Origin of the sequence: Jiangella endophytica (assembly GCF_003427025.1) — a bacterium.
Taxonomy (GTDB): Bacteria; Actinomycetota; Actinomycetes; order Jiangellales; family Jiangellaceae; genus Jiangella; species Jiangella endophytica.
The window spans coordinates 1-110,664 of record NZ_QVAI01000023.1 but is presented as its reverse complement, the minus strand read 5'-3'; the positions used below and the strand labels follow the sequence as shown (position 1 = coordinate 110,664).

Genomic DNA, 110,664 nt, shown 5'->3' with positions numbered 1-110,664 from the left:
GAACCCACTAACCTCACAGACCCCGCCAGCCTCACAGGCACCACCAACCCCGCCCGGCCGGCAACCCCACCGATCCCACCAACCGGCAGACGCCCCATCAACGACTCACGAACGCACCACCGACGCACCAACAGACGCGCCCGACGCCCCGACCAACACACCCAGAAGCGCCCACCCCGACGCACCACCCGTCGCCAGACTCCCCCGTCCCCCCGGATAGCTGCCAGCACTTGGGCCGCGGGTACGCGGGTCACGTCCAAGGCCCCCGACCACCACACACAGCACCCAGCAGAGGCCGCGGACTTGAGGCGCGCACCCGCGGCTCAAACAATGAACAGCAGGGGGACGGGGGCACCCCGCCAACGGAACCAACCCCGGCCAACCCGCGAACCCCGGCCAACCGGCGAACCCCCAGGACCCAGCGAACCCCGTACTGAACGTCGACCAGCGCCGAGCGGACCCCTCGACGTCGCCGCACGAATGGCCGGATCGACGTGGGTCGTCTCACATTTCGACCAGATTATGACCACGATGTGAGATCACATCGTGGTCCGTTTGGCGACCCCTGGGCCAGCCGTGAAGATGGACGCATGTCTCGCGCTTCGTCCGACACCGCCCGGATCGTGTCCACGGCCAACGGCCGCGGCATGTCCATGTGTCCGATGCGAATGCGCCGCTGCCGCTGACGCCTCCCTGAGCGTCACTCGAGCGGCACCCCTCCCCACCGGATCCGGCCGGCCACCTCGCCGCGCCGTCCGGCGGGCGACCCGCGCCCACCCCGCGCGATCCCCACCCTCACCAAGGAGACACGCACGCCATGAACCGCCGCATCGCCCTGCCCCTCGCGCTCACCGCAGCCGCCGTCGTCCTGGCCGCGTGCGGCGGGGGCGACGACGAGACCGCGTCCGGCGAGTCCGGCGACCCGATCCGCATCGGCGTGGTCGGCGCCAGCGAGGACTACTGGACGGCCTTCACCGAGCTCGCCGACGAGGAGGGCATCGACGTGGAGCTGGTGAACTTCACCGACTACACGCAACCCAACACGGCGCTGTCGCAGGGTCAGCTCGACCTCAACCAGTTCCAGCACCTGCAGTACCTGGCCGCCTACAACGTGTCGAACGACGACGACCTGACGCCGATCGGGGCGACCGCGATCTACCCGCTCGGCCTGTACTCGCAACGGCACCAGTCGCTGGACGACATCCCCGAGGGCGGCGAGGTCGCGATCCCGAACGACGAGACCAACCAGGCCCGCGCGCTGCTGGTCCTGCAGGACGCCGGCCTGATCACGCTCGAGGGCGGCGGCAGCTCGACCTCGCTCCCGTCGGACGTCGTCGAGGAGGAGTCGCGGGTGAGCGTCACGCCGGTCGCGGCGGAGCAGACGGCGACGGCGCTCAACAGCGTCGACGCCTCGGTGATCAACAACGACTTCGTCGCCGACGCCGGGCTGGAGCCAGCCGACGCGCTGTACCAGGACCAGGCCGACAGCCCGGGCGCCCGCCCGTACATCAACGTGTGGGTGGCGCGGTCCGGCGACGTCGACAACGAGACGTTCCAGCGCCTCGTCGAGCTGTACCACTCGCCCGAGGTCGAGGACGCGTCGTCGGCGGCGTCCGGCGGGACGGCGGTCTTCACCGACAACCCGGCCGACGAGCTCGGCGAGATCCTCGACGGCATCCAGACGGACCTCGCCGCGCACTGATGGCACCCCTGATCAGTTTCCAAGAGGTCAGCAAGGTCTTCGGCACCGGCGACAGAACGATCCGCGCCGTCGACGGCGTCACGCTGGACATCGAGGCCGGCGAGATCTTCGGCGTCATCGGGTACTCCGGCGCCGGCAAGAGCACGCTGGTCCGGCTGGTCAACGCGCTGGAGACGGTGACGTCCGGCCGCCTGCTCGTCGACGGGCAGGACGTCACCGCGCTCCGCGAGCCACAGCTGCGGCGCGTCCGGGCCGGCATCGGCATGGTGTTCCAGCAGTTCAACCTGCTGAACTCGCGCACCGTCGCCGGCAACGTCGCGTACCCGCTGAAGGTGGCCGGCTGGCCGCGTGAGAAGCGGGCGGCCCGCGTCGCCGAGCTGCTCGACTACGTCGGCATCGCCGACAAGGCGAAGGCCTACCCGCGGCAGCTGTCCGGCGGGCAGAAGCAGCGCGTCGGCATCGCCCGCGCGCTCGCGACGTCGCCGCGGATCCTGCTCGCCGACGAGGCCACGAGCGCGCTCGACCCGGACACCACCCAGGACGTGCTGGCGCTGCTGCGCCGCGTCAACCGCGACCTCGGCGTCACCGTCGTGGTCATCACGCACGAGATGGACGTCATCCGCTCGCTCGCACACCGGGTCGCCGTCATGGAGGCCGGGAAGGTGGTCGAGCACGGCCCGGTCTACGACGTGTTCGCCGCGCCGCGCGAGCGGGCCACCCGCCGGTTCGTCGCGACGACGCTGAAGGACCGGCCGACGCCGGAGGCGGTGGCGCGGCTGCGGCACCGGCACCCGGGCCGCATCGTCACCGTCGGCATCCGCGAGTCCGGCGTCGACGTCACGGCGGCTCTGCGCGAGCACGGCGTCGACGGGACCATCGTGTTCGGCGGCATCACCGAGATCGACGAGCGCCCGTTCGGCTCGCTGACGCTGGAGCTGACCGGCGCCGACGCTGCCATCGACGCGCTCGTCGCCGACCTGCGCGGCCGCACCGACGTGGACGACCTCGGGACCGCGGGGGTGCCGGCATGAACCGCGACTGGTCCGAGCTGTCGCCGATCCTCTGGGAGTCGGTGCGCGAGACGCTGTACATCGTCGGGGTGACGGTGGGCGTGGGCGGCGCACTGGGGCTGGTGCTCGGCGTGCTGCTGTACGCGACGCGCCGCGGCAACCTGCTGGAGAACGTCGTCGTCTTCACGGTCCTCAACGTCGCGGTGAACGTGGTGCGGCCGATCCCGTTCATCATCTTCATCACCGCGGTCGGCCCGGTGACGCTGGCCGTCGTCGGCACGACGATCGGCAACGAGGCGGTCATCTTCGCCATGTCGATCATGGCGACGTTCGTGACGGCGCGCATCGTCGAGCAGAACCTCGTCGCGACCGACCCCGGCGTCGTCGAGGCGGCCCGGGCGATGGGCGCCTCGCGGCTGCGGATCCTGGTGACGGTGCTGGTGCCGGAGGCGCTCGCGCCGCTGATCCTCGGCTACACGTTCCTGCTGATCGGCATCGTGGACATGTCGGCGCTGGCCGGCTACGTGGGTGGCGGCGGGCTGGGCAACTTCGCCATCGTGTACGGCTACCAGCGCTTCAACTGGGAGGTCACGCTGGTCACCGTCCTGGTGATCATCGGCATGGTGCAGCTGGCGCAGCTGCTCGGGAACTGGCTGGCCCGCAAGGCCCTGCACCGCTGACCCGTCCGAGCGCCGGACCGGCCCTGGTGCCGGCCGCAAGGCATCGCCTACTTTGTGACGCTACTTGCCAAAGATCCCCGGCGACTTGCCAAAGGTGGCGGAGAGCGAGGGCACATGGCCGACGAGACGGAGTCGACGGGGAGATCGTGGTTCGACGGGGCCGCGTTCAGGCAGGACCTCAGGGCCGCCTGGCTGGACGCGAGCGCCGCCCTGCTCATCACACTGCTGCTGTTCGCCTGGCTCCATCAGCGGGTCGACGCGGGCACGTCGGCGACCGTCGACGTCATGCCGTTCCTGCTGGGCGGCGCCGACACCTACTGGATGTACTGGCTGTGCCAGGCCTTCGGCTGGTCCGGACTGCTGTGGGCGTGGATCACCGTCATCCTCGGCCTGACGCGATCCAGCCGCGCCGCGAACCGGCTGCCGGTCTCGCCGGCACGGCTGGAGAAGTGGCACCGCACGACCAGCCTCACCACCGTCGCGCTGATGTTCCTGCACGCGTTCTGGTTCTTCGCCGAGGAGGTGCGCGGCAACGCCGACGGGCTGGGCGCGGCGGGCCGCTCGTGGTCGGCGTTCGTGAACACGTTCGTCCCCGGCGCGTACGGCAGCGGCACCGGGCTGATCGCGATCCTGATCGGCCTGCTCGCGCTCTACCTGGCCATCCCGCTCGGGCTCGCCTACTACGCGCGGCGGGCGATCGGCCCGCGCGCGTGGCGGACGCTGCACGCGTCGATCATCGTGGTCTACGTGCTCAGCGTCTGGCACACGCTGCTGTACGGCACCAACGTCTGGTACGACGGCTGGTTCCGGACGACGGTGTGGCTGCTGCAGCTGCCCATCGCGGCGTTGCTGCTGATCCGGCTGCTGGCGCCGGCGCACCGCACGCACCGCGGCCGGCTCGATCTCGCCGGACGGTGGACGGCTCGGGTCGCCGGCGCCGCGACGGTGGTGACACTGCTGGTGGTGGCCGCGACGGGGCGCGACGGCGGGCGCACGCGGGGCGTCGACGGCGCGCTGCTGAACGTCACGCAGGCGATGATCTGGACCGGTCTCGCCGTCTTCGCCGCCGTCGTCACGATCGCCGTCGTCCGGGCACATCGGGCCGCCCGCGCCGCGCGCCGTGACCGCGGCGAGGAGCGCCGTCAGCCGGCCGAAGCCTCGGCGTGATCGGCCAGCTCCTCGGCGGTCGAGGCGTCGTCGTGGGTGCGGTCGACCCGCCAGTAGCCGGCGAACGCCACCGCCCGGCGGTCGACGCCGCGCTCGCCGACCAGGTGCCGCCGCACGTCGCGCACCGCCGACGCCTCGCCGGCCACCCAGGCGAACGGCTCGCCGTCCGGGAAGTCGAGCTCCCGCACGGCGTCGGCCAGCACGTCCGACCGGCCCGCGGGCGCGGAGCCGCGGTGCCGCCAGAGCACCGTCACCGAGGCCGGCGAGTCCAGCCGCTGCTCCTCCTCCGGCCCGGCCACCTCGGCGACGACGACGGCGCGCTCGTCCGGCCCGAGCGACTCCAGCCACGCCCCGATCGCCGGCAGTGCGGTCTCGTCGCCGGCGAACAGCTTCCAGTCGTGCCGGCCGGGCGTGCGCAGGTGGCTCACCGACGGCCCGTACAGCCCGACGGCGTCGCCCGGCCCCGCGGCCGCCGCCCACCGCGACGCGGGCCCGTCGTGCTCGCCGTCGCCGTGCAGGACGAAGTCGACGTCCACCTCGCGCGCCGCGGACCGGTGCCGCCGGATCGAGTACGTCCGCATCCACGGCCGCCGCTCGTCGGGCATCGCGAGATAGCGCTGGTACCAACCGGCGACGTCGTCCAGGCCGGCCGGCGGGTCGGGCACCTCCGGCACCCCGCCGTCGCGGGCGAAGAACAGCTTGACCTGCTGGTCCGGCGCGACCGGCGTGAAACCGGCCAGGCCGTCGCCGGCCAGCGTGACGCGGCGCATCCGCGGCGTCACCGCCTCGCACCCGACGACGCGCAGCTCGCTGTAGGTCAGCCGCACGCCGGACACCCGCGGCGCCTCACCCCGCCGCACCGGCCGCCTCCTCGAGGTAGGGCCGCAGCTGCTCCAGCGAGTACGGGAGCGACAACGGCGACGGCGTGTTCAGCCCGACGATCGTCGGATAGTCGAGCACGGCGACGGTGCCGGGCAGCTGGTCGAAGCCGGGGATGTCGGCGAGGTCGCTCTCGTCGCCGCCGTTGACGAGGAAGGCCAGCACGTCGGCCTGCAGCAGGTCCGACCGCTCCGGGCTGACGATGATCCGGGTGTCGCCGGTCGCCTCGCCCTCGTCGCGGACCGGCCCGTACATCGTCATGCCGAGCTGCTGGAAGAACACGCTCGACCCGTCCTCCTCGTCGGCCACCACGTAGATCGAGTCGCCGACGATGTACTGCGCCAGCGAGAACGTCTTGCCCGCCAGCCCCGGCAGCGCCTCGGCGGCCGCGGCCACCTCGCCGTCGACGCCGGCGATGACCTCGTCGGCCCGGTCCGGCTCGCCGAGGATCTCCCCCGCCGTGCGCACCAGGTCCTGCCAGGGTGTCACCTGCAGTGCGTCCGCTCCCGCGATCGTCGGCGCGATGCCGGACAGCTGGTCGTACACGCCCTGGTCGGCGATCGAGTAGCTGCCGAGGATGAGGTCGGGCTGCAGCTCGGCGATCCGCTCGATCGGCGGGCCGTCGTCCAGCGGCAGCGGCGCGGCGTCGGCGGGCAGCTCCTGCCAGGGCACGCCGGACTCCGGCATGAAGGCGTCGACGGAGTACCCGACCGGCTCGACACCCATCGCCAGCATGACGTCGGTCCACTGCAGGTCGATGGTGACGATGCGCTCGGGCACGCCGGTGATCTCCGTGCTGCCGAACTGGTGCTCGACGGTGACGGTCTCGGCGTCGGCGGAGGCCGAACCGGCGGCGGAGTCGGCGTCGTCGTCGCCACCACAGGCGGCCAGGACGACGGCCAGGCCGAGCGCGACGGGCACCAATCGGGACGAACGCGCGGAAAGTCTCATGAGGCGACCCTAACTTAGGCTCGGCTAACCATATCTCACCGACCCCCCATGATCATCAAAGTTCTGGTGCGCCCTGACGCCCCGTTTCGTTGATGATCATGGGCGCTCGGCACTCCGTTCCGCACGAACGGACGGCGCCGATCCAGCCGCGTGACGCAAGGACGCGGGCCTGTTCCACCGCGACGCCGCAGGGGTCTGCGAAGACGGCCGAGTGGCCGTAGCGCAGCGTCGCGTAGCCGTCGACGGTGGCGCGGTTGTCACGTTGGTGGTCGCGGAACCGCCCTTCGCCGGTGTGCCCGACGCGGCCGTCGAGTTCGACCCGCAGCCGGTACCGCTCGTAGTCGACGTCGATCCAGATGACCCGTTGCCCGGCGACGCGGCGCTGGCGGCAGCCCGTGGGCAGGCCGTGGGCGCGTTCGACCCGGCGCAGGTGCCGCAGCTCCAGCGGCGACTGCGCCCCGTCGGCGACGTCGACGAGCATCGCCTCGACCATGGGCCGCCAGCGGATCTTCTTGCGCCGCCCCAGCGCGTCAGCCAGGCGCTCCGGCGTCGACAAGCGGCGCTGGCAGGCCGCCGTCACCCAGGTCTCGGCCTCGCGTGGATGTGGCGCGACGTCCACCAGGTCGAGGACGGTCTCCTCGAGCCGAGTCCGCGGCAGCGTCGCGGCCGGATGCCGACTGCGCGCCAGCCGGTACGCGTAGTGGACGCGGACGCCGTCGACCTTGCCTCCGACATACCGATCGGCCGGGAGAGTCACATGGATCAACGGACCGGGGTCGTCACACAGACCGTCCAGGTAGGCCGCGGTGCGGTGGCTGGCCACGGCACCACGACCGGCCCGCACAACGGCCGCCCACACCTGCGCCGCAAACGTCAGCGGCCCGGTGAACGTCGCATACGTGTGCGCGTGCACCCGTTGCCAGCGCCCGGACCCGATCAGCCACTTGATCCGATCGACGGTGTACCCCGCGGCCAGCGCCTGGGCACGGCTGAGCACCCCGTGCTGCACCGCCAGGAGATCGTCGAGTTCCACACGAACCAGCGTCCGCGAGCCGGAGCCGTTGCGCCAGGCTGGATTCTCGTCCTGTGGATAACGCGAATCGTCAAGAAATCAGGGCGCCCCTGCGCCCTGATTCTTTGATGATCATGGGCCGAACGCCGTCAGGAAGATCCGCACCGCCTCGGCGACGTGGCGGCGCAGTTCGTGGTCGTCCGGGACGGCGGCGTCGCCGAGCATCATCGCGCGGTTCAGCGGCGCGGCCATGACCAGCCAGTTGAACCACTCGGCGGCAGCGGCGGGGTCGCCGGTGAGCAGACCGCGCTCGTGCAGCACCTCGAACATCGCCGTCAGCTCGCCGATCGCCCGCTGCGGCCCACGCTCGTAGAGCACCTTCGCCAGCTCCGGGAACCGGCCTACCTCGCCGATGACCAGGCGGCGCAGCTGCAGCAGCTCCGGCTCGGTGACGATGCGCAGCTGCCGCTCGGCGAACGCCCGCAGGTACGCCTCGAGCTCGGAGTCGTCGCCCAGTTCGGGGCGCTCGTGGTGGACGCGGTCGCCGGCGTGGCCGGTCATCGAGCCGACGATCTCGACGAACAGCGTCTCCTTGTTGCCGAAGTGTGTGTAGACGGTCTGCTTCGACACCCCCGAGCGGGACGCGATGAGGTCCATGTTCGTGCCGAGGTACCCCTTGCTGAGGAACACCTCGCGGGCCGCGCGGACGATCGCCCGGTGCTTCTCGTCGGACCTCGCCCACGGCCGGGCACCCGCCTCTGCCATGCGTCTCCCTCCACCTGTTGACGTCATCATACTGGACAGTCTAGTCTGGCCATACTGGACGGTCCAGTATGAATGAAAGCCGAGGTGAGAGCCATGACTGCAACAGAGTTCACCGCCACGCTCACGCAGGGCGACGTCGAGCCCGGCGGCTGGGTGGTGGTCGTCGTGGCGAACTCGGCCGAGATCTTCGGCACCCGCCAGCCGGTGAAGGTGGCCGGCCTCATGGACGGCACGCCGTTCGAGACGACCATGCTGCCGCTGGGCGACGGGACGCACATCCTCCCCGTCAAGGCCGCCTTGCGGAAGGCCATCGGCAAGGGCCCGGGCGACGACGTCGCCATCGAGCTGCGGCAGCGCTGACACGAGCATCCAAGGAGTCACGACCATGACCGAGTACCTCACCACCGCCCTCGGCGACCGCGTCGCCTTCGACCGCTACGGCGACGGCCCCGGGCTGATCTTCGTCGCCGGAGCCGGCCCGTTCCGCGCCATCGACCCGATCACCACCGAGACCGCTGAGCTGGCCGCGAAGCAGGGCCTCGCCACCGTCGTCTACGACCGCATCGGCCGCGGCGAGAGCACCGCCGCCGACGGGGTCGACGGCATCGGCCTCGACCGCGAGCTCGCCGCCCTCCGGGCCCTCATGGACGTCCTCGGCGGCAGCGCGGCGCTGTGCGGGCACTCGTCGGGTTGCTCCATCTCGCTGGCCGCCGCCGCGCAGGGGCTCCCCGTCACCGCCCTCGCACTGTGGGAGGCGCCCATCGCCCCGGTCGGCACCGTCGCGGAGTGGATCGGCGAGGTCGAGCGGCGCATGGACGCCGGCGACCTCGACGGCGCGCTGGCCCACTACATGAAGGACATGCCGCCGATCTGGCTCGAAGAGGCCCGCAAGGACCCGATGTACCCGCAGCACGTCGCCATGGTCGTGAGCTACCGCGCCGACGGCGAGTCGCTGGTCTGGGCCGACTCCGGCCCGCAGGCCGAGCTCTTCGCCGATGTCCGGGTGCCGGTGGAGTACCTGCTGGGCGTCGAGACCTTCGACGAGATGCACGCCGCCGCAGCCTCCGTCCTGGCCGCGATCCCCGGTAGCGTCAAGAAGGAGATGCCCGGCGCGTTCCACAGCTGGGAGCCGGCCCCCATGGCCGCCGAGCTGGCGACCTTCGTGCGGACGGCGGCAGAGGCGGCACGGCGCGACTGACGGGAGGCGCGATGCGGATCGGCGACCTCGACCTGCTGCCGATGTCCGACGGCACGTTCGTCGCCCGGCCCGCGTACCTCACCCGCGGCCCGGTCCCCGATCCGCCGCCCGCCCCGTTCGGTCCCGACGGCGTCGCGTGGCTGCCGATCGGCTGCTTCCTGATCCGCACCGGCGACCGCGTGGTGCTGGTCGACGCGGGCCTCGGCCCGGCACTCACGCAGCTGCCGGACGGCATGTCCCTGGTCGGCGGCCAGCTGCCGACGGCGCTGCTCGCGTCGGGCACGCTCCCTGGCGACGTCACCGACCTGGTGTGCACTCACCTGCACTCCGACCACGTCGGCTGGCTGTTCGACCGCGACGGCCGGACGGTGTTCCCCGCCGCGACCGTGTGGTTCGGCGCGGCCGACGGCGCCCATTTCGTCGACGGTGACGGCGCCGGTGAGCTGGCCGATCACGTCCGGGCCGGCTTCCGCGACGGCGCCACCGACGCGAAGCCCGTCGACGGCGACCACACCGTCGCGCCGGGGGTCGACGTCGTGGCCACCCCGGGGCACACGCCCGGCCATCTCGCCGTCGTCGTCTCCGGCGGCGGCCACCGGGCGATCCTCGCCGGCGACGCCATCACCGCCCCGGTCCAGCTGGCCGAGCCGTCGTGGCACTCGTTCGGCGACGTCGACCCGGATCAGGCCGGGCGGAGCCGCGAGTGGCTCTGGGAGGAGCTGGCCCGGCCGCACACCACCGGCACCGGCGCTCACTTCCCCGAGCTGCGCTTCGGGCGGGTGACCTCCTCGAGCAGCTCGAGGACGTGGCGGTAGGGCTTGCCCGTGGCGCGGGTCATGCCCAGTTCGCAGGTGCGGTTGCAGGACGCGTACCCGCCGGCCTCCCCCAGCGCGGCGACGGTGGCCGCCTCGGCCTCCGTCGCGCCGCGGGTCAGCTCGGGATGCAGCAGACCGCGGTCGCCGGCGAAGCCGCAGCACCCCCAGTTGCTCGGCACGACCGCCTCGCGGGCGACGGCCGCGCCGACGGCGGTGAGGTCGTCGACGTCGCCGAGGTGGACGCTGGCGCAGGTCGGGTGCAGCACCACGCGGTCCAGCCTGCGTGCGTCGGCGACCGGCGCGAGGCGCGGCAGCACCGACGACCGGACGAACGCCACGGCGTCGACGACCGTCACTCGCGACCACCGCTCGGCGTCGGGCGCGGGCAGCTGCGCGGCCAGCTCGGCCAGCCCGTGCGAACAGGACGACGCGTCGGCGACGACCGGCAGCCGGGCGTCGTCGGTGAGCGGCCAGAGTGCGGCGAACACCTGCTGCGCCATGACCGCCGCACCGGTCTTCAGCCCCTTCGACACCCACGGTGTGCCGCAGCACAACGACGGCGTCCGCTCGGCGATCGCCACCCGGACGCCGGCTCGCGCGGTCAGCTCGAGGAACGCCGCCGTGACGCCGTCGCCGCCACCCTCCGGCGCGAACAGCGCGCCGATGCACGCCGGGAAGTACACCGCCTCGGCCGCGCCCGGATCGGGCCACGAGGACGACGGCCGCGGCCGGCCCGGACCGGGCAGCGAGCCATCGGCCGCGGGGATCCACTCGGTCCCCATCACGGCCCTGGCCAGCGACGACGCGCCAGACACGACGGGACCGGGCAGCGCCGACGCGACTCGGAGCCCGACCCGGGCCGCACCCACGCCCGTGCCCCAGTGCCGGGCCGCCGTGGCCCCCGCCCGCTGCGCGAGGCGGCCCAGGGATTCGGCCCGGCGAGCCTTCATCGCCCGCCCGGTGTCGATCTTGACGGGGCAGGCGGTGACGCAGAGCGAGTCGGCGGCGCAGGTCTGCACGGCGTCGTAGCGGTACGCCCGCTCCAGCTCGGCCCGCACCTCGGGCGTCGCGACGGCGATCTCGCGCAGCAGCGCGATCCGCTGCCGCGGCGTCGTCGTCACTCCGCGCGACGGGCAGACCGGCTCGCAGTAGCCGCAGTCGACGCAGGTGTCCAGCGCCGGGTCGACCGGCGGCACGGTCTTGAGGTGACGCAGGTGCGCCCGTGGGTCCTCGTCCAGCACGACGCCCGGCGCCAGCACGCCGCGCGGGTCGCACAACGCCTTCACCTCGCGCATGACGGCGTACAGCTCGTCGCCGTACTGACGGCGCACGTATGGCGCCATGATGCGACCGGTGCCGTGCTCGGCCTTGAGCGAGCCGTCGGCGCCGAGCACGAGGTCGACGAGGTCCTCGGTGAACGCGGCGTAGGCGTCCAGCTCGCGGGGGTCGTCGAGCCGCGGCGTGATCATGAAGTGCAGGTTCGCGTCGCGGGCGTGCCCGAAGATGACGGCGTCGCCGTAGGCGTACCGGTCGAACAGCCCTTGCAGCTCGCGCACCGCCGGCCCGAGCGCCGGAGCCGGCACGACGATGTCCTCGAGCAGCGCCGTCGTCCCCTGCGGCCGCGCCCCGGCCACCGTCGCGTACAGGCCCTTGCGGACGTGCCAGGCGGCGGCCCGCTGTCCCGGGTCGGTGGACAGCCCGCCGGGCAGACTCAGTGGCAGCCGCCGGACGACGGCGCCGACGGCGCCGCCCAGCGCGACCAGCTCGGGCGCCGACTCCGCGGCGACCTCGACCAGCAGCGCCGTGTGCTGATCGACCCGCAGCGTCCGGAGCACCTCCGGCGCCCCCGGATCGGCCCGCGCCACCCGCAGCGACGTCGCGTCCATCAGCTCGACCGCACCGGCGCCGGCGCCGACCAGCGCGGGCAGCGCCTCGACGGCCGCGTCGAGGGTCTCGAACACCAGCAGCGCGGTGGCCACGTGCGGCAGCACCGGCAGCGTGTCGAACGTCGCCGACGCCACGAACGCGAGCGTCCCCTCGGACCCGACCACCAGGTGCGCCAGGATGTCGGCCGGCACGTCGTGGTCGAGGAACGCGTTGAGGCCGTAGCCCATGGTGTTCTTCATCGAGAACTGGTGCTCGATGCGCCCGCGCAGCACCGCGTCGGCACGCAGCCGGTCGCGCAGCCGCGTCAGCCCGGCGTGCAGCGCCGGCTCCAGCGCCGCCAGCCGCGCGTCGGCGCCGGCAGCGGCGGTGTCGAGGTACGTCCCGCTGGGCAGCACCAGCTCCAGCCCGGCGAGGGTGCGGTACGCCGTCGCCGTGGTCGAGCTCGTCATGCCGGAGGAGTTGTTCGCGACCACGCCGCCGACGGTGCAGGCCGACTCGCTGGCGGGGTCGGGCCCGAGCCGCCGGTGGTACGGCGCCAGCGCGGCGTTGACCCGGCGCAGGACGGCGCCCGGCTCGGCCCGCACCCGCGCGCCGTCGTCGAGCACCGTGACACCGCCGAAGTGCCGGCGGGTGTCGACGAGGACGGCGTCGGTGCCGGCCTGCCCGGACAGGCTGGTGCCGCCGGAGCGGAACGTCAGCGCGACGCCGTCGCGGTGCGCCGTCGCGAGCAGCGCGGCCACCTCGGGGACGGACGACGGCGTCACCACCGCGGCCGGTGTGAGCAGGTAGTGGGAGGCGTCGTGGGCCATCCGGGCGCGGTCCGCGATCCGCTCGCTGACCTGGCCCGATCCGATGGCGGCCCGCAACGCGTCGAGGTCGATGCCCGGGGTCACGAGGCTGAACCTACCGGTGCGGTCTGACCTCTTGCGCGGCCCCCTGACCGGCTGTAGGGTCGCTGCACGTACATGCGTCAACGCATATCTATGCATCATCCCGATGGAGGCAGCGTGAGTGGGAACGTCCTGGCGACCTACGAGATCGCAACCGCTCTCCCGTTGGAGAAGGCCGCCGCCGTCATCGCCGGCGAGCAGTCCAGCGGCACCTTCGTCGCCGTCGCCCGCGAGTCCGCGGAGCTGAAGGCCCGGCACGCGGCCACCGTCCGGTCCGTCGACGAGCTGCCGCTCAGCGGCCGGCCGCCGCTGCCGGGCGCCGCCGGCGACTGGTCCGCCGCGCGCCGCGCCCGCATCGTCGTCGAGTTCCCGGTGCGCAACTTCGGCCCGTCGGTGCCGAACCTGCTCGCGGCCGTCGCCGGCAACCTGTTCGAACTGCGCGAGCTGGGCGAACTGCGGCTGGTCGACCTCGACGTGCCGGACGCGTTCGGCAGCACCTACGCGGGCCCGGCGTTCGGCGTCGACGGCACGAAGGCGCTGGTCGGCAAGGCCGGCGCCGCCGGCCCGCTGATCGGCACCATCGTCAAGCCCAGCGTCGGGCTGGGGCCCGAGGATCTGGCCGAGCTGGTCGAGGAGCTGGCGCTGGCCGGCATCGACTTCATCAAGGACGACGAGCTGCAGGGCAACCCGCCCGGCTTCCCGCTGGCCGACCGCGTGCACGTGGTCATGGAGGTGCTCAAGCGCACCGCCGACCGCACCGGGACGATGCCGATGTACGCGTTCAACATCACCGACGACATCTCCCGGCTCGCGCACAACCACGACCTCGTGCGGGCCGCCGGCGGCACCTGCGTCATGGTCGTCGTCAACGCCGTCGGCTTCGCCGGAGTGCAGTACCTGCGCGAACACGCGGACCTGCCCATCCACGGCCACCGGGCGATGTTCGGCGCGTTCGCCCGCTCGCCGCAGCTGGGCATCGCGTTCCGGGTGTTCCAGAAGCTGGCCCGGCTGGTCGGCGTCGACCACCTGCACACCAACGGCATCGCGAACAAGTTCTACGAGACCGACGAGGAGGTCGTCGCCTCGATCACCGACGTGCGCACGCCGCTGCTCGGCGGCTACCACGTGGTGCCGGTGCTGTCGTCCGGCCAGACGCCGGCCATCGCCGACCGCACGTACGCGCAGGTCGGCGACCCCGGTGACCTGCTGGTCCTGGCCGGCGGCGGCATCCACGCGCACCCGGGGGGCTCCGGCGCCGGGGTGACGGCGATGCGCGAGGCGTGGGATGCGGCCGTGAGCGGCGAGGCGCTGACGACGCGGGCCGGGCGCTCGCCCGAGCTGGCCGCGTCGCTGGCGCAGTTCGGAGCCCGCTCATGACCGCCGTGGGGTTCTACGGCGACGACTTCACCGGCTCGGTCGACGCGCTCGTCCAGTTCCGCCGGGCCGGCTGCACCGGCGTGCTCGCGACCTCACCCCAGGTGGTGATCGGCGATGCCGACGTGGTCGGCATCGCCGGCGTCGCCCGGTCGCTGCCGGTGGACGAACTGGACGCCGAGGTGCGCCCGGCCCTGGAGCTGCTGCGCGACCTGGACCTGCCCGTCGTCCAGTACAAGGCCTGCTCGACGGCGGACTCCTCCCCCGCGGTGGGCAGCCTGGGCCGCGTCCTGGAGATCGGCCGCGACGTGTTCGGCGACGCCACCGTCCCGGCGCTGTTCGCCCAGCCGGACTTCGGCCGCTACACCTTCTTCGGCCACCACTTCGCCCGCGACGGCGAGACCGTCCACCGGCTCGACCGCCAGCCGACGATGGCGCACCACCCGGTGACGCCCGCGACGGAGTCCGACCTCGCCCGGCACCTGGGCGCGCAGACGACGCTGCCGGTGGGCGCGCTGCATTGGCCCGCCTATGCCGCCGGCGCCGATGCCGTCGCGCAGTCCTGGAAGGAGTCCGCCGACGCGGCCGTCGTCTGCGACGGCTTCGCCGACGAGCACCTCGACCTGGTCGGCGAGGCCGTGCTCGCCGGCGGCCGGCGGTTCGTGCTGGGCGCCGGCGGGCTGAGCCTCGGCATCGGCCGGGCGCTGCGCCGCGACGGAGGCGTCCCGCCCACGACCACCGATCCGGCGTCCGGGCCGACGCTGGTGCTCAGTGGCAGCGGCTCACCGCGCACGGCGGCGCAGGTCGCGGCCGCGGAGCGGGCCGGCTGGGGCACCGTCCACCTGCTCGCGCCCGGGTCCGCCGACGACGCCGTCTCCCGGCACGCCGCCGGCGAGGACGTCGTCGTGCACACGACCCGCCCCGGCCCGTCCGCCACGAGCCGCGAGATCGAGGAGCGGCTGGCGCACATCGGCGCGGCCTGCCTCGCCCGCGACCCGCGTACCCGGCTGGTCGTCTGCGGCGGCGACACCTCGGGCAACGTGCTGCGCCGGCTCGGCGTCGACGTGCTCGCGGTGGCGGCGCTGCCGTGGGGCAACGTCGCGCTCTGCCACGCCACCGGCGCCCCGTACTCCCGGCCCGTCGAGGTCGTCCTCAAGGGCGGCCAGATGGGCCACCACGACCTGTTCGACGACGTCCGATCCGGCCGATCGAGAGGCAACGATGCTCACTGACACCAGCAGCAGTCCCTTCGCGACGATGACCTCGCTGCCGCCCCGATCGGCCGCGATCACCGGGGGCGGCCCGCTCGCCCGGCTGCGCGACCAGGCGATCGCCGTCACCATCCCGACGATGGGCGAGATCATGTTCGACGCGGACATCGCCCACGCGTACGAGAACTTCCTCGTCGCGTCCGGCGAGGCCGACGGCACGCACGTCGGGCCGCCGTTCATGGACGGCGACCTGTACAAGTGGCTCGAGGCGGCGGTGATCGTCGACGGCGAGGCCGGTGGGGAGTCGCCGTTCTCCGACTGGATCCGCTCGGCCGCCGCGGCCATCGCCGCCGCCCAGCAGCCCGGCGGCTACATCCACACGAAGACCACCATCTCCGAGCGCGCCGGCGGCGACCTGCGCCCCCTGCAGCGCCGGATGGACTTCGAGACGTACAACTTCGGCCACCTCATGACGCTGGCCTGCGTCCACCACCGGATGACCGGCGACGACGCCTACCTGACGCTGGCGACCAACGTGGCCGGCTACCTGCGCCAGGTCGCCGACGAGTCGCCAGAGCTGCTGGCCGACTGCAACATCTGCCCGTCGCACTACATGGGCCTGGTCGAGGTGTACCGCAGCACCGGCGACAAGCGGCACCTCGAGCTGGCCGGCCGGCTGCTCGACCTGCACGGCGGCAAGGGCCGCGACGGCAGCGACGACAACCAGGACGTGCTGCCGGTGCGCGAGCAGCGCCAGGCCGTCGGACACTCCGTCCGCGCCAACTACCTGTACGCCGGCATGGCCGACTACGTGCTGGAGACCGGCGACGAGCGGATGCGGGCGGCGCTGGAGAGCATCTGGTCCGACCTCGTCGGGCGCAAGCTCTACGTGACCGGCGGCTGCGGCGCGCTCTACGACGGCGCCTCCCCCGACGGCGCGCAGGACTACTGGTCGGTCACCCGCGTGCACCAGGCCTACGGCCGCGCCTACCAGCTGCCGCAGACCACCGCCTACAACGAGTCGTGCGCGTCGCTCGGGCTGATCATGTGGGCCTGGCGGATGCTGGCGCTCAGCGGCGACGGGAAGTACGCCGACGAGATCGAGCGGGTGCTCTACAACGCGCTGCCGGCGATGATCGGGCTGGACGGCAAGACGTACTTCTACACCAACCCGCTGCGCCAGGTCCGGGCGCTGCCGTACGCGCTGCGGCGGGCCGGCAACCCGACCGACAGCACGCCGCCGCCGTCGGAGGAGCGGGTCCGGCAGGAGTTCATGACGGCGTGCTTCTGCTGCCCGCCCAACGTCGCCCGGTTCATCGCCGAGCTCCCCTATTACGTCGCCTCGCAGGGGCAGCGCGACCTGTGGGTGCACCAGTACGTCTCCGGCACCGTGCGGGCACAGCTCGACGGTGTCGACGTCACCGTCGAGCAGACCACCGCGTACCCCGCCGAGGGCACGGTGCGCCTGGACGTCCGCGCGGCCTCCCCGGTGAGCGGCGCGATCCGGGTGCGCATCCCCGGATGGGCGGCCGACGCCAGAGTCAGCGTCGACTCCGAGCCGGTCGACGTGGTCGAGCAGGGCTACGCCGTCGTCGACCAGACCTGGACCACCAACACCATCGTCGTCGAGCTGCCGGTCGCGCCGCGGCTGGTCGTCGCGCACCACTTCGTCGAGGAGGCGACCGGCCAGGTCGCCGTCATGCGCGGGCCGGTCGTCTACTGCGTCGAGAGCGCCGACCTGCCCGAGGGCACCGGCATCGAGACGGTGTACCTGCCGCGCGGCATCGAGCTGACCGAGCGGGCCGGCGACGAGCAGCTCGCCGGGCACGTGCTGCTGGACGGCCGGGCCGCGACACTGCCCGCCCCGGTGCCGGAGGGGCGGCTGTTCGCCGACCTCGACGACGCCGAGCCGCGGCCGCTGGACGTCACGCTCGTCCCGTACGCCGTGTGGGGCAACCGCGGGCCGGGCGAGATGTCCGTCTGGATCTCGCTCCTGCACTGACCCCTCCCCAGCAACCCTCGGACCGGAGGATCCTCCATGACGCGCATCGCGTTCCTGCACACCGGGGCCGTCGTGATCCCGGCGTTCGCCGAGCTGGCGGCCACCCACCTGCCCGGTGTCGACGTCCAGCACCTGCTGGACGACAAGATCGTCGCTGACCTCGGCGCCGACCCGGGCGGCAGGGACGTCGCCGGCCGGCTGGACGCGCTCGGCCGGGCTGCGGTCGCCGCCGGCGCCGAGGCCCTGGTGTTCTCCTGCTCGTCGATCTCCGGGTACGCCAGGCCGCTGCAGGAGGAGCTCGGCATCCCCGTGCTGCGGATCGACGAGGCGATGGCCGACCACGCCGTCGAGACCGGCCGGTCGATCGCCGTCATCGCGACGCTGCCGACGACGCTCGCCCCCACCGCCGCGCTGCTGCGCGAGCGGGCCGCGCTCCGGAGCGCGGACGTCGTCCTCGACGAGGTGCTGGTCGAGGGCGCGTTCGCGGCCGTCGCCGCGGGCGACCGCACCACCCACGACGCGCTCGTCGCCGCGGCGATCCGCGAGCAGAGCGCACGTCACGACGTCGTCGTCCTCGCCCAGGCGTCCATGGCCGGCGCGGCCGCGGGCCTGGACACCGGCGTCCCCGTCCTCACCAGCCCGGAACTCGGCGTCCGGCGGGTCGCCGAGACGCTGCGGCATCCCGGCCCCGCCTGACCTCGCGGCCGCCGCCACCGCTCACCCCCGCCGGCGCGGGACCTCGCGGCCGCCACCCCTCCGTCCCTCGTCGAGTCAAGGGAGACTCCCATGACCACCACCCACCTCTCGCGGCGGTCCTTCATCGGGGCCGGTCTCGCCGGCTCCGCCGCCCTCGTCCTGAGCGGCTGCGGCTTCGGCCGTCAGGAGCAGGCCGCAGAAGGCCAGACGACGCTGTCCGTCTGGGACTCCTTCACCACCGAACCCGTCAACACGTCGGTCGACGCGCTGGGCGACGCGTTCTCCAAGGCGAACAGCGGCGTCTCGATCGACCGCAACATCGTCCAGTACGACCAGCTCACCGCGCTGGCGAAGACGGCGATGGCCTCCGGCGACGGCCCGGACCTGGTCTACTACTCCGTCGGCAAGGGCAACGCCGGCATCCTCGTGGACGCCGGCCTGCTGGCGCCGCTGGACGACCTCGCCGAGGAGGCCGGCTGGACGTCCTCCATCGCGCCGTTCGCGCTGCGCGAGGCCACCTTCGACGGCGTCCTCTACGGGCTGCCGAACGAGTCGGAGGTCAGCGGCTGGTGGTACAACCGGTCGCTGCTCGAGCAGCACGGTCTGGCCGTCCCGGAGACCGCCGACGACCTGCTGACGCTGACCGAGGCGGCGAAGTCGCTCGGCATCGTGCCGGTCGCGTACGGGCAGGGCGACTTCTACACGTCGTTCTGGTTGTTCTCGCAGGTCGCGTGCAACATCATGCAGAGCGACGCGCTCGGGAGGCTGGTCTACGAGAACGACGGCGCCTGGAACAGCCCCGAGATCGTCCAGGCCATCCAGACCGTGTTCGTCGACTGGCACCAGGCCGGTGTGTTCGGCGAGAACGTCAACGCGCTCAAGGCCCAGGACGCCACCGACCTGTGGACCGGCGAACAGGCGTTCCTTCTGGTCAACGGCTCGTGGGCCACGGGGACGCACGCCGAGGCGCTGCCGGATCGCGAGCTGGGCATGATGCCGCTGCCGTCGCTGGACGGCGAGCACCGGGTGTTCTCCGCCGGCAGCGGCGGCGCCTACTGGCTGTCGGCCAACGCCGGCGAGGCGGACGCCGCGAAGGACTTCCTGAAGTTCGTGTTCAGCGACGACGCCCTGCCGATCTGGATCGAGCAGGCCCAGCTGGTCCCGCCGGTCGAGTTCGACCCCGGCAGCTATGAGACCGAGGAGCTGCAGAACCGCATCGCCACCGCGGCCTCCGGCGACGGCGACCCGCAGAAGAACCTCGGCTACCAGGTCAACCACGGCCTGGCCGCCGCGCCGTTCCTCAACATGATGACCGAGGGCTTCCAGGCGATCATCGCCGGCGACAAGACGCCGCAGCAGCAGGCCGACGACCTCCAGGCGGCCTGGGAGGAGGGCTTGTGAGCCGGACGGCCGCACCCCCGGCGGCCGCGCCACCACGACGGCCCGCGCCGGCCGGGGGTGCGCGCCGGCCGGGCCCACTGCGCCGGCTCAGCCCGGCGGCCCGGCTGGCGGCGGCGTTCCTCGCCCCGGCGATCGTGCTGTACCTGGTGTTCGTGCTGATCCCGCTCGTGCAGTCGGTCTGGCTGTCGCTGCACGAGTGGGACGGCGTCAACCCGGTCAAGACGTTCGTCGGGCTGGGCAACTATCTCGACCTGATGGACGACCGGCTGTTCGGCGTCAGCCTGCGCAACACGCTGATCTGGGTCGGGCTCGGCACCGCGGCGTCGCTGGCGCTGGCGCTGGGGCTGGCACTGCTGGCGTGGGGCACCGGGCGCGGGTTCGCCGTCTTCCGCACGCTCTACTTCATGCCGCAGGTGCTGCCGACCGTCGTCGTCGGCATCGTGTGGGGCTGGATCTACCACCCCAGTTTCGGCGTCCTGAACAAAGGGCTCGAGGCCGTCGGGCTCGGCTCCCTGGCGCGCGGGTGGCTGGGCGACCCGGACATCGCGGTGTACGCGATCCTCGCGGCGTCGGTGTGGGCCTCGATCGGGCTGTCGTTCGTGATCTTCTCGGCGGCGCTGAACAACGTGTCCGCGGAGCTGCTCGACGCGGCGAAGGTCGACGGCGCCAACGCGCTGCAGCGCTTCCGCCACGTCATCGTCCCGCAGCTGTCGCACGCGGTGACGCTGGTGACGTCGTTGCTGCTCATCCACAACTTCCAGGCGTTCGACATGGTCTGGGTGATGACCCGCGGCGGTCCGCAGAACAGCACCCAGCTGATCGCGACGTACACGTACCAGAACGCGTTCGCCGACAACCAGGTCGGCTACGGCGCCGCGCTGTCGGTCGTGCTCACGGTCATCTGCCTGATCGTGACCGTCGTCTTCGTGCGGCTGCGCGAACGAACGAGCGAGGTGTGACGATGGCCGTCCCGACACTGACCGCCCCCGCCCCGTCCCCCGCACCGGCGCCCGGCAAGCCGCCGTCGCGCCGGCGCGGCTGGACCACGCTGCGCTACGTCGCGCTGATCGGCGCCGCGCTGGTCTTCGTCGGCCCGTTCGTGTGGATCTGGATCTCGTCGCTGCGTGAGTCCACCGACATCGGCCGCGACCCGTTCGGCCTGCCGACGGAGCTGAACTGGGACAACTACTACAACGCGTTCGTCACCGGCCGGTTCGGCAGCTACCTCGGCAACACCTTCCTGTACGTGGCGTTCGTGGTGCCGCTGGTGCTCCTGCTGGCCTCGATGGCGGCCTACGCGCTGACGCTGGTGCGCACGCGGGTCACCGGCCTGCTGTTCGTGCTGATCCTGCTGGGCGTCATGGTGCCGTTCCAGTCGATCATGATCCCGCAGTACTACGTCGTGCGCGACCTCGGGCTGCTGGGCAGCTACTGGGGCATCATCGTGCCCAGCCTGGCCCTCGGGCTGCCGTTCGGCATCTTCCTCATGCGGGCGTTCTTCCTCACCCTGCCCGCCGAGCTGCGCGACGCGGCACGGGTCGACGGCGCCAGCGAGCTGCGGGTGTTCTGGCACGTCATGCTGCCACTGGCCCGGCCCGGCATCCTGTCGCTGGCGGTGTTCCAGTTCATGTTCACCTGGAACGCGTTCCTCATCCCGCTGCTCTACGGCCAGCACGAGAACCTGCGGCCGGTCGCGTCGGGGATCATGTTCTTCGTCGGCGAGTACAACACCGACCGCGCGGCCATCGCCGCCGCCGTCACGCTGACCTGCCTGCCGGTGATCATCACGTACCTGTTCCTGCAGCGGTACTTCATCGCCGGCATGACGGCGGGAGCGCTCAAGTGACCGAGTCCGCCGTCGTCGGTAGAGTCGCCGCGGTGCCGAGCATCCCGTCCGAGCGACTCGCCCTGCTGTTCAAGGTCGCCCACATGTACCACGTCGAGGGACTGCGCCAGCCCGACATCGCCACCCGGCTGCACGTCACCCAGTCGAAGGTGTCGCGGCTGCTCAAGGAGGCGGTCGGACTGGGCGTCGTGCGCACCGTCGTCGTCACGCCGCCCGGGGTGTTCGCCGAGCTGGAGTACGCGCTGCGCGAGCGGCACGGCCTGCGCGACGTCGTGATCGCCGGCACCCAGTCCGACGACGAGGCGTCGGTGCTGGGAGCGATCGGAGCGGCCGGCGCCGCGTACGTCGAGAGCACGCTGCTGCCCGGCGACCGCATCGGGATCTCGTCGCGGTCGTTGTCGCTGCTCGCCGTCGTCGAGGCCATGGCGCCGGTGCCGGCCCGATCCGCGGAGATCGTCGTGCAGATACTGGGCGCGATCGGCAACCCGGCCGTGCAGGTGCAGGCCACGCGGCTGACCGACCGGCTGGCCGAGCTGACCGGCGCGGAACCCGTCTACCTGGTCGCGCCCGGCGTCGTCGCCTCGTTGGAGGTGCGCGACGGCCTGCTCGCCGACCCGTACATCTCGCGGGCGGTCGCGGCGTGGGAGGAGCTGACGACCGTGCTGGTCGGCGTGGGCAGCATGAGCACGTCGCCGCTGCGGACGTCGTCCGGCCCCGCCTTCCCGTCCGTCGACCTGGAGACGCTGGCCGCCGGCGGCGCCGTCGGTGACGTCTGCCTGAACTTCTTCGACCACGACGGCGAGCCGGTGCACTCCGGCCTGCACGACCGCGTGCTCGGCATCAGTGCCGACCTGCTGCGGCAGGTGCCGCGGCGCATCGGTGTCGGCGGCGGGCCGCTCAAGGTCGACGCCATCCGCGGTGCGATCCGCGGCGGCTGGATCGACGTTCTGGTCACCGACCAGCACACCGCCCGGCGGTTGCTCGCCTAGGGCGGACAGCCGGGTGGTCGCCGAGCGAAGGTCAGCCGCGGACGAGGTCGCGGCCGCGCGCGGCCGCGTCGACCCGGTCGTCGCGGTCCTCGCGGTCGTGGACGACGTGCCGGACGCCGCGCAGCCGGGCCAGTTCGCGGCCCATGCGGGCCGCCGTCTCCTTCGTGCCCGCGCTGACGATCAGCCGATCACCGTCCTCGAAGATGTTGGCCCAACGGTCGCCCCGTGGCACCGTGTGGATGTCCCCTGCAGCCATGCCGACCCCCAGCTTTTCCGCGCTCAGGTCCATCGTCGGTCCGGACCGGGGCCGCGCGCTGGCCTTTCGTCGACCTTTGCCGGTCTGTTCGGCAAACATGGTCGTCACCTGCGGGGGGTGTGGAGGGCGTCCTTCGCGGGTATCGGGGTGTACGTCCAGGAGATCCCCACCGTCTGGATTGGTCGGTAGCATGACAGCCCTGAGTTCGAGACGACCGCCCGGAACGAGCGGAGTGGGGGGCGCATGAGTACGCCGGCGCGGCCCCAGCCATTCGACTCCGAGTGGGACGGCGACGACCACGACCTCGACGCCCGCGGACTGGCGACGCACTTCGCCGAGTACGCCCGACGCACCGGCGTCGCCCCCGACGACGCCGGCGATCAGCGGCACGCCATCGGCGCCTGGCTGGACGAGCTGATCGCCGAGCTCGAGCGCGACACCGGCGAGGCGCTGCCCTGACTCCTGCTCCGGCGACGGCCGGAAAACCGGTTGGCCCGCGCGGCCGCGGTCCCTACGGTGGTCCCCGATGACGGATCCGCAGCCGCCCGACATCGACGCCGCACTCGTCGCCGGGCTCATCGCCGACCAGTTCCCCCGGTGGGCCACGCTGCCGGTGCGCCCGGTCGAGCTGCAGGGCGTCGACAACCGCACGTTCCGCCTCGGCGACGAGTTGTCCGTCCGGCTGCCCAGTGCCGAGCACTACCGCGAGCAGGTCGCCAAGGAGCAGCACTGGCTGCCCCTGCTGGCGCCGCGGCTGCCGGTCCCGATCCCGGCGCCGGTCGCCGTCGGCCGCTCCGGTCGCGGGTACCCGTGGACGTGGTCGGTGAACCGCTGGCTGCCCGGCGAGACGGCGCTGGCCGGCGGAGTCGGCGGCGACGTCGCGTTCGCGCGGGACGCCGCCGGGTTCCTGCGGGCGCTGTGGGCGGCCGATGCCGGCGGCGGGCCGGCGCCGGGCACGCACAACTTCCGGCGTGGCGCGTCCGTGGCGGTGTACGCCGCCGAGACGGAGGAGGCGCTGGCCGCACTGGCCGGGCGCATCGACGGCGCCGCCGCCGGGAAGGTCTGGGACGCGGCGCTGGCCGCGACCTGGACCGGCGAACCGGCCTGGTTCCACGGCGACTTCGCGCCCGGCAACCTGCTGGTGCGCGACGGCCGGCTGAGCGCCGTCATCGACTTCGGCACCTGCGGCGTCGGCGACCCCGCCTGCGACCTCGTCCTCGCCTGGACGTTCCTGGACGGCGCCGCGCGCTCGGCGTTCCGCTCCACGATGGGCCCCGCCGCCGACGACGCCATGTGGGCGCGGGCCCGCGGCTGGGCACTGTGGAAGGCGCTGATCACCTACGACAGCCACGTGCCGCGGGTCCGGGCCGAGGCTCGCCGGGTCGTCGGCGGCATGCTGGCCGAGGCCTGACTCAGCCGGGCGGCGTCAGCAGCGAGCGCACCGACGCCGTCACGATGCGCGGCACCTCGGCGGCGTCGAGCCGGCCGGCCCGCTGTTCCTCGGCCGCACCCTTGAGCAGGTAGTGCACGGCGCCGACCAGCCAGCCGATGGGGAGGTCGGTGCGGAACGCGTCGCGGTCCTGGCCGCGTCGGATCAGCTCCTCCAGGCGCGCGGCCGGCGCGCCGTGCAGCTGGCGGACCCGGCCGGGCGGAAGCACCTCCTGCGCGGCGGCGAGCAGCGACGACGACTCCGCGACCAGCGACCAGCTCGACGCCAGCAGCCGGTCCAGGGCGGCGCCCGGATCGCCGGTGAGGTCGACGGCGGACAGCGTCCGCTCGCCGTCGGCCAGCGCGTCGGCCAGCGCCGCCTCGACCAGCTCGGCCCGGTTCGGGAAGTGGCCGTAGAGCGTCATCCGGCCGACGCCGGCGGCCGCCGCGATCTCGTCGATCGTCGCCGCGGGATCGCGCCCGAGCAGCTCACGGGCGGCCGCGACGATGCGCGCGATGCTGCGCTCGGCATCGGCGCGGCGGCGGGTCCGGGTGGTCATGCAAGAAGTTTAGCTCGTACGGGAATATACGAGTTAGCTGCCCCGGTTCCCTAGTTCGTACTTCCACATACGAGTTAAGGAGGCCGGATCATGACGTACGACGAGACGACGGCGGCGGTCGCGCCGCACCCCTGGCGCTGGCGGATCCTGGGCTTCCTCGGGATCGCCCAGCTGATGCTGATCCTGGACGTCACCGTGGTGGCCATCGCGCTGCCGCAGATCGAGAGCGACCTCGGTGCCGGCCGCGAGGCTCTCACCTGGACCGTCAGTGCCTACGCGCTCGCGTTCGGCGGGCTGATGCTGCTCGGCGGCCGGCTCGCCGACCTCGTCGGGGCCAAGCGGGTGGTGCTCGCCGGGCTGCTGGTGTTCACGGCGGCCTCGCTGTTCACCGGGCTGGCGGACTCCTCCGAGCTGCTCATCGGCGGACGCGTCGCCCAGGGCGTCGGCGCCGCACTGCTCTCGCCGTCGGCGCTGTCACTGGTCGTCACCCTGTTCGACGGCGACGAGCGCAACCGCGCGCTCGGCGTCTGGTCGGCCCTCGGCGGTGGCGGCGCGGCTCTCGGCGTACTGCTCGGCGGCCTGCTCACCGCCGGTCCCGGCTGGCCGTGGGTGTTCTTCGTGAACGTGCCGATCGGCGTGGTCATCGCGGTCGCGCTGGCCCGCATGCTGCCCCGTCAGACGGTCACGGCGCCGCGGGGCCGACTGGACCTGTTCGGCGCCCTCCTGGTCACCGCGTCGTCCGGCACCCTCATCTACGCGCTCATCCAGGCCGGTGACGGCGGCTGGCTGACGATGACGACCGGCCTGCTGGTGCTGGTCGCCGCGGCAGGCTACCTGGCCTTCGTGGCGTGGCAGCGACGGGCCGGGGCCCCGCTGATGGACGTCCGGCTGCTGGCCCGGCGGCCTGTCGCGACCGGGACGTTCCTCATCCTGCTGGCGACGGCGCTCATGATCGCGGTGTTCTTCCTCGGGACGTTCTACTTCCAGCACGCGCACTCGTACGGCCCGCTGCGCACCGGGCTGCTGTTCCTGCCGGTGGCGCTGGCGACGATGGCGGGCGCGAGTCTCACCGGCCGGTCCATCGCCCGGCTGGGCGCCCGGCGGCTCGCGGTGCTCGGCCTGCTGGTGGCGGCCGCGGGGATGACGGTGCCGGCGCTCTGGCTGCACCCGGCCGCCGTCGTCGCCGGGGTGTCCGTCGGCGCCGCGGGCACCGGCGCCATCTTCGTCGTCGCGTCGGCGACGGCCCTCGGCCAGGTCGCGCCGCACGAGGCCGGCATCGCGTCGGGCATCGTCAGCACGTTCCACGAGTTCGGCGCCGCCAGCGGCGCGGCCGTCGTCTCCAGCGTCGCCGCTGCCAGCATCGTCGGCACCACCCTGGACGGCTTCACCAACGCCTTCGTCGTGGCCGCCGCCGCGGCGGCGGTGTCCGCACTGATCGCCGCGGTCGTCACCCCGCGGCCGCAGAGCTGACACCCGGCGATCCGGTGGCTGCCCGGCACGCCGGTGGACGCGGCGCCGCCCCGGCCCGCGTCCGCCGGATCGCCGGGCATCCGCCGCATCCGCGGTCGTCAGGACGGGATCGACCATCCCGTTGGCGGTGTCCAGATGCCGGATATGCGGGTGCCCGCCAGGATCGGGTCGAGGCACTCGGCAACGACCGCCAGTGCCACGTCGATCCTGTGCAGTTCGCCGCGGAGCCTGGTACGCCCGGCCTCGCTCGCGTAGCCCGCGGGCCAGGACGTACTGGGCACGACCATCGCCACAGGCAGGTCGAGGCCGCGGCGACGTCGCTCGGAGGCGATCGCCGCAGCCGTGCGCCCGGCATCGATCTCGGTCGTGGTCACGATGAGGACGAGGTCGACCAGATCCCGGTAGCGGGTGGACGGGAGGCCGGACGCCCCGTGCGTTTCGTACATGGCGCACATCTTGTCGGCGATCTGGTCGGGCAACGGATAGACCGTGATCTCAGGCGGTGCGGGCAGTCCGGGCACGTCGACGACGGGAGACGGGCTGATTCGATCGAGAGCCGTCACCGGACGCAGGTCGGTCGACAGGTCGATCGCGAAGGTGTCGTATTCGGCGCCGGCGTAGGCGGTGACCGAGAGCTGCGCAATGAGTCCGGTGCCCCTTGTCCGGACGCCGTCCTGGATGACGAAGGTGAGATGGTCACCGTCGTGTGGTGTGGTGAGTCGGCGCAACTCGACGACGGCCGTCGTTCATCAGGAGACCGACACCGCCCTTGAGTACCCAGCTGCTACCGGATCGGCGAAGACCAGAGCGAGGAACCGCTGGTACAGGAACTCGCGACGAAGCTGCTCGAGCGGACGCCCGCGCGCCTTGGACTCCTTCTTCAGGCGATCCTCGACGGCTCGACGGAAAGCCGTCGCCGTCCGGTGCTCAGTCGAGCCGTTCATCGTGACCGGACTCCAGAGCCTTCAACAGTTCGCGGAGCCGTGGGCCGCCGATCCGGCTCGCCACGGCCTTCAGATCGATGTTCTCGGCGACCGCGCGCAGTACAGCCTCACGCAGTTGGTCCTCGACGAGGGCGAACCGCGCCTCCGGGCCCGCGCCAGTGCGATCGACGCGCTCGAGCAGGCCGGTCACGAGTGCTTCCCCGTCGCCGAGCGGGGCACCGTAACGGTTCGCGTATGGGCGCAGAACGAGCGCCAGATCTTCGGACCTGCTCCGCTGCGCCATCACCGCATCCACGACCACGGCGGCGAGATGGTCGCCGTCGGTCCGCGCCGCGGCTAGATCCGCGACCGTCCGGGCCACGGTTGTGACGGGCAGGCCGTCGACCACCGTCCGATCGTCGGCGGTCACCGATCCACGATGAAGTCGTACGTCCGGCCGTCGCGACTGTTTCCTGCCCGACACAGTGAACTCGTAGGAATCGGCGTCCAGATCGCCGAGGCCGTGGAGACGCGCAGCCGATCGGTGCGACACGACGGCCGCGGACGGGTCGGCGCGACGCTCGGCCACACGACGCCCCGGATCAAGCCCCAGCCAGGCAGCACGTAGGCCGTCGCCCGGATCGAACGGGGCGCCGGCGACCCTGTAGATGCCATGGCCGAGCCGCTGGAGCGCGCCCTGGTTGGCCAGCCGAGCCATGGTCTGTGCGGACACGCCGATGGACGCGGCCTGGGCGGTGGTGATCAGACCCCACTGCTCCGCCGCGAGGTCCGCGACATCGAGCCATTGAGTCACCAAATCTCCGTTCTGATACTCCAATAATAGCTCAGAACACTAGTTCTGCAGTATCAACTGAACGCCACGCAGGAAATCAGAGGTTGTGGGCGAGCAGTTCCAGGCCGATGACCAGGAGGCCGAGCGCGACCTCCGCGAAGAGCACGATGACCCGCTGCCAGGTCGGCAGCCGTACCCGGCGGACGGCGAGGTAGCCGATGGCGGCGAGGGCGGCCACCAGCGCGATGCTGGCCGCCCTCAACGCGGTCTCGATCTCCCACACGTCGGCGACCGCGAGGCCGATGAACACGCCCGGCAGCACCAGGGCGCCGAGCGCACCGAGGCTGACGCGGGCCATGTGGCGCAGTTCGGCGCCCGGCGGCAGGGCCTCGTGAACGGCGATGTGGGAGACGACGTCGGCGACGAAGACGGCGAGGACGGTGCCGAGGACGACGACGGCGAGCGAGACGGCCGCCTCGCCTGCGGACACCGCGTGGGCACGCAGCGCCAGGACCACCGCGAGCGCGGTGAACGTGATGTAGATGCGCTCCTTGAGGATGTCGGCGCGCTGGCCGGGCGGCAACTCCTCGTCGCGGCCCGGCTCGTGGCTCATCGCGCCAGCGTACCGGCGCGCGCGGCCGCCACCTCGCGGCCGCGCGGCGAGGACGCGAACCCGTCCAGCAGCGCCCGCAGCTCGGCCGCGTCGACGTTCGCGCCGAACACGGGGGTGAACGGCTCCATCCGCACGCCCTCGGCCAGCGGCCCGGCGACGACGGGGTCGAAGCCGAGTGCGTCGACGACCGCCACGGCCTCGGCGACGGAGGCGGCGCCGTCCCCCGCGACGGCGATGGCCTTGCGGCCGGGCGCCGCGGCGGGCAGCGCGCCGTCCTCGAGGTCGTGGTAGCCCATGTGGTTGAAGGCCTTCACGACCCGCGACTCCGGCAGGAACGCCTGCACCAGCTCACTCGACGTCGTGCGCGGGTCCGTGAGGTCGTCGCGGCCGCCGTCGACCTCCCACCAGTAGTTCATCGCGTCGAGCACCAGCTTCCCGCCCAGCGCGTCGGCCGGGATCGTCCGGTACTTCCCCAGCGGCAGGGCCAGGACGACGGCATCGGCCTCGGCGGCCGCGGTGCGGGCCGTGACGGCGACCGCGCCGGGCGTGACGATCTCGGCGATCAGCGCGATCCGCTCCGCCGCGCCGGAGCCGGCGAGCAGCACCCGGTACCCGGCGGCGACCGCGAGTCGCGCCAGCACGGTGCCGACCTTGCCGGCGCCGAGGATCCCGATGGTGCGCACGTCGCCCGTCACGAGCCGGCCACCAGGTCGCGGACCATCGGGACGACCTTCGAGCCGTACAGCTCGACGGCGCGGAGCCGGGCGCTGACGGGCTGCGAACCGGCGGTGTAGATGAGGTCGAACCGGTCGACGCCCAGGGTCTGGACGGCGCGAGCGATCTTGCGGGCGACCGTCTGCGGCGAGCCGACGTAGAGCGAGCCGTGCTCGATCTCGTGCTCGAAGTCGCGCGGCGTGATCGGCGGCCAGCCGCGCTCGCGGCCGATGCGGTCGTGGTTCACCTTGTACCGCGCGTAGTAGATCTCCCGAGCCTCTTCGTCGGTGTCGGCGACGAAGCCCGGCGAATGCATGCCGACGGGCTGCGCGACGGTGCCGAACTGGCCGGCCGCACGCCGGTAGAGGTCGAGGTGGCGAGCGAACCGGTCCGGCGACCCGCCGATGATCGCCAGCATGAGCGGCAGGCCGTAGTAGGCGGTGCGGACGACCGACTGCGGCGTCCCGCCCACGCCGACCCAGGTGGTCAGCCGGCCCGACTCGGTCTTCGGGAACACGTCGGCGTCCTCCAGCGCGGCCCGCTTGGTGCCGCTCCAGGTCACCGGCTTCTCGTCGAGCAGCCGCACGAACAGCTGCAGCTTCTCCTCGAACAGCACCTCGTAGTCGGCCAGGTCGTAGCCGAACAGCGGGAACGACTCGGTGAACGAGCCGCGCCCCAGGATCACCTCGGCCCGGCCGTTCGAGACCGCGTCGACGGTGGCGAAGCGCTGGAACACCCGGACCGGGTCGTCCGAGCTCAGCACCGTCACGCCGGACCCGAGCCGGATCCGTGACGTGCGCGCGGCGATGGCGGCCAGCACGGTCTCCGGCGTCGAGATCGAGTACTCGGGACGGTGGTGCTCGCCCAGCGAGATCGCGTCGACGCCCACGTCGTCGGCCAGCACCGCCTCCTCGACGACCTGGCGGATCGCCGCCGCGTGACTGACGGGGACGCCGTCGTCGCCCTCCGGAACGTCGCCGAAGGTGTCCAGTCCGAAACCGATGTCACTCATGCCGCCGTCAACATCGATGACATGTCAACTAATTCCGTGCCGGGCCGCCGCCGGGCCCTGGTGGGCGGGATGACACAGTCCCGGCGGCGGCATCCGTAGCCCCCGGTCGCGACCCTGGCCCGGCTCTCTGGCACGGCGCGACCGGGGGCCGGAGACCCGGGGTGCCTCTCGATGTGCCCCCGGGTCACGTGGCGACCGGCGCCGATCCCCCGACTCTTGCACCGACCGCAACGGCACCGTAACTCCGTCCGCGCGGCGCCGGGAACAACAATGGCCCGCACCCTTGCGCTATCGGGGCAGATGGTGCGTACGCTGGGCCGACAGGGCCGGTTGACCCCGGGGGGTGGCCCATGGCGAGGGCTTCCGCAGCAGTGCCGATCGAACGCTCCGTCGTCGTCGCACGCACCATGAACGAGTCGGCCGAGGTGATCCGGCAGGTCTACATCGGCCACGAACCACGGCTCGGCCGCGACCACGCCGGGACCGAGTTCCGCGTGGTGTCCGCGCGCGCCGGGGTCCGGGCCGGCCCGCTCGGCGCCGACCGTGTTCACGTCACCGTCAACTTCCGGACCGCCACGGAGCCGTTCGGCTACCTGTTCGCCATGTCCATCGTGCATGGCGTGTTCGCGGTGTCGGCCGGCGGCGAGGAGCTCCGGGCCGGCACCGGCGACGTCCTCGTGTTCCCGCCCGGCGCGCCGATCGTCGCCCAGTGGATCGACCTCGACGCGGGGATCCTCCGGCTGCCGGTGTCCTGCGCGGCCGACCTCGCCGCGGAGCGGTTCGGCATCGACCCCGCCGACCTGCGGTTCGAGTCGATGTCGCCGGTCACCCCGCGACTGGGCCAGTACTTCCGCAACGTGTGCGCGACGGTCGGCCGCGAGCTGATGGCCGAGGACTCCGCGGCGGCGCACCCGCTGATCGCCGAGGAGATGGTGCGGACGGCGGCCGCGGCGGCGCTCGCGACGTTCCCCAACACGACGATGAGCATCGCCCACTCCCCCGGACCCGGCTACGTCGCGCCGCGGGCGGTGCGCCGCGCGGCGGCGTACATCGAGACGCACGCAGGCACGCCGATCACGCTGACCGACATCGCCGCCGCCTCGGGCGTCGGCGCCCGGGCCCTGCAGTACGCGTTCGCCCGGCATCTGGGCACGTCGCCGCTGGCTCATCTGCGCCGGGTACGGCTCGAGCGCGCGCACCGGGAACTGCAGGCCGCCGACCCGGCGACCGGTGCGACCGTCGCCGCCATCGCCGCGTCGTGGGGGTTCGGTAAGCCGAGCCGGTTCGCCGCGGAGTACCGCCGGCAGTACGGCCAGTCACCGAGCCGGACCCTGCGCACCTGACGGCGAGCGGCTCCCGTGCCTCGCCGCCGATCAGCTCTTGCGGTGGAAGCGGCGCAGCTGGGCGATGCGGATGGTGCCCACGATCGTCGCCAGCAGCCCGGCGCCGGCGGCCGCGATCAGCAGCGCCACGGCGAGTGGGACGGTGCCGTTCATCCAGAGGAACGTGACGTCGACGGTCTCGGTGTTCTGCGCGATGAACACGATCAGCAGCCCGAGCACCAGCACCGTGACGCAGATGCCCACCCAGAGCGTGCCGGTGCGCGAGTGCGGCAGCTCGCCGGATCGCCGGCCGTGCCCGCCCTCGCCGCCGTGCTCCTCGACGTGGCGCGCCGGGCCGTCCTGCGCCTGGCCGGTCTCGGCCGGCGGCGCCGTGCCGGCCGGGCGGTCGTCGTCGGGCCTGCTCACGCGATCGCCTCCCTGTCGTCACGTCGGTGACACCGGTCACACTAGTCAGCCCAGCCCCACCCGGCAGGCGTTTCGGGCGATCCTCTGACAATATAGTGAAGTCACTTCATTATGATGGTGGTTATCAACCAAGGAGGTGCCCATGACGCTCGCCATCGAGACCGCCGGGCTGCGCAAGCGGTTCGGTCAGGTCAGCGCGCTGGACGGGCTGGACCTGACGGTCGAGCGAGGGGTGGTCTACGGCCTGCTGGGGCCGAACGGGGCCGGCAAGACCACCGCGGTCCGAGTGCTGGCCACACTGCTCGTCGCCGACGACGGCGAGGCTCGGGTGCTGGGCCACGACGTGCGGCGCGAGGCCGAGGCCGTCCGGTCCCGGCTCTCGCTGACCGGGCAGTACGCGTCGGTCGACCAGGACCTCACGGGCGCGGAGAACCTCGCGCTGATCGGCCGGCTGCTCGGCCGCTCCGGGCGAGGCGCACGCGACCGGGCCGCCGAGCTGCTGGCCGCGTTCGATCTCGCCGACGCCGCCGGCCGGCCGGTGAAGCACTACTCCGGCGGCATGCGCCGTCGGCTGGACATCGCCGCCAGCATCGTCGTCACCCCCGACCTGCTCGTCCTGGACGAACCGACCACCGGCCTGGACCCGCGCAGCCGCGCCGACGTCTGGCGCATCGTCCGCGCGCTGGCCGCGCAGGGCACGACGATCCTGCTGACGACGCAGTACCTCGAGGAGGCCGACGCACTGGCCGGCCGGGTCGCCGTCGTCGACCACGGCCGGGTGGTCGCCGAGGGCACGCCGGGCGAGCTGAAGGCGTCGGTCGGCGCGGCCCGGTTGCACGTGCGGTTCGACGACGGCGGCACCGCGGCCGCCGCGGCCGGCACGCTGCGGACCGCGTTCGGCCTCGAGGTCGTCCACGAACCGGGCAGCGGCACGCTCACCGCGCCGGTCGACGACCCGGAGCGGGCGACCGCGATGCTCACCGAACTGACCCGGCGGCACCCGCCGATGACCGGCTTCTCCCTCGACCGTCCCAGCCTCGACGAGGTGTTCCTCTCCCTCACCGCCCGCCAGGAGGTGCCGTCATGACCATCGAGCTGCTCACCGGCGGCCCGCGCCCGCACCGGGCCGGCGCCGTCGCCACCACCGCCGCCTACGCCCGGCGGGGTCTGCTCAAGCTGCGGCGAGTGCCGGAGCAACTGGTGGACGTCACCATCGGGCCGATCCTGATGCTGGTGATGTTCACCTACGTGTTCGGCGGCGCGATCGCCGGCACCACCGGCGACTACCTGCAGTTCCTGCTGCCCGGCATCCTGGTGATGGGAGTGCTGTTCACCGCCGTCCAGTCCGGCGTCACGCTGCAGGCCGACCGCTCCGCCGGCGTCGTCGACCGGTTCCGCTCGCTGCCCGGCTGGCGTGCGGCTCCGCTGGTCGGGGCCGTGCTGGCCGACTCGGTCCGCTACGTCGCCACCGCCGCGATCATCATCGTCACGGGGCTGCTCCTCGGATTCGACGCCGGCGGCGGAGTGCTCGGCGTGCTGGCCGCCGCTCTGCTCGTCGTCGTGTTCGCGTTCGCGCTGTCGTGGCTGTTCACGACGCTCGGCCTGGCGGTGCGCAGCGCCGGCGCGGTGCAGGGCATCGGCATGATGGCGGTGTTCCTGCTGGTGTTCGTCAGCAACGTGTTCGTCGACCCCGCGACGCTGCCCGGCGCGGTCGCCGCGTTCGTCGACGTCAACCCGATCTCCCACCTGGTCGACGCGGTGCGGGCGCTGCTCCACGGCGAGCCGGCCGGGCCCGAGGTCGCGCTCGCGCTGGCCGAGGCGGCCGCCGTCACCGCCGTCTTCGCCCCGCTCACCGCACGGCTCTACCGGAGGTGACCACCATGCAGGTCGCGATTCCCCTCTTCCCCGCATCGGCGACGTCCGCCGCGCACGCTGGCCGCGGAGCCGCGGCTACCCGGCCTGACGTCAGAAGCCCATGCCGCCGTCTCGGCCGCGATCCGGGTCGCGGCCGAGCGCTGGACCCGGCCGGACGACGGACGCCCGCGTGAGCTCCACCCAGGTGACCGGATCGCCGTCGATGTCGGCGGGCAGGTCGATGGCAAGGCCGCTCGCCGCAGCCCGCTGAGCCGACTCCAGGCGCCGGCCGCCGAGGGTGTGCACGACGACGGTGGCCGACTCGCCGTCACCGACGAAGCGGAGGACGACGCGCCCAGCGGCCCTGCCGACGACGCCGATCCGCCGCGCCTCAGCAAGTCCGCCGCTCCCCTCGCCGCCGTCGTCCAGCACACCGACCGCGACGGCGACGTCCGTGGCGACCAGCCCGCCGTACTCGCGCACGCCGGGCGCGCCGAGGTGGTCGTGCGGCCGGAGCACCACCAGGACGGGCACGCGGTCCTCGAGCCGTACCCACGACGACGAGCGCGCGCCGGTCACCGCACCGAGCCCGCCGCCGCCGATCGCGTCGACTCGGAACCGGGTGGTCCGCCGGCCCAGCCGGGCGAGCCCGTTGTGCAGCGCCACCAGCGACGGCGGGCAGGTGCTGTCGGAGAGGTCGCGGGTGAAGGCGCCGAGCATGCCCAGCGGCCCGGCCGCGACGGAGTCGAGCCAGATGTCGGCCTGATGCACCCAGTCGTAGCCGCCGGACCCGTAGCTGACCGTCCCGAGGTCCGCGAGCAGGCGGCTGAAGAACAGCCGCCGGCCGGCCTCGGCGTGGTACTCGTGCGCGTTGAGCCACAGGTCGTCGACACTGTGGACGTCGACGTACGGCGCGAACAGGGGCGACAGCGAGTAGTACATGACGACGACGTCCGGGTCCGCGGCACGCAGCGCGCCGACGACCACCTCGAGGGCCAGGCCCAGCAGCCGCTCGCCGCCGTACGCAGGGTCGGCCGGCGCGCATCGGGACAGGTCCGGGATCTCGTAGCCGAAGTCGAACTTCACCAGGGCGGGCCGATAGCGGTCGACGAACGCCGCGATCCGCTCGCGCAGCACATCGCGCACGCCGGCCCGGGTGACGTCGAACAGGTAGTGCGGCGCCTCCGCGGGACCCAGGACGATGGGCGCGCCGTCCCGCCCGCGCAGCAGGTCCGCCATCGTCAGGCCGTGCGTCGCCGGATCGTCGCAACGCAGGAACGCCGCCCACAGCCCGATCAGCAGGCCGCGACCGCGCAGGCGCTCGAGCGTCGCCTCGAACCGGGGGAACCGGTCGGCGGCGTGCTCGAGCCGTCCGTACTCCCCCTCCCATTTGTCGTCGACCACGAACATCGCGACGTCCAGCCCGGACGCCGCCAGCTGTGCGTCGATGGTGTCCAGCGCCTCCTGGTCGAACTGCTGCGCCGCCGTGCCCGCGGCGAGCTGGGCGCCCCAGGTGTTGAACTGCGACGCGGTCGCGGCGGCAGCCTTGCGCGGCGACGGCGGCGGGACCGCGACCGCGCCGGTCTCGACGAGCACGCGCTGGTAGGCCCGGATCGCCTCGGTGTAGTCGGCGCCGACGGCCCACACGAACGGCGCACCGAGCTCGACTGCCCCCGGGCCGCGCAGATGGCCCCACAGATCGCCGCGCAGTTGAAGGACCGGGGCGAACCGCTCGTCGCGAAGGCGCAGCAGCAGGTCGCCGGCCGGCAGCGCGGCGAGGCCGAGGCAGAACGCGTCGCTCAACCCGGTCGTCAGCGCGCCGGGCTCGACCGGGTGCGGAGTCGACCCGAGTCCGCAGACGTAGTGCACCGGCAGGCCCCACTGCTGGCGCGGGCCGACGACCCCGCCGCCACCGCGCCCCAGCCAGGTCGTCGTGTCGAGCGTGGAGTGGGTGTGGATCAGGGGGCTGACCACCCCCGATCCGGAGACGCCGGGATGGACGAGGTAGCGGCAGTGCAGGCCGGGGGCGGGCTCGGCGCGGTCGGCCGGGTTCGCCGGCGGCCGGGCGAAGTAGTGCAGCGACACGACGTCGGCCGGCCCGGCCAGCGTCAGCCCGATCGGGTCCAGCCGGCAGTGGTCGCTCTCGAACCGCCAGCGGACGGTCAGGGTGTCGGCCCCGTTGACCTTCGCGTACCTGACGGTGATGCCGCCGGCGTCCGGCTCGACGCTGTCGACCTCACCCGGCGACCAGCCCGGGCTGCCGCCGTCGCCGATCGAGGTCACCACCGCTGGCTGCAGCGGCCCGGAGACCATGACCCGGCCGCGTGTGTCGGCCAAGGTCAGGATGTCGGCGCCCCGATCCCAGGACCAGGTGTACGACGCGCCCGTCACCCGGACGCCGTCGTCGTCGCAGTGGAGGGTCGGCTCGGTCATCGGGTCGCTCCCGTCGCTCCGCGGGCAGATCGTGCGCGCAGCACCATGACATGGCATTGCGTTCCACGTCCACCGTCCCCGGCTGCGGCCGTGCTGGCGGAGCACTCGGAGCATGACGACTTTTCGCGCTCGCCACCCTCGTGCTGATCATGATGCCGGGCCCGGACCAGGCCCTCATCACCCGCAACGCGTTGCTGGCCGCCGTGGCGATCCGGCCGGCGACGGCGGCGCGCCGCTGAGCCGGGCGCTACTCCCCGCCGGCCAGCGACTCCAGCTCCGCGGGCGGCAACGCCGACAGCGCCTGCAGAGCCCGGACGAACCCGCGGCGGTCGCCGGCCGGCAGCGTCGCCAGCAGCCGCTCCTCCCGGGCCCGGATGCCCGCCGCGACCGCCCGCCGCACCCGCCGTCCGTCGTCGGTGATGGCCAGCAGCCTGACCCGGCGGTCGCCGGGGTCGGGGGTGCGGGAGATCAGCCCGGCACCCTGCAGCTCGTCGAGCGTGCCGATGATCCGGGTCTTGTCGGCGCCGATGGCCTCGGCCAGCGCGGCCTGTGTGCGGATCGGCGTGCGGTCGAGCGCGGTGAGCACCGAGTAACCCCACATGGAGACGCCGCGCTCGGCGAGCACCGGCAGCTCGACGGCGACGAGCGCCCGCATCAGCGGGTACATCATCGCGGCGAGGTCGCGGCGGTCGTCGGGCTGCACACCCCGAAACTACCAATGGCGCAATCATAGGCCGTGACTTACGATAAGCGCATGCATATTATTGACCTCGACGCCCGCGCGGTCCGGGCCAGCGCCGAGCTGGTCGCCAAGGCCGCCGCGGCCGACCTCACCAGGCCCACGCCGTGCGCCGGCTGGACGCTGTACGGCCTGCTGGCGCACATGACGACGCAGCACTACGGGTTCGCGGCCGCCTCCCGCGGCGACGGCGACCCGCAGATCTGGAAGCTGCTGTCCCTCGGCGACGACCCGGTGCGCGCCTACCTCGACTCCGCCGACCACGTCATCGCGGCGTTCGCCGCCGACGGCGTGCAGGAGCGCCCGTTCCCGCTGCCGGAGTTCCGTCCCGAGCCGTTCCCGGCGGCCCAGGCGATCAGCTTCCACCTGGTCGACTACGTGGTGCACGCCTGGGACGTCGCGAGAACGCTCGGCGCCGCCCTCGAGTTCGACGACGACGTTCTCGACGCCGCGCACGCCGTGGCCGCCGTCGTCCCGACCGGCCCCGTGCGCCTCGCCCCCGGCGCGGCATTCGGCCCGGAGGTCCCCTGGGAGGGCGGGTCGCGGCTGGACCAGCTGGTCGCCTACCTCGGCCGGTCCCCCGCCTGGCCGGACTGACCCACCGGCTGCGCCTCCTCGGTGGGCCGGTCGTCGACGACGTGGGCGTGGCGGCGCTCCAGGGCCGCGCCCTCGACGTCGGCGTTGGGGAGCAGCCGGTCCAGCCAGCGCGGCAGCCACCAGGCCGCGCTGCCGGCCAGGTGCATGAGCGCCGGGACCAGCGTCATCCGCACGATGAACGCGTCGACCAGCACGCCGAAGGCGAGGCCGAACCCGATCGGCCGGACCATCGCCAGGTGGGAGAAGACGAACCCGCCGAAGACCGAGATCATGATGATCGCGGCCGCCGTCACCACCGCGCGGCCGGCCAGCAGGCCGCGAGCCACCGCCAGGCGGGCCGGCTCGCCGTGCACGTAGGCCTCGCGCATGCCCGACACGAGGAACAGCTGGTAGTCCATCGCCAGCCCGAAGAGCACGCCGACCAGCAGGATCGGCAGGAAGCTCAGCACCGGGCCGGCGTCGTGCACGCCGAACAGCGAGCCCAGCCAGCCCCACTGGTAGATCGCGACGACGCCGCCGAACGCGGCGAGGACGGAGAGCACGAACCCGCCGGTCGCGATGACCGGCACCAGCAGCGAGCGGAACACCACCAGCAGGATGAGCAGCGACAGGCCGATGACGACGGCGAGGTAGACCGGCAGCGCGTCGGCGAGCTTGTCGGAGATGTCGATGTTCGCGCTGGCCTGGCCGGCCACCGCCAGCGTGACGTCCGGGGCGCCGTCGAGCCGCAGGTCACGCAGCCGGTGGACGAGGTTCTCCGTCGACTCGCTGCTCGGGCCGTCGGCGGGGAGCACCTGGAAGGCGGCGACGGCGCCCGACTCGGAGACGCCGATCGGGGCCACCGCGACGACGTCGTCCTGGGCCATCAGCTCCTGGCCGACGTCCACCGTGAGCGCGGACCTCGCGGCCTCGTCGAGACCGCCGGGCAGGTCGGCGACCACCACGAGCGGGCCGTTGACGCCGGCGCCGAACGCGTCGGCGACCACCGTGTAGGCGCGGTACTGCGTGGAGTCCTCCGGCTCGGACGAGCCGTCGGGCAGACCCAGTCGCATGGACGCCGACGGAATCGCGACGACGGCCAGCGCGAGCACGCCGAGGACCAGACCGGCCACCGCGCGCCTCGTCCCCATGGGTCGTACGGCGTCGCGACGGGCCGCCGCGTCGGCGGTCACCTGCCGGGCCCGGCGCGGCAGCACCCGCCATCCGAGCAGGCCGAGCAGCGCGGGCGTCAGCGTCACCGCGATCAGGACGGCGACGACGACGGCGACCGCGGCGATCGTGCCCATGAGGCCGAGGAAGCCGATGCCGGTGACGTTCAGCGCGACCAGCGCGATGACCACGGTGCTGCCGGCGAAGACGACGGCGTTGCCCGACGTGCCGTTCGCCAGTCCGATGGACTCGTCGACCTCCATGCCCTCGCGCAGCTGGCGGCGGTGCCGGTTGAGGATGAACAGCGAGTAGTCGATGCCGACCGCGAGGCCGAGCATCACGCCGAGGATCGGCGTCACGGAGATCATCTCGACGACGCCGGAGAAGGCCAGCGCGCCCAGCGCGGCGATGCCGACGCCGATCAGGGCGGTGAGGATCGGCAGCCCGGCCGCGACCAGCGTGCCCAGCATCACGACGAGGACGACCGCGGCGACGGCCAGGCCGACGAGCTCGGCCGCCCCGGCGAGGTCGTCGGTGTTCTGCACCAGCTCCGCCGCGTAGTCCACCTGGACGCCGTCGATCGGGTCGGCGCCGATGCGGTCCAGCACGGCGTCCTTGGTGTCCGTGGTGACGCTGAAGGTGGGATCGTCGAAGACCACGGCGCCGACGGCGACCGACCCGTCCTCGGAGACCGTGCGGACGCCGGCGGCGAGGTCCAGCTGGGCGGCCGCCAGCTCGAGCTCGCGGCTCTGCGCGTCCAGTTGCGCCTGCTGCGCGTCGAGCTGGGTTTGCAGTTCTGCCAGCGTGCCCGCCTGGCGGGCCTGCTCCGTCGCGGCGTCGAGCTGGGCCTGGGCCTGCTCGAGCTGGGCCCGACCGGCCGTGACCTGCTCCTGCTGGGCGGCCCGCTGCTCGTCGCCGGCGAACGGGTCGATGACCGCCTGCACGCCGTCGACGTCATCGGCGCCGGCCAGCGCCGAGCTGACCGCCGCACGCTGGTCGTCGGTGAACGCGGCGCCGTCGTCGGTGTGGAAGACGACGTTGGCGGTGCCGCCGCTCGCCTCGGGCAGCTCCGCGGCCAGCCGGTCGGTCACCTGCTGCGTCGGCGTGCCGGGGATGGTGATCGCCGTGCTCAGCGTCCCACCGGCGACGGCGAACGCCACGCCGGCGGCGACCAGGGCCGCCAGCCAGCCGGCGACGACCAGCCAGGCGCGCCGGGCGGCGAACCGGCCGATCCGGTAGAGCAGTTCTGCCATGGTGTGAGGCCTCCTCGCGACGTGGCGCGGGGGCGCGCCGGTCGTGGCGATGACGGGTCAGCGGTACCCGTTCCGGACGGTTGTGATCAGTCGGTCCAGCAGATCGGCCCACACCAGGCGCGACGCGGCGTCGTCGGCGGCGCCGGTGCGCGCGCTCCAGTGCGCATGCAGGACGACCAGCCCGCCGACGAGCGAATGGACCAGCAGGTCGATGTCGAGCTCGTCGGCGCCGGGGCTGCGGCGGGCGATGTCGGCGGCCAGCCGCGCGGTCGTGCGGTGCATGACCTCGCGGACCAGCCGCTGGCCGGCTTCGTCGTCGTCGTCGAGGCCGTCGAGCAGGTGGGTCAGCGTCGCCATGGGCCCGACGAGGTCGATGACCCGCAGCGCCGCCCCGAGCTCGTCGAACACCGACGCCAGGCTCCCGTCGCCCACGGGCGTCGCCGCCGAGCGCCGGTCGAAGTCGTCGATCAGGACGTCCATCACCTGCGTGTGCGCGGCCAGCAGGACGTCGTCGAGGGAGCTGAAGTGGTTGAACACCGTGCGCCGCGAGACATCGGCCCGCTGGGCCAGCAAGTCGACGCTGAACCCGTGCCGGCCGTGCTCGCGCGCCAGCCCCAACGCGGCGTCGATGATCGCCTGCCGCCGGGCCGCCTTCGACGCCGTGCGACGGTCGGGCTGAGTGGCGGGCACGGATTTACACTAAGTGCAAGCGTGCACTGAGTGCAAACACAGGCCGGGGTCGCGGAGGGTCACTTCGCGTCGGCGTAGCTGGTGGCGACGGCGACGCTGAGGGGGAACCGGACGGGGAAGTCGCCGAAGAGGAGACGGCCGGCCTCGGCCGCGGCGGCCTGGACCTCGGCGGCCACGGCGTCGGCGAACTCCGCGGGGGTGTGCACGACGATCTCGTCGTGCACGAAGAAGACGAGGTGGGGGCGGCCGGCGAACGGGGCCGGCACCAGGCCGTCGGGCAGGTCGGCCGCGCCGAGCGCCCACAGCCGCCGCCGGATGGAGGCCAGCCAGCACAGCGCCCACTCGGCGGCCGTGCCCTGCACGACGAAGTTGCGGGTGAACCGGCCCCACGACCGTGCGTACGACCGGGCCTTCGCGACGTCGTCGTCGCCGGCGTCGTCCTGGTAGGCGCCGGACTGCGCCTCGTGCCAGGTGGCGCCGGGCAGCGGCGACGACCGGCCCAGGTGGGTCGTGACGATCTCGCCCCGCTCGCCGGCCCGGGCGGCGTCGTCGACGAACGCCAGCGAGCGCGGGAAGGTCTTCGCCAGCCGCGGCAGCACCTGCCCGCTGGACCCGGTGGTGCCGCCGTACATGGCGCCGAGCATGCCGACCTTGGCCAGCTCGCGCGTCGGCACCGCGCCGGACGCGACGATGCCGGCGTACATGTCGGCGCCCCGGCCGTCGGGCCCGCGACCGGCCGCCGCCATGACCTCGTCGCCGGCCATGGCGGCCAGGACGCGCGGCTCGAGCTGCGCGGCGTCGGCGACGACGAAGGTCCAGCCGGGGTCGGCGACGACGGCGCGCCGGACGCTCTTCGGCAACTGCAACGCTCCCCCGCCGCTGGACGCCCACCGCCCGGTGACGACGCCGCCGACGACGTACTCGCTGCGGAACCGGCCGTCGCGCACCCAGGCCTCGAGCCAGGCCCAGCCGTTCGCCGTCAGCAGCCGGTAGAGCGACTTGTACTCCAGCAGCGGCTCGACGACCGGGTGGTCCAGCCGCTCGAGCTCCCACTTGCGCAGGGTGCGCGCACCGACGCCGGCCCGCTCGATGGCCCGGAGCAGGTCGCGCGGGGAGTCCGGGTTGAGGCCGGCCGGCGCGCCCAGCGCGGCCCGGATGCGGTGCGCCAGCTCCTCCAGCCGGGCCGGCCGCTCACCGAGGCGCGGCCGCGGCCCCAGCGTCTCGGTCAGCACGGCGTCGTGGACGTCGGCCAGCCACGGCAGCCCGGCGTGGTACATCTCGACGGCCGCCAGCGCGCCCGCCGACTCCGCCGCCAGCAGCAGCCGCAGCCGACCGGCCGCCGCCGACCCGGCCACGACGGCGTCCTGCACCGCCAGTTCGGCGACCGGGTCGGGTCCGGGGACGTCGCCGGACGGCCCCGGGGCGGCGAACAGCATGGCGGGCTCGTCGGACGACGTCAGCGGCGCGGGCGCCAGGGTGTCCCAGGGCCCGGGCGGCGCGTCGGCGGGTCCGGGCCACGAGACCAGCGCCGAGCGCCGCAGGATGCGATGCCCCAGCCGCAGGTCGTGGGCCCGCTCGACACGTACCCCGGCGGTCAGCAGCCCCGGATACCACCGGTTGGTGTCGTCCCAGGTCCAGCGCGCCGCGGCGCCGGCGGCCGCGACGACGGAGGGCAGCTCGCCCAGCGCGACCCGCCGGCCCTCGACACGCACCGAGCCGTCGGGCTGCGGGACCACGACAGGCTGCACCCCCTCATCCTGCCGCCCCGCACCGACAGCGGCCGCGCCAGCTCGACGTCCGGCCGTCCAGCGAGTCGCGGATGATGTCCGCGTGCCCGGCATGCCGGGCCGTCTCGGCGACGACCCGCGCGTACCGCTCGACGACGCCCGCCAGCGTCTCGCCGGGCAGCAGGAGGAAGCCGTCGCGGTGGTCGATCGACCACCGCCGGGAACGCCCGCGCGGTCCCGGCCGCGAGGTCGGCCCAGGTGCCGCCGTCGGTCAGCTCGTAGGTCATCGCCGACGGGCCTTCCACGACGAGCCGGCCGTCGCGCTCGCGGGGGCAAGGTGCTGCTCGGCCTCCCGGCCGCCGAGGTCAGTGCGTGAACAGCCCGCTGTACGCGTTCAGCGCCGGCTGGCCGCCGAGGTGCGCGTAGAGGACGGTCGCGTCGCGCGGAATCTGGCCGCCGGTGACGAGGTCGACCAGCCCGGCCATCGACTTGCCCTCGTAGACGGGGTCGAGGATCACGCCCTCGAGCCGCCCGGTGAGGCGGATGGCGTCGACCGTCGACTCCACCGGGACGCCGTAGCGGTCGCCGGCCCAGCCGGGCAGGACGGTGATCTCGTCGTCGCGCAGGGGCCGGGTGACGCCGATCAGCTCGGCGGTGGCCCGGGCGATGCGGGCGACCTGGTCGCGGGTCGCGTCCAGCGTCGCGCTGGCGTCGATGCCGATGACCCGGCGCGGCCGGCCGCCGGCCTCCTCGAGCGCCGCGAACCCGGCGATCATGCCCGCCTGGGTGGAGCCGGTGACCGCGCAGACCACGATGGTGTCGAAGAAGACGCCAAGCTCGCGCTCCTGCCGCTCGACCTCGTAGGCCCAGTTCGCGAAGCCGAGCCCGCCGAGGCGGTGGTCGGAGGCCCCGGCCGGGATCGGGTACGGGTGCCCGCCACGCTCCGTGACGTCCTCGATCGCCCGGGTCCAGGACTCCTTGAACCCGATGCCGAAGCCCGCCGGGTCGAGCCGGACCTCGGCGCCCATGATGCGGCTCAGCATGATGTTGCCCACGCGGTCGTTGAGGGCGTCGGGCCAGTCGACCCAGCGCTCCTGCACCAGCACCGCCTTCAGGCCGAGCGACGCGGCGACGGCGGCCACCTGGCGGGTGTGGTTGGACTGGTAGCCGCCGATGGACACCAGCGTGTCGGCGCCCTGTGCCAGCGCATCGGGGACGATGTACTCCAGCTTGCGGGTCTTGTTCCCGCCGTAGGCGAGACCGGCGTTGCAGTCCTCGCGCTTCGCCCAGAGCGAGGCGCCGCCGAGGTGCGCCGTCAGCCGCGGCAGCGGGTGCACCGGGCTGGGCCCGAAGGTCAGCGGGTGCCGGGGGAAGTCGGTCAGCGCCATGGTCACTCCTCGGTGGTCGGCAGGCTGTGCCAGGTGTCGAAGGCGACGGCCGCCGCCCGGTCCGCGTCGCCGGCGGTGCACAGCCGGATCAGTTCGTCGTGCCGGGCGACGGACGCGCGCCCGCCCAGTGTGGAGAACCGCAGCCGCTCGGCCCGGCGCAGCACCGGCGTGTACCGCTCGAGCACGGCGGCCAGCGCGCGGTTCGCGGCGACGGTGACGGGCACGGCGTGCAGCTCGTCGTCGGCGCGGATCGCCGCGTCGACGTCGCCGCCGCGGACCGCCGCGCGGAACCGGTCGTTCGCGTCGCGCATCGTGTCGAGGTCGGCCGCGGTGAGGCCGGCGACCGCCTCGCGGACGGCGACCTCGTGCAGCGCCGCCACGACGTCGCGGGCATCGCGCAGGTCGCGGACGTCCAGCGGGCTCACCGTCGTCGAGCGGCCCGGCCGGGCGACGACCAGCCCGGCCTCGGCCAGCCGCAGCAGCGCCTCGCGGACCGGCGTGCGACTGACGCCCAGCCAGGCGGCCAGCTCGGCGTCGCGCAGCTGCTCGCCGGGCACGAGCACGCCGCCGACGATCGCCTCGCGCAGCCGGCCGTAGACGTCGTCGCGCAGCAGCCGGCGGCCGATGGCGGGCTCTCCACTGGGAACGGGCATGCAATATATTGCACACCCGATGACGTCACGGACGCAACAGCACCTTGACAGCACGGCGCTCGTCCATCGCCGCGTACGCCTCGGCGGCGTCGTCCAGCGGGAGGGTCCGGTCGAAGACCCGGCCCGGGTCGATGCGCCGCGACCAGATCAGGTCGATCAGCTCCGGCAGGAACCGGCGCACCGGCGCCGGCCCGCCCAGCAGGTGCACCTGCGCGAAGAACAGCTCGCGGCCGGGCAGCTCGACACCGTGTGAGACGCCGACGAAGCCGACGTGCCCGCCGGGCCGGGTGGAGCGGATCGCCTGCATCATCGACTCCTGCGTGCCGACCGCCTCGATGACGCCGTGCGCGCCCAGCCCGCCGGTGAGCTCCTTCACCCGGGCGACGCCGTCGTCTCCGCGCTCGGTGACGATGTCGGTCGCGCCGAACTCGAGGGCCAGGGCCTGACGGGGCGCGTGCCGGCTCATCGCGACGATCCGCTCGGCGCCGAGCTGCTTCGCCGCCAGCACGCCGAGCAGGCCGACCGCGCCGTCACCGACGACGGCGATCGTGCGGCCCGGGCCGGCCTGCGCGGCGACGGCCGCGAACCAGCCGGTGCCCAGCACGTCCGACGCGGCCAGCAGGCTCGGCACCAGGTCGTCATCCGGGTGCCCGGGCGTCGCCACCAGCGTGCCGTCGGCCAGCGGGACGCGCAGGTACTGCGCCTGCGCGCCGAGCGAGCCCATCGGGACGGCGTTGACGCAGCGCGCCTGGAAGCCGGCGCGGCAGATCTCGCAGGTGTTGTCCGACGCGAAGAACGACCCGACGACGGTGTCGCCCACGCCGACCGTGCTGACGCCGGCGCCGGTCTCCTCGACGACGCCGACGTACTCGTGCCCCATCGGCACCGGCCGGGACGGCGCGCTGACACCGCGGTACGGCCACAGGTCCGAGCCGCACACGCACGCGGCGACGACCCTGATGAGCGCGTCCGACGGCTCCTCGATGGCTGGGTCGGCGCGCTCCTCGACGCGCACGTCACCGGGTGCGTACAGAACTGCTCCGCGCATGGGCGTGATCTCCTCGTCGTCCGCCGGTACACCGGTCCTCACCGTCCCACGCCGGGCTGCGGCGGTGGGCCGATGGTCCGGATCCGGCGGGTCCATCGCCTCTCCCCCGAGTCGCCACCGGGCGCTGGACTGGAGGTATGAAAGCACTCGTCTACCACGGCCCCGGCCGCCGGTCCTGGGAGGACGTCCCGGACCCGGCCGTCAAGAGCCCCGACGACGCCGTCGTGCGGGTCGACTGCGTCACGATCTGCGGGACCGACCTGCACATCCTCAAGGGCGATGTCGCCACCGTCGAACCGGGCCGCGTGCTCGGCCACGAGGCCGTCGGCACCGTCGAAGAGGTCGGCAGCAACGTGCACACCGTCGCGCCCGGCGACCGCGTGCTGGTGTCCTGCATCTCCGCCTGCGGCCACTGCCGCTACTGCCGCGAGGCGAGGTACGGCCAGTGCCTGGGCGGCGGCGGCTGGATCCTCGGCCATCGCATCGACGGCACGCAGGCCGAGCGGGTGCGCGTCCCGTTCGCCGACACCTCCACCTACCGGCTGCCCGCCGACGTCGGCGACGAGGACGCGGTGCTGCTGGCCGACATCCTGCCGACGTCGTACGAGGTCGGTGTGCTGGCGGGCGGGATCCGGCCGGGCGACACGGTGGTCGTCGTCGGTGCGGGCCCGATCGGCCTCGCCGCGATCATGACGGCCCGGTTGCTGAGCCCGGCGCACATCATCGCCGTCGACCCGGCACACGGTCGGCGCCAGGCGGCCGGAGCGCTCGGCGCCGACGTGCTGCTCGACCCGGCCGACGACGTCGCGGCGAGGGTCCGCGACCTCACCGCCGGCCTCGGCGCGGACGTCGCGATCGAGGCGGTCGGTATCCCGGCGACGTTCGAGAGCTGCGTCGAGCTGGTGCGGCCCGGCGGCCACGTCGCCAACATCGGCGTGCACGGGTCGCCCGCGACGCTGCACCTGGAGACCGCCTGGATCCGCGACCTCACGATCACCACGGGGCTGGTCGACACCGCCACCACACCGATCCTGCTGCGCATGCTCGCGGCCGGCCAGCTCGGCGTGACCGGCCTCATCACGCACCGGTTCGGCCTCGAGGAGATGCAGGACGCCTACGACGTGTTCGCCCGGCCCGCGGACACCGGCGCACTGAAGGTGGCGCTGTTCGGCGGCCTGTGACCGCCGGCCGGGACGAAGGTCCCGGGGCCTCCCGGCCGTCGGCCTCTACCCGGGCCGGCGGCCCCGGAGCGACGCTGACGTCATGACAAACGAGCAGAGTCTGCCCATCGTCGTCGGCGTCGACGGCTCCCCCGACAGCGGTTTCGCCCTGGACTGGGCGACGGCCGAGGCGCGGCTGCGCGGCGCGCCGTTGTACGCCGTCTACGGGCTGTGGATGCCGATGGCTGCGGTCCCCTTCGGTGGCGCCGCCGTCCTGCCGCCGTCGGACGAGCTGCGCGCCTACGCGACGCAAGTGCTCGACGCCGCGCGGCAGCGGGCGAAGGAGACCGCGCCGGACCTCGACGTCGACACCTTCCTCGTCCTGCGGCCACCGGCGCAGGCGCTGCTGGACGTCGCCAAGGACGCCGGTCTGGTCGTCGCCGGCACCCGCGGGCTCGGCGCGATCGGCTCGCTGGTGCTGGGTTCGGTGAGCAGCCGCGTCGCGGCGCACGCCGGCTGCCCGGCGGTCGTGGTCCCGCCGCACGAGGGCACCGGCGACGGTTCGATCGTGGTCGGCGTCGACGGCTCGGCGCACGGCGACGCGGCGCTGCGGTTCGCCCTGACGGAGGCCGGCGTGCGGTCCGCTCGCGTCGTCGTGGCCGGCGCGTTCCGGATGCGCGGCCCCACCGCCGCGCCGGAGCGCGGCGAGACCGAGGAGCTGGTCGAGGCGGCGCTCGGCCGGGCCCGCGCCACCACCGGCGCGACCGTCGAGGTCACGACCGTCGTCGAGCCCGGCGACGCCGCCGACGTCATCGTCGAGGCCGCCGCCGACGCCGCACTGGTCGTCGTCGGCTCGCGCGGCCGCGGCGACGTGCGCAGCATGCTGCTCGGCTCGACCAGCCGGGCCGTCCTGCACCAGGCCGCCCGGCCGGTCGCCATCGTCCACGGGTGAGCCACCGATGCGGGGCGCCGGACGGCCGGCGCCCCGCATGCGTTCGGCGGCTCAGGACAGGCCCGCCCGGATCACCTCGACATCCCCGGCGATGAGTCCGCGGAGGGACTCGTCCGGCACCAGCCCCGGATCGGCGGCCAGCTCGGCGACCGCCTGGAGCGCGCGCGCCGCCTCCTTCGTGCGGCCGGCCTGCTCGTGCCGGCGCACGACGTCGATCCGCTGAGCCAGCCGGGCCCACGCCCGCCGGTCCAGCTCACCGTCGTCGTGCAGCCGGTCGACCAGCCAGGCGAGGTCGGCTGTGGACGTGGTCACGGTGAACGGCACCGCCGCGGACCCGCCGTTCCCGGCGACGTCGACGGCGTCGGCGCCCACGGTGTGCGGGCCGGCCGGGAGCCGCCAGGTGGCGACCGGCGCCGCGGCGGGCGCACCGTCGAGCGTCACGCTCACCGCGGCCACGCCGGACGTCGCGTCGGTCGCGGTGACGGTGGCCTCGGCGGCATCGCGCCGGGTCAGCGTGGCGCCGGCACCGACCCCTTCGACCGCGGCCACCGGCGCGGTCGCGTCCAGGCGCACCGGGACCGTGGCGACCGGCGAGGTCACCCCGGCGACGTCGATCGCCCGCACGCGCACGGCGTGGTCGCCGTCCGCCGTCACCGGCACCGGCTCGTTCGCGACCGTCCACGTCTCACCGTCCAGCGAGTACTGCCGGTCCCAGAGCGGCGGCGCGCCACCGGCCCCGCCCGAGGCCGCGGTCGTCAGCGTCGGGGGCGTCACGTACCAGCCGTTCTCGCCGTCCGGCGCGGCCGGGGCGAGCACGCCCGACACCTCGGGCACCGTCTGGAACTGGAAGGCCCGGACGAACAGCTCCGGCTGGCTGCCGGCCGGCCAGTCGCCGACCACGTACACGTCCTGCGGGCCGAGTCCCGGATCGGCGACCGGCGCGGAGAACGTCCGGTACACCCGCTCGTGCAGCGACACCGACCCGGTGTCCGGGATGTCGGCGAACTCGGCGATCACCGGGCCGTCCGGCGCGCCGGAGCGCACCGTCACGCTCGCGCCCGCCTCACGTGTCGCGAACTCCATGGTCAGGTGATCGATGCCGGCGACGTCGACGTCCGGGAAGGAGAACCAGTTGCCGCGGCCGGGCATGAACAGCTGCCCGTAGTACAGCCCGACGCCCTCGCCGGACGGATAGGTGCGGGCCTCGTACCGGCGCGGGTGCAGGACGATGTCGTCGGACGCCGTGAGCGCCGGCGCCGCGTCCGCGCCGCCATCGGTGTAGGTCGCCTCCAGGATGTGGAAGACGTACGCTCCGGGCCCGTGCGCGGCGTCGCGGCCGGGCACCAGCACGCCTTCGCAGTTCTCGTCCGGCGTCGCCTCGCCCATCGGGTGACCGTGCTGGTTGTGGCCGAGCTGGTAGCGCACCCGCACCTGCGTGCAGTCGATCTCGCCGTCCTCCGGATCGGTCACGGTGACCCGGAACGGCAGGTCCTCGCCGAACTCGGCGAAGCCGCCGTCGGCCGGCGCCTCGATCACGACCGTGGGCCGGCTGTTGCCCGCGACGATCTCGACCGTGCTCACCGACGCGGCGCCGCCGGTGTCGGTGACGGTGAGCCGGGCGGCGTACGCGCCGGCCTCGGTGTAGGTGTGCGCCGCCGTGACGCCGGTCGCGTCGGTCGTGCCGTCGCCGTCGACGTCCCACGCGTAGGTCAGTTCGTCGCCGTCGACGTCGCTGGACCCGGAGGCGTCGAACTCGACCGTCAGCGGCAGCGGCCCGGCGTCGGTGTCGGTGGCGGCCTGGGCGGTCGGTGTGCGGTTGCCCTCGACGTAGTCGATCCGGTAGATGCCGGCGTCGTCGTTGCTGGCGCCCCAGCCGTTGCCGTACTCCAGCAGGTACAGGGAGCCGTCCGGGCCGAACTCCATGTCCATCGGCTTGCGGAAGTCACCGTCGGGCAGGAACTCGGTCAGCCCTTCCGGCACCGGGACCTCGTCGTGCGAGAAGTGCGTCGTCTGGATCCAGTCGGTGGTCCAGTCGTAGAGGAAGTGGCGGCCGTCGAACCACTCCGGGAACTTGGTCCGCGACGGGTTGTCCGGGTCGTAGTCGTAGCGCGGGCCGGCCATCGCGCCGCCGCCGTAGAGCGCCGGGAAGTACTCCTGCGGCTCGTAGGTGTAGTGGATCGTCGACCCGGTGACCGGCGGCAGGTTCGTCAGGCCGGTGTTGTTCGGCGAGTCGTTGACCGGCGCGTCGCAGTCGAACCACGGGCCGGGCCGGTCGGCCACGTAGTCCCAGTCGTTGTACGCGACCTCGTCCATCGTGCAGTACGGCCAGCCGGCGTTGCCGGGCGCGGTGAAGAGGAACAGGTTGACGTGGCCGGCGGGTCCCCGCTCGGGGTCGGCGAGGACGGCGTCCGGGCCGTAGTCGGCGACCCAGAGCCGCTGGGTCTCCGGATCCCAGTCACCCAGCGTGAACGGGTTGCGGAAGCCCATCGCGTAGATCTCCGGCCGGGTCTTCCCGCCGGGGTCCCGCGACTCGGGGAACAGGTTGTCCTGGGGGTTCGCGTAGCCCCCGTCCGGCAGCGGGATGATCCGCAGCACCTTGCCGTTGAGGTCGTTCGTGTTGGCCGACGTGCGCTGGGCGTCGCCGTCGGCCTGGCCGGGCCGCTCGTCGGTGCCGGGGAAGCCGCGCGAGGCGCAGCAGTTGGTGTTGTCGCCGGTGGAGATGAACAGGTAACCGTCCTCGGTCGCGAGCAGATCGCCGGCGCTGTGCCCGCCCCCGACGCCAGCCGGGTGCTGGATGTCGATGACCACCGCCTCGCTGGCGAGGTCGAGGACGTTGTCGCCGGAGAGGGTGAACCGGGAGACCCGGGTGACGAAGCTCTGCTGCCAGTCCGGGCGCGAGAAGTGCAGGTACAGGTGACCGGTCCGGTCGAAGTCCGGCGCCAGCGCCAGGCCGATCAGCCCGGCCTCGCCGGTGACCCGCACCGGGACCGTGCCGGCGACGACGGTGGCGGACTCGTCCGGGTCCCACACCTTGACCCGGCCATCGCGCTCGATGTACACCACGCGCCCGTCGCCGGCTACGGCCAGCCGCATCGGCTGAGTGAGCCCGTTCTCCTCGAGCAGGACCTTCTGGAACCGGTCCTCCGGCTCCGGGACCGGATCGTCGGGATGGTGCGCCAGCGCCGGACCCGCCGTCGTGCTGATCAGAACGGCGACCAGGGCGATCACCGCGGCTCGCATCGATCGGTGCATGGGCTCTCCCATCATGTCTTTCGCTACGTTGCGGACATGTTTCGCCGATGTGCGTGGAAAGTACGGGACTTTTGTCCCTCCGGTCAATAAGTGGCCCAGAAGGTGATCAGACCGGGCCGCCGGGCCACCGCCGTGATCATCGACCGGTGGCGACGTCCTGGCGTCGCCACCGGTCGATGATCACGGGACATCGACGGCTGGGCCGCGGTGGTCAGGCGAGCGGCTGACGGTGGATCCGGCCGGCCGCGCCGCGTGGCGAGCCGTCGTCGACCCACTGACCCAGGACCGGCACCGAGAACAGGTTCGCCAGCGCCAGCACGCCGGCGCCGACCAGGCCGCCGGTGCCGGGCAGCGCGGCCGGCGAGAACCGCAGGTCGCGCACGGCGGCCGGCATGGCGTAGCGCCGCAGCGTCGCCTCGATCGTCTCGACGACGTGGTCGCGCCGGGCGGTCGGCCCGCCGACCACGACGTGCGCAGGGTTGGTGATCGCGACGACGTTGGCCAGCGCCCGGCCGGTCAGCTCGGCCGCCCGCAGGACGGCGTCGACATCGGCGCCGTCCAGGACCGCTCCCCCGGCGACCTGGACGAGGCAGCCGGCGCCGCCGCACCAGCACGGCGGCGGGTCGGCGTCGACGACCCGGACGTGGGCCAGCTCGCCGGCCGCTCCCGCGGCGCCCCGGCACAGCCGACCGTCGATCACCACGCCCGCGCCGATGCCGTGGTCGAGGTTGACGTACAGCAGGTCGGTGTCGCCCACGGCGGCGCCGGCCGCGATCTCACCCAGCGCGATCGCGTTGACCTCGTTGTCGACGTACACCGGCACGTCGAACCGGCCGGTGAGCGGCCCGCGCACGTCGATGCCGGCCCACCGCGGCAGCAGCGGGATCGCCGACGTCCTCCCCCGCGCCGCGTCGACCGGCCCGCCCATGCCGACGCCGATCGCCCACAGGCCCGCCCCGCCGTGCCCGGCCGCCAGCGCCGCGACCGCGGCGGCGGCCACGTCGAGCGCGGCCTCGGGTCCCGCGGGCAGGTCGATCGGCAGGGTCCGGTGCGCCAGCAGCGTCCCGGCCAGATCGGCCAGGCCGGCGCGCACGGCCGAGCCACCGACCTCGACCACGCCGACCAGGCCCGCCGAGGCGTCGAACCGCAGCGCGCGCGGCGCTCGCCCGCCCCGCGACTCGGCCAGCCCGTCCTCGATCACCAGCCCCAGCTCGGCCAGCCGCCCCACCCGCTGGTCGACCACCCTGCGGGTCAGGCCGGACCGCTCGACCAGCTCGGTCCGCGTGGTGACACCCAGCTCGCGCACCAGCGCGGCGACCCGGGCCGCGCCCGTGTCGCCCGGCGGGTCGGCGACCGCGGACATCGCCTCAGTATGCGGTCAGGCGCTGCGCCGGACGGTGAGGGTGTGCGGGACGACCACCTGGCGCGGCTCGCGGGAGCCGTCGGCGATGCGGTCGAAGAGCAGCTCGAGCGACGTGCGGGCGATGGCGACCTTGTCGGGTTCGATGGTGGTCAGGGTGGGGGTGCTGTAGCGGCCCTCGTCGATGTCGTCGATGCCGATGATCGCGACGTCCTCGGGCACCCGCAGGCCGCGCTCGCGCAGCGCGTGGATGGCGCCGAGCGCGACGAGGTCGGAGTAGCAGAACACGGCGTCGGGCTGGGCGCCGCGGTCGAGCAGCTCGGTCATCGCGAGCGCGCCGTCGCGGCGGTGGTACTTGGACGTGGCCAGGACGAGCGACGGATCGTAGGGCAGGCCGGCGGCCTCCAGCGCCTGCCGGTAGCCCTCGGTGCGCTGCGGCGCGGTACCGCCGCCGCGCCGCTCCTGGTGGCCGATGGCGGCGATGCGCCGGCCGCCGCGCTCGATGAGGTAGCCGGTGGCGTCGGCCGCGGCGGCCACGTTGTCGATGGCGACGTGGTCGACGCCGCTGCCGGAGATGCGCTCGCCGAGCAGCACCAGCGGCGTGGTGTCGCGGCGGTTCTCGTACTCGGGCCGTTCGATGCCCAGCGGGCTGAACAGGATGCCGTCGACCATGCCCGGGTTCATGCCGCTGAGCACGAACTGCTCGGCCTCAAGCCGGCCCTCGGTCTGGTCGATCAGGACGGTGTAGTCGCGCTCGCGGGCCGCCTGCACGACGTGGCCGATCAGCTCGGCGAAGTAGGGCACGCCGATCTCGGGGACGGCGACGGCGATCAGTCCGGCGCGGCGCACCCGCAGGTTGCGCGCGGACAGGTTGGGCCGGTAGCCGAGCTGGTCGATGGCCCAGTGCACCCGCTCGCGGGTGGCCGCGCTGACCCGCCGGTTGCCGGACAGCACGTTCGACACCGTGGTCGGCGACACCCGCGCCAACGCCGCGACGTCGCGGATGCCGACGGCCGGTCGCTGTGTCGATGGATCAAGCACGAAGACATCCTCTCAGAGTGCGCCGCCTCCTGGAGCGACTCAGTTTAACGTTGCACTCCAGTTAACGGAACCCTGCATCAAAACCGCTCTGTACTGCAGTGATCCACTGTCGGTCACAATGTACAACGTCAAATCGATGGGTTGCGTCCCGAGCGCCGGCATGGCTACTGTGCCGCTCATGCCGACTCGCGTCGCAACGAAGCGCCCGACGTTCGCCCTCGCGCTCCTCGCCGTCTGCGCCCTGCTCGCCACGACCGTCCCGGCCGGCGCCGGGCCGTCCCGGGCCGCGAGCCGGCCCGCGACCCAGACCGCGGCCGGCGCCTCCGCCTCAGCCGCCGCCCTCGACGTCCGCGGCCGCGTGGTCGACGCCGAGACCCGAGCCCCGATCGAGGGCGCCGGCGTGCACGCCTCGGGCAGCGACGTGTTCGCCACGACCGCGGCGAACGGCACGTTCGTCCTGACCGGCGTGCCCGAGAGCAGCGCGCTGGTCATCGCCGCCCGCGAGGGGTACGCGTTCGCGTCGGCCACGACGGGCCGCTCGGTCACCCTCGAGCTGGCCCGCGACACCGAGCCGGCGCGGGCCGAGTACCCGCGGCCCGACGCCGACCGCCGGCCGTTCACCGGCGACGTCTGGCAGTCACTGAACGGCACCTGGTCGTTCGGCTTCGACCCCGGCGACGTCGGCGAGACCGAGCGCTGGTTCGACCCCGGCCACGAGTTCGACCAGGCGATCCGGGTGCCGTTCGGCTACCAGTCGCTGGCCGCGTGGGGCGAGGAGGACCTGGCCACCTCCGAAGTGTTCCGCAGCGCGTTCTCCCGCTACCGCGGCACCGTCTGGTACCAGCGCTCGTTCACCGTCCCCGAGGACTTCGCCGGGCGGAGCGTGCGGCTGCGCATCGGCGCCGCCGACTGGGGCGCCGCGGTCTGGCTCGACGGCGCGCCGGTCCTGCCCTACTCCGGCGACGGCTACACCGAGATCGGCGCCGACCTCGGCGCGCTGGCACCGGGCTCGACGCACACCCTGACGATCCGGGTGGTCGCGCCCCCGACGACACCGGACTCCCCGTACCCGCAGGGCAAGCAGACCGGCGAGCCCGACGGCGAGAACACCGGCTGGTTCAGCGACATCGGCGGCATCTGGCAGTCGGTGTGGATCGAGCCGTACGCCGGCGCCCGGCTGACCCGGACGCAGGTCACCCCGGAGCTGACCTGGGAGGGCGACGCCCGCACCCCGTCGGCCGCCGCCGCGCGCATCGACGTCGAGGCCACCGGCGGCACGTCCGCAACCGTCACCGTCACCGGGCCGGACGGCAGCAGCGTCGGCACCGTCGAGGTCCCGCTGACCGACGGCCGCGGCAGCGCCCGCCTCCCGGTCGAGAACCCGCACCTGTGGGAGCCCGACGACCCCGCGCTCTACACCGCGGACTTCAGGCTGGGCGACGCCGACGGCGTCCGGACCAGCTTCGGCCTGCGCACCGTCGACCGCCAGTGGGCGCCCGGCCGCGACGGCCAGTACCAGTACATCCACCTCAACAACCGGCCGATCTACGTGCGCGGCGTGCTCGACCAGGGCTACAACCCGTGGGGCATCTACACCTACACGGGCGTGACGGCCGGCCCGGACCTCGCCACCGGCACCGAGGACGACCCCGGCCGCGGCTCCATCCTGCTCGACCTGCAGAACGCGAAGGACCTCGGTTTCAACGTGGTCCGCCATCACCTCAAGGTGAACGAGCCGGCCTACTACCACTGGGCCGACAAGCTCGGCCTGATGGTCTGGTACGACCTGCCCAACGCCGGTTGGCACTCCCTCGGCGACCCCGAGGCGGAGCCGCTGTTCGAGGAGTTGCTGCGCAACGCGCTGGAGCGCGACCACAACCACCCGTCGATCGTCATCTGGAACGTCTTCAACGAGTCGTGGGGCATCAACGAGCGGCCGTTCCAGGACCCGATCCCCGAGCAGGCGTTCCCGTACGTGCGCCGGATGGTCCAGCTCACCCGCGACCTCGACGCGTCGCGGCTGGTGGTCGACAACTCCGCCTGCTGCAACAACGGCCACCTCGGCGACACCGACCTCAACGACTTCCACTACTACCTCGACACCTACGCGGACTGGAAGAGCCTGCTCGACCGGTTCGCGCCGCAGGTGCAACCCGGCTCGACGTGGAACTTCAACGCCGGAGCCCAGGACGGCCAGCCCTGGCTGAACTCCGAGTTCTCCATCCGGTGGGGCCAGTTCCCGCACGTCGTCAGCCTGTTCCGCGCCTACCCCAAGCTGAACGGCTACGTCGGCGTGCAGCTGGCCGAGACGGAGCAGGAGATCCACAGCCCGTTCCGCTTCGACCGGCAGCCGAACGCGCCGGAGTTCGTCGACCACCTCGGCCGGCCCCGGACCATCGAGCTGCTCCAGGGCGACGACGCGATCTCGCTGATGGGGCTCGGCGCCCGTACCGTCGAGCGGGGCGAGACGATCAGCGTCCCCGTCAAGATCAGCCACTTCAGCGACGCCGACCTGTCCGGCGCGCAGCTGCACTGGCGGGTCGGCGGCTACGACGACGCGGGTCGCTGGGTCGCCGACGCGGGCGGCGGGTCGCGGGCGATCGCCCCGACGCGCTACACCTCGGTCGAGGCCGGCACCGTGTCCGTCACCGCGCCCGACGAGCTGCGCAACGGCTACCTGTGGGTCTGGCTGGAGGCCGGCGGCGAGACCGTCGCCGAGAACTACCTGACGTTCGACACGCCCGGGCCCGGCGGCGAGCCCGGCTTCTCCCCCGGCGACGTCGCCGCGCAGGACTGGACCGGCGGTGCGCTCGCGCAGACCACCGGCGGCGCCGACTGGGTCACCGGCTACGGCCGCGGGTATTTCGAGTACGAGGTCGCGGTGCCGGACGAGGTCCGCACCGGGGCGGTCCGTGAGGCGACGCTGGTCGCGGAGGTCGCGGCCGCCCAGGCGCCCGGGAGATACGACCCGAACCACGTCACCAGCGCCCGCCGCTACCCGGCCACGCTCACCGTGTCGGTGAACGGCGAGGCGCTGCCCCCGGTCCGGCTGCCCGACGACCCCAACGGGCCGACCGCTCTGGCCGGCCGGTCCCGCGGCTCGATCCCCGGCGACTTCGGCAACCGCTCGGGCTACCGCGTCGCCGTGCCGGTCGACGCCCGGCAGTGGCGCGGCGCCGAGACCGTCACGCTGCGGTTCGCCTCCGACGGCGGCGGCCTGTCGCTGTTCGGCGCGCGCTCGGGCCGGCACGGCATCCCGCCGGCGCTGCTGGCCGGCCGGGTCACCGTCGAGGACGAGCGGCCGCAGCCGCGGGCCGTCGACGACCGGCTCTCGGTCTACCAGGCGCCGGCCGCGATCTCGCTCGCCAGCGGCACCGGGACGGTCGTCGTCTCGGTCGTCAACGACACCGCCACGACGGCGCGCAACGTCGTGGTCGGGCTGGCGGCGCCGGACGGCTGGACCGCGACCCGCGACGAGCCGGTCCGCGTCGCCGCGCTCGCACCCGGCGAGGCCCGGCACGTCGCCTTCGCCGTGCGCTCGGCGACGCCGGTCACGACCGGGCAGACCGCCGCCTTCACCGCCACCGCGAGCTGGGACGGCCACGCCATCCAGGCCGTCGCCAACTCGACGGTCGGGTTCGATCCCGAGGCCTACCCCGAGGTCGGCGTCGACGACACCTTCGACACCGACTCCGGCGCCGCCTACACGGTCTACCGGCCGTCGGCGACCGAGGCGGCGCCGCAGCTGAGCTTCGGCGGCGGGCGGCTGCGGGCCACCGGGCCGGGCGCGTACCACGGGCTGGTCGCGCACGAGTCCGGGCCGGCGAGCTCTCGCGCGGTCGTCATCGTCGAGCACGGCCGGTTCGCGGACAACGGCCAGGTCCCGGACTCCCAGTTCGTCGGCCTGGTGAAGGACGAACGCAACTACGTCGTGGCCTGGACCGGGATCCGGGGCCAGCACGGCGTCGACCTCCGGATCGACGGGCAGCTCACCAACGCCTGCTGCGGCTCCGCGCCGCTCGATCCGGGCGACCGCTGGGCGTTCGTCCTCGACGGCAACGCGATCGGCGTCTGGGTCGACCGCGGACTGGGCTGGGCGCAGGTCACGACCGCCACCACCCAGGGCCGCGTCGACTTCACCCGGCCGGGCGCGCTGGACGGCTGGCGCTACGCCACCGGCCTGCGCGCGAACGCGGGGACCCAGGAGGTCACCCGGTTCGAAGGCCGCAGCAACCCCGGTTCATCCCCCGATGTCAATGACGAGATTCAGGAGTGATGCACGTGTCCACACCTCAGCTCCGGCCCAGGCGATGGACGGCCCTCGCGGCCGCGGCCGCGGCGACGACCCTGGTGCTCGCCGCCTGCGGCGGCGGCGACAGCGCGGAAGGTGACGACGGCTCGATCACGCTGCGGGTCGGCTGGTACGGCGGCGACCCGCTGCACGCGGCGCTCGAGGAGACGCTCGACCGGTACGAGCAGGACAACCCCGGCGTCACCATCGAGGTGAGCCGCGCGGCCTTCGCCGACTACTTCGACCGGCTGGCCACCGAGACCGCGGGCCGCTCCGGCCCCGACGTCACCCGCATGTCGATGAGCTACTTCGCCGACTACGCCGGACGCGGCGCGCTGCAGGCCCTGGACGAGTACGTGGGCGAGACCATCGTGACCGACGGCCTCGACACGGACGTCCAGGACAGCGGCGTCCTGAACGACGAGTACTTCGGCGTGCCGCAGAGCGTCATCTCGCACGCGCTGCTGACCGACCCCGAACTGCTCGCGACTCTCGGCGCCGAGGCGCCGGCGCCGGACTGGACATGGGAGCAGTACGCCGACTGGGCCAAGGGCATCGGCCAGGCCAACCCCGGCTTCTACGGCTCCTCGGACATGGGCGGGCAGCTGCAGGCGTTCGAGGTGTGGGTCCGCCAGCACGGCTCGGAACTGTTCTCCGACGACGGCACGGGGCTCGCCTTCGACCAGTCGGTGCTCGAGGACTGGTGGACGTACTGGCAGTCGATGCGCGACGAGTCCGGCGCGCCGCCGCCGGACATCACCGCGGAGTCCGACACCTTCGAGACGTCGGTGCTCACCCAGGGTCTCGCGCCGGCGACCTACGTCTTCGTCCAGCAGATCTCCTTCTTCCAGGCGCTCAACGAGCACACGCTCGAGCTGCAGCCCATGCCGGTGACCGATGGCGGCGACCCGGGCCAGTTCCTCAAGGCGCTGGACTTCTGGTCGGTCTCGTCGACATCGGAGCACCCCGACGAGGCGGCCGAGCTGATCGACTACCTGGTCAACGACCCGCAGGCGGTCGAGGCCATCGGGCTGACCCTCGGCGTGCCGCCGTCGCAGGAGGCCCGCGACGTGCTCGCCGCCGACCCCGCGACGCCCGAGGGCAAGGCCATCGCCTACGTCGAGTCGCTCGGCGACGACCGCGTCGGCCCGCCGCCGGGCCCGTGGCCGCGCGGCTACGGCGAGCTGCTGGCGCTGTTCACGAAGCTGTCCGAGGACATCGCGTTCGGCGCCACCGACATCGGCGCCGCGTCGGAGCAGTTCTTCGCCGAGGCCGACCGCGTGCTCGAAGGGTTCTGATGTCCGCACTCGGCGAGCTGTCCCGGCTGCGCCGCGAGTCCACCTCCCGCGGGCCGGTGACGGCCCGCGGGAAGGCGGACGAGCGGGCGTCCTGGGTGTTCCTCGCGCCGTGGATCGCCGGCCTGCTGGCCGTCACCATCGTGCCGATGGTGGCGTCGCTGTGGCTGTCGTTCACCGACTACAACCTGCTGCAGGCGCCCGGCTGGATCGGTCTGGACAACTACCAGCGCTTGTTCGACGACCCGCGGCTGCAGAACGCGCTCTGGGTGACGTTCCGCTACGTCATCGTCTCGGTCCCGTTGCAGCTGGCGCTGTCGCTGGGCCTCGCCGTGCTGCTCAACCAGGGCATGCGCGGCCTCGCGCTGTACCGGTCGGCGTTCTACCTGCCGTCGCTGCTCGGCGGCTCGGTGGCGATCGCGGTGCTGTGGCGGCAGATGTTCGGCCACGACGGGCTGGTCAACCAGGTGCTCGGCTTCGCCGGCATCGAGGGCCGGGGATGGATCTCCGACCCGTCGACGGCCCTCGGCACGATCATGACGCTGAACGTCTGGACGTTCGGCGCGCCGATGATCATCTTCCTGGCCGGGCTGCGGCAGATCCCGGACATGTACTACGAGGCCGCCTCCGTCGACGGCGCCTCGCGGCTGCGGCGGTTCCGCTCCATCACGCTGCCGCTGCTGACCCCGATCATCTTCTTCAACCTCGTGCTGCAGGTCATCGGCGCGTTCCAGGCGTTCACCGACGCGTTCGTCATCTCCGGCGGCGACGGCGGGCCGTCGGACTCGACCATGTTCTACTCGCTGTACCTGTACCAGCAGGGCTTCAAGAACTTCGACATGGGCTACGCCGCCGCGATGGCCTGGCTGCTGCTCGCCCTCGTCGCCGTGTTCACCGCGATCAACTTCGCCGTCTCCAAGTACTGGGTCTTCTACGATGACTGAGCGCTCCACCCGCCGGGTCGCCGTCCGCGCCGGCAAACACGTCCTGCTGATCGCGATCGCCGTGGTCATGCTCTATCCGCTGCTGTGGATGGTCGTGAGCTCACTGCGACCGGACGAGCAGATCTTCAGCCGAGCCGGCCTGTTGCTCACCGACGTCGACCTCAGCAACTACCAGGACGGCTGGGACGCCTTGGGCCAGCCGTTCAGCCGCTACGTGCTCAACTCGCTGCTGGTGGCGGTGGGCTGCATCGTCGGCAACCTGGTGTCGTGCTCGATGGCCGCGTACGCGTTCGCGCGGCTGGAGTTCCGGCGCCGGCGGCTGTTCTTCGCCATCATGCTGCTGACGATCATGCTGCCGATCCACGTGATCATCGTGCCGCAGTACATCGTGTTCAGCCAGCTCGAGCTGACGAACACGTTCGTGCCGCTGGTGCTGCCGAAGCTGCTGGCCACCGATGCGTTCTTCGTCTTCCTGATGGTGCAGTTCATCCGCGGGCTGCCGCGCGACCTGGACGAGGCGGCGCGCATCGACGGCGCCGGGCACGCGCGGATCTTCCTGCGCATCATCCTGCCGCTGATGACGCCGGCCCTCGCCACGACCGCGATCTTCACCTTCATCTGGACCTGGAACGACTTCTTCAGCCAGCTGATCTACCTGACCGACCCGAGCGTCTACACCGTGCCGGTGGCGCTGCGATCGTTCGTCGACTCCGCGTCGAGCTCCTCGTGGGGCTCGATGTTCGCGATGTCGGTGGTGTCGCTGCTCCCCGTCTTCGTGGTGTTCCTGCTCGGCCAGCGCTACCTCGTCCGTGGCATCGCCACGACCGGCATCAAGTGACGATGTCCCAGGAAGGACTCATGATCCACGCCAGCACGCAGGACGGCACCCACCCCCGTCCCCAGCTCGTCCGCGCAGCCGTCCAGACACTGGACCGCGAGTGCGGGTTCGCCTACGACGACCACGACCAGGGGCTCGACGAGCGCTGGTACGAGCGGCCGGAGGCGTTCACGCGGCGGATCCGGCTCCCGTTCGCGCCGGAGTCGCCCGCGTCGGGCATCGGTGAGACCGCCTACCACCCGGTGGTCTGGTACCGCATCGAGGTGACGGCCGGCGACCTGGCCGCCGCCGGTCTCGGGCGGCAGGGTGACGTGCTGCTGCTGCACTTCGGCGCCGTCGACCACACCGCGGACGTGTGGTTCGACGGCGTCCACGTCGGCCGGCACGAGGGCGGCCAGACGCCGTTCACCGTCCCGGTGACGCACGCGCTCGACGACGGCGACACCCACGTCGTCGTGGTGCGGGCACAGGACGACCCGCACGACCTCACCGTCCCGCGCGGCAAGCAGGACTGGCTGCCGGAACCGCACGCGATCTGGTACCACCGCAGCACCGGCATCTGGCGCACCGTCTGGCTGGAGGCGGTCCCGCGGCTGCACGTCGGCGAGCTGGCGTGGAGCACGGACCTCGCCGCCGGCACCGTGCGGCTGGAGCTGGAGCTGAGCCGCCGGCCCGAGGGTCCGGTCGAGGTGGAGGTCGAGCTGACCCTCGGCGGCCGGGAGCTCGCCCGGCACCGGGTGACCACCGACGCCGGTCGCGTCGACGCCGTCATCACCGTCCCGGCGCTGCGCAGCGGACAGGGTCTGCGGGAGCTGCTCTGGTCGCCGGAGCGGCCGAACCTGGTCGACGCCGCGGTGCGCGTGGGCGACGACACCGTCGCGTCCTACCTGGGGTTGCGCTCCGTCGGGCTGGCACACGGCCGGTTCCTGCTCAACGACCGGCCGGTGGTGCTGCGGTCGGTGCTCGAGCAGGGGTACTGGCCGTCGTCGCACTACACGGCGCCGGACGACGAGGCGCTGCGGGCCGAGGTGGAGCTGATCCGCTCGCTGGGCTTCAACGCCGCCCGCATCCACCAGAAGGTCGAGGACCCGCGCTTCCTGTACTGGTGCGACCGCCTCGGCCTGATGATCTGGGGCGAGACCGGCGCCGCCTACGAGTTCAACGCGACGGCGGTGCGCCGGCTCGCGCAGGAGTGGGTCGACGTCGTGCGCCGCGACCGGTCGCACCCGTGCGTCGTCACCTGGGTGCCGTTGAACGAGTCGTGGGGCGTGCACCAGATCGCGCACGACCCCGCCCAGCAGGCCTACGCCAGCGGCCTGGCCCGCCTGACCCGCGCGCTGGACCCGACCCGGCCGGTGCTGTCCAACGACGGCTGGGAGCACACCGACTCCGACCTGTGGACGTTCCACGACTACGAGGCGTCCGGAGAGGTGCTGCGCGAGCGGTACGGCGACCCGGAGCGGCTGCGCGACCTGCTCGCCGGCATCGGCCCGACCGGGCACCGCATGCTGCTCGGCCCGTCCGATGGCGAACCCCGCCCCGTGATGGTCACCGAGTTCGGCGGCATCTCCTACGCCACCGGCCCGACCGTCGACGACGCCTGGGGCTACTCGGGCGCCGAGGACGAGGACGACTTCCGCCGCCGGTTCGAGGCGGTCGTCAGTGCCGTCCGCGACTCGCCGCACCTGTCGGGGTTCTGCTACACCCAGCTGACCGACACCCGCCAGGAGATCAACGGCCTCTGCGACGAGAACCGCAAGCCGAAGCTCCCGGCCGAGGACATCGCCGCGATCGTCCGGGGAGACCGGCCGTGACCCGTCCGCACGTCCTGCTGGTGATGACCGACCAGCACCGCGCGGGGTTCACCGCCGGGTCCGGGTTCGGCCTGGACACCATGCCGTTCGCCGACGGACTGGCCGCCGGCGGCCTGCGCTTCCCGGACGCCTACACCACGTCCCCGGCCTGCGTCCCGGCCCGGACCAGCCTGCTCACCGGCCGGTTCCCGTCCAGCCACAAGGTGACGCAGAACAGCAACGCCGAGCACGCCTACTACGCCGAGGACCTGCTCGACGTGCTGCGCTCGGCAGGGTACCGGCTGAGTTTCTCCGGCAAGCCGCACATGCACCGCGGCCCCGGCGACTTCGACTTCTGGGCCGGGCCGTACTATCACACGGCCGGTCCGGCCGAGACCGACCAGGAGCGCGCGTTCGACGCCTGGCTGGAGGAGCTCGACCACGGCGTCGCGATGGAGCCGACGCCGTTCCCGCTGGAGTGCCAGCTGCCGCACCGCATCGTCGACCGCGCCGTCGAGGCGCTGGACGCCGCGGGCCACCAGCCGCAGTTCCTGTGGGTGTCGCTGCCCGAGCCGCACAACCCCTACCAGGTGCCGGAGCCGTACTTCAGCCTGTTCGCCGAGGACGACGTGCCGGCCCGCGAGCACGGTCCTGAGGCGGCTCGCGCGAAGGGCGGTCACTGGCTCTGGCTGCAGCGGCTGATCCAGGAGAAGCGTCCGGACTACGACGAGCACTGGCGGCGCTACCGGGCGAACTACTGCGGCATGCTGAGGATGATCGACGACCAGATCCGGCGGCTGGTCGAGCACGCCCGGTCGGTGCTCGACGGACCGCTGCTGGTGGTGCTGCTCAGCGACCACGGCGACTACGTCGGCGAGTACGGCCTGCAGCGCAAGGGCGCCGGCCTGCCGGAGGTCCTCGTCCGCATCCCGATGGTCTTCCACGGCGACGGCGTGCGGCCCGGCCAGGTCCGCGACGAGCTGGTCTCGCTGGTCGACGTCCTGCCGACCGTCTGCGAGCTCGTGGGTGCCGCGATCCCCGACGGCGTGCAGGGGCGCAGCCTGGAGCCGCTGCTGCGCGGCGAGCCGGCGCCGGCGGACGTCTTCTCGTCGATCTACGCCGAGCGCGGCTACGGCGGGACGACCTACGGGCCGGACGAGCGGCCGCCGCTGCACTACTCCTACGACGGGCCCACGTTCGACGAGCTCAACACCGTCACCCAGAGCGGCGCGTCGCGCATGGTCCGCCGCGGCGACCACAAGCTCGTCGCGCACAGCACCGGCCAGGGCGAGCTGTACGACCTGCGCGCCGACCCGCTGGAGGTCGTCGACCTGTTCGCCGACCCCGAGCACGCCCGCGTCCGGGAGGAGCTGACCTGGCTGCTGCTGCAGTGGACGCTGCGGCTGCAGGACACTCTCCCGCGTGGCGCGTACGACCCGAAGATCCCCGATCACCACTGGTTCACCGTGCCGCCGTCCGGGTGACGGTTGCCTTCGAGCGCGCTCACAGCCCTAGCGTCGTGTGCATGAACGACACCTTCACGTGGATCATCACCGGTGCGTCGCGCGGTTTCGGCCGCGCGATCGCGGAGCGGGCGCTGCAGAACGGCGACGCCGTCATGGCGGCGGTGCGTCGCCCCGAAGCCCTGGCCGACCTGACCGAGCGGTACCCCGGCACCCTCGCGACCTGGCAGTTCGACGCCCGCGACACCGACCTGGCGCGGCCGCTCGTGCGAGCGGCGGCCGAACGCTTCGGACGGGTCGACGCGCTGGTCAACAACGCCGGGCGGGGGATCGTGGGCGCGGCCGAGGAGGTCTCCGAGACGGACCTGCGCGAGGCGATGGACCTGCACTTCTTCGTCCCGGCGGCACTCGTGCGCGCCGTCCTGCCCGTCATGCGCGAGCAGGGCGCCGGAACCATCGTGCAGATGAGCAGCCAGGGCGGGCGCATGTCCTACCCCGGCGTCGGCGCCTACTCGGCCGGCAAGTTCGCCCTCGAAGGCTGGTCCGAGGCGCTGGCCGGCGAGGTCGCGCCGTTCGGCGTCCGCGTCATGCTCGTCGAGCCGAGCCGGTTCCGCACCGGGTTCAACGGCGCCGACGTGCTGGCGTTGGCCGACGCCGACCCGGTCTACCGCGACGTGCTCGCGGCGGTGCGCGCCGACCTGACCAGCGCCGACGGCATCCAGGAGGGCGACCCTGTGCGGGCCGCCGACCTGATCGTCGGCCTGGTGCACGGCGACGAGACGCCGCCGCTGCGACTGCCGCTGGGCGCCGAGGCGGTCGAGCGCATCAGCGGCTCCTACACGGCCGGCCTCGACGCCGTGCGGCGCTGGGCCGCCGCCGCCCGCGCCGCCGACTTCCCCGAGGCGCCGCCGTCGTCGCGGCCGATCCCCACCTCGGCGGGGTCGGCCTGATGGCCGTCCAGGACCTCATGGGCCGGGCGCTGGCGGCGCTGTCCGACCTCGACGGACCGGAGCCGGTCGAGGTCATCCACCGGCTGGCCGGCACCGGCGGCGACGTCGAGGCGCCGATGACGATCGCCGAGGTCGCCGACCTGCTCGACGTCTCGCCGCACACGCTGCGGTACTACGAGCGGGCCGGCCTGGTCGACGTCGGCCGCGACGCCAGCGGCTACCGCCGCTACAGCCCCGCCGCGGTGCGCCGGCTGGTCTTCCTCACCCGAATGCGGCTGTCCGGCATGGCCATCCGCGACCTCCAGCACTACGTGGAGCTGGTCGAGGCCGGCGACGACACGGTGCCCGAGCGGCTCGACATGCTGCTCGAGCACCGTGACATCATCCGCCGCCAGCTCCGCGAGCTGACCCTCTCCCTCGCCGCCACCGAGTACAAGATCGCCACCTACGGCGGCCACACCGGCGACGACGGCTGGGTCCGCCCGTAGCCGAGTGAGTCCGATTGTCGGTGGTGGGGCGGCAGCCTGCTTGTGGAGCGGGCATGGCTCGCTCGGGTCGTTGACGGTGGGGGTGGGCGACGGCATCTGACCTCGATAGCCGGAATCGCGGTCCGCGCCCGAATCGGCGTCGGGAACGCGTCCCTCGCTATTGATGAAGGCAGCCGGCGGTGACCCGGGCGGTGTACACCCACGGGAGTAGTCCGGGTCGCGCGGGCAGCGCGGTTACTTCCCCGGCCGGACGCGGGCGGGCACCCGTCCCGGCGAGGGTCGGGGGCATGAATCTCACCCAGCCGACCGGCACCTCCCTTCCCCCGCCCGGCGTCCCGGACGCCGGGCCGCTGCGGCGGCTCCTCCGGGCGCTGCATGACCACCCGCGCCGCGCGCTGGTGGCCCTGTTCCTGTTCGTCGTCGTCGCGGGCGCGGTCGGCGGTCCGGTCGCCGGGGCGCTGGACTCCGAGGGCGGGTTCACGCCGTCCGACGCCGACTCGGTGCGCGCGGTCGAGCGGATCGAGGCCGCCACCGGGCTGCAGCCGTCGCCGGGCGTCGTGCTGCTGGTCGACACGCCGCCCGGCACCGGCGACGCCGATGTGCAGGCGGCGGTCTCGACGCTGGCCGGCATCGACGGCGTCGCCTCGGCCGATGTCGCGGGCGCGGCGCCGGACGGGTCGTCGGCGCTGGTGGTCGCGACGCTGGCGGCGTCGGCCGACGACGAGGCCACGGCCCGGGAGGCCGTCGACGCGTTCGCCGGCGAGGACGGTGTGACGGTCGGTGGCGGCGCGGTCGTCGGCCTTCAGCTCGGCGAGCAGATCGGACAGGACCTCGCCCGCGCGGAGATCTTCGCGTTCCCGGTGCTGGTGCTGCTGTCGCTGCTGGTGTTCGGCGGCCGGGCCGCCGTCCTGCCGCTCGTGGTCGGCGTGACCACGGTGCTCGGCACCTTCCTGGCGCTGACCGGGATCAACCAGGTCTACGGCGTCAGCGTCTTCGCGCTGAACCTGATCATCGGGCTGGGGCTGGGCCTGGCGATCGACTACACGCTGTTCCTGCTCACCCGCTACCGCGAGGAGCTGGACCGGCAGGGACCGACGCTCGGCGCCCTGGTCACGACGATGCGGACGGCGGGACGCACGGTGGTGTTCTCCGCGGCGACGGTCGCCGTCGCGCTGGCGACGCTGCTGGTGTTCCCAATGGGCTTCCTGCGCTCGATGGGCCTGTCCGGCGCCGTCGTCGCGGTCGTGGCGGCGGTCGCGACGCTGGTGATCAGCCCGATGGTCTTCGGGTTGTGGGGCGCCAAGCTGGCCCGCCGCCGGAAGGGCGACGCGGCCGAGGGCCGCTGGTACCGCGTCTCGCACGCCGTCATGCGCCGGCCCGGCCTGATCGCCGTCGTGACCGCCGCCGTGATGGTCGTGCTCGCCGCCCCCGCGCTGCGCACCGCTTGGACGCCGGTCGACGAGACGATCGTCCCGCCCGGCCAGAGCGCCCGGGTCGTGTCGGACACCATCGCGAGCGAGTACGGCGGCACCGGCACCACGCCGGTGACCATCGCCGTCGACGGCGACAGCCCCGCCGAGCTGGCCCGCCAGGCGTCGTCGCTGCCCGGCGTCGTCACGCCCGCCGAGCCCGTCGACCTCGGCGGCGGCACCTGGCAGGTCGACCTCGAGGTCACCGGCGACCCGGCCGGCGAGGACGCCCGCGCCGTCGTCACCGAGGTCCGCGATCTGGCCGAGCGGAGCGGTGTCGACGCGCTGGTCACCGGGCCGGCCGCCGACTTCATCGACCAGCAGGCCGCGATCGCCGGCAGCCTCCCGCTGGCCGTCACGCTGCTGGTGCTGCTCACGATGCTGGTGCTCTGGCTGATGACGGGGTCGGTCGTGCTGCCGGTGAAGGCGATCGTGATGAACGCACTCACCGTGGGCGTGGCGCTCGGCGCGATCACCTGGATCTACCAGGACGGACGCTTCGCCGACCTGCTCGGCTACACGCCCAACGGCGGTATCGAGCCGACGAACTTCCTCATCGCCGCCGCGCTCGTGTTCGCCCTCTCCACCGACTACGGCGTGTTCCTGCTCGGCCGGATCAAGGAGGCCCGCGAGGAGGGCCTCTCCGAGCGCGAAGCGGTCGCCGTCGGACTCGGACGCACCGGTGCCGTCGTCACCGCCGCGGCGCTGCTGCTGGCCGTCGCCATCGGGGCCTTCAGCACCAGCGAGATCTCCTTCATCCAGCAGATCGGCATCGCGACCGCCATCGGCGTCCTGGTCGACGCGTTCGTCGTTCGCTCGCTGCTGGTCCCGGCGTTGATGGGCCTGATGGGCAAGTGGAACTGGTGGGCGCCGATGTGGCTGCGCCGGGTGCACGACCGGGTCGGTGTCTCCGAGGGTGAGCCCGCCCGCCCGTGACGGCGTACGAACGCCCGGCTCGACGTACTCCCCTGGGAGGACGACGAGCCGGGCGTCTCGTCACTACCGTGAACGTCGTGACCCTGCTGCCCGCCGGCTCCGTCCGCGACCGCGTCCTCGACGCGGCCGGGTTCGCGCTGTGCGTGGCGCTCATGATCATCGACGTCGCCCGGACGCCGGATGCCGACGTCACCGTCGTCTCCGTCGGCGCCGTCGTGCTGGCCGCGGCGCCGGTGCTGCTGCGCCGCAAGGCTCCGGTGGCGGCGCTCACCCTGGCGATGCTGCTGTTGCTCGCCGTCATGTCAGGCGCCGGCATCTACGTCACCATCGCCGGCCCGGCGATGATCTGCGCCTACGCGCTCGCCGAGGACCGCGGGCGACGGGCCGCCCTCGTGGCCGGCGCGCTCGCGCTGCCGCTGGTCGTGCTGATCCTGCAGGTGTACAGCCCGCACGGGTACCTCACCTGGGACACCGCGAAGAACCTCGCGTTCGTCGCGATCCCGCTCGCGCTCGGCGTCGCCGCCCACGACCGCCGCGCCTACACCGCCGCGCTGGTCGACCGCGCCGAGTCGGCCGAGCGGACCCGCGAGGAGGAGGCGCTGCGCCGGGTGGGCGAGGAGCGGCTGCGCATCGCCCGCGACGTCCACGACGTCGTCGCGCACGCGATGGTGGCCATCAACGTGCAGGCCGGCGTCGGCGCGCACCTGCTGGACCGCGACCCCGACCAGGCCCGGTCCACGCTGCGCGAGATCAAACGGGTCAGCGGCGCGTCGCTGGACGACCTGCGCTCCGTCCTCGGCCTGCTCCGCGAGGAGGGCGTCGAGGCCGTCACGGCGGCGCCGGTCCGGCCCACGCAGGGCATGGCCGGCATCGAGGAACTGCGCGAGGGCCTCGGCTCGGCCGGCGTGGAGCTCGACGTCGACGTCGACCCCGCGGTCGGCGCGCTGCCGGCCGCCATCGACGCCACCGGCTACCGGATCGTCCAGGAGGCACTGACCAACGTGCTGCGCCACGCCGGGCCCACCACCGCACGTGTGCGGGTCGCCCACCGCGACGACAGGATCGTCATCGAGGTCGAGAACGACCGCGGCAGCGGACCGGCGCCGGACGGCCGCGCGGGCTCCGGCAACGGCCTGCGCGGCATGCGCGAGCGGGCCGCCGCGGTCGGCGGGTCGTTCGAGGCCGGCCCGCGCGACGGCGGCGGCTGGCGGGTGGCGGCGTCGCTGCCGGTGGGCGTGCCGTGACCGCCCCCATCCGCGTGCTGCTGGTCGACGACCAGACGCTGGTGCGCGCCGGGTTCCGGGCCCTGCTGAACTCCGAGCCCGGCATCGAGGTCGTCGGCGAGGCCGTCGACGGCGGCGAGGCGGTCCGGCTGGCCGTCGAGACGGTCCCCGACGTCGTGCTGATGGACGTCCGCATGCCCCACGTCGACGGGCTCGAGGCCACCAGGCGCATCACCGCCGACGCCAGGCTGCCGGTGGTCAAGGTGATCGTGCTGACGACGTTCGAGCTGGACGAGTACGTGTTCGGCGCCCTGCGCGCCGGCGCCGCGGGGTTCCTGCTCAAGGACGTCGAACCGGAGGCGCTGGTCGAGGCGGTCCGGCTGGTGCACGACGGCCAGGCGCTGCTGGCGCCCCGGGTCACCAAGCGGCTGATCGAGGCCTACGTCGCGTCCGCCGCGCCGGGCGTGGCCGAGGCGCCGGCGCCGCCGCCACCCGACGACCGGCTGGCCGACCTCACCCCGCGCGAGCGCGAGATCCTGGCGCTGGTCGGGCGCGGCCTGTCCAACCACGAGATCGCCGAGCGGCTCGTGCTCTCGCCGCTCACCGCCAAGACGCACGTCTCCCGGCTGTTCTTCAAGCTCGGCGCGCGCGACCGCGCCCAGCTCGTCGTCACCGCCTACGAGACCGGGCTGGTCAGCGTCCCCTGACAGGCGCGTTGGTCCCCGCGGGTTTCGTTGCTATGGTGCGGCCATGATCTCGGGGTGGGCTGCGGCACAGACGGCGACGTCCGAGCCCGCCCACGTCCTCGCCGGGCCGGCGCTGCTGGCACTCCAGCTGGCCCAGAACGCCCGCGGCATCCGCGGCCTCGACGTCCTGCGTCGCAGCGTCGACCGCGCGCCGCCCCGCTGCTCCTGACCCCGCCATCACCACGCGCCGTCCGCGCGTGATCCCAGCGCGCCCGCGCGCTCATCGGCACGCCCCAGGAGCAGCAGCATGACCACACCCACCTACCCCGCCATCGACGACGACGCCCGGGCCCGCATCGAGGCCGCGCTCGACGAGGCCGCGACCGGCCGCCGCCGCCAGCTCGACGACCTCGCCGAGGCCGTCGGCGACTCCCCCGCCGCCGCGCACCGCGCGAGCGTCGCCCGCATCCTCAGCGACGTCGAGGCCGCACAGAACCGGCTCGCCCGCGGTGCCTTCGGCGCGTGCGCACGCTGCGGCGCGGCGATCCCGGTCGAGCGCCTCGAACTGCGGCCGTGGACGCGGGTGTGCGTCGGCTGCGCGAGCCGCTGACGCCCTCACGTCGCCGGCGGCCCGCCGACGACCGGAGCTCACCCGGTGACGGCGGCTACTGACCCACCCGGCCGTCGATGCACTCGCGCAGCAGGTCGGCGTGGCCGCAGTGGCGGGCGTACTCCTCGACCCGGTGGACCAGCAGTTCGCGGATGGCGAGGCCGTCGTGGCCCACCCGGGTGCCGAGGTCGGGATACGCGGCCACCACCGCGTCGGTGGCCGCCTGCTCGCGGGCGAGATCGGCGAACGCGCCGTCGACGACGGACTGCTCGCCGACGGCGCCGTCGAAGTCGGAGTCGCGCGGCCCGTAGAGCTTCGGCGCGGGGTCGTCGGGACGGACCCAGTTGCGCCAGTCGCGCTCGACCTCGGCCAGGTGCCGCACCAGGCCCAGCAGCGACATCGTCGACGGCGGCACCGACCGGCGGGCCAGCTGCTCGGGGTCGAGGCCCTCGCACTTCATCCGCAGCGTCAGCCGGTAGTCCTTGATGTACTCCTGCAGCGTGGCCAGTTCGCCGTCGGGACTGGTGCCCTCGGAGTTGCGGGGGTCGTCGGCAGGGTCGACCCACATGTCCGCATAGACGGTCGCCTGGGTCCACCGTTCGGGCGCATCGCTCATCCCGCTCACGATGCTGGGCGTCCGCCGGGCGCGCAAGCGAGTTTCCCGGTCTGGCCGAAGCTCCCGCGGCGACCTCGGCGGCCCGGTTACTGTGCGCGCATGACGTCGCAGCTCGTTCTCGGCGGCGCCCTGCTCGCCGTCTTCGCCTGGCGCTTCCACCGCGAGCCACGACGGCTGAGCAACGGACTCCTGCTGCTGCTCGGCGCGGGGCTGGTGCTGCTCGGACTGCTCGGCGAGCTCGCGCCGGAGGCACTGGTCGTCGTCATCGTGGCGTCGCCACTGCTCGTGGTCGGGCTGGCGGTGCTGCTGATCGTCAACGGCGTCGGCGTGCTGCGCCGCGAGCGGTTCCGGCTCGGCAACGCGATGTCGCTGCTGGCCGGCCTCGCCATCGTCGCCGTCGTCGTGGTGGTGCCGGCAGGCTTTCTGATCGTCGCCCGCTCGCAGGAGCCCGGCGTGCTGCCGGCGCTGCTGCTGTCGCTGCTCGGCGTGGCCGGCTACATCGGGTTCGTCTTCACCCTGGTGACGCTCTACGCACTGGTGTACTCCCGGTTCACGCCGCGGCCCGGGCACGCCGCGATCGTCGTCCTCGGCTCGAGCGTCCACCGCGGCACCGTCCCGCCCCTGCTGGCCAGCCGCCTCGACAAGGCCGTCCAGCTCTACCACCGCGAGGTGGCCGCCGGACACACCCCGCTCATCGTCGCGTCCGGCGGCCAGGGGCCCGACGAGCCGCTCGCCGAGGCGGAGGCGATGGGCGGCTACCTGCGCGAGCAGGGCATCCCCGGCGAGCTGGTGGTCGAGGAGGACCGGTCGCGGTCGACCCGCGAGAACCTCGTCCTCAGCCAGCGGCTGCTCGCCGAGCGCGGCGCCGGCGGCCGGCTGCTCGTGGTCACCAGCAGCTACCACGCGCTGCGCGCCGCCATCCAGTCCCGTCAGCTCCGGCTGCCGGCACAGGTCACCGGCGCCAGGACCGCCCGGTACTACGTCCCCAACGCGTTCCTGCGGGAGTTCGTGGCGCTGCTGGCCGACCACAAGCTCCTCCACGGCACGATGATCGCCCTGATCATCGCCGGTCCGCTGCTGGTCTACCTCGCGAGCTGACGCCGCTCTCCCGCGGCCCGCCCGTCGTCAGTGTGCCTCAGCCCTGGACTCCGGAGAGCGCGAAGAACTCCTGCCGGGAGCGGCCGTCGTCGCGCAGGGTGCCGAGCAGGGTCGACGTGACGGTGGTCGAGCCGATGGCCTGGACGCCGCGCAGCACCATGCAGCTGTGCTCGGCCTCGATGACGACGCCGACGCCCTTGGGGTCCAGCCGCCCGGCGAGCCAGTCGGCGACCTGTTTGGTCAGGCGTTCCTGCACCTGGGGCCGGCGGGCGAAGTGCTCGACGATGCGGGCCAGCTTCGACAGTCCCAGGATGCGTTCGCCAGGCAGGTAGCCCACGTGCGCGACGCCGACGAACGGCAGCAGGTGGTGCTCGCAGACGGAGCGGACCGGGATGTCACGCGCCAGCACGAGCTCGTCGTAGCCCTCGTCGTTGGGGAACGTGGTGAGGTCGAACGGGCGCGGGCTGAACAGCTCGGCGTAGGCGCGGGCCATCCGCGCCGGCGTGCGCCGCGTCCCCTCGGCGTCGGAGTGGACGCCGAGGGCGCGCATGAAGTCGGCGGCGGCCCGCTCGGCGGCGTCGAGGTCGACACCGTCCTCGGGCTCGTGGACCACCCGCAGGTGACTCGAGGCGTCCATCGTCACCGCCGGACGCCGTCGGGCCGCTTCGCGTGTTCGATGCTCATGATCATCGTCGGCCTCCGCGGCAGGAACTATTTCACCAACAAGTATTGGTCTTATTACCCATCGTGGTCAAGCGATGCGGATTGAACTCATCGCGGTACGCGTTATCGTGTCCGTGTGACGCGAGAGGCCGCGATCAGCGCCGTCGCCGCGCTGGACGAGCCGCTGCGCCGCCGGATGTACGCCTTCATCCGGCAGGCCCGGCGGCCGGTCACCCGCGACGAGGCGGCCGCCTCGGCCGGCATCTCGCGCAAGCTCGCCGCGTTCCACCTCGACAAGCTGGTCGACGCAGGCCTGCTGCGGGCGCGCTTCGAGCCCGTCGGCGGCATCCGCAAGGTCGGGCGCACACCCAAGGTGTACGAGCCCGCACAGGACGACATCCAGGTCGCCATCCCGCAACGGCAGCACGCCATGCTCGCCGAGGTCCTCATCGACGCGGCGCTCACCGAGCACGACGGCGAGAACGCGCGCGAGGCCTCGGTCCGTGTGGCACGCCAGCACGGCACCGACGCCGGCGCGGCGGAGCGGGCCCGCACGACACCGGGCCGGCTCGGGGCCGAGCGGGCACTGACGCTGACCGAGGGCCTGCTGGCCGACTACGGCTTCGAGCCGGCGCGCGAGTCGCCGACCTGCGTGCGACTGCGCAACTGCCCGTTCCACCCGCTCGCCGCCCGCTCCACCGAGCTGGTCTGCGGCATCAACCACGCCTTCCTCAGCGGCCTGCTGAGCGGGCTGGAGGCGAGCCGCCTCCGGGCGGTCCTGGCACCGCGCCCCGACGAGTGCTGCGTGGAGCTGCGCGCCGACGGCACGGCCGCGCATGGGTGAGGGATCCGGGTAGCCAGAGCAGCACAGATCCCGCACCCGTCGATGAGCCGGTCGGCCCGATCAGCCCGCCACGCGCCGGGGCGGGATCCGCCGGCCGCGGACGATCTCGGGCCGGATGCGGATGTAGTGCGGCCGGATGCCCGGCGCCCACGGCGTCAGCCCGAGGGTCGCGAGCCGCTGCCGTTCCGCCTCGTCGACGACCGCGTCGGCGCGCCCGACCAGCACCACCGACCAGCCGGTCAGGGCGTCCTCGTCGTACTGGTCCGCCTCGAACGCGACGACGGCGGACCGGGTGGCGGCCGCGAGCTTCGACCCCATGCTCGTACGGATGATCACATCGTCGCCGTCGAGAACGAAGTTCACCGGCTGGACGGCCGGCAGTGCACCCTCGGTGAACACGATGCGCCCGATCGGCACGCTCGCGAGCAGCGCGTAGCAGTCGGACCGGCCGAGCTTCTCCAGCCCGGCGGAATCGGCATCGCTGTCGGGGTCCACTCGACCATGATCCGACGCCGCTCCCGACATCGCCAGCGCGTGCGGGCGTCCGGAGTAGAAATCGATTGCCTCGACGCGCCCGCCGCGATGCCGGAGCCAGGCCGCCACGCCGGGCGCGCCGACGACGCGCCGGGAGGGCATCGCCCCTCGTCACCACCGGAATGGCGCCTCCCGATGAGCCCGGCGACCGCGTGTCGGCTATTGACGGCGGTCGTGTTCGACTATATCGTTCCGCGGAAATCGATTTCCGACGTGTCGATCCGGAGGTTTCGATGGCGGTGCCGGGCACCAGGCCGAGTCGCCGCAGCCTGCGTCGCCGGCGATCGCCGGCACGTCGGCGCGCCGCGCCGGACCGGTGACCCGAACACCGGAGGCCCGCCCGGTCCCACACCCTCGCCATCGTCGATCAAGGAGGATCCGATGCGCTTCACCCCAGACCACCCCACCAGCGGCACGTCCCTGTCGCGCCGGCGGCTGCTACAGCTCATGGGCGCGGCGGCGACCGTCCCGGTGCTCGGCGCGGCGGCCGGCTGCGAGAGCCCCGGCTCGACCACCGGCGGGGGTGGCGGAGGCGGTGGTGGCGGCGACACGCTGACGTTCGTGTACCGCGGCGACGCCAACCAGCAGGAGGCGTTCAACAAGCTGTTCGCCGAGTTCAACAAGGTCGAGCCGGACATCAAGCTGAAGGCCCAGGGCATCGCCGCGGACACCTGGGGCGACTTCTCCAACACCGTGGCGACCCGGATCGCCGGCGGCCAGGTGCCCGACATCATCCAGATCGCCACCGAGGGGCAGCGGATCTTCGCGTCGAAGGACCTGCTCGAACCGCTCGAGCCCTACATGGAACGCGACCAGGACGTCGTCGACGACTACTTCGCCGACATCGACCCGAACCTCGTCGAGTGGAACACGAAGTACGCCTCGCACGACGGGCAGACGTACTACATCCCGGGCGGCTACAACACCGTCTGCTTCTGGTACAACACCGAGACCTGGGCGGCGGCCGGTGCCACGCCGCCCGCACCGGGCTGGACGTGGGACGACTTCCTCACGGCGGCCGACAAGCTGAAGGCCGCCGGCGTCTACATCCTGCCGATCGGCTCCGACCCGTTCACGGCGATCATGCCGTGGATGCTGACCAACGGCGGCTCGCCGCTCGACGAGGACTGGGCCACCCCGACCTTCGACACCGCCCAGTCGATCGAGTCGCTGCAGTTCTGCCGCGATCTCATCGCCAACGGCTACGCGCCCGAGCCCGGCGGCGCCTTCGACGCCGGCGAGGCCCTGACGAAGGGCACGCTGGCAGCGATCGCGGGTGGGCGCTGGCCGGTCATCGACATGCGCCGGCTGGAGTTGGTCGACAAGATGGCCATCGTCCCGATGCCGCAGAAGACCGGGCCCGGCTCGCCGGTCGGCTGGGACGCCTGGCCGATCACCAAGGCGTCGGAGAAGAAGGACGCCGCCTGGACCTTCATCAAGTTCATGATGTCCAAGGAGGCGAGCGAGTTCTACGCCTCGATCGGCGGCACCATCGTCCCGGCCCGGCTGTCCGTCGCGAACAGCCCCGCGTTCACCGACGACGCGCCCGAGGGGACGACCGCGCTCTCGGAGGCCATCTCCTACGCCACGCCGGTGCCGTCGCCGGACCGCGGCGCCGAGGTGCAGACGGCGATGATCAACGCCTGGGACAAGGCGCTCAGCGGCAACGAGTCGCCCGAGACGGCACTGGCGCAGGCGAACGAGGAACTGGCCGGACTGCTATGACGGCCGGTCTCGCGCCGCCCGTCCTGGTCGACGCCGGCGCTCCCCCGCGCCGGCGGGCCCGGCGCCGGCAGACCCTGGCGGGGCTGGCCTTCCTCAGCCCGGCGCTGGTGCTGTTCCTCGTCTTCATCGCCGGGCCGTTCGCGTTCGCGATCTTCCTGAGCGTGCACTCGTGGGACCTGCTGACGCCGCGCGAGTACGTCGGGCTGGAGAACTTCCGGCGGCTGTTCTCCGACCCGCTGCTGCCGAAGGCCATGCTGAACACGTTCCTGTTCGCGCTGGCCTCGGTGGTGACGCACGTGTTCGGCGCGCTGCTGCTGGCGCTCGCGGTGAACCGGCCGATGAACCGGTTCGTCTCGTACTTCACCCGCAGCGCGGTGTTCTTCCCGTACCTGCTGTCGTGGGCGGCGGTCGCGCTGCTCTGGAAGTACGTTCTCGACCCCACGTTCGGGCTGGTGGCGTACTACCTCGACAAGATCGGCATCGACGCGCCGAACTGGTTCGTCGACCCGTCGTGGTCGCTCCCGGCGATCATCGGGATCGACTTCTGGTACACGATCGGGTTCACCTTCGTGATCATGCTCGCGGGGCTGCAGACGGTGCCGTCGGAGCTGGTCGAGGCGGCCCGCACCGACGGCGCCAACCGGCGGCAGGTCTTCTTCCACGTGACCATCCCGATGATGTCGCCGGTGCTGTTCTTCGCGGTGATCATCACGTTCATCGGGGCGTTCCAGATCTTCGACCCGATCCAGATCATCACCAAGGGCGGGCCGGACGACGCCACGATGACGATCGTCATGTACCTGTACCAGACCGGGTTCCAGGCCTTCCAGATCGGCTACGCGTCGGCCATCGCGATCCTCGTCTTCATCGTGATCATGGCGGTCACCGGCCTGCAGTTCCTGCTCGCACGGAAGTGGGTGTACGAGCGATGAGCCTGCGCGTCGACGTGGACGCGAACGACCTGCTCCGGCCCCGCGACCGCCGACGACGGCGGCGAAAGCCCGGTGCGATCGCCTTCGACGTCCTGGTGCTGGTCGTCGGCCTGCTCATGGCGGCGCCACTGGCCTGGCTGTTCGCCGCCAGCGCCACCGAGCCGGGCGAGGCGTTCACGCTGCCGCCGAAGTGGCTGCCGACACCGTTCTCGACGGAGAACTACTCGCGGGTGCTCGAGCTGATGCCGTTCGGGCGGATGGCGTTGAACAGCGTGATCGTGGCCGTCATCAGTGTCAGCGGGTCGCTGCTGGTGGCGGTGCTGGCCGCGTACGCGTTCTCGCGGCTGTCGTTCACCGGGCGGAACCAGATCCTGGTGGTCATGCTGAGCGCGCTGATGGTGCCCGCTCAGCTCACGATCATCCCGGTGTTCGTGCTGATGCGGAACCTCAACCTGGTGGACACCCTGACGTCGCTGTGGCTGCCGGCGCTGATCAACGTGTTCGCGATCTTCTTCCTGCGGCAGTACTTCAACTCGATCCCGCGCGAGCTGGACGAGGCGGCCCGCATCGACGGCGCCGGCCACCTGTGGATCCTGTTCCGGATGCTCGTCCCGCTGTCCGGGCCGGCGCTGTCGGCGCTGGCGATCCTCGGCTTCCAGGCGTCGTGGAACAACTACTTCGGCCCGCTGATCTTCATCTCCAGCCCGGAGAAGATGACGCTGCCGCTCGGGCTGGTCACGCTGCAGAGCGGGCAGGGCGGCGCTCCGGCCGCGGTCGTGTTCGCCGCGATCGCCATGGTGGTGGCGCCGGTCCTCGTCCTGTTCCTCGCCTTCCAGCGCAACTTCGTCGCGTCGGTGGCGACCGCAGGGCTGCGGGGGTGACGATGCGGACCTTCGCTCTCCCGTCCGTGCCGCCCGCCGCCGAGGAGGACTGGCTGCGTCGCGGCGCCCGGGCACTGTGGCCACGGGCGCCGTGGGTGCTGGCCGGGTCGGTGCCCGTGCTCGCCGTCGTCGTGGCGGCCGGCTGGCTGAGCGGCGGGCACCTCCTGGTCACGGTGCCGGTCGCCGGGTTCGCCGGAGCCCCGGCCCTCGTCGCGCTGGCGATCGTCGCGCAGCGGCTGGTGCTCGACGGCGACCTGCGGGCCCGCGACCTGCGGACGCCGGGGTGGGCGCGGGCCGTCGCGGTGGTCTGGACGGCCACGGCCGCCGTCGCGCTGACGCTGGCGGCGTTCGAGGTGTACGGGCGGACGGGGTCGGCGGCGGCGCTGGCGCCGGCGCTCGCGGGCTCCGTCGTCGCCGCGCACGCCGTCGCGCTGGCGCCCGCCGCCGTCGCATTGGTCCTCGACCGGCCCCGCGCGCCGTGGCGCAACGTCTGGGTCGTGGCGCTGCTCGCCGCCGCCCGCCGGCCGGTGCCGGTGCTGGGCGGGTGGGTGGCCGCGGCGCTGCTGGGCTGGCTGGCGCTGCGGCTGCAGGTGCTGCTCCTCGTCGTGCCGGGCGTCGTCGCGGTCGTGCTGGTCAGCGCCGCGTGGACGGCGCTCGGCGGGCTCGGCGTCACGCCGTCGCGGCACCGCACCACTCCCTGACCTGAGAACGGAAGGACCGCGATGCCGGAACCCCGCACGATCGCCCACTCCGACGGACGGCACGTCGCGATGCCGCTGGGTGGCATCGGCACCGGCACGGTGGCACTCGGCGCCGACGGCGGGCTGCGGCAGTGGCAGCTGCACAATGTCGGCAACCACCGCGGCGACCTGCCCGGCTCGTTCCTGGCGATCCGGGCCACCCAGTGGGAGCCGCCGCTGGACGAGCTGCGCGTCCTGCAGGCGCGGCCGGTCCCGGGCCCGCATGCGCCGACGCCGCTGGTCACCGACGACGCGATCCCCGGCTGGCAGGCGCGGCTGGCGTCGCGGTACGGGTTCGGGTCGGCGCGGTTCAGCGCGACCTACCCGTCGGCACGGGTCACCCTGGCCGACGACGCGGTGCCGCTGGACGTGACCCTCGAGGCGCTCAACCCGTTGGTGCCGATGGACGAGGACGCGTCGTCGCTGCCGGTGGTCATGCTGACGATCACGCTGCGCAACACCGGCCGGTACCCGGTGCACGGGCAGCTCGGCGCCGCCCTGCAGAACGCCGTCGGGCACGACGGGGTGTCGCCGATCGACGGCGTCCAGGGCGCCGGATACGGCGGCAACACGAACCGCGTCGCCCGCGGCACCGGCTGGACCCGGGTCGTCATGGAGAACCACACGCTCGCCCCCGAGCACGCCGGCGCCGGGCAGCTGGTGCTCGCCGTCGACGACCCTGGCGCGGCGGTCCTGCCGCAGTGGCGGCGGCCGGAGGAGTTCCTCGCGTTCCTGCGCGGCGCGACCTGAGCCGCCCCGCGCGGCCAGGCATGACGCCGTCGCGGCCGGACCACCACCCCGGCGCCCCGGACGGCGGTCTCGGCGCCAGCCCGCCCGGCGCGACCTGGAACGGCGGCGTCGCCGCGCCCTTCCACCTGGAGCCGGGCGCGAGCACGCGGATCCGCGTCCAGCTCGCGTGGCACTTCCCCCACAGGTACGTCGACTTCACCCAGTTCGGCCCGGCGCGGCCCGAGTGGGGTCCGACCCGGTTCTGGCTCGGCAACCACTACGCGCTCGCCCACGCCGACGCCGTCGACGTGGCGCGCACGGTGGAGTCGCGGTGGGACGAGCTGGTCGAGCGCACCTCGGCCTGGACGTCCGTGCTGGCCGGCAGTTCCCTGCCCGCGGACGCCGTCGAGCACCTCGCGGCGCAGGCGGCGTTCCTGCGCAGCCCGTCCTGCTTCCGCGGGGCCGACGGCCGGTTCTTCGGCTTCGAGGGCGTGAACGGCGCTTCGACGCTCGGGCACGCCGGCGACGTCGGCGGGTCGTGCCCGCTGAACTGCACCCACGTATGGACGTACGCGCAGGCCGTCGCGGCGCTGTTCCCCGGGCTGGAGCGGTCCATGCGCGAGACCGAGTTCGACGTCATGCAGGCGCCGGACGGCTCCGTCCCGCATCGCGTCATCGTCCCCACGTACCTGCCGCAGCTGTGGGACGTCCGGATCGGCGGGCCGGACGAGCCGGCGCTGGACGGCATGCTCGGGGCCGTCCTCAAGACCTACCGCGAGGTGCGCGCGTCGGGCGACCTCGACTGGTTGCGGCGGTACTGGCCGCGCGTGCGCCGGCTCGTCGAGCACGTCCGCGGCCGCTGGGATCCGTCGTCGTCGGGCGTGCTGCGCGGCATCCAGCCCAGCACCCACGACATCGACCTGTGCGGCGTCAACCCGTTCATCGGCTCGCTGTGGCTGGCCGCGCTGCGGGCACTGGAGGAGCTCGCGCTGTTGATGGACGAGCCGGAGTACGCACGCGAGCACCGCGAGCTGTTCGACCGCGGCTCGGCCGCCTACGACGAGCTGATGTGGAACGGCGAGTACTACCAGCAGGTGCTCGAGCCCGGTGACGACCCGACGTTCCAGTGGGAGACGGGCTGCCTCGCCGACCAGCTGATCGGGCAGTGGTGGGCGCACCAGCTCGACCTCGGCCACGTCCTGCCGCGCGAGAACGTCGTCGCCGCGCTCCGGTCGGTCGTCCGGCACAACCTGCGGCGCGGGTTCGACGGGTTCGAGCACCCGTACCGCGTGTTCGCCGACGGCGACGACACCGGCCTGCTCATGTGCACCTGGCCGAGCGGCGGGCGTCCCGAGGTGCCGACCCGCTACTGCGACGAGGTGTGGACCGGCTCGGAGTACCAGGTCGCGGCGGCCTGCCTGGCCGAGGGCCTGGAGGACGAGGGCTGGGCCGTCCTCCGCGGCGTCTGGGGCCGGTACGACGGGCGGCGCCGCAACCCGTACAACGAGATCGAGTGCGGCGACCACTACGTCCGGGCGATGGCCGGCTGGTCCGTCCTGACGGCGCTCACCGGCGCCCGCTGGAACGCCGTCGACGGCACCCTCCGGCTGCGCCTCCCCGACGACGGCGCGAGCTGGCCGATCACGCTGGGCGCCGCGTGGGGGCGGGTGTCGCGGTCCGGCGGACTCGTCGTGCTCGACGTCCTCCACGGTGCCGCGGCCGTCAGGCGCTGCGAGCTCACCTCGCCCGGCGGCGCCGTCGTCGCGTCGGCCGCGGCCGCGTCGGACCTGACGTCGTCGTCCGAGCCGCTGGTGGTGCGTCTCGAGCCGGCCTGACCCCGCCCCCTCGCGTCGTCAGCCCGGGCCCGGCAGCTCCAGGACGCAGGTCGCCGCCGAGTGCACGGCCGCGCGGAACCGGTCGACGACCGGGGACTCGACCGTCGTCCGGTCCAGACGCCGCTGCAGGAGCCGGATCGCGGCCCGTTCCTGGCCGCGGTTCGACGCCGCGGCGACCCGCTCCAGATCGGCGCGGAGGCCGTCGCGGACCGCCGGCGGCAGCTCCCGCGCCGCGTCGCTCTCGATGGCCTGCCAGGCGAGCTCCATCTCGCCCTGCAGCGCGCTGGTCGTGGTCGTCGTGTACGGCCGGTCGGTGAGGCAGACCGGCTCCCCCGCGTTCAGGAAGCGGGTGAGGAAGGTGTGCGCCGCGATCTGCGCCGTGCGCTCCTCCCGCAGCCGGTAGTTGCTCTCCGTGGTGTCGAGATAGGTGTGGCCGTCGGGGAAGCGGTTCTGCAGGTCGACGGCGGCCTGCAGGTGCAGTGCCGCCCACTCGCTCGGCGGCGCGCCGCGGTCGCCGCCGATGCCGTAGCTGTCGGCGATGACGTCGGCCTGGGCGAAGTAGAGCGGGAACGTCGTGCCCCAGTCGTTGCCGTCGGGGTAGTAGATCGCCGGCTCGCCCGGCACGTAGATGGTGCCGCCCGGCGGGAGCCACGGCGGGGCCGGGAAGTCCAGGTCGACCAGCGCCTCGTAGGTGAGGTCGACGTTGCGGAGGAACGCGGCCGCCGGCAGCTGGCCGGTGAGCTGCTGCGCGAGCGCGTTGTTGACGTTCTGGTCGAACGCGAGCATGTAGATCGGGTGCATCAGGTTGTGGTTCTCGACCGTGCCGTCGGCCTCGACGTTCGAGCCGTCCAGCAGCTGGTCCAGCCGGCGCCCGTTCACGACCTCGGTCGCCGTGACGTCCTGGGGTGTCGCCCAGGCGGCCAGGGACAGCGCGAGCGCGTCGTCGCGCCACCGGGTGCTGCCGGCCGCGCCGGGCATCATGATGGCCGCCAGCCCCGACAGCGAGCTGCGCCACGCGTTCTCCTCGGCCTGGGTGTTGCCGGGCCGGACGATCGTGCCGGCGGCATCGCGGTAGTACTCGGGGTCGGGCATCGCGTCGGCCTCGGCGGCCACCATGGTCGTCACGCACGCCCGCTGCGCGGGGCTGAAGTCGTCCCAGAGCAGCCAGGCGGCGAGGCCGTTGTAGTACGCCCACAGCGACGCCTGCCACAGCCGCGACTCCGTCCCCCAGCCGCCCGGGTCGTTCGCGCGGTGCTCCGCGGCGGCGGAACTGGCCAGCCGCACCACCCGCTCGCGCGCCTCGGCCTCGCTGACGCCGGTGTCGGCGGGGTCGTAGGCGCCGGTCGCGAGCAGGATCGCGGTGCTCACCGACGCCATCGCGGGACCGCGCAGCGCGTCCTCGGTGTTGCCGATGCGCTGCGCGAGGTTGATCCGCTCCCCCTGCTCGCCGGCGAAGCGCTCGTTCCAGTAGGTCGTGGTGACGTAGCGGCTGGCGTTGCGCGCCGCGGCCAGCGTGAGCCGGGTGATCTCGTCCTGCGGGATCGGGCGGTCCAGGATCGCCGGGTCGGGCGGCGTGACCGCCAGGTCGGTCGTCGCCGCCGCCTCGCACCGGGCCCACTGTTCGGCTCGCGGCGTGGCGGAGAGCGCGACGCCGCCGAGGGAGCCCCGGTAGAAGAACTCGCTGCCGCGGTCGCCGCCGTTGCCCAGCCGGATGGGGTTGTTCCCGGTGTTGATGACCGGCATCGCCATCGCCGACGTCACGTCGCGGCCGGCCCCGCCGTCGATCTCGACGGTCACCGTCCCGGGCTCCCACGTGACCGTGACGTCGTAGCTCGTCCCGGGCTGCGCGACCACGCCGGTGGCGAACTGGGCCCAGGCGCTCTGGCCGACGACGCGGGACCAGAACCGGAACTCGCCGCCCGGCATGATGTAGAACGCCCAGCCCTGGTTGGTGGTCGACCGGCTGGTCGCGATGGCCTGGTGCGTGCCCGTCAACGGGCCGGGCACGACGTCGGTCAGCTCCAGCCGCCAGCGGTCCTCGCCCGGTTCCAGGCGGCGGTCGTACGGCAGCCGGATCTCGGAGTCGTCGCGGCCGGCGAACCGCGCGCTGCCGCCGGCGAACGTGACACCCGCGAGCGCCTCGCCGTGGCGGTCGCCGACGGAGTCGCGGGCGTCGCCGTCCAGCGCCCAGGACGACGTCGTCTCGCCCGGGCCGTCGGCCTGCGCCGCCGGGGCGGTGCCCACGTGCCCGAGGACCAGCGCCAGCCCCACCGCCGCGCCCGTCAGGCGGAGGAGGGCCGGGCCGCCGCGTGGCGTCCGCCGGGGTTGTCTCGCATCGTGCTGACCGAGCCGCAACATACGAACGCCTCCGATTCAGGGGCCACCTCGCCGGGCGGGTGCGGAGAGATCTATCAGGGTTCGGGCGAATTATGCAAGGTCCTTTCTTAAGCCCGTCTATGCTCGACCCGTGGTCCGTACAACCTCGCAGAATCAAGCCCGCGGCACCGCCCGGCTCCGGCTGATCAACACCCGGCTGGTACTGACGACCCTGCGCGGCGTCGGTGGACCGGTCCAGCTCACCGAGCTGGCGAGGATGACGTCGCTGACCCGCCCGACGGTGGCGCAGATCGTCGCTGGGCTGGAGGAACGCGGCCGGCTGCAGCGCTACGAGCCCACCGCGGCCGCGGGCCGGCCCGCGGTCCGCTACGGCCTCGCGCAGGACGCCGCCGCGGTCTTCGGCGCCGACGCCGGACGGCACCGGGCGGTCGTCGAGATCGCGAGTCTCGACGCCACGATCCGCGCGCGGCAGGAGCGACGGCACTCGCACCCGCTGGGCGACACCCTGTTGGCACTGCTCGGCGAGATGCTCCGCGAGTGCCTGGCCGAGGCCGGACTCGCACCGGGCGCCGTCGTCGCCGGCACCATGGCCAGCCCGGGCATCGTGGAGCAGCCGTCGGGACGGATCACGCTGCGGCCCGGCCTGGGCGACTGGGACGGCACGCGCATCGGGTCCGCGCTCGGGCCGCACATCGGTGGCGCGGTCACCGTCGAGAACGACGCGAACCTGGCGGCCCGGGCGATGTGCGCCGTGTCCGGCATGCCGCGGACGTTCCTCTCGCTGCAGTGGGGACAGCGGCTCGGCGCCGGCGTCGTCGTGGACGGGCAGGTCTACCGCGGACCGTCCGGCGCGGCCGGCGAGCTCGGGGCGCTCGTCGTCCCCGATCCCGCCACCGGCGAGCTCGGCCTGCTGGAGGAGGTCGTGCGCGCCAGCCGGCTCCCGCTGGTCGGCGGCGTGCCGCGGGTCTCGACCGAGGAGCTCGTCGCCCGGGCGGAGGCCGGCGACGAACCCTCCGCCGGCGCCCTGCGCCGCGGGGTCGACCCGCTCGCCGCCGCGGTCGCCCCGATCTGCCTGAGCCTGGACCTGCGGACCGTGACGATCTCCGGCGCGATCGCCCGGTCCGGACCGGCCCTGATCAGGGCGTTCCAGGACCGGCTCGACGCCCACGGCGCCGTCGACGTCGACTGCCTGCTCTCACCGTTCCACGAGGACACCGTGCTGCGCGGCGCGGTCGGCAACGCCGTCGACGCGGGCTGGGAGTGGCTGCTCGCGGACGCCGACCAGGTGGTCGCGGCGCCCGGCCGGGCGCGGTAACCATCTGGCCGGACGCCGGCCACAGCGGGTGCGGCCGTCCGTCCGGGCCGGCGCGATCCGGCCCGGACGGACGGCGGCCCTCAGGGGACCCGGATCGGGGCGATCTCGAACCGGTCCAGGTCGGGCGCCCACGGGCTGTCCAGCGCCGGCCGGCACGGCTGCGGGCACTCGGCCGCGGCCGCGCCGCGGGCCGGGTCGTTGGAGAGCGTGATCTCGTTGCGCCCGGCGGCCAGCGTCACCGGGACGCCGCGGGCCCACCAGTTGCCCCACGACCACGTGTTCTTGAGCCAGTGCCGCGCCGGCTCGCCGCCGTTGACGGACACGTCGATCGGGCGGGAGATGATGTCGGCGTTGTACGGGTGGCCGGTGTCGCGCTCGTCGTTGGCGTAGTGGACGACCAGCAGGTGCTCCCCCGCCCGCGCGGCGTCGACGGTCAGCGTCACCGAGTTGGCCGGGCCGTTGCCCACGCCGCCCACGAAGGAGCCGCCCGACGCGGCGCGATGCGACCGGATCTCGGCCGACCCGGCGAGCGTCGCCTCCTCCGCCTCGATCGCCGTCACCGGCCGCGCACCGTCGACGGCGGGGGTGACGGTGACCGCGTCGAGCCGCACCGGGGTCTGGCCGGTCGGTGTCACGGTCACGCGGTTGACGCCGGCGGAGAGGAACAGCCGGTGCCGGTCGGTGTCCCAGAACCCGCCGCCGGGCGCCGCCGTCAGGACCCCGCCGTCGACCGGGCGCCGGTCCAGCCCGATCCGCGCGACCGCCGAGCCCGGGCGGCCCGGGCTGCTGTGCCTGACGTCCAGGTCGTAGTAGCCGTCCCGCTGGGCGTAGACGGTGACCAGCGCCTCGGCGCCGCGCCTCAGCACGACGTGGCCGGCGCCGGACTGGTCGCCGCGGCTGTACTCGTAGCCGGCGGGGCCGCTGGTCTGTGCCAGCTCGGCCTCGTAGGTGCGGGCCGGTTCCGCCCCGGCGTCGCCGCCGAGCTGCTCGAGGTCGATGCGGTCCAGCGTCGCCTCGCCGACGGCCCGGCCCAGCGTCGGGTCGGACGCGGCCAGCCGGATCTCGTTCTGCCCGGCCGCCAGCGACACGACGACGTCGGCGCGGGTCCGCCAGGTCCAGTTCATCGTCGCCTCGTAGTCGACGAACCGCGGCGCGCCGCCGTTGACGGTGAGCACCTGCTGCGACGGCTGCCCGGTCTGGTTGCCGTACATGATGCCGAGGCGGTAGTCGCCCGCGGCCGGCACGTCGACGGTGAACGCGACGGCGCTCTGGGCCTGGTTGAGCGAGCCTACGTCGCGGTTGCCCGACGCCGCGGCCGCGTTCCAGTTCTGCAGCGTGCCCTGGGTGTAGACGGTGCCCGCGGTGATCGCGGCGTTCTCGGCCTCGTAGGTCGCCCGCCACGGCCGCTCGACCGGCTCCCGGCTGCCGCTGCCGCCGGGCGACAGCACGATCTCGTAGGCCGTCATCCGGTCGACGTTCGGGCCGCCGTCGCCGTGGACGCCGAGCCCGCGCAGCGGCACGGTCACCGTCCCGTCCGCCGGTGTCACGTCGGCGCGGTGCAGCACCTGCGGCGGCGGCGCGTCGGAGTTCTGGCCGCTCCAGGTGGTGGCCCGCACCTCGACGTGGACGGTGTCGCCGAACAGCTCCTCGTCGGCACCCTCGACGACCACGTCGACCGGCTCGGCCGTCCCGCCGGTGACGATGCGGGCCTGCCGGCGGTCGTCGTCGACGACGGCGATGGCGTCCAGCGCGTCGACGGTGGTGGTGTCGGGCCGCGTGACGGCGACGGTGTCACCGCCGTGCAGGTCGGCGTACATCTTGTAGAACCACCAGCCGCCGCCCGGCTTGTTCGTCTGCACGACGTCGCCGGCCTGGCCGCCGGCCGCGGTCCAGTAGGCCTTGCCACCGGCGGCGACCTTGGCCTCCTCGAACATCGCGGTCCACTTGATCAGCTGGCCGGGGACGGTGAGGTCGCGGTTGCCGCCGTACTCGTTGATGTCGATCGGGATGGGGTCGATGCCCAGCTGACGCTCGAGCTGCCGGTAGGCCGCGTACGTCCGGCGGAAGTGGTTGCCGCTGTTCGGGTCCAGGCTGTCCGACGGCAGCTGGTGCCACGTGGTGAGGTCGGGCAGGACGTCGTTGTCGCGGGCGAAGGTGAGGAAGTCGGTGTAGTTGCGCAGCCGGAAGGTGGCGTCGTTCATGCCGGCGACCCGAGCGCCGGGATGGTTCTCGCGGATGTATTCCACCGCCTGCTTCCAGTGCCGCAGGAACGCGTCCATGCGGGTGCGGTAGGCCGCGGCGTTGCCGGTGCTGAGGTTGTACCAGATGTGGTCGGGCTCGTTGAACGGCACGTAGACGAACCGGTCGGCGTCGGGACGGGCGGTCACCTGGTCGACCACCCAGGCCAGCTTCTCCATGAAGCTCGCGAAGCACACGTCGTTGCAGGGGACGACGCCGCCGGGGTTCTCGTAGGTCCACTGCGCGTACATGTCCTGCACGTAGATCTGGATGTACTCGCCGCCGTTGCGGAAGAACGGGTCGGCGACGACGAGCGCGTCGCCGTTCGGGTGCTGCGCGCCGGCCGGCGGCTTCTGCGCGATGCTGTGCAGCCGCAGCGGCTCGAGGGTGTTGTCGCTGGGCACGCCGTCGTCGCTGAGCCCGTAGAGGGTGCCGCCGCCGGCGCCCAGGAACGGGCCGGTGCGTTCGTCCAGGTCCACGACCAGCCGCTGGGCGTCGTCGGCACGGGCCGGTGGCGCCGGCAGCGTGCTCGCGGCCAGCGCGCCGGCCACGACGCTCAGCGCGGCGATCGGTGCGATCCACGTTCGCATGGTGTCCTCTTTCCGTCGTCGTCGATGGGGTGGAGGAGCTACTTGACTGCGCCGCTGGTGATGCCGGAGATGATCTTGCGCTGGGCCACGACGAACACGATGAGCAGCGGCAGGCTCATCAGGACCACGTACATGAAGATCAGGTGCCAGTTGTTGAGGTAGAGCCCGGCGCTGGCCACCTGGAACAGGTTGAGCGGCAACGTGTCCAGCCGGCCGCCGAGCACGAAGAAGGCGTAGAACACGTCGTTCCACACGTAGAGGCAGATGAGGATCGTCGCCGTCGCCAGCACCGGCCGCAGCAGCGGCAGGATGATCCGCACGAACACGGCGAACGGCTTGGCGCCGTCCACCCGGGCGGCCTCCTCCAGCTCCAGCGGGATGGTGCGGACGAACCCGGTGACGAAGAAGATCACCGTCGACAGGTAGATGCCGGCGTAGACGCCGATCATGCCCGCGGCGGTCCCGGCCAGGCCGAGCTGACGCAGCAGCAGGACGATCGTCACGACCGCGGGCGGCAGCACGATGCCGCTGATCGCCGCCGCGTACAGGACGGCGTACCCGCGGCCGGTGCGCCGGGCCAGCACCCAGGCCGCCATCGAGCCGAGCACCAGCACGCCGGCCACCGCCGGCACCATGACCAGCAGGCTCCCCGCGAACGCCGACGGGATCCGGCCGCGGTCCCATACCTCATTCAGGTTCTCCCAGAGCTGCCAGTCCGCCGGCGGCGTGAGATTCGGGCTGAGCGCCTCGCCCTGCGACTTCCCGGCCGTCATGACCACCAGCCACATCGGGATGCCGACGAGCACCGCCACCAGCACCACCGTGACCACCGGCTGCAGCCGCGACCAGGCCGAGCGCTCCCGCGGGGGCCGCCGGCGCAGAGTCACCCCGTTCACAGGATCTCCTCCCGCCGGCGCAGCATCCTGATGACCGGGAACGCGAGCAGCGCGACCATCAGGAACAGCACGAGGCTCATGGTCGTCGCCTGGGCGAACAGGCCCTGGCCGAACGTGCGGTAGATGAAGATGTTGAGGATCTCGGTGGTCCGTGCCGGGCCGCCCTCCGTCGTCGCCTGGACGATGTCGAAGCCGTTCATCGAGCCGAGCAGCGCGGTGGCGACGCTGAACGTCACCGCCGGCGCGAGCAGCGGGAAGCGGATGGTCCAGAACGCCTTCCACGCCGGCGCGCCGTCCATGCGGGCGGCCTCGAGGATGTCCTCCGGCATGGTCTTCAGCCCGGCCAGGTAGATGAGCATCGACAGCCCCATCCACTTCCAGGCGTGGATCAGCGCGACGACGACGACCGTCCAGGTGGTGTCGCCCAGCCACGGCGTCGACACCTCGCCGCCGGCGAAGAACCCGAGCACGTCGTTGAGCGCGCCGTCCGGCTTCAGCAACGCCTGGAAGATGTAGCCGACCGCCAGCGCCGACATCAGCACGGGAACGAAGAACGCCGCCCGCGCGAACCGGTTCAGCGCCGTGTCCCGCTCCAGCAGCACCGACAACGCCAGCCCGAACACGTTCTGGAAGATCGCCACCAGCACCGCGTAGACGAGCGTGATCCGCAGCGACGAGAACAGCGTGCCGTTGCCGGCCAGCTGGGTGAAGTTGTCGAAGCCGACGGCGTTGATCTCGCTCTTGAAGCTCGACCAGTCCGTGAACGCGTAGACGAAGTTGAAGACCGTCGGGACGACGAAGAAGACGGCCAGCACGACCAGTGCGGGGAGCAGGAACCAGCCCGGATGGGTGGTCCGCTCCCGCCGCCGGTCAGCCGCGGGAGCGGGGGCGGGCGCCATCGACCGTCATCCTCCGAGCCCGGCCGCCTGGGCCAGCTGCTCGAACTGGTCCTGGGTGGCCGCCGCGACCTGTTCCGGCGTCATCGTCCCGGCCAGCATGTCGGCGAGGTTGAGGTACAGGTCCGGGTTGGCGACGGCGAGCGCCTGCATGGAGCCGACGGCGTCGGCCAGCGACGCGTGCACGTCCAGCAGCGCCTGCGGGACGCCGTCCGGGCTGGGTACGTCGGTCTTCAGCGAGACGGTCTGCTGGCCCTCGACGAAGCCCTCGTAACCGGGACCCATCCAGTACGCGAGCAGCTGCCGGGCCGCGGCCTCCCGCTCGGCGTCGCCGGTGCGGAACGCGACCAGCGCGTTGCTCTGGTCCGGGATGAACGTGCCGACGTTGCCCGACGGCGAGATCGGGAAGAACCCGATGGTCTCGTCCAGCGTCGCGGTGTCGGCCTTGGCCTGGAGCTGGCCGAAGAACGAGTTGACCTGCACGACCATCGCGGCCTCGCCGGCCAGCAGCGCGTCGCCCTGGTCCTCGAAGGTGGCCGTGACGAGGTCGTCGTTGAACAGGCCCTCGTCGACCAGTCCCTGGTAGGTGGTGATGGCGTCGAGGACGACCGGGCTCTCGAACGTCTCCTCGCCGGCGTTGACGCGGTCCCAGAACCCGTCGGCCGCGGCGTCGGCGAGCTGCACCTGCACCCACCACTGGGTCGCCCAGCGGTCGGCGCCCATCTCGAAGAACGGCGTGACGCCCGCGGCGTCGAGCTGCCGGGCGACGTCGACCATGCCGGCGAAGTCGGCCGGCGGCGCGGTGACGGCGTTCGCCGCGAAGACCTGCTTGTTGTAGTAGACACCCTCGACGGCCGGGCTGGTGATCAGTGCCGCGTAGCGGGTGTCGTCGAGGATGCCGGTCATGTCCCGCAGCTCCGGCTGGAGCTCCTCGATCCAGGGCGCGCCGTCGAGCGGCTGCAGGTTCGTCCGCGCGTTGATGGCGGTGAGCATCGACGCCGTCGGCTGCCAGAAGGCCAGGTCGGGCAGGTCGCCGGTGGCGACGCGGGTCTGGATGCCCTGCTCGTACGGGTCCGGGATCGTCACGACCTCGACCGACGCGCCGGTCTCCTCCTCGAACGCGGCCACCACCCGCTCCGGGACGGTGGTGCTGTTCTGCGCCGCCCAGATGGTCAGCTCGACGCCGTCGAGGGCGGTGGCCGGGTCCGGCCACGCGGCGTCGCCGCCCGCGGTCTCGCCGTCGCCGCCGCTCTCGCCGCCGGACGGGCCGGACGCCGGGTCGCTGCAGGCGGTGGCGGTCAGGGTGACGGCGGCCAATGCCGCCACGAACGTCAGGGATCTCCTCATCGAGCCTCTCCTCGTCCTCGGTACGGATCGGTCAGGTGTCGCGGAGTCGGAACACGCGGGCGGACGGGGCCGGCCCGCCCTCCAGGCGCAGCAGGCCGGCCGCGGCGTCCCACGCCTGCCCCCAGGCGGGCAGCCGCCGCGGGTAGAGCACGTCGATCTCGGGGGTGGCGCCACGCAGGTGCGGCAGCCGCAGCTCGGCGACGTCGTCCGCGCCGGGCCGCCGCCACACGGCCAGGAGGTTGTCGCCGCCGGCCCGCAGCCCGAGGGCCACCCAGCCGTCGGTCCAGCCCGGCAGACCCAGCGGCCAGAACGGGACCGCCCGGGCGAGATCGGCCCGGATCGAGCGGTGCGCGACGACGCCGTCGCGGACCAGCGCGAACTGGTCTGCGGTCATCCGGTTCAGGTGCCCGGAGAGATAGAGCCGGCCGAGCAGCCCGGTGGTGACGGTGAAGGCGATCTCCTCGTCGGTCATCTCGGGCTGTGGGTAGGCCCAGCTGGCCGACTGCTCGGGCAGTACCGCCATCGGCGCCGCCGCGGCGATCGGCGGGTAGCGCAGCGGGTTCTGCTGGTCGCTGGTCGACTGCAACTGGAGCCGGGCGAGCAGCGCGTAGTCCGTCCGCATGCCACCGGACCCGCAGTTCTCCAGCACGAGGTCCGGGTGCCGGTCCAGCACGCCCTCCAGCCAGCGCAGGTGGGCACGGTTGTGCGCCAGCAGCCCGGCGCCGGGGGCGTCGGCCTTGGCGTCGGTGCCGGCACCGGGGTTGATGTTGTAGTCGAGCTTGAAGTAGCCGATGCCGAACTCGTCGACCAGCCGGTCGACGGTGGCGTCGAGGTGGGCGATCGCCGCCGGGTGCCGCAGGTCGAGGTGGTACCGGCCGTGCTCGGCCTGACGGCGGCCGTCGCGCTGGAAGAACGCGTCCGCCGGCAGGCTCTGCGCCAGCGGGCTTCGCACGCCCACGACCTCGGGCTCCAGCCACAGCCCCGGCCGCATCCCGGCGGCGCGGATGCGGGCGGTCACCTCGCCCAGGCCGTTCGGGAACCGGGTCGCCGACGGCTCCCACGCGCCCACGCTGTCCCACCAGGTTCCGTCCTCGTCGTACCAGCCGGCGTCGATGCAGAAGTACTCCGCGCCGGCTCGGGCCGCCGCGTCGACGAGCGGGAGCAGCCGCTCGGTGGTCGGGTCGCCGTCGAGCGTGTTCATGTAGTCGTTGAAGACGACCGGCAGGGCCGCGCGGTCCGGGTGCGGCCGGACGATCGCCCGCCGGTACTCCGTGAGCGCCGCGACGGCCGGCTCGAGCCCGCCGTCGCCGACGGCCAGCGCCGCCGGGACGCTGCGGAACTCCTGGCCGGGCTCCAGCGTGTGCCGCCACTGGTGGTCGGCGTCGCCGGGCCCGTGCAGGGCGAGGTAGACGCCGTCGAGCCGCTCGCCGGCCTCCCACCGCCAGGCGCCGTTGTGCTCGAGCTGGAACGCCCACGCCCGCCCGCTCGCGGTGTCGGCCAGCACGCCGGCCGGCAGGTACTCCCCCGACGACCACGATCCGTGGCTGGCCAGCACCAGCGCGCCGCGCGGGGGCTGGCCGTGGGCGGCGAGGTCGACGTCGGGCAGTCGCCGCTCCCGCAGCGGCCGCCGCTGCCATCGTCCCTCGGCCAGCCAGTCGGTCTCCGCCCAGAGGACGTCGATGCCGTCGGCGCCGCCCGGGCCGGGCCGGAACGCGCCGGTGGCGAGCGAGCTGACCGCGTGCAACGTCACCGGCTCGGACCCGGTGACCCGCACCGTCGTCCACGCCTGGAACGCGGGCACGCCGAGCGGCGCCCGCAGCACCGCGGTCACCAGCAGGCCGGCCGCGTCGTCGGCCTGGTCGATCTCGAGCCGCGTCCAGCCGTCCGCCCGCGTCGCCCGATGCCCGGCGTAGCGCAGCCGCGCGCCGACCGTGCTCTCGATCTGCCGAGGACCCGACCACGTGCCGCCCTCGCCCGCGATCAGCAGCTCGACGAGCGGCTGGGCCGGGTCCGCGGCCGGTCCGGCGGCCGATGCGGCGGCCGGCGCCGCCTCGATCCGGGTGAGCCGGACCGGCCCGCCCGGGTCGGCGGCCAGGACCACGGTCAGGGCGTCGTGACCCCACTCGATGCGGGCGGGCTGCGACGTCATGGGCATCGGCCTTCCTCGGTGCTGTTAACGCTCACAGGTCGAAGCGTTCCGCCGATGATAACGTTTTCAGAATGGGAGTCAAGAGGCCCCGGACGGACCCGCAGGAGCGGCCGGTCAGCCGGCGGAGGGTGGCGGGCCGCTGCTCTCGCGGACCACCAGCCGCGCCGCCGACGACGACGTCTTGGCCGTGTGGCCGGTGCCGAGAAGCCCTCCGAGCAGGGCGAACGAACGCCGGCCGAGATCGGCGAAGTCCTGCTCGACCGTCGTCAGCGCCGGCGTCCAGAACCGGCCCATCGGGTGGCCGTCGAAGCCGACCACGCTGATGTCACCGGGCACCGTGCGGCCGGCCTCGTGCAGGCCGCGCATCAGGCCCATGGCGAGCTCGTCGTTGCCGCACAGGACGGCCGTGACGTCGTCGCGCCGGGCCAGGTCGCGGCCGATCTCGTAGGCGCGTTCCGGATCCCAGCCGGCGTCGAGCACCGGCGGCACGTCGACCCCGGCGCGGGTCAGCGCCCGCTTCCAGCCCGTCGCCCGGCCGGCCCGGCGACCCGAGGTCGGCACCGCGACGTAGTGCACCGTGCGGTGGCCGAGCCCGAGCAGGTACTCGGTGGCCGCCATCGCGCCGGCGGTGTCGTCGAGGACGGCGTGCGGCACGCCGTCGCCGCGCCCTCCGGAGGCCGCGACCACCGGCAGTCCGTCGGGCAGCTGGTGCAGCACCGCCGCGCCGGCGGGGTCGAACTTCAGCACCACCACACCGGCGACCGGATGACTGAGCGCGAGGTCGACGGCCGCCCGCACCGCTCCCGCCTCGTCGGTCTCGATGACGGTGATCATGACGATGAAGCCGGCCAGCCGGGCCGCCTCCTCGATGCCCTGCAGCGTCGTGGCGTAGCCGTAGCGCGTGGTGTTGCTCGCCAGCACCGCGATGACCGACTGCCGGCCGGTCACCAGCGCCCGGGCCGCGCCGTTCGGCCGGTAGCCGAGCTCGCGGACGGCCGCCAGGACGCGGTCGGTGCGCTCGGCACTGACCGGCACCGACCCCGTGATGACCCGCGACACGGTCGGCACCGACACACCCGCGAGACGCGCGACGTCCGTGATGGACGGCGCACGCGACGACCTGGACATATGGCCAGAGCCTACCGCCGTGCCCCCGCCGAGGAGACCGAGCGCACCGGCCGGCCCAGGCACGCCGACATTGGTAGGTTGCGGAACTACTTCGATCGCTTTACGATCGAACTCCACTTCCGGCCAGACGAAGGTGCGCGATGAACGAGGCTTCGACAGCACGAGGGTGGCGCGGTGACGGCGGCGCCGTCGCCAGCGCCGCCGCCGTGGCCGGTGTGATCCGGGCCGCGGCCGACGGCGCGTCCCGGACCGAGATCGGCGCCGTCACGGGGCTGAGCAAGGCGGTCGTCTCCGAGCGCGTCCGCGCCCTCGTCGACGCCGGACTGCTGGAGGAGGCCGGCGAGTTCGGCAGCACGGGCGGCCGGCGCGCGACACGGGTGCGGTTCCGGTCCGATCTCGTGGTGGTCGCCGCGGAGATCGCGATGACGCACGTGCGCGCCGCGGTCGTCACGCTCCCCGGCCGCATCCTGGCCGACGAGAAGCTGCCGCTGTCGATGCAGGAGGGCCCCGAGCGGGTGCTCACCGCGCTGGAGTCGCTGATCGAGCGGCAGCTGGCCGGCGCGCGGGAGTCCGCGGCCGGCCCGCTCGTGCTCTGCGGGGTGGGGGTCGGCATCGCCGGGCCGGTCGAGTTCGCCACGGGGCGCACCGTCCATCCCCCGGTGCACCCCGACTGGCACGACCAGCCGGTCCGCGACCGCCTGTCGGTCCGCTTCGGGGTGCCGGTGTGGACGGACAACGAGGTCAACCTGATGGCGCTGGCCGAGCAGCACCGGGGGGCCGGCGCCGGCGTCGCCGACTCCCTGGTCGTGAAGATCGGCTCCTGGGTCGGCGCCGGCCTGATCTCCAACGGCCGGCTGCACCGCGGCGCGCAGGGCTGCGCCGGCAGCCTGGTCACCACGGCCGGCGGCGACGACATCGCCGCCCGGGCGGAGCTGCTCGCGCTCAGCGGCCAGAGCACGGCGCTCGCCGCCGCGGCGAACGCGGGGCGCCCGGTGACGGCGCAGCTGGTGGCCGAGCTGGCGCAGCTCGGCGACGACGACTGCCGGCGCATCCTCGACGAGGCCGCCGAGGACATCGGCACCGTCCTGTCGGTGCTCGTCGACTTCTTCAACCCCGCGGTCGTCGTCGTGACCGGCGGTGTCGCGAGCGGCGGCGGCGCGTTCCTGGCCCGCATCCGCGAGACGATCTACGGCAGGTCGCTGGCCCTGGCCACGCGCGACCTACGCATCGTGCCGTCGTCGCTGGGCGCCGACGCCGCGATCCTGGGTGCCGCCGCCATGGCGGTCGACGAGCTCACGTCGGCGGCCGGTCTGGGCGACACCCTCGCCCGGCTCGGCACGTCGGCCGCGACCCGGACGGGCGCCGAGTGATCCGCGTCGGCGTCGCCGGCGCCGCGGGCGTCGGGGCCGCTCACGTCGCCGCGCTGCGCCGGCTCGACGGCGTCGAGGTGGTCGCGGTGAGCGGCTCCACGCGCGAGTCCGCCGAGCGGGTCGCCGGCCGGCTCGGCGTCCCCGCCGCCTTCGGGTCGGAGCGCGCCCTCATCGACGCCGGGATCGTCGACGCCCTGCACGTGTGCACGCCCAACGACCGGCACGCCCCGGCGGTCCGGGCGGCGTTCGCCGCCGGCCTGCACGTCGTGTGCGAGAAGCCGCTCGCCACCACGGCCGCCGACGCCGCGGAACTGGCCGTGCTGGCCGCGGCGGCACCCACCTCGTCGACGGTCTGCTACCACTACCGGTACTCGCCGCTGGCCGTCCGGCTGGCTGGGCTGGTGCGCTCCGGCCTGCTCGGGACGATCCACTCCGTCCGCGCGAGCTACCTGCAGAACTGGCAGCTCGGCGCCGCCGCCTCCTGGCGGAACGACCCCGCCCGGTCCGGCTCGTCGCGGGTCCTGGCCGACATCGGCAGCCACGCGCTGGACCTGGTCGAGGTGCTCACCGGGCAGCCGATCACGTCCATCGGCGCCGACTTCCACACGCCGCGCCACGACGTCCTCCGGCCTGGCACCGACGACGTCGCCGTCGCGCTGGCCCGGCTCGGCGGCGGCGGCGTCATCGCGTTGACGGCGTCGCAGGTGTCGCCGGGCCACCTCAACACCATCACGATCGAGATCGACGGCGACGAGGGCACCGCCGCCTGGGAGCTCGGCGACCGCGAGACGCTCGAGCTGGTCCGTACGGCCGACGCGCGGCGGCTGCGCCTCGACGGGCACGCCGACCCGCATCGCGTGAGCCGGTTCTGGCGCACGCCCGTCGACGCCGAGGCCCGGGTCGTCGCCCTCTTCGACGCGTTCTATCGACCGCTGCTCGGCGGCGCCGGCGGCGAGGCCGTCGCCCCGCTCCCCACCTTCGCCGACGCCGCCCGGCACGTCGCACTCGTGGACGAAGCCGCCCGGCCGCTGCTCACTTCCTAGGAGGCAACGATGCCCACCGACACCGCACGCCGGCTCCGCCGGACGGTGCCGTTCCTCGCACTGGCCGCGACCGCCTGCGTCGGCGGCGCCCAGAGCGACGGCGACGGCGAGAGCCTCGCCCTCGGAGAGGAGGCCACCCTGACGATCGTCAGCCAGTTCGGCGACACCCCGGCGCTGCAGCCGGTCCTGGAGACGATCAGCGACGCCTGGGAGCGCGAGCACCCGGAGGTGACCGTCGACATCCAGTACCTCAGCTACGACGACCTGCAGAAGACCCTCCCGACGACGCTGGCGTCGGGGTCGGCGCCGGACGTGTTCGACTACGACGCGTCCGAGAGCACCCTCGGCGTGCTGGCGACGAACGGCCTGGTCCACCCGCTGACCGAGTACGCCGAGCAGTACGGCTGGCTCGACGCGCTGCCGGAGTCGGTCGTCGGCCGGGCCACCTTCGACGACATCTTCTACGCGGTGCCGCGCTCCAGCGAGGCGATCGGCCTGTTCTACAACGAGGCCCTGTTCGCGCGGCACGGCGCACCGCCCCCGGTCGACTACGAGTCCTTCCTGGTCGCGGCGGAGGCGCTGCGGCAGGCCGGCGTGGTCCCGATCGCGTTCGGCAACAAGGACCAGTGGCCGTCCTCGCACCTCGTCGCGGCCGCCGTGCACGCATCCGTGCCGGTCGACGAGGTCGTCGCGGTCGAGTCGCTCGGCGGCGACGGCGTGTACTCGGCGCCGCGGCTCCAGGGCGCCTTCGAGGTCGCCCGCGACTGGGTGGCCCGCGGCTTCGTCACGCCCGACTTCAACGGTGTCAGCTTCGACGACTCGGTGAAGGCCTTCATGAACGGCACAGCCGGCATGCTGGTCGAGGGCACCGGCGTCACTCCGGACATCGTCGCCACCCTCGGCGACGACTCGGACGTGCGCTTCGTGCCGTTCCCGATGATCGACACCTCGCTGCGGCAGCAGGCTGCGGGCGGCGCGGGCGGGTCCTGGGCGATCTCGGCGTCCTCTCCGGTCGCCGACATCGCGGCGGACTGGATCGACTTCGTGCACTTCTCCGACGAGGCCGAGCGGCTCTGGCTGGAGGCCGGTGTGCTGCCGACCACCGGCTACGACGGCGCGGGAGCGGACGTCCCGGCGCTGCTGCGGCAGAACCTCGAGGTCGTGGGGGCGGCGAACGACGGCGGTGGGATCGGGCGCTGGACGGCGTTCAGCTCCAGCCCGCTCGTGACCGACGCCTGGAACGGCGGCGGCCAGGCCTACCTCGCCGGCGACCTCGACGTGGCCGCGTTCACCGCCTCGCTCGACGACGCGCTCGCAGAGTCCCGGAGCAGCACGCCGTGACCAGCACCGCCGCTCCGGTCGCGGTCCGCACCCAGGCGCCGTCACGGCCACCCACGGGCCGCCGCCGGGGGTCGCTGCGCGCGTACTGGCTGGTGCTCCCCGCGCTCGCCCTGTACACGGCGTTCCTGCTGTGGCCGATCGGGCAGACCGTCTGGCTCAGCCTGACCGACTGGAACGGCCTCACCGCCTCGCCCACGTGGACCGGCCTGGACAACTACCGCCGTCTCGTCGGCGACGACCGCTTCTTCGGCTCGCTCGGCAACAACCTGGTCTGGGTGGCCGGCAGCTGGCTCGCACAGGGCCTCGGGCTGCTGCTCGCGGCGGTGCTGTCGGCGAGCTGGATCCGCGGGCGGACGCTGTACCGCACCCTGCTGTTCGTGCCGGCGACGATGGCGCTGGTCATCGTCGGCATCGCGTGGGACCAGATCTACCGGCCGGACACCGGGCTGCTGAACGTCACGCTCGAGAACGCCGGACTGGAGTCGCTGACCCGCGGCTGGCTGTCGGAGTCGGGCACCGCGATGGGTGCCGTCATCGCCACCGCGAACTGGACCTACTACGGGTTCGCGATGGTCATCCTGCTCGGCGGGCTGCAGAACATCGACCCGCATCTCTACGAGGCGGCGGCGCTGGACGGCGCGAACGCCCGGCAGCGGTTCCGGCACGTCACCGTCCCGGGCCTGCGCAACCACATCACGCTGCTGCTCGTCGTCTCGTTCATCAACACGCTGAAGACCTTCGATCTGGTCTACGTGATGACCAACGGCGGGCCGGGCCACTCCACCGAGGTCGTCGCGTACTACATCTACTCGCTGGCGTTCGTCACCCACCGGGTGGGCTACGCCGCGGCCGCCGCCGTCGTGCTCACCGTCATCATCCTGATCATCACCGTGATCTTCCTCCGCCTCCGCGAGCGGGAGCGCCCGTGAACCACAGCCTGCAACGGATGAGCGCCCACACCGCGCTCGTCGTCATGACCCTGGTGTCCGTCGTCCCGCTGGTCTGGATCTGGCTGCAGTCGCTGCGCACGTCGGCCGCGACCGCCGCCGACCCGTTCGGGCTGGAGTGGCCGCTGCGGTTCGGGAACTACGTCACCGCCTGGAACGCGGGCCGGTTCTCCGACTACCTGCTGAACAGCACCATCGTCGCGGCCGGGACGGTGGCGCTGGTGGTCGTGCTGGCGTTCCCCGCCGCCTACGCCCTGGCCGTGCTGAACCCGCGCTGGGCCGACGCGACGTTCCTGCTCTTCCTGCTCGGCCTGATGATCCCGATCTGGTCGATCGTCATCCCGCTCTTCTACCAGCTGCGGTCGCTCGGGCTGGTGAACACCCTGGCCGGCGCGATCCTGATCGAGGCGGCGCTCGGACTGCCGTTCGCGATCTTCCTGCTCCGGGCCAACCTGCGGGCGCTGCCCCGCGAGCTGATCGAGGCCGGCCGCATCGACGGCGCGGGCGACCTGCGGCTGATGTGGTCGGTGGTGCGCCCGCTGGCCGTCCCCGCACTCGGCGCTATCGTCGTCCTCCAGTTCATGACCTCGTGGAACGAGCTGGTCGTCCCGCTGTTCTTCCTGCAGACCGACGACGTCCGGACGCTGCCGATCGGGCTCACGTTCTTCCAGGGCCGCTTCACGACCGACACCGCCGTCCTGGCCGCCGGCACGACCATCGCCTCGCTGCCCGTCGTGATCATCTACCTGCTGTTCAACCGGCAGTTCGTCAACGGACTCACCGCTGGAGCCACCAAATGAGAACCCGCGCCTACCAGCTCACCGCGCCCGGCCGCGGCGAGCTCGCCACCGTCGACCTGCCCGAGCCCGGTCCCGGCCAGCTGCTGCTGCGTGTCATCGCCAATGGCGTGTGCGCGAGCGACCTGCCGACCTGGGCCGCCGCGGCACCGGACGGCCCACGCCGCCTCGGGCACGAGCCCGTGGGCGAGGTCCTCGCCGCCGGTCCGGGCGTGACGATCGTGCCCGGCACGCTGATCGGCGGCCGCATCGCTGCGTCGTTCGCCGAGCACGCCCTGGCCGACGTCGACGACGTCGTGGTCGTCCCGGCGGGCGTCGACCCGGCGATCGCGCTGCCCGAGCCTCTCGGCTGCGTCGCCGAAGGGCTGCGCCGCACCCCGGTCCCGCTGGGCGCGCACGTCGCCGTCGTCGGGCTCGGCTTCATGGGCCTGGTCATGACGCAGCTCCTGCACACCTCCGGCGTCGCGCGCCTCGTCGCCGTCGACCCGCGCGACGACGCCCGGCAGGCGGCGCTCGCCAACGGCGCCTCCGCCGCGCACGACCCCGCGGACCTGCCCGCCGCCGCCTTCTCCGGCGAGGGCTCGCCGGCGCGCCACGGGTTCGACGTCGTGGTCGAGGCGTCAGGCACCCAGGCCGGGCTCGACCTCGCCGGACGGCTGGTCCGCCCGCACGGCGCGCTGTCCATCCTCGGCTACCACCAGGCCACCCGCACGGTCGACCTGCGCACCTGGAACTGGAAGGCCCTGGACGTCGTCAACGCGCACGTCCGCGACCGCGCCCTGCTGCGCGCCAGCACGGCGGCGGCGCTGGAACTGGTGGCCGCCGGCCGCCTCGACCCGGGCCGGCTGGTCACCCACCGGTTCCGCCTCGATCAGGCCGACGAGGCGTTCGAGGCGCTGCGTTCCAAGCCCGCCGGCTTCGTCAAGGCGGTCGTCGACGTGGGCTGAGCGGGCGCCGGCCCCGCGAACGGGACCCGGGCGCTGCCGGCCGGCGTGGCGCCGAGGTCCCAGAGGCCGCGGCGCGAGAGCACCGGACCGACGCCCTCGGCGAACCAGTACGCCGTCTCCAGGTGCGGGTAGCCGGACAGCACGAACTCGTCGATGCCGAGGCGGTGGTACTCCTCGATGCGGTCCGCCACCTCCGTGTGACTGCCGACCAGCGCCGTCCCCGCGCCGCCGCGGACCAGGCCGACGCCGGCCCACAGGTTGGGCGCCACCTCGAGGTCGTCGCGGGTGCCCCGGTTGAGTTCGAGCATGCGCCGCTGGCCCTCGGACTCGCTGCGGCGCAACCCCTGCTGGACGCCGGCGATCGTGTCGTCGCCGATGCGGGCGAGCAGCCGGTCGGCCTCGGCCCACGCCTCGGCGGCGGTGTCGCGCGGGATGACGTGCAGCCGGATGCCGAAGCGCAGCTCGCGGCCCTCGGCCTTCGCGAGCGAGCGGATCCACGCGATCTTCTCCGCGACGGCGTCCGGCGGCTCGCCCCAGGTCAGGTAGACGTCGGCGTGGCGGGCGGCCACGAGCCCGGCGGCGGGCGACGAGCCGCCGAAGTAGATGGGCGGGACGGGGTCGGGGAGGCGGGTCAGCGCCGCGCCCTCGACCTGGAGGTGCTCGCCGTCGGCGTCGACCGTCTCGCCGCGCCACAGCCGCCGGACGATGTCGAGGAACTCACCGGTGCGCGCGTAGCGGGCGTCCTTGTCGAGGAAGTCCCCGTAGGCGCGCTGCTCGTGACTCTCCCCGCCGGTGACGACGTTGAGCAGCAGCCGGCCGCCGGACAGGTTCTGGAACGTCGCCGCCATCTGGGCGGCGAGGGTCGGCGAGATCAGGCCGGGCCGGAACGCGACGAGGAACCGCAGCTTCTCGGTGACGCCGCCCAGCAGCGCCGTGGTGATCCAGGCGTCCTCGCACCACGCGCCGGCCGGCGTCAGCGCGCCGGTGAACCCGAGCTGCTCGGCGGCGCGCGCGATCTGCCCGAGGTAGGCGACGCTGGCCGGCCGGTCGCCGCCCGCGACGCCGGTCGCGGTGCCGTGGCCACCGCCGACGACGTCGCGGCTGTCGCCGTTGGTGGGCAGGAACCAGTGGAACGTCAGGGTCATCGTCAACTCTCCGTGGCTAGAACTGCGGGTGGTTCGGCGGTTCGACGCCGTCGGCGACCCAGCGGCCGAGGTGCTGAAGCTTCCAGGCCGCCGGGTCGTGCAGCGTGTGGGTGCGGGCGTTGCGCCAGTGCCGGTCGAGGTTGAGCGCGGCCAGTGCCGACCGGGTGCCGCCCAGTTCGAACAGCCGGCTCCCCGCCTCGAGCGACGCCCGGGTGGACGCGACCCGTGCGGCGGCCACGGCGAGGCCAGCCTCGCGTGCCGTGTCGGCGTCGAGGTCGCGGTCGGCGACGTCGACGGCCCGACCGGCGGCCTGCAGCAGCGCCTCGGCGGACCGGACGGCCAGCTCCAGCTCACCGAACGCCTGCGCCACCAGCGGGTCCTCGGCGTGCCGGTCGACCCCGGCGTCCGGGTAGGGCCGGCTGGTGCCGCGGACGAACTCGGCGGCCTCGGTCACCGCCGCCCGGGCGATGCCGGTGTCGAGGGCCGCGTGCAGCAACTGCGCGAACGCGCCGTGCACCTGCGGGCCGTCGAACGTCTCCGCGTAACCGGTGACGTGCTCGGCGGCGACCCGCACGCCGGTCAGCCGGACGGTGCCACTGGCCGTGGTCCGCTGCCCGAGGCCGTCCCAGTCGTCCACCACCTCGACGCCGGCGGCGTCGCGGCGGACCCAGGCGACGGCGAGCGGCCCGCCTTCGCCCCGGTGCGCCAGCACGGGGATCCAGTCGGCGAACAGGGCTCCGGTGCTGTACCCCTTCACGCCGTCGAGTCGCCAGCCGTCACCGTCGGGCCGCAACGTCGTACGCAGGTCGCGGGCGTGCCGGGTGCCGGGCTCGGCCTGGGCGTTGCCGAACCACCGCCCGGCCAGCACCTCCGCGAAGAAGAACCGCTGCTGCTCCGGCGTCGCCCGGTCGCGCAGGGCGCGGACGTACACGAAGTGGCTCTGCGGGATCTGCGCGGCGTTGGGGTCGCCCGTGGCGAGCAGCCGGAACACCTCGGCGACGACGGAGGCGGGCAGGGCGGGCCCGCCGTGCGCCGCGGGGACGGTGATGCCCAGCAGACCGCAGGTGGCCAGCGCCGCCACCTCGGGCCCGGGCAGGCGGCGTTCGCTGTCACGGGCGGCGGCGTCCTTCGCCAGCAGGACGGCCTGCTCGCGGGCGACCCGGACGGCGCGACCGGCGTCCAGGACGGGCGGTCGCGCCGTCACGATGCGGTGCCCTCCTTCTCGGCCCGGTCGAAGCCGAGGCCCGGCGGCACCGCGTTGACGTGCCAGTTCCCGACCAGGCGCTCCTTGTAGATGCGCGGGTTGTGCGACGTGACGGTGCGGGCGTTGCGCCAGTGCCGGTCCAGCAGCGTCCCGGCGTCCAGCGCCGAGGCGCTGAGCGCGTCGTACAGCAGCGTCGTCGCCTGCAGCACCAGCTCGGTGACGGCGACCTGCGCCTCGTAGACGGTGACCGTCGCGGCGTGCAGCAGCGGCGCCAGCGCGTCCGCGTCGTGGGTGCCGGCGATCGCCAGATCGGCCACCTCGTCCAGCGGCGCCGCGGCCCGCAGCACGGCGGCCTCCGCGGCGAACGCGGCCGCCGCGACCCGTCCGACGACGGCGAGCACCTGGGCGTCCTCGCGGGCGGACTCGGCGAGGCCGTGCTTGTAGGAGCGGCCGCGGTGGCGGACGGCGTCGACGAGGTCGAGGTGCGCGCCGCGAGCGGTGCCGGCCAGCGTCGCCAGGTGCACGAGCTGGTAGACGGCCTCCTGGTACGGCGCGCGGTCGCGGAACGGGTAGATGCCGACCTCGTCGACGGTGACCTCGGTAAACCGAGCGGTGCCGCTGGCCGTGGTGCGCTGGCCGATGCCGCTCCAGTCGTCCACCACCTCGACGCCGGGGGCGGTGGCGTCGACGAGGGCGACCACGTGGTCGTCGCCGCTGGGCGCGGTGACGCTGATCCAGTCGGCGAACAGGCTGCCGGTGCTGTAGTACTTCGTGCCGGTGAGCCGCCAGCGGCCGTCGTTATCGGTCAGCGTCGTGGTCGACTGACCGGCCGCCGTGCCGCGCTCGGACCAGGCGCCGCCGATCACCGCTCCCCCGGCGATCACCTTGCGCCAGTGCTCGTTGCGGCCGTCGCCGGGTTGAAGGCGGTCCTCGACGAACGCGATGTGGTTGCGCCAGATCTGCGGCAGGTTCGAGTCGGCCGCGCCCAGCCGGATGAGCAGCTCGAAGAACGTGGTCAGGGCGATGCCCCGGCCGGTCCCGTCCGGCGGCAGGCGCAGCGCGCCGAACCCGGCCGCGGCCAGCTCGCCGACCTCGTCACGCGGCAGCACGCGGTCCCGCTCGCGCCCGGCCGCGCCCTCACGGATGCGCTCGAGGATCGGGGTGAACCGCTCGAGCGGGTCTGCGGTCGTCATGACGGCCTCCTCAGGCGGTGGGCACGGCGAGTGCGGGCGCGCGGCGGTACCGCGCGGCGGGGTGACGCTCAGGCAGCCGGTCGCCGGCCCCGTGCACGCGGTCGCGCAGCGTCTCGCCGTCGCGGTAGGCCGGGCGCAGCCGCCCGCGCCGGCGCAGTTCCGGCACGACGTGCTCGACGAAGTCGCGTGCGGTGTCGAAGCTGTGGTGCTGGGTGAGGTTGATCCCGTCGATGCCGACGTCGTCGAGCCACGACTCGATCGCGTCGGCCACCTGGCCGGGGCCGCCGACGGCGAAGAACGGGCCGCGCGACAGGTCGGCCAGCGCGTCGAGCAGCTCGCCGACGGTCTGGTCGCCGCTGAACGGGCCGCGCGACCGGCGCCCGAACGCGTTCTCGCCCGCGACGTCGCGCACCAGGGTGTCGCGCGGGTGGGCGGTCGGGTCGAAGCCGAACCCGCCGTGGGCCAGCCGTCCCTCGACGCTGGAGTACTGCTGGTAGCGGGCCAGCTTCGCCCGCGCCTGCTCCTCCGTCGCGGCGACCACGACTCCGGCGCCGACCACGAACTTCACGTCCCCGGGCTCACGTCCGGCGTCGGCCGCGGCCGCACGCACCCGCGCGATGGTGTCCTGGACGGCCTCGGGCGTGCCGCCGCCGGTGAACAGCGCCTCGGCGTGCTTGCCGGCGAACCGGATGCCGCGCGGCGACGCCGTCGCCGTGATGAGCAGCGGCGAGCGCTGCCGCGACGGCGACGCGAGGTGCGGACCGGCCACCTTGTAGTGCTCGCCCTCGTGGTCGATGGCGTGCACCTTCGCCGGGTCGGCGTAGACGCCGTTCGCCTTGTCGGCGACGATCGCGTCCTCCTCCCACGACCCCTCCCACAGCTTGTAGAGCACCTCCAGGTACTCCTCGGCGATCTCGAAGCGCTGGTCGTGGTCGATCTCGCCGTCGAGGCCGAAGTTGCGGGCGGCGTTGGGCAGGTAGGACGTGACGATGTTCCAGCCGACCCGGCCCTTGGTCAGGTGGTCCAGCGTGCTCATGCGGCGGGCGAACGAGAACGGCGGCTCGTACGTCGTCGAGAACGTGATGCCGAAGCCGAGATGCCGGGTGACCGCCGCCATGGCCGGGACGATCAGCAGCGGGTCGTTCGACGGGATCTGCAGCCCCTCGCGGACGGCGGTGCCGGCGTTGCCGCGGAACGTGTCGTAGGCGCCGACGACGTCGGCGAGGAAGACCGCGTCGAAGCCGCCGTCCTCCAGCAGCCGGGCCAGCTCCAGCCAGTACTCGATGTCGTTGAACCGCTCGCGGTTGTTGCCGGGCAGCCGCCACAGACCGTGCGTGATGTGGCTGACGCAGTTCATCTCGAACAGGTTGAGGATCAGCCGCTTCGGCTCGGTGGTCATGCCACCACCGCCCGCTCCGCGACGCGGCCGGGGATCGCGTCGAGCAGCCGCCGGGTGTAGGGGTGCGCGGGCGCGGCGAACACCGTCCGGGTGGCGCCGTGCTCGACCGCGACACCGTCCTCCAGCACCGTGATCGTGTCGGAGACCTGGCGGACCAGGCTCAGGTCGTGCGAGATGAACACGTAGCTCAGCTCCTGTTCGCGTTGCAGCTCGACCAGCAGGTCGATGATCTGGGCCTGGACGGTCACGTCCAGGGCGGAGGTGGGCTCGTCGAGGACGAGGATCTTCGGGGCGAGCACGAGCGCCCGGGCGATCGCGACCCGCTGGCGCTGCCCGCCGGAGACCTCGCGCGGCCTGCGGTCCAGCACCGTCGCGGGCAGTGCGACGCGGTCGAGGATCTCGCGGACCCGGCGGCGCCGCTCGGCGCGGTCGCGCAGGCCGGCCAGCCGCAGCGGCTCCTCGACGATCCGCGCGACGTCGTAGCGCGGGTCCATCGCGGCGAGCGGATTCTGGTAGACCAGCTGCAGGTCGCCGCCGTGGTGGTTGACGACGTCCGGCTGCGGGTCGAGCTCGCGGCCGGCCACCGTCACGCGGCCGGCGTCGAACCCGATCAGCCCGGCGGCGACGCGCGCGAGCGTCGTCTTGCCCGACCCCGACTCCCCCACGACGGCGTGGATCGAGCCGCGGGTGAGCCGAAGCGACACGTCGTCGACGGCCCGGACGGCGCCCGATCCGCGCCCGAACTCCTTGCTGACGGCGTCGATCTCGAGTACGACCGGCGCGCCGTGGTCCGCGACGCGGCCGGCGTAGCGGTCCGGGTCCTCCGCCGGTGCGTGCGACAGCAGCGTCACCGTGTACGGGTCCCGTGGGTTCTCCAGCACCTGCCGGGTCGGGCCGTGGTCCTTCACCAGCCCGTGGTTGAGCACGACCAGCCGGTCGGCCCGCTCCCGCGCCAGCGCCAGGTCGTGGGTGATGAACAGGACGGCCAGCCCGAGGTCGTGCTGGAGCTCGGCGAGCAGGTCGAGGATCGTCTTCTGGACGGTCACGTCCAGCGCCGACGTGGGTTCGTCGGCGACGAGGATCGCCGGGCGGGCGGCCACCGCGATCGCGATCAGCACGCGCTGCAGCTGGCCGCCGGACAGCTGGTGCGGGTAGGAGCGGGCCCGCTCCGCCGGCTTCTGGATGCCGACGTGGTCCAGCAGCTCGACGACGCGGTCCCGGACGGCCGCGCGCGGCACCGTCCGGTGCACCCGCAGGCTCTGCGCGATCTGGTCGCCGACCCGGACGAGCGGGTCCAGCGAGCTGAGCGGGTCCTGCGGGACGAATCCGACGGACGACCCGTAGAGGCCGCGCCACTGCCGCGACGTGAACCCGGTGACGTCGCGGCCGAGCACCTGGATCCGGCCGCCGGTGACGGCGCCGTTGGCCGGCAGCAGCCCGCCGATGGCGTGCGCGATGGTGCTCTTGCCGGACCCGGACTGGCCGACCAGCGACGTCGTCTCGCCGCGGCGGACCTCGAACGAGACGCCGTGCACGACGTCGGCGACGCCGCCGCGGCCGTGGAAGTAGCCGATCCGCAGGTCCTCGACCACGATCGGGGACTCGGTCATCACAGCACCCTCTCCTTCACGAACTGGCTCACCCGGCTGATCGACAGGACGGACACGGTGATGGCCAGCCCGGGGATCACGACCAGCCACGGCGAGGAGACGACGTACTCGCGGCCCTCGGCGACCAGCAGCCCCCACTCCGGCTCCGGCGGCGGCGCACCGTAGCCGAGGAAGCTCAGCGAGGAGATCCAGAGGATCGCCAAGCCGAACTGCAGCGCGGTGAGCGACAACACCGCCGAGTAGGAGTTGGGGAACACGTGCCTGATCAGCACCTGGCGGCGGGTGCCGCCGAGGTGGTGGCTGGCCTCGACGAACGGCAGCCCGGTGACGGTGAGCGTCTCCGAGCGCATCAGCCGGGTGAACACGGCGACGGACGACACCCCGACGGCGATCGCGGCGTTGAGCGCGCCGAACCCGAGCGCCACCACGACGACCATCGACAGCAGCAGCCCGGGGATCGACAGCAGCACGTCGACGATCCGTGAGATGACGGCGTCGACGAGTCCGCCGAAGTACGCCGCCACCAGTCCGAGCACCGTGCCCAGGCCGAGGCCGATGACCACGGCGACGGCCGAGCCGACCATCGTCCGGACGGTTCCGTGCACCACCCGGGACAGCAGGTCGCGACCCAGGTAGTCGGTGCCGAACGGGTGTGCCGCCGACGGCGACTGCAGGATCGCCGCCGGGTCCGGCGCCAGCGGGTCGTACGAGGTCAGCAGCCCCGGCGCGATGACGGCGACGACCAGCAGCGCCACGACGACGAGGGCCAGCCACTCCACGACGGAGATCTGGCGCAGCCGGAACCGGGTGGTGGTGGGCACGGCGAGGTCGGCGGTCGTCATCCGATCGCCACCCGCCGGCGGACCCGTCGCGGCGCCGCGGCCGCGCGGAGGGAGATGCGCGGGTCGATGACCGGATAGACGAGGTCGGTGAACAGGTTGATGACCACGAACAGCGTGGACACGAGCACCACGATGGCCATGACGACCGGGGTGTCCTGCTCGCGGACCGCCTGCTCGGTGATCAGCCCGATCCCGGTCCGGTTGAAGATCGTCTCGACGATCGTCGCACCGGCCAGCAGGTCGCCGACGGTCAGCGCGGTGAGCGTCAGCGCCGGGATCGAGCCGTTCTTGAGGATGTGCCGTCCGGCGATGGTGGCCGGCGGCACCCCCTTGGCCTTGAGCACGGTGACGAACGGCTCGCCCCTGGCCCGGCTGAGCCCCTGGATCAGCACCTGGGCGATCGGCGCGTTGACCGCGATCGCCAGCGTCAGGGCCGGCAGCACGTACGACACCAGGCCCTGGTCGCGGATCGACGAGACCCAGCCGAGCTGGAACGAGAAGACCACCAGCAGGACGAAGCCCACCAGGAAGCTCGGCGTCGACAGGAACACCGCCGGCAGCGCCCGCACGACGCTGCGCACGGCGGCCACGGGGAAGAACACCGCCGTCAGCGCGATGCCGAGCGCCAGCAGCACCGAGAACAGCAGTGCGAGCGCCGCGAGGGCCAGCGTCTCGGACAGCCCCTGTGCCAGCAGCTCGGTCACCGGGATGCCGCTGACCAGGGAGTAGCCGAGGTCGCCGGTGAAGGTCCGGCCGAGCGTGACCAGGTACTGCTCGACCAGCGTGAGGTCGAGGTCGTAGTACTCGATCAGCGGCCGGACCACCGACTCGGGCAGCGGGTTCAGCGGGTTGGTGATCTTGTCGCGGATCGGGTTGCCCGGCAGCACGAACAGCACCGCGAAGACCAGCGTGTACGACAGCCAGATCACCAGCACCGCCTGCGCGATCCGGCGCGCGACGAACGCGCGCCGGCTCATCCGGCGTCCAGCCACGCGCGCTGGTACTCCGGCAGGCCGCCGTCGGACAGCGTGAACCCGTGCACGTCGGGAGCGCCGACGTAGACCTGCGTGTCGTTGAGGATCGGGATCGTCAGCGCGTTCTCCAGCAGGTACCGCTGGGTCTCGGCGAGGGCGGCCGCCTCGGCATCGGTGCTGGGCGCGTGCAGGCCGGCGTCCAGCAGCGCGTCGAGCTGCGGGTCGGCGCCCTCCAGCTTCAGGCTGTCGGCGCGCGCCGACGAGAAGACGTTCCACAGGCCGTGCGCGGGGTCCGGGTGCGGCCAGCCCGTGCGGGTGAAGTTCACCTCGGGGTCGGCGTTGACCGTCTGGCCGTACGAGCTGTAGTCGGTCTCGTCGATGACCAGTTCGACGCCGAGGTCCTTGAACTGCGCCTGGATGTGCTGGAACAACGCCTTGGCGGTGTTGTCGAAGACGTCGACGTAGGTCTTGAGGCTCAGCCGCCGCCCGTCGCGGACGCGGTACCCGTCGGCGTCGCGCTCGCTGAAGCCGGCCTCGTCGAGCAGGGTGGCGGCGCGCTGCGGGTCGTAACCGATCTCCGCGGACAGGTCGGTGTAGCCCAGCGTGCCGGGCGAGACGACGCTGGTCGCGGCCGACCAGTTCTCGGTGTAGAGGTCCTCGATGATCTGTTCGCGGTCGACGGCCAGCTGGAGCGCCTTGCGGACGTCGGGGTCGTCGCCGGGCCAGGCGTTCTGCCGCAGCGGCCACTGGTTGGCCAGGCCCACCCCGCTGCGCGCGACGACGGTGTAGCCGTCGTCCGCCAGCGCCCGCTCCTCACTCGGCTGCACGTAGCGCAGCAGGTGCGCCTGCCCGGACCGCAGCGTGCCGAGGCGGACGGAGTCCTCCTGCACCGGCGTGATGGTGACGGTGTCGAGGTGCGCCTCGCCCTGGTTGGGCGAGCTCTGCGGCGCCCAGGCGTAGCCGTCGCGGCGAGTCAGCACGTACGCCTTGCCGTACTCCACCGACTCCACCGTGAACGGGCCGCTGCCGACCAGGTTCGTGTAGTCGGACTGCTCCTCGCGGGTCAGCTCGAGCACGGAGTCGGCGAGCAGCCCGGCCGCCCAGCCGGTGAGCGCGCCGAGCAGCGGCGCCCACGGCTGGGTGAGCACGACGGTGACGGTCCGCGTCGCAGGGTCGGCGGTGATCTCCGCCGCGTCGGGGAAGGCGTAGTTCTTCGCCAGCCCCTTCGCCTCGTCGCCGTACACCTGACGGGTCAGGTTCCGCGCGACGCTCTGCGCGTCGACCGGCGTGCCGTCGCTGTAGGTCACGCCGTCGCGGATCACGAAGTCGTAGCGCAGGCCGTCGTCGGAGACCTCCCAGCTCTCGGCGATCCACGGCTCGAACTCCCCGGTTTCGGCGTTGCGGTAGACCAGCCGATCGGTGAGGTTCCAGAACAGCGCCCGGTCCTGCCAGGTGCCCTGTTCCTGGATGAGCGCGGAGATCGGGATCTCCGCGTCGAGGTAGACCAGCTCGCCGCCGCGCACCGGTTCGTCGCTGGCCGCGGCGTCCTCGGTGTCGTCGCTCGCGGCGCCGGCCGAGCAGGCGGCGGCCGCCAGCAGCAGGATCGTGCTCGCGGCGGCGGCGAGTCTGTGCCTCCGGCGGATCGTGGGGGTCGTTGGGTTCACGTACAGCTCCTTCGTCGCAGGCGCCACGGCATGGCGCGGCCACCGGCCAGAACAGGGGAAACACCCGGGTACCGTGCGGATCGGGGTCGGCGCACCCATCGCCGACGCAGCAGGATCAGCAGTGCGAGCAGAGCGGACACAGGGCGCTGGCACTGCGCATCAGGTCGACGGCGAGTCGCCGCACCAGAAGGTCGCCAGCAGTCATGCGACGATATTCCTAGTTACTTGATAGGGATACAATGAAATGTCCGATCCGTGAGACGGGCGTCCCGAAACCGCACGCCGAACCCCCGCCGCGGCGCGGCGATATCACCATGTGGATCGCGGATTGCTTTCCTAGTGGACTAGTAGGAAATTGGATGCAGGCCTGGCTCACCCAGCGGCGCGCGATCGGCCTGACGCGTGTCGGCAGTCGGCCGGC

Annotated in this window: 95 protein-coding genes and 1 pseudogene; 52 read left to right on the top strand and 44 right to left on the bottom strand. The window is 73.3% G+C overall.

The window, feature by feature from the left end:
- Nucleotides 1-817 precede the first annotated feature (817 nt).
- The 4 genes from DZA62_RS31500 (at nucleotide 818) to DZA62_RS31485 (ending at nucleotide 4,559) form a co-directional block, all read left to right on the top strand.
- Nucleotides 818-1,702 carry a MetQ/NlpA family ABC transporter substrate-binding protein gene (locus DZA62_RS31500; RefSeq protein WP_116952921.1) on the top strand — a complete coding sequence of 295 codons (885 nt, stop codon included), beginning with the start codon at nucleotides 818-820 and terminating at the stop codon, nucleotides 1,700-1,702.
- Nucleotides 1,702-2,733, top strand: coding sequence for a methionine ABC transporter ATP-binding protein (locus DZA62_RS31495; protein WP_116952920.1), 1,032 nt, complete (start codon nucleotides 1,702-1,704; stop codon nucleotides 2,731-2,733). Before DZA62_RS31500 ends, DZA62_RS31495 begins: the two co-directional genes overlap by 1 nt.
- Nucleotides 2,730-3,392: a methionine ABC transporter permease gene (locus tag DZA62_RS31490; RefSeq protein ID WP_116952919.1), complete on the top strand. Its 663-nt coding sequence runs from the start codon at nucleotides 2,730-2,732 to the stop codon at nucleotides 3,390-3,392. The genes DZA62_RS31495 and DZA62_RS31490 overlap by 4 nt, the downstream gene beginning before the upstream one ends.
- A gap of 114 nt (nucleotides 3,393-3,506) precedes the next feature.
- A complete protein-coding gene (locus DZA62_RS31485; RefSeq protein WP_116952918.1) occupies nucleotides 3,507-4,559 on the top strand; it encodes a ferric reductase-like transmembrane domain-containing protein in 1,053 nt (350 codons plus the stop codon).
- Here the strand turns inward: DZA62_RS31485 and DZA62_RS31480 are convergent.
- From DZA62_RS31480 to DZA62_RS31465, 4 genes are all read right to left on the bottom strand, one after another.
- Nucleotides 4,535-5,419 (bottom strand): siderophore-interacting protein, encoded by an 885-nt coding sequence (locus DZA62_RS31480; protein ID WP_232827655.1) that lies wholly within the window; start codon nucleotides 5,417-5,419, stop codon nucleotides 4,535-4,537. The genes DZA62_RS31485 and DZA62_RS31480 overlap by 25 nt on opposite strands.
- Complete coding sequence (locus tag DZA62_RS31475) at nucleotides 5,406-6,389, bottom strand: ABC transporter substrate-binding protein (protein ID WP_116952917.1); 984 nt, start codon at nucleotides 6,387-6,389, stop codon at nucleotides 5,406-5,408. Before DZA62_RS31475 ends, DZA62_RS31480 begins: the two co-directional genes overlap by 14 nt.
- 55 nt (nucleotides 6,390-6,444) lie before the next feature.
- Nucleotides 6,445-7,422, bottom strand: coding sequence for a type IV toxin-antitoxin system AbiEi family antitoxin domain-containing protein (locus tag DZA62_RS31470; RefSeq protein WP_116952916.1), 978 nt, complete (start codon nucleotides 7,420-7,422; stop codon nucleotides 6,445-6,447).
- Between the two features lie 111 nt (nucleotides 7,423-7,533).
- On the bottom strand, nucleotides 7,534-8,166 hold the full coding sequence (locus DZA62_RS31465) for a TetR/AcrR family transcriptional regulator (protein ID WP_116952915.1): 633 nt from the start codon (nucleotides 8,164-8,166) through the stop codon (nucleotides 7,534-7,536).
- A gap of 93 nt (nucleotides 8,167-8,259) precedes the next feature.
- Between DZA62_RS31465 and DZA62_RS31460 the strand changes: the two genes are divergently transcribed.
- Genes DZA62_RS31460 through DZA62_RS31450 form a run of 3 tightly spaced genes read left to right on the top strand, consistent with a single transcriptional unit; the run spans nucleotide 8,260 to nucleotide 10,179 of the window.
- Nucleotides 8,260-8,526 carry a DUF1905 domain-containing protein gene (locus DZA62_RS31460; protein WP_116952914.1) on the top strand — a complete coding sequence of 89 codons (267 nt, stop codon included), beginning with the start codon at nucleotides 8,260-8,262 and terminating at the stop codon, nucleotides 8,524-8,526.
- A gap of 25 nt (nucleotides 8,527-8,551) precedes the next feature.
- Nucleotides 8,552-9,364, top strand: a complete 813-nt coding sequence (locus DZA62_RS31455) for an alpha/beta fold hydrolase (protein ID WP_116952913.1) — start codon at nucleotides 8,552-8,554, stop codon at nucleotides 9,362-9,364.
- Nucleotides 9,365-9,375: 11 nt separating this feature from the next.
- A complete protein-coding gene (locus tag DZA62_RS31450; RefSeq protein ID WP_116952912.1) occupies nucleotides 9,376-10,179 on the top strand; it encodes an MBL fold metallo-hydrolase in 804 nt (267 codons plus the stop codon).
- Here DZA62_RS31450 and DZA62_RS31445 read toward each other — a convergent pair.
- Nucleotides 10,116-13,055 carry an FAD-binding and (Fe-S)-binding domain-containing protein gene (locus DZA62_RS31445; RefSeq protein ID WP_408620023.1) on the bottom strand — a complete coding sequence of 980 codons (2,940 nt, stop codon included), beginning with the start codon at nucleotides 13,053-13,055 and terminating at the stop codon, nucleotides 10,116-10,118. The genes DZA62_RS31450 and DZA62_RS31445 overlap by 64 nt on opposite strands.
- 18 nt (nucleotides 13,056-13,073) lie before the next feature.
- On the opposite strand from DZA62_RS31445, the gene DZA62_RS31440 reads away from it, so the two are divergent.
- From DZA62_RS31440 to DZA62_RS31405, 8 genes are all read left to right on the top strand, one after another.
- Nucleotides 13,074-14,333 (top strand): RuBisCO large subunit C-terminal-like domain-containing protein, encoded by a 1,260-nt coding sequence (locus tag DZA62_RS31440; RefSeq protein WP_198664403.1) that lies wholly within the window; start codon nucleotides 13,074-13,076, stop codon nucleotides 14,331-14,333.
- Nucleotides 14,330-15,562, top strand: coding sequence for a four-carbon acid sugar kinase family protein (locus DZA62_RS31435; RefSeq protein ID WP_116952910.1), 1,233 nt, complete (start codon nucleotides 14,330-14,332; stop codon nucleotides 15,560-15,562). Before DZA62_RS31440 ends, DZA62_RS31435 begins: the two co-directional genes overlap by 4 nt.
- Nucleotides 15,552-17,543 (top strand): glycoside hydrolase family 127 protein, encoded by a 1,992-nt coding sequence (locus DZA62_RS31430; RefSeq protein WP_116952909.1) that lies wholly within the window; start codon nucleotides 15,552-15,554, stop codon nucleotides 17,541-17,543. Before DZA62_RS31435 ends, DZA62_RS31430 begins: the two co-directional genes overlap by 11 nt.
- Nucleotides 17,544-17,579: 36 nt before the next feature.
- Nucleotides 17,580-18,239 carry an aspartate/glutamate racemase family protein gene (locus DZA62_RS31425; protein ID WP_116952908.1) on the top strand — a complete coding sequence of 220 codons (660 nt, stop codon included), beginning with the start codon at nucleotides 17,580-17,582 and terminating at the stop codon, nucleotides 18,237-18,239.
- A gap of 90 nt (nucleotides 18,240-18,329) precedes the next feature.
- Nucleotides 18,330-19,640: an ABC transporter substrate-binding protein gene (locus DZA62_RS31420; RefSeq protein ID WP_116952907.1), complete on the top strand. Its 1,311-nt coding sequence runs from the start codon at nucleotides 18,330-18,332 to the stop codon at nucleotides 19,638-19,640.
- On the top strand, nucleotides 19,637-20,599 hold the full coding sequence (locus DZA62_RS31415; protein WP_116952906.1) for a carbohydrate ABC transporter permease: 963 nt from the start codon (nucleotides 19,637-19,639) through the stop codon (nucleotides 20,597-20,599). The genes DZA62_RS31420 and DZA62_RS31415 overlap by 4 nt, the downstream gene beginning before the upstream one ends.
- A 2-nt stretch (nucleotides 20,600-20,601) precedes the next feature.
- Nucleotides 20,602-21,486, top strand: coding sequence for a carbohydrate ABC transporter permease (locus DZA62_RS31410; RefSeq protein ID WP_116952905.1), 885 nt, complete (start codon nucleotides 20,602-20,604; stop codon nucleotides 21,484-21,486).
- Nucleotides 21,483-22,475 carry a sugar-binding transcriptional regulator gene (locus DZA62_RS31405; RefSeq protein ID WP_198664402.1) on the top strand — a complete coding sequence of 331 codons (993 nt, stop codon included), beginning with the start codon at nucleotides 21,483-21,485 and terminating at the stop codon, nucleotides 22,473-22,475. The genes DZA62_RS31410 and DZA62_RS31405 overlap by 4 nt, the downstream gene beginning before the upstream one ends.
- A 31-nt stretch (nucleotides 22,476-22,506) precedes the next feature.
- Here the strand turns inward: DZA62_RS31405 and DZA62_RS31400 are convergent, their stop codons facing one another.
- Nucleotides 22,507-22,731, bottom strand: coding sequence for a DUF2188 domain-containing protein (locus DZA62_RS31400; RefSeq protein WP_116952904.1), 225 nt, complete (start codon nucleotides 22,729-22,731; stop codon nucleotides 22,507-22,509).
- A 243-nt stretch (nucleotides 22,732-22,974) separates the two neighbouring features.
- Between DZA62_RS31400 and DZA62_RS31395 the strand changes: the two genes are divergently transcribed.
- Both DZA62_RS31395 and DZA62_RS31390 read left to right on the top strand, forming a co-directional pair.
- Nucleotides 22,975-23,190 carry a hypothetical protein gene (locus tag DZA62_RS31395; RefSeq protein WP_157988025.1) on the top strand — a complete coding sequence of 72 codons (216 nt, stop codon included), beginning with the start codon at nucleotides 22,975-22,977 and terminating at the stop codon, nucleotides 23,188-23,190.
- A 67-nt stretch (nucleotides 23,191-23,257) separates the two neighbouring features.
- The gene (locus tag DZA62_RS31390; RefSeq protein WP_116952902.1) at nucleotides 23,258-24,142 is read left to right on the top strand and encodes an aminoglycoside phosphotransferase family protein; all 885 of its coding nucleotides are present in this window, start codon (nucleotides 23,258-23,260) and stop codon (nucleotides 24,140-24,142) included.
- Between the two features lies 1 nt (nucleotide 24,143).
- Here the strand turns inward: DZA62_RS31390 and DZA62_RS31385 are convergent, their stop codons facing one another.
- Entirely contained in the window at nucleotides 24,144-24,719 is a 576-nt protein-coding gene (locus DZA62_RS31385; protein WP_116952901.1) for a TetR/AcrR family transcriptional regulator, read from the bottom strand.
- Nucleotides 24,720-24,809: 90 nt separating this feature from the next.
- Here DZA62_RS31385 and DZA62_RS31380 point away from each other — a divergent pair, with 90 nt between their 5' ends.
- A complete protein-coding gene (locus tag DZA62_RS31380) occupies nucleotides 24,810-26,189 on the top strand; it encodes an MFS transporter (protein WP_116952900.1) in 1,380 nt (459 codons plus the stop codon).
- A 98-nt stretch (nucleotides 26,190-26,287) separates the two neighbouring features.
- On the opposite strand, the gene DZA62_RS31375 is transcribed toward DZA62_RS31380, so the two are convergent.
- The 5 genes from DZA62_RS31375 to DZA62_RS31350 form a co-directional block, all read right to left on the bottom strand.
- Nucleotides 26,288-26,917: a nucleotidyl transferase AbiEii/AbiGii toxin family protein gene (locus DZA62_RS31375; protein ID WP_116952899.1), complete on the bottom strand. Its 630-nt coding sequence runs from the start codon at nucleotides 26,915-26,917 to the stop codon at nucleotides 26,288-26,290.
- Nucleotides 26,918-27,116: 199 nt separating this feature from the next.
- Nucleotides 27,117-27,926 (bottom strand): type IV toxin-antitoxin system AbiEi family antitoxin domain-containing protein, encoded by an 810-nt coding sequence (locus DZA62_RS31365; RefSeq protein WP_116952934.1) that lies wholly within the window; start codon nucleotides 27,924-27,926, stop codon nucleotides 27,117-27,119.
- A 76-nt stretch (nucleotides 27,927-28,002) separates the two neighbouring features.
- Entirely contained in the window at nucleotides 28,003-28,518 is a 516-nt protein-coding gene (locus DZA62_RS31360) for a hypothetical protein (protein ID WP_116952897.1), read from the bottom strand.
- Nucleotides 28,515-29,213 (bottom strand): NADPH-dependent F420 reductase, encoded by a 699-nt coding sequence (locus DZA62_RS31355; protein ID WP_198664401.1) that lies wholly within the window; start codon nucleotides 29,211-29,213, stop codon nucleotides 28,515-28,517. Before DZA62_RS31355 ends, DZA62_RS31360 begins: the two co-directional genes overlap by 4 nt.
- Nucleotides 29,210-30,244 (bottom strand): LLM class flavin-dependent oxidoreductase, encoded by a 1,035-nt coding sequence (locus DZA62_RS31350; RefSeq protein ID WP_116952896.1) that lies wholly within the window; start codon nucleotides 30,242-30,244, stop codon nucleotides 29,210-29,212. Before DZA62_RS31350 ends, DZA62_RS31355 begins: the two co-directional genes overlap by 4 nt.
- A gap of 350 nt (nucleotides 30,245-30,594) precedes the next feature.
- Between DZA62_RS31350 and DZA62_RS31345 the strand changes: the two genes are divergently transcribed.
- On the top strand, nucleotides 30,595-31,587 hold the full coding sequence (locus tag DZA62_RS31345) for an AraC family transcriptional regulator (protein ID WP_116952895.1): 993 nt from the start codon (nucleotides 30,595-30,597) through the stop codon (nucleotides 31,585-31,587).
- A gap of 30 nt (nucleotides 31,588-31,617) precedes the next feature.
- On the opposite strand, the gene DZA62_RS31340 is transcribed toward DZA62_RS31345, so the two are convergent.
- Complete coding sequence (locus DZA62_RS31340) at nucleotides 31,618-31,992, bottom strand: lipopolysaccharide assembly protein LapA domain-containing protein (RefSeq protein ID WP_116952894.1); 375 nt, start codon at nucleotides 31,990-31,992, stop codon at nucleotides 31,618-31,620.
- A gap of 142 nt (nucleotides 31,993-32,134) precedes the next feature.
- Between DZA62_RS31340 and DZA62_RS31335 the strand changes: the two genes are divergently transcribed.
- A complete protein-coding gene (locus DZA62_RS31335) occupies nucleotides 32,135-33,079 on the top strand; it encodes an ATP-binding cassette domain-containing protein (RefSeq protein WP_116952893.1) in 945 nt (314 codons plus the stop codon).
- Nucleotides 33,076-33,867 (top strand): ABC transporter permease, encoded by a 792-nt coding sequence (locus tag DZA62_RS31330; protein WP_116952892.1) that lies wholly within the window; start codon nucleotides 33,076-33,078, stop codon nucleotides 33,865-33,867. The genes DZA62_RS31335 and DZA62_RS31330 overlap by 4 nt, the downstream gene beginning before the upstream one ends.
- Before the next feature lie 90 nt (nucleotides 33,868-33,957).
- Here the strand turns inward: DZA62_RS31330 and DZA62_RS31325 are convergent, their stop codons facing one another.
- Together DZA62_RS31325 and DZA62_RS37350 are read right to left on the bottom strand one after the other, a co-directional pair.
- Entirely contained in the window at nucleotides 33,958-36,279 is a 2,322-nt protein-coding gene (locus DZA62_RS31325) for a hypothetical protein (RefSeq protein WP_116952891.1), read from the bottom strand.
- 247 nt (nucleotides 36,280-36,526) lie between these two features.
- The gene (locus DZA62_RS37350; RefSeq protein WP_116952932.1) at nucleotides 36,527-36,949 is read right to left on the bottom strand and encodes a MarR family winged helix-turn-helix transcriptional regulator; all 423 of its coding nucleotides are present in this window, start codon (nucleotides 36,947-36,949) and stop codon (nucleotides 36,527-36,529) included.
- Between the two features lie 84 nt (nucleotides 36,950-37,033).
- Between DZA62_RS37350 and DZA62_RS31315 the strand changes: the two genes are divergently transcribed.
- Nucleotides 37,034-37,615, top strand: coding sequence for a TIGR03086 family metal-binding protein (locus tag DZA62_RS31315; RefSeq protein ID WP_116952890.1), 582 nt, complete (start codon nucleotides 37,034-37,036; stop codon nucleotides 37,613-37,615).
- On the opposite strand, the gene DZA62_RS31310 is transcribed toward DZA62_RS31315, so the two are convergent.
- The 7 genes and pseudogenes from DZA62_RS31310 to DZA62_RS31280 all read right to left on the bottom strand — a co-directional run bounded on the left by DZA62_RS31310 (nucleotide 37,582) and on the right by DZA62_RS31280 (nucleotide 45,523).
- Nucleotides 37,582-40,017, bottom strand: coding sequence for an MMPL family transporter (locus DZA62_RS31310; protein ID WP_116952889.1), 2,436 nt, complete (start codon nucleotides 40,015-40,017; stop codon nucleotides 37,582-37,584). The two genes, DZA62_RS31315 and DZA62_RS31310, sit on opposite strands and share 34 nt — an antisense overlap.
- Nucleotides 40,018-40,074: 57 nt before the next feature.
- Entirely contained in the window at nucleotides 40,075-40,707 is a 633-nt protein-coding gene (locus DZA62_RS31305) for a TetR/AcrR family transcriptional regulator (RefSeq protein ID WP_116952888.1), read from the bottom strand.
- Nucleotides 40,708-40,766: 59 nt separating this feature from the next.
- Nucleotides 40,767-42,455: a bifunctional 3'-5' exonuclease/DNA polymerase gene (locus DZA62_RS31300; protein WP_198664399.1), complete on the bottom strand. Its 1,689-nt coding sequence runs from the start codon at nucleotides 42,453-42,455 to the stop codon at nucleotides 40,767-40,769.
- A gap of 4 nt (nucleotides 42,456-42,459) precedes the next feature.
- Nucleotides 42,460-42,748 (bottom strand): annotated as a pseudogene (locus DZA62_RS37740) (mycothiol transferase); the annotation flags it as partial.
- 51 nt (nucleotides 42,749-42,799) lie between these two features.
- A complete protein-coding gene (locus DZA62_RS31290) occupies nucleotides 42,800-43,822 on the bottom strand; it encodes a 1-aminocyclopropane-1-carboxylate deaminase (protein WP_116952886.1) in 1,023 nt (340 codons plus the stop codon).
- 2 nt (nucleotides 43,823-43,824) lie between these two features.
- Nucleotides 43,825-44,475 (bottom strand): GntR family transcriptional regulator, encoded by a 651-nt coding sequence (locus DZA62_RS31285; protein ID WP_116952885.1) that lies wholly within the window; start codon nucleotides 44,473-44,475, stop codon nucleotides 43,825-43,827.
- Nucleotides 44,476-44,500: 25 nt separating this feature from the next.
- The gene (locus DZA62_RS31280) at nucleotides 44,501-45,523 is read right to left on the bottom strand and encodes a zinc-dependent alcohol dehydrogenase family protein (RefSeq protein WP_116952884.1); all 1,023 of its coding nucleotides are present in this window, start codon (nucleotides 45,521-45,523) and stop codon (nucleotides 44,501-44,503) included.
- 137 nt (nucleotides 45,524-45,660) lie between these two features.
- On the opposite strand from DZA62_RS31280, the gene DZA62_RS31275 reads away from it, so the two are divergent.
- Nucleotides 45,661-46,704, top strand: a complete 1,044-nt coding sequence (locus tag DZA62_RS31275) for an alcohol dehydrogenase catalytic domain-containing protein (protein ID WP_116952883.1) — start codon at nucleotides 45,661-45,663, stop codon at nucleotides 46,702-46,704.
- An 82-nt stretch (nucleotides 46,705-46,786) separates the two neighbouring features.
- A complete protein-coding gene (locus DZA62_RS31270; RefSeq protein ID WP_116952882.1) occupies nucleotides 46,787-47,635 on the top strand; it encodes a universal stress protein in 849 nt (282 codons plus the stop codon).
- A 51-nt stretch (nucleotides 47,636-47,686) separates the two neighbouring features.
- Here DZA62_RS31270 and DZA62_RS31265 read toward each other — a convergent pair whose 3' ends face one another.
- From DZA62_RS31265 to DZA62_RS31255, 3 genes are all read right to left on the bottom strand, one after another.
- Nucleotides 47,687-50,887 (bottom strand): PQQ-dependent sugar dehydrogenase, encoded by a 3,201-nt coding sequence (locus DZA62_RS31265; protein WP_198664398.1) that lies wholly within the window; start codon nucleotides 50,885-50,887, stop codon nucleotides 47,687-47,689.
- A 211-nt stretch (nucleotides 50,888-51,098) separates the two neighbouring features.
- Nucleotides 51,099-52,250 (bottom strand): ROK family protein, encoded by a 1,152-nt coding sequence (locus tag DZA62_RS31260; protein ID WP_116952880.1) that lies wholly within the window; start codon nucleotides 52,248-52,250, stop codon nucleotides 51,099-51,101.
- A 15-nt stretch (nucleotides 52,251-52,265) separates the two neighbouring features.
- Nucleotides 52,266-53,288: a LacI family DNA-binding transcriptional regulator gene (locus DZA62_RS31255; protein WP_116952931.1), complete on the bottom strand. Its 1,023-nt coding sequence runs from the start codon at nucleotides 53,286-53,288 to the stop codon at nucleotides 52,266-52,268.
- Nucleotides 53,289-53,466: 178 nt separating this feature from the next.
- Here DZA62_RS31255 and DZA62_RS31250 point away from each other — a divergent pair, with 178 nt between their 5' ends.
- The 13 genes from DZA62_RS31250 (at nucleotide 53,467) to DZA62_RS31195 (ending at nucleotide 70,274) form a co-directional block, all read left to right on the top strand.
- Nucleotides 53,467-57,564, top strand: a complete 4,098-nt coding sequence (locus tag DZA62_RS31250; protein WP_198664397.1) for a glycoside hydrolase family 2 TIM barrel-domain containing protein — start codon at nucleotides 53,467-53,469, stop codon at nucleotides 57,562-57,564.
- Between the two features lie 5 nt (nucleotides 57,565-57,569).
- Nucleotides 57,570-58,877, top strand: coding sequence for an ABC transporter substrate-binding protein (locus DZA62_RS31245; RefSeq protein ID WP_157988023.1), 1,308 nt, complete (start codon nucleotides 57,570-57,572; stop codon nucleotides 58,875-58,877).
- Entirely contained in the window at nucleotides 58,877-59,818 is a 942-nt protein-coding gene (locus tag DZA62_RS31240) for a carbohydrate ABC transporter permease (protein WP_116952877.1), read from the top strand. Before DZA62_RS31245 ends, DZA62_RS31240 begins: the two co-directional genes overlap by 1 nt.
- Complete coding sequence (locus DZA62_RS31235; protein WP_116952876.1) at nucleotides 59,811-60,656, top strand: carbohydrate ABC transporter permease; 846 nt, start codon at nucleotides 59,811-59,813, stop codon at nucleotides 60,654-60,656. The genes DZA62_RS31240 and DZA62_RS31235 overlap by 8 nt, the downstream gene beginning before the upstream one ends.
- Before the next feature lie 20 nt (nucleotides 60,657-60,676).
- Nucleotides 60,677-62,470 (top strand): glycoside hydrolase family 2 protein, encoded by a 1,794-nt coding sequence (locus DZA62_RS31230; RefSeq protein WP_198664396.1) that lies wholly within the window; start codon nucleotides 60,677-60,679, stop codon nucleotides 62,468-62,470.
- Nucleotides 62,467-63,933, top strand: coding sequence for a sulfatase-like hydrolase/transferase (locus DZA62_RS31225; RefSeq protein ID WP_198664395.1), 1,467 nt, complete (start codon nucleotides 62,467-62,469; stop codon nucleotides 63,931-63,933). The genes DZA62_RS31230 and DZA62_RS31225 overlap by 4 nt, the downstream gene beginning before the upstream one ends.
- 41 nt (nucleotides 63,934-63,974) lie before the next feature.
- Entirely contained in the window at nucleotides 63,975-64,862 is an 888-nt protein-coding gene (locus DZA62_RS31220) for an SDR family oxidoreductase (protein ID WP_116952874.1), read from the top strand.
- Nucleotides 64,862-65,350: a MerR family transcriptional regulator gene (locus DZA62_RS31215; protein ID WP_116952873.1), complete on the top strand. Its 489-nt coding sequence runs from the start codon at nucleotides 64,862-64,864 to the stop codon at nucleotides 65,348-65,350. Before DZA62_RS31220 ends, DZA62_RS31215 begins: the two co-directional genes overlap by 1 nt.
- A 287-nt stretch (nucleotides 65,351-65,637) precedes the next feature.
- Nucleotides 65,638-67,755 carry an MMPL family transporter gene (locus DZA62_RS31210; RefSeq protein ID WP_116952872.1) on the top strand — a complete coding sequence of 706 codons (2,118 nt, stop codon included), beginning with the start codon at nucleotides 65,638-65,640 and terminating at the stop codon, nucleotides 67,753-67,755.
- 77 nt (nucleotides 67,756-67,832) lie between these two features.
- Nucleotides 67,833-68,999 carry a sensor histidine kinase gene (locus tag DZA62_RS31205; protein WP_116952929.1) on the top strand — a complete coding sequence of 389 codons (1,167 nt, stop codon included), beginning with the start codon at nucleotides 67,833-67,835 and terminating at the stop codon, nucleotides 68,997-68,999.
- Nucleotides 68,996-69,685 (top strand): response regulator transcription factor, encoded by a 690-nt coding sequence (locus tag DZA62_RS31200; protein WP_198664394.1) that lies wholly within the window; start codon nucleotides 68,996-68,998, stop codon nucleotides 69,683-69,685. The genes DZA62_RS31205 and DZA62_RS31200 overlap by 4 nt, the downstream gene beginning before the upstream one ends.
- Nucleotides 69,686-69,728: 43 nt before the next feature.
- Entirely contained in the window at nucleotides 69,729-69,893 is a 165-nt protein-coding gene (locus tag DZA62_RS36050) for a hypothetical protein (protein WP_157988022.1), read from the top strand.
- Between the two features lie 78 nt (nucleotides 69,894-69,971).
- Nucleotides 69,972-70,274, top strand: coding sequence for a TraR/DksA family transcriptional regulator (locus DZA62_RS31195; protein ID WP_116952871.1), 303 nt, complete (start codon nucleotides 69,972-69,974; stop codon nucleotides 70,272-70,274).
- A gap of 55 nt (nucleotides 70,275-70,329) precedes the next feature.
- Here the strand turns inward: DZA62_RS31195 and DZA62_RS31190 are convergent, their stop codons facing one another.
- Complete coding sequence (locus DZA62_RS31190; protein ID WP_116952870.1) at nucleotides 70,330-70,890, bottom strand: DinB family protein; 561 nt, start codon at nucleotides 70,888-70,890, stop codon at nucleotides 70,330-70,332.
- 99 nt (nucleotides 70,891-70,989) lie between these two features.
- On the opposite strand from DZA62_RS31190, the gene DZA62_RS31185 reads away from it, so the two are divergent.
- On the top strand, nucleotides 70,990-71,988 hold the full coding sequence (locus DZA62_RS31185) for a YdcF family protein (protein ID WP_116952869.1): 999 nt from the start codon (nucleotides 70,990-70,992) through the stop codon (nucleotides 71,986-71,988).
- A gap of 37 nt (nucleotides 71,989-72,025) precedes the next feature.
- Here the strand turns inward: DZA62_RS31185 and folE are convergent, their stop codons facing one another.
- The gene (folE, locus tag DZA62_RS31180) at nucleotides 72,026-72,625 is read right to left on the bottom strand and encodes a GTP cyclohydrolase I FolE (protein WP_116952927.1); all 600 of its coding nucleotides are present in this window, start codon (nucleotides 72,623-72,625) and stop codon (nucleotides 72,026-72,028) included.
- Nucleotides 72,626-72,787: 162 nt separating this feature from the next.
- Here folE and DZA62_RS31175 point away from each other — a divergent pair, with 162 nt between their 5' ends.
- Nucleotides 72,788-73,495: a helix-turn-helix transcriptional regulator gene (locus tag DZA62_RS31175; RefSeq protein ID WP_116952868.1), complete on the top strand. Its 708-nt coding sequence runs from the start codon at nucleotides 72,788-72,790 to the stop codon at nucleotides 73,493-73,495.
- Between the two features lie 60 nt (nucleotides 73,496-73,555).
- On the opposite strand, the gene DZA62_RS31170 is transcribed toward DZA62_RS31175, so the two are convergent.
- On the bottom strand, nucleotides 73,556-73,990 hold the full coding sequence (locus DZA62_RS31170) for a pyridoxamine 5'-phosphate oxidase family protein (RefSeq protein WP_198664393.1): 435 nt from the start codon (nucleotides 73,988-73,990) through the stop codon (nucleotides 73,556-73,558).
- A gap of 420 nt (nucleotides 73,991-74,410) precedes the next feature.
- Between DZA62_RS31170 and DZA62_RS31165 the strand changes: the two genes are divergently transcribed.
- From DZA62_RS31165 to DZA62_RS31140, 6 genes are read left to right on the top strand one after another with little or no spacing between them, the layout of a single operon-like run.
- The gene (locus DZA62_RS31165; RefSeq protein WP_198664392.1) at nucleotides 74,411-75,754 is read left to right on the top strand and encodes an ABC transporter substrate-binding protein; all 1,344 of its coding nucleotides are present in this window, start codon (nucleotides 74,411-74,413) and stop codon (nucleotides 75,752-75,754) included.
- The gene (locus DZA62_RS31160; protein ID WP_116952867.1) at nucleotides 75,751-76,686 is read left to right on the top strand and encodes a carbohydrate ABC transporter permease; all 936 of its coding nucleotides are present in this window, start codon (nucleotides 75,751-75,753) and stop codon (nucleotides 76,684-76,686) included. Before DZA62_RS31165 ends, DZA62_RS31160 begins: the two co-directional genes overlap by 4 nt.
- Nucleotides 76,683-77,567 carry a carbohydrate ABC transporter permease gene (locus tag DZA62_RS31155; protein WP_116952866.1) on the top strand — a complete coding sequence of 295 codons (885 nt, stop codon included), beginning with the start codon at nucleotides 76,683-76,685 and terminating at the stop codon, nucleotides 77,565-77,567. Before DZA62_RS31160 ends, DZA62_RS31155 begins: the two co-directional genes overlap by 4 nt.
- Nucleotides 77,564-78,268, top strand: a complete 705-nt coding sequence (locus DZA62_RS31150; protein ID WP_157988021.1) for a hypothetical protein — start codon at nucleotides 77,564-77,566, stop codon at nucleotides 78,266-78,268. The genes DZA62_RS31155 and DZA62_RS31150 overlap by 4 nt, the downstream gene beginning before the upstream one ends.
- 21 nt (nucleotides 78,269-78,289) lie before the next feature.
- Nucleotides 78,290-79,057, top strand: a complete 768-nt coding sequence (locus tag DZA62_RS31145) for a GH116 family glycosyl-hydrolase (protein ID WP_116952864.1) — start codon at nucleotides 78,290-78,292, stop codon at nucleotides 79,055-79,057.
- A 20-nt stretch (nucleotides 79,058-79,077) separates the two neighbouring features.
- On the top strand, nucleotides 79,078-80,871 hold the full coding sequence (locus DZA62_RS31140) for a GH116 family glycosyl hydrolase (protein ID WP_116952863.1): 1,794 nt from the start codon (nucleotides 79,078-79,080) through the stop codon (nucleotides 80,869-80,871).
- Nucleotides 80,872-80,889: 18 nt separating this feature from the next.
- Here the strand turns inward: DZA62_RS31140 and DZA62_RS31135 are convergent, their stop codons facing one another.
- Nucleotides 80,890-83,142: a LamG-like jellyroll fold domain-containing protein gene (locus tag DZA62_RS31135; RefSeq protein WP_116952862.1), complete on the bottom strand. Its 2,253-nt coding sequence runs from the start codon at nucleotides 83,140-83,142 to the stop codon at nucleotides 80,890-80,892.
- Nucleotides 83,143-83,338: 196 nt separating this feature from the next.
- Here DZA62_RS31135 and DZA62_RS31130 point away from each other — a divergent pair, with 196 nt between their 5' ends.
- Complete coding sequence (locus DZA62_RS31130; protein ID WP_116952861.1) at nucleotides 83,339-84,523, top strand: ROK family transcriptional regulator; 1,185 nt, start codon at nucleotides 83,339-83,341, stop codon at nucleotides 84,521-84,523.
- 80 nt (nucleotides 84,524-84,603) lie between these two features.
- On the opposite strand, the gene DZA62_RS31125 is transcribed toward DZA62_RS31130, so the two are convergent.
- The 6 genes from DZA62_RS31125 to DZA62_RS31100 form a co-directional block, all read right to left on the bottom strand.
- Nucleotides 84,604-87,351, bottom strand: a complete 2,748-nt coding sequence (locus DZA62_RS31125; protein ID WP_116952860.1) for a CBM35 domain-containing protein — start codon at nucleotides 87,349-87,351, stop codon at nucleotides 84,604-84,606.
- 38 nt (nucleotides 87,352-87,389) lie between these two features.
- On the bottom strand, nucleotides 87,390-88,238 hold the full coding sequence (locus tag DZA62_RS31120; protein ID WP_408620029.1) for a carbohydrate ABC transporter permease: 849 nt from the start codon (nucleotides 88,236-88,238) through the stop codon (nucleotides 87,390-87,392).
- Between the two features lie 5 nt (nucleotides 88,239-88,243).
- Entirely contained in the window at nucleotides 88,244-89,146 is a 903-nt protein-coding gene (locus tag DZA62_RS31115) for a carbohydrate ABC transporter permease (RefSeq protein WP_116952859.1), read from the bottom strand.
- Between the two features lie 6 nt (nucleotides 89,147-89,152).
- Nucleotides 89,153-90,490 carry an ABC transporter substrate-binding protein gene (locus tag DZA62_RS31110; RefSeq protein ID WP_116952858.1) on the bottom strand — a complete coding sequence of 446 codons (1,338 nt, stop codon included), beginning with the start codon at nucleotides 90,488-90,490 and terminating at the stop codon, nucleotides 89,153-89,155.
- Between the two features lie 31 nt (nucleotides 90,491-90,521).
- Entirely contained in the window at nucleotides 90,522-92,639 is a 2,118-nt protein-coding gene (locus DZA62_RS31105; RefSeq protein ID WP_116952857.1) for a glycoside hydrolase family 36 protein, read from the bottom strand.
- 114 nt (nucleotides 92,640-92,753) lie between these two features.
- On the bottom strand, nucleotides 92,754-93,767 hold the full coding sequence (locus DZA62_RS31100) for a LacI family DNA-binding transcriptional regulator (protein ID WP_116952856.1): 1,014 nt from the start codon (nucleotides 93,765-93,767) through the stop codon (nucleotides 92,754-92,756).
- 140 nt (nucleotides 93,768-93,907) lie between these two features.
- On the opposite strand from DZA62_RS31100, the gene DZA62_RS31095 reads away from it, so the two are divergent.
- The 6 genes from DZA62_RS31095 to DZA62_RS31070 are packed head-to-tail and all read left to right on the top strand — an operon-like array spanning nucleotide 93,908 to nucleotide 100,212.
- The gene (locus tag DZA62_RS31095) at nucleotides 93,908-95,137 is read left to right on the top strand and encodes an ROK family protein (RefSeq protein ID WP_116952855.1); all 1,230 of its coding nucleotides are present in this window, start codon (nucleotides 93,908-93,910) and stop codon (nucleotides 95,135-95,137) included.
- Nucleotides 95,134-96,180 (top strand): Gfo/Idh/MocA family protein, encoded by a 1,047-nt coding sequence (locus DZA62_RS31090; RefSeq protein WP_116952854.1) that lies wholly within the window; start codon nucleotides 95,134-95,136, stop codon nucleotides 96,178-96,180. Before DZA62_RS31095 ends, DZA62_RS31090 begins: the two co-directional genes overlap by 4 nt.
- A 9-nt stretch (nucleotides 96,181-96,189) precedes the next feature.
- A complete protein-coding gene (locus DZA62_RS31085) occupies nucleotides 96,190-97,521 on the top strand; it encodes an ABC transporter substrate-binding protein (RefSeq protein ID WP_116952853.1) in 1,332 nt (443 codons plus the stop codon).
- Nucleotides 97,518-98,450, top strand: coding sequence for a carbohydrate ABC transporter permease (locus tag DZA62_RS31080; protein ID WP_157988020.1), 933 nt, complete (start codon nucleotides 97,518-97,520; stop codon nucleotides 98,448-98,450). Before DZA62_RS31085 ends, DZA62_RS31080 begins: the two co-directional genes overlap by 4 nt.
- A gap of 17 nt (nucleotides 98,451-98,467) precedes the next feature.
- Nucleotides 98,468-99,268 (top strand): carbohydrate ABC transporter permease, encoded by an 801-nt coding sequence (locus DZA62_RS31075; protein WP_116952852.1) that lies wholly within the window; start codon nucleotides 98,468-98,470, stop codon nucleotides 99,266-99,268.
- Nucleotides 99,265-100,212: a zinc-binding dehydrogenase gene (locus tag DZA62_RS31070; RefSeq protein ID WP_116952851.1), complete on the top strand. Its 948-nt coding sequence runs from the start codon at nucleotides 99,265-99,267 to the stop codon at nucleotides 100,210-100,212. Before DZA62_RS31075 ends, DZA62_RS31070 begins: the two co-directional genes overlap by 4 nt.
- On the opposite strand, the gene DZA62_RS31065 is transcribed toward DZA62_RS31070, so the two are convergent.
- From DZA62_RS31065 to DZA62_RS37735, 9 genes are all read right to left on the bottom strand, one after another.
- Nucleotides 100,137-101,357, bottom strand: a complete 1,221-nt coding sequence (locus DZA62_RS31065; protein ID WP_116952850.1) for an LLM class flavin-dependent oxidoreductase — start codon at nucleotides 101,355-101,357, stop codon at nucleotides 100,137-100,139. The genes DZA62_RS31070 and DZA62_RS31065 overlap by 76 nt on opposite strands.
- 16 nt (nucleotides 101,358-101,373) lie before the next feature.
- Nucleotides 101,374-102,561: an SfnB family sulfur acquisition oxidoreductase gene (locus DZA62_RS31060; protein WP_232827654.1), complete on the bottom strand. Its 1,188-nt coding sequence runs from the start codon at nucleotides 102,559-102,561 to the stop codon at nucleotides 101,374-101,376.
- A complete protein-coding gene (locus tag DZA62_RS31055) occupies nucleotides 102,558-103,754 on the bottom strand; it encodes an acyl-CoA dehydrogenase family protein (protein WP_116952849.1) in 1,197 nt (398 codons plus the stop codon). The genes DZA62_RS31060 and DZA62_RS31055 overlap by 4 nt, the downstream gene beginning before the upstream one ends.
- Before the next feature lie 10 nt (nucleotides 103,755-103,764).
- Nucleotides 103,765-105,153 carry an NtaA/DmoA family FMN-dependent monooxygenase gene (locus DZA62_RS31050; RefSeq protein WP_116952848.1) on the bottom strand — a complete coding sequence of 463 codons (1,389 nt, stop codon included), beginning with the start codon at nucleotides 105,151-105,153 and terminating at the stop codon, nucleotides 103,765-103,767.
- Entirely contained in the window at nucleotides 105,150-106,763 is a 1,614-nt protein-coding gene (locus DZA62_RS31045; protein WP_116952847.1) for a dipeptide ABC transporter ATP-binding protein, read from the bottom strand. Before DZA62_RS31045 ends, DZA62_RS31050 begins: the two co-directional genes overlap by 4 nt.
- A complete protein-coding gene (locus tag DZA62_RS31040) occupies nucleotides 106,763-107,605 on the bottom strand; it encodes an ABC transporter permease (RefSeq protein WP_116952846.1) in 843 nt (280 codons plus the stop codon). The genes DZA62_RS31045 and DZA62_RS31040 overlap by 1 nt, the downstream gene beginning before the upstream one ends.
- Nucleotides 107,602-108,582 (bottom strand): ABC transporter permease, encoded by a 981-nt coding sequence (locus DZA62_RS31035; protein ID WP_116952845.1) that lies wholly within the window; start codon nucleotides 108,580-108,582, stop codon nucleotides 107,602-107,604. Before DZA62_RS31035 ends, DZA62_RS31040 begins: the two co-directional genes overlap by 4 nt.
- On the bottom strand, nucleotides 108,579-110,243 hold the full coding sequence (locus tag DZA62_RS31030; RefSeq protein WP_157988019.1) for an ABC transporter substrate-binding protein: 1,665 nt from the start codon (nucleotides 110,241-110,243) through the stop codon (nucleotides 108,579-108,581). The genes DZA62_RS31035 and DZA62_RS31030 overlap by 4 nt, the downstream gene beginning before the upstream one ends.
- Before the next feature lie 115 nt (nucleotides 110,244-110,358).
- Nucleotides 110,359-110,448 (bottom strand): putative leader peptide, encoded by a 90-nt coding sequence (locus DZA62_RS37735; RefSeq protein ID WP_116952843.1) that lies wholly within the window; start codon nucleotides 110,446-110,448, stop codon nucleotides 110,359-110,361.
- Between the last annotated feature and the right edge of the window lie 216 nt (nucleotides 110,449-110,664).

Coding starts and splice junctions, on each gene's coding strand:
- DZA62_RS31500 (WP_116952921.1), top strand. CDS start 818: ATGAACCGCCGCATCGCCCTGCCCCTCGCGCTCACCGCAGCCGCCGTC.
- DZA62_RS31495 (WP_116952920.1), top strand. CDS start 1,702: ATGGCACCCCTGATCAGTTTCCAAGAGGTCAGCAAGGTCTTCGGCACC.
- DZA62_RS31490 (WP_116952919.1), top strand. CDS start 2,730: ATGAACCGCGACTGGTCCGAGCTGTCGCCGATCCTCTGGGAGTCGGTG.
- DZA62_RS31485 (WP_116952918.1), top strand. CDS start 3,507: ATGGCCGACGAGACGGAGTCGACGGGGAGATCGTGGTTCGACGGGGCC.
- DZA62_RS31475 (WP_116952917.1), bottom strand. CDS start 6,389: ATGAGACTTTCCGCGCGTTCGTCCCGATTGGTGCCCGTCGCGCTCGGC.
- DZA62_RS31465 (WP_116952915.1), bottom strand. CDS start 8,166: ATGGCAGAGGCGGGTGCCCGGCCGTGGGCGAGGTCCGACGAGAAGCAC.
- DZA62_RS31460 (WP_116952914.1), top strand. CDS start 8,260: ATGACTGCAACAGAGTTCACCGCCACGCTCACGCAGGGCGACGTCGAG.
- DZA62_RS31455 (WP_116952913.1), top strand. CDS start 8,552: ATGACCGAGTACCTCACCACCGCCCTCGGCGACCGCGTCGCCTTCGAC.
- DZA62_RS31450 (WP_116952912.1), top strand. CDS start 9,376: ATGCGGATCGGCGACCTCGACCTGCTGCCGATGTCCGACGGCACGTTC.
- DZA62_RS31445 (WP_408620023.1), bottom strand. CDS start 13,055: ATGCATAGATATGCGTTGACGCATGTACGTGCAGCGACCCTACAGCCG.
- DZA62_RS31435 (WP_116952910.1), top strand. CDS start 14,330: ATGACCGCCGTGGGGTTCTACGGCGACGACTTCACCGGCTCGGTCGAC.
- DZA62_RS31430 (WP_116952909.1), top strand. CDS start 15,552: ATGCTCACTGACACCAGCAGCAGTCCCTTCGCGACGATGACCTCGCTG.
- DZA62_RS31425 (WP_116952908.1), top strand. CDS start 17,580: ATGACGCGCATCGCGTTCCTGCACACCGGGGCCGTCGTGATCCCGGCG.
- DZA62_RS31420 (WP_116952907.1), top strand. CDS start 18,330: ATGACCACCACCCACCTCTCGCGGCGGTCCTTCATCGGGGCCGGTCTC.
- DZA62_RS31410 (WP_116952905.1), top strand. CDS start 20,602: ATGGCCGTCCCGACACTGACCGCCCCCGCCCCGTCCCCCGCACCGGCG.
- DZA62_RS31400 (WP_116952904.1), bottom strand. CDS start 22,731: ATGGCTGCAGGGGACATCCACACGGTGCCACGGGGCGACCGTTGGGCC.
- DZA62_RS31395 (WP_157988025.1), top strand. CDS start 22,975: ATGAGTACGCCGGCGCGGCCCCAGCCATTCGACTCCGAGTGGGACGGC.
- DZA62_RS31390 (WP_116952902.1), top strand. CDS start 23,258: ATGACGGATCCGCAGCCGCCCGACATCGACGCCGCACTCGTCGCCGGG.
- DZA62_RS31385 (WP_116952901.1), bottom strand. CDS start 24,719: ATGACCACCCGGACCCGCCGCCGCGCCGATGCCGAGCGCAGCATCGCG.
- DZA62_RS31380 (WP_116952900.1), top strand. CDS start 24,810: ATGACGTACGACGAGACGACGGCGGCGGTCGCGCCGCACCCCTGGCGC.
- DZA62_RS31360 (WP_116952897.1), bottom strand. CDS start 28,518: ATGAGCCACGAGCCGGGCCGCGACGAGGAGTTGCCGCCCGGCCAGCGC.
- DZA62_RS31350 (WP_116952896.1), bottom strand. CDS start 30,244: ATGAGTGACATCGGTTTCGGACTGGACACCTTCGGCGACGTTCCGGAG.
- DZA62_RS31345 (WP_116952895.1), top strand. CDS start 30,595: ATGGCGAGGGCTTCCGCAGCAGTGCCGATCGAACGCTCCGTCGTCGTC.
- DZA62_RS31335 (WP_116952893.1), top strand. CDS start 32,135: ATGACGCTCGCCATCGAGACCGCCGGGCTGCGCAAGCGGTTCGGTCAG.
- DZA62_RS31330 (WP_116952892.1), top strand. CDS start 33,076: ATGACCATCGAGCTGCTCACCGGCGGCCCGCGCCCGCACCGGGCCGGC.
- DZA62_RS31325 (WP_116952891.1), bottom strand. CDS start 36,279: ATGACCGAGCCGACCCTCCACTGCGACGACGACGGCGTCCGGGTGACG.
- DZA62_RS37350 (WP_116952932.1), bottom strand. CDS start 36,949: ATGATGTACCCGCTGATGCGGGCGCTCGTCGCCGTCGAGCTGCCGGTG.
- DZA62_RS31315 (WP_116952890.1), top strand. CDS start 37,034: ATGCATATTATTGACCTCGACGCCCGCGCGGTCCGGGCCAGCGCCGAG.
- DZA62_RS31310 (WP_116952889.1), bottom strand. CDS start 40,017: ATGGCAGAACTGCTCTACCGGATCGGCCGGTTCGCCGCCCGGCGCGCC.
- DZA62_RS31290 (WP_116952886.1), bottom strand. CDS start 43,822: ATGGCGCTGACCGACTTCCCCCGGCACCCGCTGACCTTCGGGCCCAGC.
- DZA62_RS31285 (WP_116952885.1), bottom strand. CDS start 44,475: ATGCCCGTTCCCAGTGGAGAGCCCGCCATCGGCCGCCGGCTGCTGCGC.
- DZA62_RS31280 (WP_116952884.1), bottom strand. CDS start 45,523: ATGCGCGGAGCAGTTCTGTACGCACCCGGTGACGTGCGCGTCGAGGAG.
- DZA62_RS31275 (WP_116952883.1), top strand. CDS start 45,661: ATGAAAGCACTCGTCTACCACGGCCCCGGCCGCCGGTCCTGGGAGGAC.
- DZA62_RS31270 (WP_116952882.1), top strand. CDS start 46,787: ATGACAAACGAGCAGAGTCTGCCCATCGTCGTCGGCGTCGACGGCTCC.
- DZA62_RS31265 (WP_198664398.1), bottom strand. CDS start 50,887: ATGCACCGATCGATGCGAGCCGCGGTGATCGCCCTGGTCGCCGTTCTG.
- DZA62_RS31260 (WP_116952880.1), bottom strand. CDS start 52,250: ATGTCCGCGGTCGCCGACCCGCCGGGCGACACGGGCGCGGCCCGGGTC.
- DZA62_RS31250 (WP_198664397.1), top strand. CDS start 53,467: ATGCCGACTCGCGTCGCAACGAAGCGCCCGACGTTCGCCCTCGCGCTC.
- DZA62_RS31240 (WP_116952877.1), top strand. CDS start 58,877: ATGTCCGCACTCGGCGAGCTGTCCCGGCTGCGCCGCGAGTCCACCTCC.
- DZA62_RS31235 (WP_116952876.1), top strand. CDS start 59,811: ATGACTGAGCGCTCCACCCGCCGGGTCGCCGTCCGCGCCGGCAAACAC.
- DZA62_RS31230 (WP_198664396.1), top strand. CDS start 60,677: ATGATCCACGCCAGCACGCAGGACGGCACCCACCCCCGTCCCCAGCTC.
- DZA62_RS31220 (WP_116952874.1), top strand. CDS start 63,975: ATGAACGACACCTTCACGTGGATCATCACCGGTGCGTCGCGCGGTTTC.
- DZA62_RS31215 (WP_116952873.1), top strand. CDS start 64,862: ATGGCCGTCCAGGACCTCATGGGCCGGGCGCTGGCGGCGCTGTCCGAC.
- DZA62_RS31210 (WP_116952872.1), top strand. CDS start 65,638: ATGAATCTCACCCAGCCGACCGGCACCTCCCTTCCCCCGCCCGGCGTC.
- DZA62_RS36050 (WP_157988022.1), top strand. CDS start 69,729: ATGATCTCGGGGTGGGCTGCGGCACAGACGGCGACGTCCGAGCCCGCC.
- DZA62_RS31195 (WP_116952871.1), top strand. CDS start 69,972: ATGACCACACCCACCTACCCCGCCATCGACGACGACGCCCGGGCCCGC.
- DZA62_RS31190 (WP_116952870.1), bottom strand. CDS start 70,890: ATGAGCGATGCGCCCGAACGGTGGACCCAGGCGACCGTCTATGCGGAC.
- DZA62_RS31185 (WP_116952869.1), top strand. CDS start 70,990: ATGACGTCGCAGCTCGTTCTCGGCGGCGCCCTGCTCGCCGTCTTCGCC.
- folE (WP_116952927.1), bottom strand. CDS start 72,625: ATGGACGCCTCGAGTCACCTGCGGGTGGTCCACGAGCCCGAGGACGGT.
- DZA62_RS31165 (WP_198664392.1), top strand. CDS start 74,411: ATGCGCTTCACCCCAGACCACCCCACCAGCGGCACGTCCCTGTCGCGC.
- DZA62_RS31160 (WP_116952867.1), top strand. CDS start 75,751: ATGACGGCCGGTCTCGCGCCGCCCGTCCTGGTCGACGCCGGCGCTCCC.
- DZA62_RS31155 (WP_116952866.1), top strand. CDS start 76,683: ATGAGCCTGCGCGTCGACGTGGACGCGAACGACCTGCTCCGGCCCCGC.
- DZA62_RS31145 (WP_116952864.1), top strand. CDS start 78,290: ATGCCGGAACCCCGCACGATCGCCCACTCCGACGGACGGCACGTCGCG.
- DZA62_RS31140 (WP_116952863.1), top strand. CDS start 79,078: ATGACGCCGTCGCGGCCGGACCACCACCCCGGCGCCCCGGACGGCGGT.
- DZA62_RS31125 (WP_116952860.1), bottom strand. CDS start 87,351: ATGCGAACGTGGATCGCACCGATCGCCGCGCTGAGCGTCGTGGCCGGC.
- DZA62_RS31115 (WP_116952859.1), bottom strand. CDS start 89,146: ATGGCGCCCGCCCCCGCTCCCGCGGCTGACCGGCGGCGGGAGCGGACC.
- DZA62_RS31110 (WP_116952858.1), bottom strand. CDS start 90,490: ATGAGGAGATCCCTGACGTTCGTGGCGGCATTGGCCGCCGTCACCCTG.
- DZA62_RS31105 (WP_116952857.1), bottom strand. CDS start 92,639: ATGACGTCGCAGCCCGCCCGCATCGAGTGGGGTCACGACGCCCTGACC.
- DZA62_RS31100 (WP_116952856.1), bottom strand. CDS start 93,767: ATGTCCAGGTCGTCGCGTGCGCCGTCCATCACGGACGTCGCGCGTCTC.
- DZA62_RS31095 (WP_116952855.1), top strand. CDS start 93,908: ATGAACGAGGCTTCGACAGCACGAGGGTGGCGCGGTGACGGCGGCGCC.
- DZA62_RS31085 (WP_116952853.1), top strand. CDS start 96,190: ATGCCCACCGACACCGCACGCCGGCTCCGCCGGACGGTGCCGTTCCTC.
- DZA62_RS31075 (WP_116952852.1), top strand. CDS start 98,468: ATGAGCGCCCACACCGCGCTCGTCGTCATGACCCTGGTGTCCGTCGTC.
- DZA62_RS31070 (WP_116952851.1), top strand. CDS start 99,265: ATGAGAACCCGCGCCTACCAGCTCACCGCGCCCGGCCGCGGCGAGCTC.
- DZA62_RS31065 (WP_116952850.1), bottom strand. CDS start 101,357: ATGACCCTGACGTTCCACTGGTTCCTGCCCACCAACGGCGACAGCCGC.
- DZA62_RS31055 (WP_116952849.1), bottom strand. CDS start 103,754: ATGACGACCGCAGACCCGCTCGAGCGGTTCACCCCGATCCTCGAGCGC.
- DZA62_RS31050 (WP_116952848.1), bottom strand. CDS start 105,153: ATGACCACCGAGCCGAAGCGGCTGATCCTCAACCTGTTCGAGATGAAC.
- DZA62_RS31045 (WP_116952847.1), bottom strand. CDS start 106,763: ATGACCGAGTCCCCGATCGTGGTCGAGGACCTGCGGATCGGCTACTTC.
- DZA62_RS31040 (WP_116952846.1), bottom strand. CDS start 107,605: ATGACGACCGCCGACCTCGCCGTGCCCACCACCACCCGGTTCCGGCTG.
- DZA62_RS31035 (WP_116952845.1), bottom strand. CDS start 108,582: ATGAGCCGGCGCGCGTTCGTCGCGCGCCGGATCGCGCAGGCGGTGCTG.
- DZA62_RS37735 (WP_116952843.1), bottom strand. CDS start 110,448: ATGACTGCTGGCGACCTTCTGGTGCGGCGACTCGCCGTCGACCTGATG.